103 protein-coding genes and 1 other RNA gene (1 of these 104 running past the window's edge) are annotated in these 114,440 nt (G+C 63.3%); 63 read left to right on the forward strand and 41 right to left on the reverse strand.

The annotated features are described in order from the left end of the window. Positions 1–197 precede the first annotated feature (197 nt). The 6 genes from DSC91_RS33725 to DSC91_RS33750 all read left to right on the forward strand — a co-directional run bounded on the left by DSC91_RS33725 (position 198) and on the right by DSC91_RS33750 (position 6,572). Positions 198–1,247 carry a sulfate ABC transporter substrate-binding protein gene (locus DSC91_RS33725; RefSeq protein WP_115782818.1) on the forward strand — a complete coding sequence of 350 codons (1,050 nt, stop codon included), beginning with the start codon at positions 198–200 and terminating at the stop codon, positions 1,245–1,247. A gap of 203 nt (positions 1,248–1,450) precedes the next feature. After that, entirely contained in the window at positions 1,451–2,353 is a 903-nt protein-coding gene (gene cysT, locus DSC91_RS33730) for a sulfate ABC transporter permease subunit CysT (protein WP_115782819.1), read from the forward strand. Beyond that, positions 2,350–3,363: a sulfate ABC transporter permease subunit CysW gene (gene cysW / locus DSC91_RS33735; protein WP_115782820.1), complete on the forward strand. Its 1,014-nt coding sequence runs from the start codon at positions 2,350–2,352 to the stop codon at positions 3,361–3,363. Before cysT ends, cysW begins: the two co-directional genes overlap by 4 nt. Next, the gene (locus DSC91_RS33740; RefSeq protein WP_115782821.1) at positions 3,363–4,421 is read left to right on the forward strand and encodes a sulfate/molybdate ABC transporter ATP-binding protein; all 1,059 of its coding nucleotides are present in this window, start codon (positions 3,363–3,365) and stop codon (positions 4,419–4,421) included. Before cysW ends, DSC91_RS33740 begins: the two co-directional genes overlap by 1 nt. Before the next feature lie 113 nt (positions 4,422–4,534). After that, positions 4,535–5,461, forward strand: coding sequence for a CysB family HTH-type transcriptional regulator (locus tag DSC91_RS33745; RefSeq protein WP_028196691.1), 927 nt, complete (start codon positions 4,535–4,537; stop codon positions 5,459–5,461). 61 nt (positions 5,462–5,522) lie between these two features. After that, positions 5,523–6,572: an asparaginase gene (locus tag DSC91_RS33750; RefSeq protein ID WP_115783606.1), complete on the forward strand. Its 1,050-nt coding sequence runs from the start codon at positions 5,523–5,525 to the stop codon at positions 6,570–6,572. 158 nt (positions 6,573–6,730) lie between these two features. On the opposite strand, the gene DSC91_RS33755 is transcribed toward DSC91_RS33750, so the two are convergent. The 4 genes from DSC91_RS33755 to gcl form a co-directional block, all read right to left on the reverse strand. Beyond that, the gene (locus tag DSC91_RS33755) at positions 6,731–7,132 is read right to left on the reverse strand and encodes a DUF3597 domain-containing protein (RefSeq protein WP_115782822.1); all 402 of its coding nucleotides are present in this window, start codon (positions 7,130–7,132) and stop codon (positions 6,731–6,733) included. Between the two features lie 661 nt (positions 7,133–7,793). Further along, positions 7,794–8,702 (reverse strand): 2-hydroxy-3-oxopropionate reductase, encoded by a 909-nt coding sequence (locus DSC91_RS33765; RefSeq protein ID WP_115782824.1) that lies wholly within the window; start codon positions 8,700–8,702, stop codon positions 7,794–7,796. A gap of 132 nt (positions 8,703–8,834) precedes the next feature. Further along, positions 8,835–9,644 (reverse strand): hydroxypyruvate isomerase, encoded by an 810-nt coding sequence (gene hyi / locus DSC91_RS33770; protein WP_115782825.1) that lies wholly within the window; start codon positions 9,642–9,644, stop codon positions 8,835–8,837. 141 nt (positions 9,645–9,785) lie between these two features. After that, positions 9,786–11,561, reverse strand: coding sequence for a glyoxylate carboligase (gene gcl / locus DSC91_RS33775; protein WP_115782826.1), 1,776 nt, complete (start codon positions 11,559–11,561; stop codon positions 9,786–9,788). 421 nt (positions 11,562–11,982) lie between these two features. On the opposite strand from gcl, the gene DSC91_RS33780 reads away from it, so the two are divergent. The 10 genes from DSC91_RS33780 (at position 11,983) to DSC91_RS33825 (ending at position 19,801) form a co-directional block, all read left to right on the forward strand. Further along, positions 11,983–12,897 (forward strand): LysR family transcriptional regulator, encoded by a 915-nt coding sequence (locus tag DSC91_RS33780; RefSeq protein WP_115782827.1) that lies wholly within the window; start codon positions 11,983–11,985, stop codon positions 12,895–12,897. Between the two features lie 202 nt (positions 12,898–13,099). Continuing rightward, positions 13,100–13,837 carry an RNA polymerase sigma factor gene (locus DSC91_RS33785; RefSeq protein WP_254597358.1) on the forward strand — a complete coding sequence of 246 codons (738 nt, stop codon included), beginning with the start codon at positions 13,100–13,102 and terminating at the stop codon, positions 13,835–13,837. Continuing rightward, positions 13,827–14,762, forward strand: coding sequence for an anti-sigma factor family protein (locus DSC91_RS33790; RefSeq protein ID WP_115782829.1), 936 nt, complete (start codon positions 13,827–13,829; stop codon positions 14,760–14,762). Before DSC91_RS33785 ends, DSC91_RS33790 begins: the two co-directional genes overlap by 11 nt. 260 nt (positions 14,763–15,022) lie before the next feature. Continuing rightward, complete coding sequence (gene rpsF / locus DSC91_RS33795; protein WP_006048823.1) at positions 15,023–15,397, forward strand: 30S ribosomal protein S6; 375 nt, start codon at positions 15,023–15,025, stop codon at positions 15,395–15,397. Between the two features lie 50 nt (positions 15,398–15,447). Beyond that, entirely contained in the window at positions 15,448–15,747 is a 300-nt protein-coding gene (priB, locus tag DSC91_RS33800; protein ID WP_115782830.1) for a primosomal replication protein N, read from the forward strand. A gap of 2 nt (positions 15,748–15,749) precedes the next feature. Beyond that, the gene (rpsR, locus tag DSC91_RS33805) at positions 15,750–16,025 is read left to right on the forward strand and encodes a 30S ribosomal protein S18 (RefSeq protein ID WP_115782831.1); all 276 of its coding nucleotides are present in this window, start codon (positions 15,750–15,752) and stop codon (positions 16,023–16,025) included. A 27-nt stretch (positions 16,026–16,052) separates the two neighbouring features. Beyond that, positions 16,053–16,505, forward strand: a complete 453-nt coding sequence (rplI, locus tag DSC91_RS33810) for a 50S ribosomal protein L9 (protein WP_115782832.1) — start codon at positions 16,053–16,055, stop codon at positions 16,503–16,505. Between the two features lie 133 nt (positions 16,506–16,638). Further along, complete coding sequence (locus tag DSC91_RS33815; RefSeq protein ID WP_028196680.1) at positions 16,639–18,024, forward strand: replicative DNA helicase; 1,386 nt, start codon at positions 16,639–16,641, stop codon at positions 18,022–18,024. A gap of 140 nt (positions 18,025–18,164) precedes the next feature. Further along, positions 18,165–18,791, forward strand: a complete 627-nt coding sequence (locus DSC91_RS33820; protein ID WP_115782833.1) for a DUF47 domain-containing protein — start codon at positions 18,165–18,167, stop codon at positions 18,789–18,791. Beyond that, the gene (locus DSC91_RS33825; protein ID WP_115782834.1) at positions 18,791–19,801 is read left to right on the forward strand and encodes an inorganic phosphate transporter; all 1,011 of its coding nucleotides are present in this window, start codon (positions 18,791–18,793) and stop codon (positions 19,799–19,801) included. The genes DSC91_RS33820 and DSC91_RS33825 overlap by 1 nt, the downstream gene beginning before the upstream one ends. 165 nt (positions 19,802–19,966) lie before the next feature. On the opposite strand, the gene DSC91_RS33830 is transcribed toward DSC91_RS33825, so the two are convergent. From DSC91_RS33830 to DSC91_RS33890, 12 genes are all read right to left on the reverse strand, one after another. Then, a complete protein-coding gene (locus DSC91_RS33830) occupies positions 19,967–20,773 on the reverse strand; it encodes an SDR family oxidoreductase (RefSeq protein WP_115782835.1) in 807 nt (268 codons plus the stop codon). A gap of 196 nt (positions 20,774–20,969) precedes the next feature. Next, positions 20,970–22,232 (reverse strand): NlpC/P60 family protein, encoded by a 1,263-nt coding sequence (locus tag DSC91_RS33835; RefSeq protein ID WP_115782836.1) that lies wholly within the window; start codon positions 22,230–22,232, stop codon positions 20,970–20,972. A 206-nt stretch (positions 22,233–22,438) separates the two neighbouring features. Next, positions 22,439–24,313, reverse strand: a complete 1,875-nt coding sequence (locus DSC91_RS33840; protein WP_115782837.1) for a PhoH family protein — start codon at positions 24,311–24,313, stop codon at positions 22,439–22,441. A 347-nt stretch (positions 24,314–24,660) separates the two neighbouring features. After that, positions 24,661–25,122, reverse strand: coding sequence for a peroxiredoxin (locus DSC91_RS33850; protein WP_115782838.1), 462 nt, complete (start codon positions 25,120–25,122; stop codon positions 24,661–24,663). 149 nt (positions 25,123–25,271) lie between these two features. Continuing rightward, a complete protein-coding gene (locus DSC91_RS33855) occupies positions 25,272–26,165 on the reverse strand; it encodes a polysaccharide deacetylase family protein (protein WP_115782839.1) in 894 nt (297 codons plus the stop codon). Between the two features lie 10 nt (positions 26,166–26,175). Further along, entirely contained in the window at positions 26,176–27,222 is a 1,047-nt protein-coding gene (locus DSC91_RS33860) for a bifunctional UDP-4-keto-pentose/UDP-xylose synthase (protein WP_115782840.1), read from the reverse strand. After that, a complete protein-coding gene (locus DSC91_RS33865; protein ID WP_115782841.1) occupies positions 27,219–28,166 on the reverse strand; it encodes a formyltransferase in 948 nt (315 codons plus the stop codon). The genes DSC91_RS33860 and DSC91_RS33865 overlap by 4 nt, the downstream gene beginning before the upstream one ends. After that, on the reverse strand, positions 28,163–29,206 hold the full coding sequence (locus tag DSC91_RS33870) for a glycosyltransferase (protein WP_115782842.1): 1,044 nt from the start codon (positions 29,204–29,206) through the stop codon (positions 28,163–28,165). Before DSC91_RS33870 ends, DSC91_RS33865 begins: the two co-directional genes overlap by 4 nt. A 6-nt stretch (positions 29,207–29,212) precedes the next feature. Further along, complete coding sequence (locus tag DSC91_RS33875; protein ID WP_115783607.1) at positions 29,213–30,364, reverse strand: DegT/DnrJ/EryC1/StrS family aminotransferase; 1,152 nt, start codon at positions 30,362–30,364, stop codon at positions 29,213–29,215. Between the two features lie 256 nt (positions 30,365–30,620). Then, positions 30,621–30,992: an SMR family transporter gene (locus DSC91_RS33880; RefSeq protein WP_054034531.1), complete on the reverse strand. Its 372-nt coding sequence runs from the start codon at positions 30,990–30,992 to the stop codon at positions 30,621–30,623. 25 nt (positions 30,993–31,017) lie between these two features. Continuing rightward, positions 31,018–32,799 carry a glycosyltransferase family 39 protein gene (locus DSC91_RS33885; protein ID WP_115782843.1) on the reverse strand — a complete coding sequence of 594 codons (1,782 nt, stop codon included), beginning with the start codon at positions 32,797–32,799 and terminating at the stop codon, positions 31,018–31,020. Between the two features lie 263 nt (positions 32,800–33,062). Further along, positions 33,063–33,440 (reverse strand): Mth938-like domain-containing protein, encoded by a 378-nt coding sequence (locus tag DSC91_RS33890; RefSeq protein ID WP_115782844.1) that lies wholly within the window; start codon positions 33,438–33,440, stop codon positions 33,063–33,065. Between the two features lie 577 nt (positions 33,441–34,017). Between DSC91_RS33890 and DSC91_RS33895 the strand changes: the two genes are divergently transcribed. The 6 genes from DSC91_RS33895 to DSC91_RS33920 all read left to right on the forward strand — a co-directional run bounded on the left by DSC91_RS33895 (position 34,018) and on the right by DSC91_RS33920 (position 40,480). Then, the gene (locus DSC91_RS33895) at positions 34,018–35,265 is read left to right on the forward strand and encodes a pyridoxal phosphate-dependent aminotransferase (RefSeq protein WP_093632628.1); all 1,248 of its coding nucleotides are present in this window, start codon (positions 34,018–34,020) and stop codon (positions 35,263–35,265) included. Positions 35,266–35,350: 85 nt separating this feature from the next. Further along, positions 35,351–36,682, forward strand: a complete 1,332-nt coding sequence (locus DSC91_RS33900) for a homoserine dehydrogenase (RefSeq protein WP_115782845.1) — start codon at positions 35,351–35,353, stop codon at positions 36,680–36,682. Between the two features lie 7 nt (positions 36,683–36,689). Then, positions 36,690–38,141: a threonine synthase gene (gene thrC, locus DSC91_RS33905; protein WP_115782846.1), complete on the forward strand. Its 1,452-nt coding sequence runs from the start codon at positions 36,690–36,692 to the stop codon at positions 38,139–38,141. Positions 38,142–38,389: 248 nt separating this feature from the next. Further along, positions 38,390–39,622, forward strand: coding sequence for a molybdopterin molybdotransferase MoeA (locus DSC91_RS33910; RefSeq protein WP_115782847.1), 1,233 nt, complete (start codon positions 38,390–38,392; stop codon positions 39,620–39,622). Positions 39,623–39,648: 26 nt separating this feature from the next. Beyond that, a complete protein-coding gene (gene moaD / locus DSC91_RS33915) occupies positions 39,649–39,906 on the forward strand; it encodes a molybdopterin converting factor subunit 1 (protein ID WP_115782848.1) in 258 nt (85 codons plus the stop codon). 97 nt (positions 39,907–40,003) lie between these two features. Further along, entirely contained in the window at positions 40,004–40,480 is a 477-nt protein-coding gene (locus tag DSC91_RS33920) for a molybdenum cofactor biosynthesis protein MoaE (protein ID WP_115782849.1), read from the forward strand. Here the strand turns inward: DSC91_RS33920 and DSC91_RS33925 are convergent. Continuing rightward, positions 40,477–40,734, reverse strand: a complete 258-nt coding sequence (locus tag DSC91_RS33925) for a hypothetical protein (protein ID WP_162831498.1) — start codon at positions 40,732–40,734, stop codon at positions 40,477–40,479. The genes DSC91_RS33920 and DSC91_RS33925 overlap by 4 nt on opposite strands. Positions 40,735–40,765: 31 nt before the next feature. Beyond that, the gene (locus DSC91_RS33930; RefSeq protein ID WP_115782851.1) at positions 40,766–41,332 is read right to left on the reverse strand and encodes a group III truncated hemoglobin; all 567 of its coding nucleotides are present in this window, start codon (positions 41,330–41,332) and stop codon (positions 40,766–40,768) included. Positions 41,333–41,636: 304 nt separating this feature from the next. Here DSC91_RS33930 and DSC91_RS33935 point away from each other — a divergent pair, with 304 nt between their 5' ends. Together DSC91_RS33935 and clpB are read left to right on the forward strand one after the other, a co-directional pair. Beyond that, positions 41,637–42,110: an Rrf2 family transcriptional regulator gene (locus DSC91_RS33935; RefSeq protein ID WP_115782852.1), complete on the forward strand. Its 474-nt coding sequence runs from the start codon at positions 41,637–41,639 to the stop codon at positions 42,108–42,110. Between the two features lie 146 nt (positions 42,111–42,256). Further along, the gene (gene clpB, locus DSC91_RS33940) at positions 42,257–44,854 is read left to right on the forward strand and encodes an ATP-dependent chaperone ClpB (RefSeq protein ID WP_115782853.1); all 2,598 of its coding nucleotides are present in this window, start codon (positions 42,257–42,259) and stop codon (positions 44,852–44,854) included. Positions 44,855–45,033: 179 nt separating this feature from the next. Here clpB and DSC91_RS33945 read toward each other — a convergent pair whose 3' ends face one another. Together DSC91_RS33945 and DSC91_RS33950 are read right to left on the reverse strand one after the other, a co-directional pair. After that, the gene (locus tag DSC91_RS33945) at positions 45,034–45,462 is read right to left on the reverse strand and encodes a YidB family protein (protein ID WP_115782854.1); all 429 of its coding nucleotides are present in this window, start codon (positions 45,460–45,462) and stop codon (positions 45,034–45,036) included. Positions 45,463–45,641: 179 nt separating this feature from the next. Next, on the reverse strand, positions 45,642–46,238 hold the full coding sequence (locus DSC91_RS33950; protein ID WP_115782855.1) for a ComEA family DNA-binding protein: 597 nt from the start codon (positions 46,236–46,238) through the stop codon (positions 45,642–45,644). Positions 46,239–46,590: 352 nt separating this feature from the next. On the opposite strand from DSC91_RS33950, the gene DSC91_RS33955 reads away from it, so the two are divergent. Together DSC91_RS33955 and DSC91_RS33960 are read left to right on the forward strand one after the other, a co-directional pair. Beyond that, complete coding sequence (locus DSC91_RS33955; protein WP_115782856.1) at positions 46,591–47,115, forward strand: MerR family transcriptional regulator; 525 nt, start codon at positions 46,591–46,593, stop codon at positions 47,113–47,115. Next, positions 47,067–47,495, forward strand: a complete 429-nt coding sequence (locus tag DSC91_RS33960) for a carboxymuconolactone decarboxylase family protein (protein WP_115782857.1) — start codon at positions 47,067–47,069, stop codon at positions 47,493–47,495. Before DSC91_RS33955 ends, DSC91_RS33960 begins: the two co-directional genes overlap by 49 nt. Before the next feature lie 109 nt (positions 47,496–47,604). Here the strand turns inward: DSC91_RS33960 and DSC91_RS33965 are convergent, their stop codons facing one another. From DSC91_RS33965 to trxA, 8 genes are all read right to left on the reverse strand, one after another. After that, positions 47,605–48,984 carry an MATE family efflux transporter gene (locus tag DSC91_RS33965; protein ID WP_115782858.1) on the reverse strand — a complete coding sequence of 460 codons (1,380 nt, stop codon included), beginning with the start codon at positions 48,982–48,984 and terminating at the stop codon, positions 47,605–47,607. A gap of 2 nt (positions 48,985–48,986) precedes the next feature. Further along, positions 48,987–50,744 (reverse strand): ArnT family glycosyltransferase, encoded by a 1,758-nt coding sequence (locus DSC91_RS33970; RefSeq protein WP_115782859.1) that lies wholly within the window; start codon positions 50,742–50,744, stop codon positions 48,987–48,989. A gap of 306 nt (positions 50,745–51,050) precedes the next feature. Continuing rightward, entirely contained in the window at positions 51,051–51,317 is a 267-nt protein-coding gene (locus DSC91_RS33975; RefSeq protein WP_115782860.1) for a type B 50S ribosomal protein L31, read from the reverse strand. A gap of 253 nt (positions 51,318–51,570) precedes the next feature. Beyond that, on the reverse strand, positions 51,571–52,404 hold the full coding sequence (locus tag DSC91_RS33980; protein ID WP_115782861.1) for a M90 family metallopeptidase: 834 nt from the start codon (positions 52,402–52,404) through the stop codon (positions 51,571–51,573). Positions 52,405–52,419: 15 nt separating this feature from the next. After that, a complete protein-coding gene (locus DSC91_RS33985) occupies positions 52,420–53,976 on the reverse strand; it encodes an MFS transporter (protein ID WP_115782862.1) in 1,557 nt (518 codons plus the stop codon). Next, positions 53,973–54,521, reverse strand: coding sequence for a MerR family transcriptional regulator (locus DSC91_RS33990; protein WP_115782863.1), 549 nt, complete (start codon positions 54,519–54,521; stop codon positions 53,973–53,975). Before DSC91_RS33990 ends, DSC91_RS33985 begins: the two co-directional genes overlap by 4 nt. A gap of 218 nt (positions 54,522–54,739) precedes the next feature. Next, complete coding sequence (gene rho, locus DSC91_RS33995; protein WP_006048863.1) at positions 54,740–56,008, reverse strand: transcription termination factor Rho; 1,269 nt, start codon at positions 56,006–56,008, stop codon at positions 54,740–54,742. Between the two features lie 233 nt (positions 56,009–56,241). Next, positions 56,242–56,568, reverse strand: a complete 327-nt coding sequence (trxA, locus tag DSC91_RS34000; RefSeq protein ID WP_054039468.1) for a thioredoxin TrxA — start codon at positions 56,566–56,568, stop codon at positions 56,242–56,244. A gap of 443 nt (positions 56,569–57,011) precedes the next feature. Here trxA and ffs point away from each other — a divergent pair. The 8 genes from ffs to DSC91_RS34040 all read left to right on the forward strand — a co-directional run bounded on the left by ffs (position 57,012) and on the right by DSC91_RS34040 (position 65,680). Beyond that, positions 57,012–57,110, forward strand: an RNA gene (ffs, locus tag DSC91_RS34005) — signal recognition particle sRNA small type. 216 nt (positions 57,111–57,326) lie between these two features. Continuing rightward, complete coding sequence (dnaX, locus tag DSC91_RS34010) at positions 57,327–60,029, forward strand: DNA polymerase III subunit gamma/tau (protein WP_115782864.1); 2,703 nt, start codon at positions 57,327–57,329, stop codon at positions 60,027–60,029. A 63-nt stretch (positions 60,030–60,092) separates the two neighbouring features. Next, the gene (locus DSC91_RS34015; protein WP_007182071.1) at positions 60,093–60,419 is read left to right on the forward strand and encodes a YbaB/EbfC family nucleoid-associated protein; all 327 of its coding nucleotides are present in this window, start codon (positions 60,093–60,095) and stop codon (positions 60,417–60,419) included. A gap of 309 nt (positions 60,420–60,728) precedes the next feature. Next, positions 60,729–61,325, forward strand: coding sequence for a recombination mediator RecR (gene recR / locus DSC91_RS34020; RefSeq protein ID WP_115782865.1), 597 nt, complete (start codon positions 60,729–60,731; stop codon positions 61,323–61,325). Between the two features lie 123 nt (positions 61,326–61,448). Next, positions 61,449–62,681, forward strand: coding sequence for a CaiB/BaiF CoA transferase family protein (locus tag DSC91_RS34025; RefSeq protein ID WP_115782866.1), 1,233 nt, complete (start codon positions 61,449–61,451; stop codon positions 62,679–62,681). A 46-nt stretch (positions 62,682–62,727) separates the two neighbouring features. Continuing rightward, complete coding sequence (locus DSC91_RS34030) at positions 62,728–63,765, forward strand: ABC transporter substrate-binding protein (RefSeq protein ID WP_115782867.1); 1,038 nt, start codon at positions 62,728–62,730, stop codon at positions 63,763–63,765. A gap of 111 nt (positions 63,766–63,876) precedes the next feature. Beyond that, entirely contained in the window at positions 63,877–64,689 is an 813-nt protein-coding gene (locus DSC91_RS34035; protein WP_115782868.1) for an ABC transporter ATP-binding protein, read from the forward strand. Between the two features lie 166 nt (positions 64,690–64,855). Beyond that, positions 64,856–65,680, forward strand: a complete 825-nt coding sequence (locus DSC91_RS34040; RefSeq protein ID WP_115782869.1) for an ABC transporter permease — start codon at positions 64,856–64,858, stop codon at positions 65,678–65,680. Between the two features lie 109 nt (positions 65,681–65,789). Here the strand turns inward: DSC91_RS34040 and DSC91_RS34045 are convergent, their stop codons facing one another. Next, positions 65,790–66,764 carry an NADPH:quinone oxidoreductase family protein gene (locus DSC91_RS34045; protein WP_115782870.1) on the reverse strand — a complete coding sequence of 325 codons (975 nt, stop codon included), beginning with the start codon at positions 66,762–66,764 and terminating at the stop codon, positions 65,790–65,792. 201 nt (positions 66,765–66,965) lie between these two features. Here DSC91_RS34045 and surE point away from each other — a divergent pair, with 201 nt between their 5' ends. The 6 genes from surE (at position 66,966) to rlmD (ending at position 73,242) form a co-directional block, all read left to right on the forward strand. Next, positions 66,966–67,724, forward strand: coding sequence for a 5'/3'-nucleotidase SurE (gene surE / locus DSC91_RS34050; protein ID WP_115783608.1), 759 nt, complete (start codon positions 66,966–66,968; stop codon positions 67,722–67,724). Then, entirely contained in the window at positions 67,721–68,812 is a 1,092-nt protein-coding gene (locus DSC91_RS34055; RefSeq protein WP_115782871.1) for a protein-L-isoaspartate(D-aspartate) O-methyltransferase, read from the forward strand. The genes surE and DSC91_RS34055 overlap by 4 nt, the downstream gene beginning before the upstream one ends. A gap of 5 nt (positions 68,813–68,817) precedes the next feature. Beyond that, a complete protein-coding gene (locus DSC91_RS34060) occupies positions 68,818–69,750 on the forward strand; it encodes a peptidoglycan DD-metalloendopeptidase family protein (protein WP_115782872.1) in 933 nt (310 codons plus the stop codon). 11 nt (positions 69,751–69,761) lie between these two features. Continuing rightward, on the forward strand, positions 69,762–70,832 hold the full coding sequence (gene rpoS / locus DSC91_RS34065) for an RNA polymerase sigma factor RpoS (RefSeq protein WP_115782873.1): 1,071 nt from the start codon (positions 69,762–69,764) through the stop codon (positions 70,830–70,832). Positions 70,833–70,836: 4 nt separating this feature from the next. After that, complete coding sequence (locus DSC91_RS34070; RefSeq protein ID WP_115782874.1) at positions 70,837–71,613, forward strand: 3'-5' exonuclease; 777 nt, start codon at positions 70,837–70,839, stop codon at positions 71,611–71,613. Positions 71,614–71,823: 210 nt separating this feature from the next. Further along, positions 71,824–73,242, forward strand: coding sequence for a 23S rRNA (uracil(1939)-C(5))-methyltransferase RlmD (gene rlmD, locus DSC91_RS34075; RefSeq protein ID WP_115782875.1), 1,419 nt, complete (start codon positions 71,824–71,826; stop codon positions 73,240–73,242). A 104-nt stretch (positions 73,243–73,346) separates the two neighbouring features. Here rlmD and DSC91_RS34080 read toward each other — a convergent pair whose 3' ends face one another. Next, positions 73,347–74,150, reverse strand: coding sequence for an outer membrane protein assembly factor BamD (locus tag DSC91_RS34080; protein WP_162831534.1), 804 nt, complete (start codon positions 74,148–74,150; stop codon positions 73,347–73,349). Positions 74,151–74,245: 95 nt separating this feature from the next. Between DSC91_RS34080 and DSC91_RS34085 the strand changes: the two genes are divergently transcribed. From DSC91_RS34085 to DSC91_RS38585, 14 genes are all read left to right on the forward strand, one after another. Continuing rightward, positions 74,246–75,547, forward strand: coding sequence for an RluA family pseudouridine synthase (locus DSC91_RS34085; RefSeq protein WP_115782877.1), 1,302 nt, complete (start codon positions 74,246–74,248; stop codon positions 75,545–75,547). Continuing rightward, positions 75,544–76,413, forward strand: coding sequence for a peptidoglycan editing factor PgeF (gene pgeF / locus DSC91_RS34090; RefSeq protein ID WP_115782878.1), 870 nt, complete (start codon positions 75,544–75,546; stop codon positions 76,411–76,413). The genes DSC91_RS34085 and pgeF overlap by 4 nt, the downstream gene beginning before the upstream one ends. 629 nt (positions 76,414–77,042) lie before the next feature. Then, entirely contained in the window at positions 77,043–78,857 is a 1,815-nt protein-coding gene (gene phaC, locus DSC91_RS34095; protein ID WP_162831535.1) for a class I poly(R)-hydroxyalkanoic acid synthase, read from the forward strand. Positions 78,858–78,990: 133 nt separating this feature from the next. Continuing rightward, complete coding sequence (locus DSC91_RS34100; protein ID WP_115783609.1) at positions 78,991–80,172, forward strand: acetyl-CoA C-acetyltransferase; 1,182 nt, start codon at positions 78,991–78,993, stop codon at positions 80,170–80,172. A gap of 228 nt (positions 80,173–80,400) precedes the next feature. Beyond that, positions 80,401–81,141, forward strand: coding sequence for a 3-ketoacyl-ACP reductase (locus tag DSC91_RS34105; protein ID WP_054039485.1), 741 nt, complete (start codon positions 80,401–80,403; stop codon positions 81,139–81,141). Between the two features lie 133 nt (positions 81,142–81,274). Then, on the forward strand, positions 81,275–81,892 hold the full coding sequence (phaR, locus tag DSC91_RS34110; RefSeq protein ID WP_115782880.1) for a polyhydroxyalkanoate synthesis repressor PhaR: 618 nt from the start codon (positions 81,275–81,277) through the stop codon (positions 81,890–81,892). Between the two features lie 390 nt (positions 81,893–82,282). Further along, positions 82,283–83,335 carry a tRNA dihydrouridine synthase gene (locus DSC91_RS34115; protein WP_115782881.1) on the forward strand — a complete coding sequence of 351 codons (1,053 nt, stop codon included), beginning with the start codon at positions 82,283–82,285 and terminating at the stop codon, positions 83,333–83,335. A 117-nt stretch (positions 83,336–83,452) separates the two neighbouring features. Continuing rightward, positions 83,453–84,844 carry a 30S ribosomal protein S12 methylthiotransferase RimO gene (rimO, locus tag DSC91_RS34120; RefSeq protein ID WP_115782882.1) on the forward strand — a complete coding sequence of 464 codons (1,392 nt, stop codon included), beginning with the start codon at positions 83,453–83,455 and terminating at the stop codon, positions 84,842–84,844. A 3-nt stretch (positions 84,845–84,847) separates the two neighbouring features. Then, positions 84,848–85,876 carry a sugar kinase gene (locus DSC91_RS34125; RefSeq protein ID WP_268238794.1) on the forward strand — a complete coding sequence of 343 codons (1,029 nt, stop codon included), beginning with the start codon at positions 84,848–84,850 and terminating at the stop codon, positions 85,874–85,876. 75 nt (positions 85,877–85,951) lie between these two features. After that, positions 85,952–87,136 (forward strand): beta-ketothiolase BktB, encoded by a 1,185-nt coding sequence (gene bktB, locus DSC91_RS34130; protein WP_115782883.1) that lies wholly within the window; start codon positions 85,952–85,954, stop codon positions 87,134–87,136. Between the two features lie 125 nt (positions 87,137–87,261). Continuing rightward, a complete protein-coding gene (locus DSC91_RS34135; RefSeq protein WP_115782884.1) occupies positions 87,262–87,969 on the forward strand; it encodes a hypothetical protein in 708 nt (235 codons plus the stop codon). A 14-nt stretch (positions 87,970–87,983) separates the two neighbouring features. Then, the gene (locus DSC91_RS34140; protein ID WP_115782885.1) at positions 87,984–89,168 is read left to right on the forward strand and encodes a cystathionine beta-lyase; all 1,185 of its coding nucleotides are present in this window, start codon (positions 87,984–87,986) and stop codon (positions 89,166–89,168) included. Positions 89,169–89,346: 178 nt separating this feature from the next. Continuing rightward, positions 89,347–89,796 carry a hypothetical protein gene (locus DSC91_RS34145; protein WP_115782886.1) on the forward strand — a complete coding sequence of 150 codons (450 nt, stop codon included), beginning with the start codon at positions 89,347–89,349 and terminating at the stop codon, positions 89,794–89,796. 49 nt (positions 89,797–89,845) lie between these two features. Next, complete coding sequence (locus DSC91_RS38585) at positions 89,846–89,977, forward strand: hypothetical protein (protein ID WP_268238793.1); 132 nt, start codon at positions 89,846–89,848, stop codon at positions 89,975–89,977. Positions 89,978–90,027: 50 nt separating this feature from the next. Here DSC91_RS38585 and serB read toward each other — a convergent pair whose 3' ends face one another. After that, positions 90,028–90,867 carry a phosphoserine phosphatase SerB gene (serB, locus tag DSC91_RS34150; protein ID WP_115782887.1) on the reverse strand — a complete coding sequence of 280 codons (840 nt, stop codon included), beginning with the start codon at positions 90,865–90,867 and terminating at the stop codon, positions 90,028–90,030. Positions 90,868–91,186: 319 nt separating this feature from the next. Here serB and DSC91_RS34155 point away from each other — a divergent pair, with 319 nt between their 5' ends. Then, positions 91,187–92,455: a cytochrome P450 gene (locus DSC91_RS34155; RefSeq protein WP_115782888.1), complete on the forward strand. Its 1,269-nt coding sequence runs from the start codon at positions 91,187–91,189 to the stop codon at positions 92,453–92,455. On the opposite strand, the gene DSC91_RS34160 is transcribed toward DSC91_RS34155, so the two are convergent. Beyond that, on the reverse strand, positions 92,431–93,396 hold the full coding sequence (locus DSC91_RS34160; RefSeq protein WP_115782889.1) for a LysR family transcriptional regulator: 966 nt from the start codon (positions 93,394–93,396) through the stop codon (positions 92,431–92,433). The genes DSC91_RS34155 and DSC91_RS34160 overlap by 25 nt on opposite strands. 163 nt (positions 93,397–93,559) lie before the next feature. Here DSC91_RS34160 and DSC91_RS34165 point away from each other — a divergent pair, with 163 nt between their 5' ends. Next, the gene (locus DSC91_RS34165; RefSeq protein WP_115782890.1) at positions 93,560–94,576 is read left to right on the forward strand and encodes a zinc-binding alcohol dehydrogenase family protein; all 1,017 of its coding nucleotides are present in this window, start codon (positions 93,560–93,562) and stop codon (positions 94,574–94,576) included. 300 nt (positions 94,577–94,876) lie between these two features. Continuing rightward, positions 94,877–95,440 carry a DUF6013 family protein gene (locus DSC91_RS34170; protein WP_115782891.1) on the forward strand — a complete coding sequence of 188 codons (564 nt, stop codon included), beginning with the start codon at positions 94,877–94,879 and terminating at the stop codon, positions 95,438–95,440. A 224-nt stretch (positions 95,441–95,664) separates the two neighbouring features. Here DSC91_RS34170 and DSC91_RS34175 read toward each other — a convergent pair whose 3' ends face one another. Both DSC91_RS34175 and DSC91_RS34180 read right to left on the reverse strand, forming a co-directional pair. Further along, the gene (locus DSC91_RS34175) at positions 95,665–96,471 is read right to left on the reverse strand and encodes an ABC transporter permease (RefSeq protein ID WP_115782892.1); all 807 of its coding nucleotides are present in this window, start codon (positions 96,469–96,471) and stop codon (positions 95,665–95,667) included. Beyond that, on the reverse strand, positions 96,468–97,181 hold the full coding sequence (locus DSC91_RS34180) for an ABC transporter ATP-binding protein (RefSeq protein ID WP_115782893.1): 714 nt from the start codon (positions 97,179–97,181) through the stop codon (positions 96,468–96,470). Before DSC91_RS34180 ends, DSC91_RS34175 begins: the two co-directional genes overlap by 4 nt. Positions 97,182–97,366: 185 nt before the next feature. On the opposite strand from DSC91_RS34180, the gene DSC91_RS34185 reads away from it, so the two are divergent. Further along, positions 97,367–99,868: an AsmA family protein gene (locus DSC91_RS34185; protein WP_115782894.1), complete on the forward strand. Its 2,502-nt coding sequence runs from the start codon at positions 97,367–97,369 to the stop codon at positions 99,866–99,868. A 161-nt stretch (positions 99,869–100,029) separates the two neighbouring features. Here the strand turns inward: DSC91_RS34185 and DSC91_RS34190 are convergent, their stop codons facing one another. Further along, positions 100,030–100,524, reverse strand: a complete 495-nt coding sequence (locus tag DSC91_RS34190) for a hypothetical protein (RefSeq protein WP_115782895.1) — start codon at positions 100,522–100,524, stop codon at positions 100,030–100,032. Positions 100,525–100,930: 406 nt separating this feature from the next. On the opposite strand from DSC91_RS34190, the gene DSC91_RS34195 reads away from it, so the two are divergent. The 3 genes from DSC91_RS34195 to DSC91_RS34205 all read left to right on the forward strand — a co-directional run bounded on the left by DSC91_RS34195 (position 100,931) and on the right by DSC91_RS34205 (position 105,215). After that, on the forward strand, positions 100,931–102,541 hold the full coding sequence (locus tag DSC91_RS34195; RefSeq protein WP_115782896.1) for a sensor histidine kinase: 1,611 nt from the start codon (positions 100,931–100,933) through the stop codon (positions 102,539–102,541). 105 nt (positions 102,542–102,646) lie between these two features. Next, a complete protein-coding gene (locus tag DSC91_RS34200) occupies positions 102,647–103,126 on the forward strand; it encodes a response regulator (RefSeq protein ID WP_115782897.1) in 480 nt (159 codons plus the stop codon). Positions 103,127–103,232: 106 nt separating this feature from the next. Further along, positions 103,233–105,215 carry a hybrid sensor histidine kinase/response regulator gene (locus DSC91_RS34205; RefSeq protein ID WP_115782898.1) on the forward strand — a complete coding sequence of 661 codons (1,983 nt, stop codon included), beginning with the start codon at positions 103,233–103,235 and terminating at the stop codon, positions 105,213–105,215. 177 nt (positions 105,216–105,392) lie between these two features. Here DSC91_RS34205 and mscL read toward each other — a convergent pair whose 3' ends face one another. The 4 genes from mscL to mfd all read right to left on the reverse strand — a co-directional run bounded on the left by mscL (position 105,393) and on the right by mfd (position 111,952). After that, positions 105,393–105,842, reverse strand: a complete 450-nt coding sequence (gene mscL, locus DSC91_RS34210) for a large conductance mechanosensitive channel protein MscL (RefSeq protein ID WP_115782899.1) — start codon at positions 105,840–105,842, stop codon at positions 105,393–105,395. A gap of 87 nt (positions 105,843–105,929) precedes the next feature. Beyond that, positions 105,930–106,964 carry a threonine/serine dehydratase family protein gene (locus DSC91_RS34215; RefSeq protein WP_115782900.1) on the reverse strand — a complete coding sequence of 345 codons (1,035 nt, stop codon included), beginning with the start codon at positions 106,962–106,964 and terminating at the stop codon, positions 105,930–105,932. Between the two features lie 55 nt (positions 106,965–107,019). Beyond that, positions 107,020–108,270 (reverse strand): acetylornithine deacetylase, encoded by a 1,251-nt coding sequence (argE, locus tag DSC91_RS34220; RefSeq protein ID WP_115782901.1) that lies wholly within the window; start codon positions 108,268–108,270, stop codon positions 107,020–107,022. A 199-nt stretch (positions 108,271–108,469) separates the two neighbouring features. Beyond that, complete coding sequence (gene mfd, locus DSC91_RS34225; protein ID WP_115782902.1) at positions 108,470–111,952, reverse strand: transcription-repair coupling factor; 3,483 nt, start codon at positions 111,950–111,952, stop codon at positions 108,470–108,472. Positions 111,953–112,073: 121 nt separating this feature from the next. On the opposite strand from mfd, the gene ispD reads away from it, so the two are divergent. After that, complete coding sequence (ispD, locus tag DSC91_RS34230; RefSeq protein WP_115783611.1) at positions 112,074–112,790, forward strand: 2-C-methyl-D-erythritol 4-phosphate cytidylyltransferase; 717 nt, start codon at positions 112,074–112,076, stop codon at positions 112,788–112,790. Positions 112,791–112,836: 46 nt separating this feature from the next. Then, on the forward strand, positions 112,837–113,316 hold the full coding sequence (gene ispF, locus DSC91_RS34235) for a 2-C-methyl-D-erythritol 2,4-cyclodiphosphate synthase (RefSeq protein WP_115782903.1): 480 nt from the start codon (positions 112,837–112,839) through the stop codon (positions 113,314–113,316). A gap of 150 nt (positions 113,317–113,466) precedes the next feature. Here ispF and DSC91_RS34240 read toward each other — a convergent pair whose 3' ends face one another. Both DSC91_RS34240 and DSC91_RS34245 read right to left on the reverse strand, forming a co-directional pair. Continuing rightward, positions 113,467–114,015, reverse strand: coding sequence for a peroxiredoxin (locus tag DSC91_RS34240; protein WP_115782904.1), 549 nt, complete (start codon positions 114,013–114,015; stop codon positions 113,467–113,469). A gap of 186 nt (positions 114,016–114,201) precedes the next feature. Then, on the reverse strand, positions 114,202–114,440 hold the end of the coding sequence (locus DSC91_RS34245; RefSeq protein WP_115782905.1) for an ATP-binding protein. The gene runs 1,111 nt beyond the window's last position; the window shows 239 of its 1,350 coding nt (coding positions 1,112–1,350); its start codon lies off the right edge, out of view; the stop codon is at positions 114,202–114,204.

A 114,440-nucleotide genomic window follows, 5' to 3' on the forward strand; every position in this document is an offset into this window, starting at 1 on the left:
ACACCCGTTTTCGTGCCGCAACGCCTTATCCGGCCGTCATTACCACTTTTGCGTATTAAAAAATGAAGAAACATTATTTTTAATGATGAAAGCTCTTCGATAGACTGCCCTTCGAGTTGGCGCTCATGTGCACGTGACCGCGACGCAAGACAACACCACACGCTGTTTCAGCGGACCACAACGCGGAGAAAGTTGGCATGAATCACCAAGGCACGGGGCTGGCTGGCAGGACCAGAAAACTTATCGCGGCGCTCGCATTCGGCGCAGCCGGCACGATCGCCGCGGTTGGCGTCACGGCGCAGGCACATGCAGCCGACGCCACGTTGCTGAACGTGTCGTACGACCCGACACGCGAGCTTTACCAGGACGTCAACCAGGCATTCGGCAAGGAATGGAAGGCGAAAACGGGCGAGACGATCACCTTCAAGCAGTCGCACGGCGGCTCGGGTGCGCAAGCACGCTCGGTGCTGGACGGTTTGCAGGCGGACGTGGTGACGCTGGCTCTTGCCTACGACATCGACGCGCTGGCTAACAAGGGTCTGCTCGACAAGGGCTGGCAAAAGCGTTTGCCGGACAACGCCTCGCCGTACACGTCGACGATCGTGTTTCTGGTGCGCAAGGGCAACCCGAAGCACATCAAGGATTGGGACGATCTGATCAAGCCGGGTGTGTCGATCGTCACGCCGAATCCGAAGACCTCGGGCGGCGCGCGCTGGAACTACCTGGCCGCTTGGGCCTATGCGGAACATCAGCCGGGCGGCAACGACCAGAAGGCCAAGGAATTTGTCGGCAAGCTTTATAAGAATGCCGGCGTGCTGGATTCGGGCGCACGTGGCGCGACCACCAGCTTCGTGCAACGCGGTATCGGCGATGTGCTGATTGCGTGGGAAAACGAAGCGTTCCTCTCGCTGAAGGAATTCGGACCGGAAAAATTTGAAATCGTCGTGCCGTCGGTGAGCATTCTGGCCGAGCCGCCGGTTGCTGTGGTGGACAAGGTGGTCGACAAGCACGGCACGCGCAAGCTGGCCGAAGCCTATCTGAACTTCCTGTACAGCGAGGAAGGCCAGGAAATCGCCGCGAAGAATTTCTATCGGCCGCGTTCGAACAAGGTGCCGACCGAGCTGATTTCGAAGTTTCCGAAGCTGAAGCTGTACACGGTAGACGATTCGTTCGGCGGCTGGGCGAACGCGCAGAAGACGCACTTTGCCGACGGCGGCGTGTTCGATTCGATCTACTCGCCACAGTAACGGGCACTCAGTCGAACGAGATGCGCGCCTGGACGCCGCGGTCGGCACCGCAGTTGAAGGTCGCGGTTGAACGCTGCAGTTGAGCGCAGCCGATGACCGCATTAGTCGCACCTCGCCAGAAAGCGCGCCGTCCGGCGCGCTTTCTGGTCAGCCAGGCAGCCGAAAAAAGAGCCGCCGGCCTCAACCCTGAAAGAGTACTGAGCATGACGACGTTCACCTTCCGCAAACCGAGCGCGTTGCCCGGTTTTGGCCTGACACTCGGCATCACGGTGGCTTATCTGAGCCTCGTGGTGCTGATTCCGCTCGCGGCGACCTTCCTCAAGACCGCGACGCTCGACTGGGCCCAGTTCGTGCGCGCCGTGAGCTCGCCGCGCGTGCTCGCGTCGTATCGCCTGACGTTTTTCTCGGCCCTCGGCGGCGCGCTGATCAACGCGGTGTTCGGCTTTCTGGTCGCGTGGGTGCTGGTGCGCTACACCTTCCCGTTCAAGCGTATCGTCGACGCGGTGGTCGATCTGCCGTTCGCTTTGCCGACCTCCGTGGCCGGCATTTCGCTCGCGGCGGTGTATGCGGGCAATGGCTGGATCGGCCAGTTTCTCGAACCGCTCGGCATCAAGGTTGCCTTCACGCCGGCCGGTGTGCTGATCGCGCTGACCTTTATCGGTTTGCCGTTCGTCGTGAGGACCGTGCAGCCGGTGCTCGAGGAGTTCGAGCGCGAACAGGAAGAGGCGGCTGCGTGCCTCGGCGCGTCCCGTTGGCTGACGTTCCGGCGCGTGGTGTTGCCCGCGGTGTTCCCGGCTTTGCTCACGGGTTTCGCGCTGGCGTTCGCACGGGCGCTCGGCGAGTACGGCTCGGTGATCTTCATCGCCGGTAACGTGCCGATGAAATCGGAGATCACGTCGCTGCTGATCATCACCAAGCTCGAACAGTACGATTACGCCGGCGCCACGGCGCTGGCGGTCGTGATGCTGGTGGTGTCGTTCCTGATGCTGTTGTTCATCAATACGCTGCAGTGGTATCTGCAGCGCCGCACGAGCCGTGGCGGCGCAGGCCCGGCGCCTGCCGCCGCGAGTGCGGCGGCAATCGGCGTGGGCGGAGGTGTGCAATGAGCCGCCGCTCCCTGAATGGTACGGATGCCGCGGTTGTCGCCGTGGCGCCGCGCGCGCCGCTCAATGTCGCGCGCCGGCCCGATCCGGTTACCGAGCCGCCCGTCGTGCGCTGGATTCTGACCGGCATCGCGTTGCTGTTTCTCGCGCTGTTTCTCGTTGTGCCGCTCGTCGCCGTGTTCTATCAGGCTTTGAGCAAGGGCATCGGCTTCTATCTGGAATCGCTGGTCGATCCGGATGCGTTGTCGGCCATCAAGCTGACCGTTATCACGGCCGCGATCGCGGTGCCGCTGAATCTCGTGTTCGGCCTCGCTGCTTCGTGGTGTATCGCGAAGTTCGAGTTCCGCGGCAAGGCGTTGCTGACCACCTTGATCGATCTGCCGTTCTCGGTTTCGCCGGTGATCTCCGGTTTGATCTACGTGCTGATGTTCGGCGCACAGGGCTGGTTCGGTCCGTGGCTGCAGAATCACAACGTGCAGATCATCTTCGCGGTGCCGGGCATCGTGCTGGCGACGATCTTCGTCACGTTCCCGTTCGTCGCGCGTGAACTGATTCCGCTGATGCAGGCGCAAGGCAACGACGAAGAAGAAGCCGCGCACGTGCTCGGCGCCTCGGGCTGGCAAATCTTCCGGCGCGTCACGCTGCCGAACGTGAAATGGGGTCTGCTGTACGGCGTGATCCTGTGCAATGCGCGGGCGATGGGCGAGTTCGGCGCGGTGTCGGTGGTGTCCGGCCACATTCGCGGCCAGACCGACACGATGCCGCTGCACGTCGAAATTCTCTATAACGAATACAACTTCTCGGCGGCGTTCGCCGTGGCGTCGGTGCTGGCCTTGCTCGCACTCGTGACGCTCGGCCTGAAGCTGCTCGCCGAGCGCCATATGTCGGCGGAACTGTCGGCCGCGCGCGATGTGCCGGCGTATGCAGGACCGGTCACGCCGCCGTCCGCTCCGCAGTCCGTCAATGCATCGCATGCACCGCATCAACACGCGCTCAAGCAAGGAGAGCTGTAATGGGTATCACCGTTCGTAACCTGCAAAAGCGCTTCGGCGATTTCGTCGCGCTCGATAACGTTTCGCTCGACTTTCCGCCGGGTGAACTGGTTGCGCTGCTCGGGCCGTCGGGTTGTGGCAAGACCACCTTGCTGCGTGTGATCGCCGGCCTCGAATACGCGGATGCCGGCCAGGTCGAGCTGCAAGGCCAGGACGTCGCGACGGTCGGTGCGCGCGAGCGTGAGGTCGGCTTCGTGTTCCAGCATTACGCGCTGTTTCGTCATATGACGGTGTTCGAGAACGTTGCGTTCGGCTTGCGTGTGAAACCTCGCAAGGAGCGGCCCTCGGAAGCGGTGATTCGCGAGAAGGTGCATGAACTGCTGAAGCTCGTGCAACTCGACTGGCTCGCGCAACGCTACCCGTCGGAATTGTCGGGTGGTCAGCGCCAGCGGATTGCGTTGGCGCGCGCGCTGGCTGTCGAACCGAAAGTCCTGTTGCTCGACGAACCGTTCGGCGCGCTGGATGCAAAGGTGCGCAAGGAGTTGCGCAGCTGGTTGCGTCGTTTGCATGACGACCTGCATATCTCGACGATCTTTGTCACGCACGATCAGGAAGAAGCGCTCGAAGTGGCCGACCGGATCGTCGTGTTGAATCGCGGGCATGTGGAGCAGGTGGGCAGTCCGCAAGACGTGTACGACCATCCGCAGACCTCGTTCGTCTACGAGTTTCTCGGCGCGGCGAACCGTCTGCATGGCAACGTGGATGCGAGCGGCTTCGTGGTCGACGGCGCGGCGCTGCCGGTCGCGATCAAGGCTGACTTCAAGGGGCCGGCGTTCGCGTATGTCCGTCCGCACGATCTGCAGTTGTATCCTCAAGCGTCCGGCCACCGCGAAGGCATCGTGGTCGACGTGCGGCGCGTGGTGACGCTCGGCGGCTCGGTGCGCGTGGAACTGGCGGGCCGTGAAGGCAATGTGCTCGAGGCGGAGCTCGATCGCGAATCGTGGCGCGATCTGCAACTGACGATTGGCGACGGCGTGACGGCCGTGCCGCGCGCGTTGCGCGTATTTCCGGCGCAATAAGCGGCGCGACGAGCAGCAGCGCAAGCAACACCAGCAACATGAGCAGCGCAACAACACTCGGCGTTTCAATCAAACTCTAATAACTCAACTCTGGCTCAACCGGAGACATACAGATGAACTTTCAGCAATTGCGCTTTGTGCGCGAGGCCGTGCGTCAGAACATGAATCTGACCGAGGTGGCGAACGTGTTGTACACGTCGCAGTCGGGCGTATCGAAACAGATCAAGGATCTGGAAGACGAACTCGGCGTCGATATTTTCATCCGCCGCGGCAAGCGTCTGACGGGCCTCACCGAGCCGGGCAAGGCGGTGCATCAACTGATCGAACGGATGCTGCTCGACGCGGAGAATCTGCGCCGTGTCGCGCGTCAATACGCGGATCAGGACAGCGGCCACCTCGTCGTGGCGACGACTCACACGCAGGCGCGCTACGCGTTGCCGAAGGTGATCCGTCAATTCACCGAGGTGTTCCCGAAGGTGCATCTGGCGCTGCGCCAGGGCAGCCCGCAACAGATTGCGCAGATGATCATCAACGGCGAAGCGGACATCGGCATTTCGACGGAAGCGCTCGACCGCTTCCCGGATATCGTCACGTTCCCGTGCTATTCGTGGCATCACATCGTGGTGGTGCCGAAGGATCATCCGCTGGTTGGGCGCGAGAACCTGACGCTCGACGAGATCGCTGAATTTCCGATCGTCACCTACGACCAGGACTTCACGGGCCGCTCGCACATCGACCAGGCGTTCGCGAAAGCGGGCGCATTGCCTGACGTCGTGTTGACCGCGATCGATGCCGACGTGATCAAGACCTACGTCGAACTCGGCATGGGCATCGGCGTGGTGGCCGCGATGGCCTACGATCCGAAGCGCGACACGGAACTGGTCGCGCTGGACACGCAGCATCTGTTCGAAGCGAGCACGACGCGGGTCGGCCTGCGCAAGGGCGCGTTCCTGCGTGCGTATGCGTACCGGTTGATCGAGATGTTCGCGCCGCAGTTGAATGAAGCGGAAATCGCCGCGCAGTTGCGCGAGGCGGTTTAACGAACGGGTATCCGTTTTTTCACGCATGGCGGCGCGCGGCGCATCGCTTACAATCGCCGCCATGAATACTTTGACTTCCCCTTCCTCTTCCGGTACGCCTTCCGACGAAGGCGCAACCCCCCAACTGCCCCGCATCGCCGTGCTGGCCACCGGCGGCACGATTGCCGGGGCGGCCGCGGACGCCACCAACACGTCCGGCTACCAGGCGGGCGTGGTCGGCGTCGATCAATTGCTGGCTGTGGTGCCGGCTTTGTCCACGGTCGCGCGGATCGCGCCCGAACAGATTGCCAGCGTCGACAGTAAAGACATGGAAATGTCGCTGTGGACCACGCTCGCGCAACGCATCAACACGCTGCTGGCTGAAGACGACGTGGACGGCGTGGTGATCACGCATGGCACCGACACGCTCGAAGAAACCGCCTACTTGCTGCATCTGACGGTCAAGTCGGACAAGCCGGTCGTGCTGACCGCTGCAATGCGCCCGGCATCGGCGCTGTCCGCCGACGGTCCGTTGAATCTGCTGAACGCAGTGACGGTCGCGGCGCACGCGAGTTCGCGCGGGCAGGGCGTTCTGGTGGCGTTCAACAACCGGATTCACAGCGCGCGCGACGTGGTCAAGACGAGCACCTACGCGGTCGATGCGTTTCACTCGCCCGAGATCGGCGCGCTCGGTTGGGTGCAGGACGGCCGCGTCGAATTCCAGCGCGGCGTGGTGCGTCCGCACACGCTCGCAACCGAGTTCGTGATCGGCGCGAAGTGGCCGCATGTGGGGATCGTCGTGAGTTACGCAGGCGTATCGAGAATTGCGGTGGACGCGTTGGTTGCCGCCGGTGTCCGCGGTATCGTCGTGGCGGGGACGGGCAACGGCTCGATTCACGCCTCGATGCAGCAGGCCTTGGCCGATGCCGCCTCGCAAGGCGTGGCGGTGGTGCGTGCGTCGCGTGTGGGTTCGGGGCATGTGATGCGCAACGGCGCGGCTGCCGACGACGCACTCGGTTTCGTTAGCGCGGGCTCGCTGAATCCGTACAAGGCACGAGTGCTGCTGATGCTGGCATTGGCCGCGGGCGGCACGGGGCCGGTTGCGTTGCAGAAGACTTTCGACAAGTACTGACTGATTGAGCGCGGACGGCCCGTTCAAAGTCAAAACGGTGTCCCGCACGTGAAGCTTGAATGACAACGCGGCGCTCAGGTCAATGACCTGAGCGCCGCGTTGTCGTTTCAGCTTAAGGTTTCCCGCTATCGCCGGAAACGGGCGACGCCGGCAAACCGTCAGGCCGCCAGATCCGGCGGCAATTTTCCACCGTTCGCCGCCAGCGCTTGCATCACCTGTTTGTGCAGCCAGATGTTCATGCTCGCCGAATCGTTCGTGTCGCCGCTGTACTTCAGCTCCTGTGCGAGCTGCTTGCGATGCTCGAGGCTGCTGTCGACGCCGAGCGCTTTCAGCGTGTCGACGATCGATGTGCGCCAGTTCAAGGTTTGCCCGCTCTCACTCACGAACTGGTCCATGACGGCAGCGACGTCGACGTCGGCCAGCGGCGCGGGCGCCGGTGTATCTGCCGGTGCGGCGGCTTGCGCCGCTGCCGGATCCGGAGTCGGCTCAACCGCGGGCGCGGGCTGGTCGGGCTTCGCTTTGCCGAAGAGCTTGTTTACGATGTCACCAAAGATGCTCATTCTGAATCCTTTGCAGATGGGTTACTGGCGCAAGCACATTCCGCTTACGGGTTGAACACTGGTTGGGAGCCGGGCGCGCGAGGCAGAGGGCATGCTTTGCCACGATCGGCAAGCCGCGCTTGAACGCCGATACGTTCGCAACCAGACTCAACGAGTGTAGGAGAAAAGCGCGGACCGATGTGTCAAAAAAGGTCGTGCCGTCGGCGCGGAGTTGCAAGCAAATGCAAGTGGACTTGCGAGCATACGTGCGAGGCGATCTGCAAAGAGAGAGGCAGGCAGGCTGCGCGCATCGCGCAGCCGCTGCGAGAGATTGGCGGAAAAAGCATAAATTTGAAATCCGACAGCCGGACACCCGACGACGACGTCTGACCGACCAAGGCTTCCCCGGCGCCGCCGGGTGCCGCTGCGGACCCCACTTGCCGCTCTCAGCCCAGAGCGGCACGATTTGCCCGTTCCGCCGTCCGTGTTGCACGACGAACCGGGCGCCCCACCTGCAATTGCCATGACGTTGAAGATGCAGCCATCATGGCAACCTATGTTGCTGCTCGATGTATTTTTATGTGTTGCGTATGACGCGCACTGCACGCTCCCTGATGGGCCTGTCGCTGTGGTTTGCTCAAGTGCTGCGCAGGTTCGTGCAACCGGCCTTCAGTTAAATGCTTCAGGCAGCCTTGGCTTCGCTATCCGGCGCTTGCGCGACTTCGTAGTTCGCCATGATTTCGAGTGCGCGCACCATGGCCGAGTGATCCCATGCCTTGCCGCCGTTCGCCGCACACACGCTGAACAGCTGTTGCGCGCTCGCGGTATGCGGCAGGGCGATGCCCAGCTTGCGTGCGCCATCGAGTGCGAGGTTCAGATCCTTCTGGTGCAGTTCGATGCGGAAGCCCGGGTTGAAGGTGCGCTTGGTCATGCGCTCGCCATGCACTTCGAGAATGCGCGACGAAGCGAAGCCGCCCATCAAGGCCTTGCGCACACGTTCCGGATCGGCGCCCGAGCGCGATGCGAACAGCAGGGCTTCGGCCACTGCTTCGATGTTCAGCGCGACGATGATCTGGTTCGCGACCTTGCAGGTCTGACCCGCGCCGTTGTCGCCGATCAGCGAGATGTTCTTGCCCATCAGTTCGAACAGCGGCTTGGCCAGGGCGAAAGCCTTTTCCGGGCCGCCCACCATGATCGTCAGCGACGCTTCACGCGCGCCGACTTCACCGCCGGACACCGGCGCGTCGAGGTAGTCGGCGCCGAGGGCGTTGATTTTCTTCGCGAAGGCTTGCGTGTCGAGCGGCGAGATCGAGCTCATGTCGATCACCAGCTTGCCCTGCGTGAGGCCGGCGGCGACGCCGTCGTCGGCGAACAGCACGTTGGCGACGTCAGGCGTGTCCGGCACCATGATGATGACGATGTCGGCAGCCTGCGCGACAGCGGTCGAATTGGCGACCACGGCGGTCGTTTTGCTCAGGTCTTCCGGCACCGGGTACGCGCCATTCACGAACAGCGTGTGGCCGCCCTTGATGAGGTTGCGCGCCATGTGCGCGCCCATGATGCCGAGGCCGATGAAACCGATCTTTGCCATGTGTCTAAATCTCCAGTGTTGTTTGGCGTCCCACAGGGGAACTTCCTTTGAGGCGTGATGCGCGTGATGTGATCAAGGAGTCGCGCGGTGTGTCGCGCAGTACGTTGTGCAGTACGTTGCGCACTACGCCCGTCACGCAGCGGCGTGGGCTGCGCCGCGGGTTTGCCCGGCCACGCTCTGCACCCAGCCGAGGCCGGCGGCGGTGGTCGTGCGCGGCTTGTATTCGCAACCGACGTAGCCTTCGTAGCCGAGCGAATCGAGCAGGTCGAACAGGAACGGGTAGTTGATTTCGCCGGTGCCCGGTTCGTTGCGGCCGGGGTTGTCGGCGAGCTGGATGTGCGCGATCTGCGGCAGATTCTTTTTGATCGTCGCCGCGAGTTCGCCCTCCATCCGTTGCATGTGATAGATGTCGTATTGCAGAAACAGATTGTCCGAACCCACCGCGCGAATCACGTCGAGGCCTTCGCCCGAACGGTTCAGCGCGAAGCCGGGGATATCGTACGAATTGCACGGCTCGACCAGCAGCTTGATGCCGGCTTTCTTCAGTTCGCCCGCGGCGAAGCGCAGGTTGTCGACGATCGTCGAACGCGCGTTGTCCGCATCGACGCCCGCAGTCGGAATGCCGACGAGGCAGTTCAATTGCGGCACCTTCAGGGCCGTCGCGTATTCGATCGCACGGCCGACACCTTCCTGAAACTCGCCCACGCGATCCGGCAGGCATGCGATGCCGCGCTCACCCGCTTCCCAGTTGCCGGCGGGCAGGTTGTGCAACACGAGTTTCAAACGATTCTGCTGCAGACGTTCGCTCAATTCAGCGATCTGATACGGATACGGAAACAGGAATTCGACGGCATTGAAGCCCGCGTCCGCTGCTGCCGCAAAGCGGTCGAGGAACGGGACTTCGTTGAACAGCATGGTGAGATTCGCTGCAAATTTCGGCATGGTGCTGGTGTCTCGCTGGTCGGTCAGTGGAATAACTTCACGAGGCGGCCCGGGGATGCCGGACCGCGCTCATGTGATGCTTATCGAGTTAGTGCGCGGGTCAACGCGCGGGTCGAAGAGCGGGTCAAAGCGTCAGACAGCTCAGTCGAGCATGCTGATGGCGGTCGGCGCGTCTTCGCGCTTCTCGGCCAGTTCTTCGAACTCGTTGATCGCGTCGATTTCGGTGCCCATCGAAATGTTGGTCACACGCTCGAGGATCACTTCGACGATCACCGGCACGTTGAACTCGGAGAGCATCGATTGCGCTTTCAGCAGGGCCGGCTTGAGTTCTTCCGGCTTGAACACGCGGATCGCCTTGCAACCCAGGCCTTCGGCCACCGCGACGTGGTCCACGCCGTAGCCGTTCGTTTCCGGCGAGTTGATGTTCTCGAAGCCGAGCTGCACGCAGAAGTCCATATCGAACGCGCGCTGTGCCTGGCGGATCAAACCGAGGTACGAGTTGTTCACCACCACGTGCACGTAAGGCAGCTTGAATTGCGCGCCGGCCGCCAGCTCTTCGATCATGAACTGGAAGTCGTAGTCACCCGACAGTGCGACGATCGGACGTTGCGGGTCTGCCGCGCGCACGCCGAGCGCTGCCGGAATCGTCCAGCCGAGCGGGCCTGCCTGGCCGCAGTTGATCCAGTTGCGCGCCTTGTAGACATGCAGGAACTGCGCGCCGGCGATCTGCGACAGACCGATCGTGCTCACGTAGCACGTGTCGCGGCCAAACACCTGGTTCATCTCTTCGTACACACGCTGCGGCTTCATCGGCACGTTGTCGAAGTGCGTCTTGCGCAGCATCGTTTTCTTGCGTTGCTGGCAATCGGCAACCCATGCGCTGCGGTCTTTCAGCTTGCCGGCGGCCTTCCATTCCCTGGCTACTTCAACGAACAGTTCGAGCGCGGCTTTCGCGTCCGACACGATGCCGAGGTCCGGTCCGAACACGCGGCCGATCTGCGTCGGTTCGATGTCCACATGCACGAACTTACGGCCCTTGGTATAGACATCGACGCTGCCCGTGTGACGGTTCGCCCAGCGGTTGCCGATGCCGAGCACGAAGTCGGAGGCGAGCATCGTGGCGTTGCCGTAGCGGTGCGACGTCTGCAGGCCGACCATGCCGGCCATCAGCGGATGGTCGTCGGGAATCGCGCCCCACGACATCAGCGTCGGGATCACGGGCACGCCGACGGTTTCGGCGAACGTCACGAGCAGGTCTTCCGCGGCTGCGTTGAGCACGCCGCCGCCGGACACGATCAACGGCTTTTCAGCGTCGTTGAGCAGCGTGAGCGCGGCTTCGATCTGCTTGCGCGTTGCTTTCGGCTTGTAGACCGGCAGCGGCTCGTACGTGTCGATGTCGAATTCGATTTCGGCGAGCTGCACGTCGATCGGCAGGTCGACCAGCACCGGACCCGGACGGCCCGAGCGCATCAGATGGAAGGCCTGCTGGAACACGCGCGGCACCAGTGCCGGCTCGCGCACGGTGACGGCCCACTTGGTGACGGGCTTGGCGATCGATTCGATATCGACGGCCTGGAAATCTTCCTTGTACAGACGCGCGCGCGGCGCCTGGCCCGTGATAGCCAGAATAGGAATCGAGTCGGCCTGAGCGGAGTACAAACCGGTGATCATGTCGGTACCGGCGGGGCCCGAGGTGCCGATACACACGCCGATGTTGCCCGGCTGGGCGCGCGTATAGCCTTCGGCCATGTGCGACGCACCTTCGACGTGACGCGCCAGCACGTGGCTGATGCTGCCTGCCTTGCGCATGGCCGAGTAGAACGGGTTGATTGCTGCGCCCGGAACGCCGAATGCGGTGTTGATGCCTTCTTTTTCGAGCACCAGCACGGCTGCGTCGACGGCTCTCATCTTGGCCATGAATGTCTCCTGAATGTCTTGGGTGGGCGAATAGGTTGGCTGCCGAATTCGCTGACGGATATGCAAACCAAAGGTGTTGATCGAACTGTAGGCTTCACCTAAAGGTTTGATAAGATCAGTCCGGGTCGCTTATTTCGAAACAAAAAGTATGGAATGGCGCGTGGCTTTGCGTGGCTGGATGGGTGCGCGCGGCGCGTGACCCGCAGAAAGCGGCGAGCCGGGGGAGGCGGGAACCGCGAGCCGGAAGCTGCAAGCGGTGAACCCTGAGCCGTTGGACACGGGGCGCGAGACCAGGCGAAAGGCGGTTGCAACCCGCTTGCATGGGTCCGGAGTAAGCGCTTTGCATGGGACCAGAGTAAGCGCTAAAGCGCCAACTCTGGCCGACAGCTAAAGCGCGAACTCCGGTCGACAGGAGACAAACATGGACCGCTTCAAGCAGATCGAAACTTTCGTGCGCGTCGCCGACGCGGGCAGTCTCGCGGCCGCCGCGCTGGAAGAGGGCGTATCGCCGGTGATTCTGGGGCGCCGTATCGACGCGCTCGAGAAGCGCCTCGGCGTCAAGCTGATGTACCGCTCGACGCGGCGCCTCGTGGTCAGCGAAGAAGGCGCGGCGTTTCTCGAACGCTGCCGCGGCCTGCTCACCGAGTGGGACCAGGCGGAGAACGAACTGAGCGCCGGGCGGCGCGCGGTGAACGGCCATCTGATCGTGTCGGCGCCGGCCGCGTTCGGGCGCAAGCACGTTGCACCGCTCGCGCCCGCTTTTCTCGCCGACAAGCCGGAATTGCAAGTGTCGTTCAACCTGACCGACCGGGTCGTGGACCTGGTGCGCGAAGGGTACGACCTGTCGATCCGGATCGGTGGCGCGGTCGATCCGAATTTCGTCGCGGTGAAGCTGGCGTCGAACCGGCGCGTGGTGTGCGGTACGCCGGACTATTTCCGCAAATATGGCAAGCCGAAAACACTCGAAGATCTGCCGCAGCACAATTGCCTCGCGTTCAATCTGCAAGGCGGGCAGAACCGCGGCTGGTATTTCCGCCGCAACGGCAAACTGGCGACGGTGCGGGTAGGCGGCACGCTCGACTGCAACGACGGCGAGTTGCTGCATCGCTGGGTGTCGGAAGGGCTCGGGCTCGGCTGGCGCTCCACGTGGGAAATCCAGCAGCAACTGGCGCGCGGCGAACTGGAAACCGTGCTGGACGAATTCGCGCTGCCCGACTACGACATTCTGGCGGTCTATCCGCAGCAGCGTTACGTACCAGCCAAGGTGCGCTACTTCATCGACTATCTGAAAGAGGTGTATGCCAGCGAGGATTACTGGAATCGCCCGGCTTACTGATACGTGAGAGGGGGCCGCGCCTGCTTTTTCGCTCAGGCCGCCGTGATCGCGCCGTTCAGCGTTTCGCGCCGAGGTCCGCGGTGCATGGTCTTTTCTGCCTTTTGTGCAGATTCCACGCGATCGCGGGAATAAACTCGGTGTACGACCGGTCATGTTGAGTGACGAGTCAAACAGCTTAGCCGCAATGCCCCGGAGGGCCGAGGTGGGTCAACCCGATTCAAATGCCGCCCGCGCGCACGACGACGCCGATGCAGCGAGGAGCCGCCGTTTTCAGCAACTGGCGCTCCCGCACCTCGACGCGGCGTACAACCTTGCGCGCTGGCTGTGCGGCAACCCAAACGATGCCGACGACGTCGTGCAGGAAGCCTTCATGCGCGCGTTTCGCTTCTTCGACACGTTCCGTGGCGACTCCGCGCGGCCGTGGCTGCTGGCGATCGTGCGCCGCACCTGGTACACGGAATGGCGGCGGCGCGCGTCGTCGCACGAGGTGGTCGAGTTCGACGACAGCATGGACGACGCGACCTTCGACGGCTGGACCGCGGGCGGCGCCGATCCGCAGACGCTCCTGATCCGCGATGAAGACACGAAGCTCGTGCACGAGGCGCTGGCGCAGTTGCCGGTCGAGTATCGCGAGGTGCTGATCCTGCGGGAGCTCGAGGAAATGGGCTACCGCGAGATCGCGATGGTGGCCGATGTGCCGATCGGCACGGTGATGTCGCGGCTCGCGCGGGGCAGGCGCAAGCTGGCCGCGTTATTGACGGCGAAACAGGCGTCCGGGCATCCGGGAGGAGGCGGCTCGCCGCGCGCCACGATGCCGGGCGCCTGCACGACGCCCACAGCTTCTGTAACACCGCTCCGGGCGGCCTCCAACGGCCGTCCATCCAGCAACCCCGGCGCAAGCGCCACCGGCTTACCTCAGGAGACGCCAGATGGACTGTAACGAAGCGCGGCCGCTCCTCGATGCGAATGCCGACCACGAATTGACCGCACCGGATGCTCAGCGCGTCCAGCAGCACATCGACGGTTGCGACGCTTGCCGACGCGAAAGCGAAAACCTGCATGCGTTGAGCGCCTCACTGCGCGCGCAGCCCTATCACCGCGCGCCGGATGCCCTGCGGGCGCGGATTCTGGCTGCTCTCCCGGCGGGCGACATCGCCGCCCCCGAGTCCATCGAAGCCCCACGGGCCGCCACACAGCCGAGGCCGAAGCGAAGCTGGCTGGGTAACTGGCTGAATGGCTGGCTGCGTCCGCAAGGCACGATGGGGCGGCCCGGCGGGGGCACGGGTACAGGAGCAGGAACAGGCGCAGCGATCGGGCAGGGCTGGCTCGTCGGGCTGGTGGTCGCGCTCGGCGCGGTGGCGGTAGGCGTGACACTGAACCTGCATCATCCGGCGCAAGCGGGCCCGTTCACCGACGAACTGGTCGAAAGCCATGTGCGGGCGCAAATGTCCGGTCACGATATCGACGTCATTTCGACTGACCGGCACACGGTCAAGCCGTGGTTCAACGGCCGGATCGACTATTCGCCGCCGGTCGAGGACCTCGCGGCGAACGGTTTTCCGCTCGAAGGCGGCCGGCTGGATTACATCGCGCATCAGCGGGTGGCGGTGCTGGTGTACCGGTATCAGAAACACGTCATCGACGTCTATGTGTTTCCGGAAGCGCGCTCCGCCGACGCAGCACGAGAAGCGGCCGCCGGGCTTTCGGCGGCGCAGACTCGCGAGGGGTATTCGCTCGCGCACTGGAACGCGCAGGGGATGGCCTGGTGGGCCGTCACCGACGCCGCGCCGGACGCGCTCGGTGGGCTCGAAAAGGCGCTGAGAGCCCGTCTGGCGGGCGGCAGCGAGCAGACCGAGGGGGGCTGAACGGACGTTGCGCGCGCTGCGGTGGCGATGTTCTCGGGCGCGAATGCGTGGCGGCGGTTTGTTCGCTGTTTGTTCGTTGCTTCCCGGTTGCTTCTCCGATATTTCTCCGCTTCGTCCTAAACCCTTGAAAACACACCCGATTCGTGCGCCGCATTAACGGGATATCTTGCAACCCAGCCCCATTCGGGTTACACTCTTTGGCTTCTCACTTGCCACACCGGTTCCGACGCCCGGGTGGCTTTAATCCACAAGGAGTGAATATGCGTCATTATGAAATCGTATTTATCGTGCATCCGGATCAGAGCGAGCAAGTGCCCGCAATGATCGAGCGTTACAAGAGCACGATCACCTCGCACGGTGGCCAGATCCACCGTATCGAAGACTGGGGCCGTCGCCAACTGGCCTACATGATCGAGAAACTCGCGAAGGCTCACTACGTCTGCATGAACATCGAATGCGACCAAACCACGCTCGACGAGCTGGAACACGCATTCAAGTTCAACGACGCTGTTCTGCGTCACCTGATCGTCAAGATGAAGAAGGCCGAAACCGGCCCGTCGCCGATGATGAAGGAAGTGCAGCGCGAAGAAGCCAAGAAGTCGGCTGCTACGCAACCGTCCGAAGCGCAGGCTTAAGACACACTATTTAAGCTACCAGACAAAAGCGTCGCTCTCGCCAAGGCTACATGAATCGGCTGCAACTTACGGCCAGCGTCGTCGAACGCGAACCGGTGCGGTATACCCCCGCCGGCGTTCCGATTGCAGGCTGCACGTTGCACCATCGCACGGAAGTCGTCGAAGCCGGTATTGCCCGGCAAGTCGAACTGACCATGCAGGCGGTAGCCGCGGGTGAGGTGAGCGGTAAGCTGGAAAGTCGTCAGATGGGCGTGGAAACGCTCTTCACGGGTTTTCTGGCAAAAAAACACCGCAACGCAAGAACTCTGGTATTTCACATCACAGAATTGCAGGACATTGGAAAGGACTGAACATGCCCCGCCCGACTGGTAAGAAATTCGACAAGCGTCGTCAGCAACAAAATCCGCTCTTCAAGCGCAAGAAGTTCTGCCGTTTCACGGCCGCTGGCGTCGAATACATCGACTACAAGGACCTCGAAACGCTGAAGGACTTCATCGGCGAAAACGGCAAGATCACGCCGGCGCGTCTCACGGGTACGAAGTCGCACTATCAACGCCAGCTGGATACGGCAATCAAGCGCGCACGTTTCCTCGCGCTGGTGCCGTACACCGACCAGCACAAGGCCTAACCCGACGACGCGATAAGGAGTATCCGAATGCAAATTATTCTTCTGGAAAAAGTCGTCAATCTGGGCAACCTGGGCGATATCGTGAAGGTCAAGGACGGTTACGCACGTAACTTCCTGATCCCGAACAAGCAGGCTCGCCGTGCAACGAAGGAAGCCCTGGCTGAATTCGAAGTCCGCCGCGCTGAACTCGAAAAGATCGCTGCTGAAAAGCTGGCTGCTGCTCAAGCTCAAGGCGAAAAGCTGGCAGGCTCGACGGTTCAGATCAATCAGAAGGCTGGCGTCGACGGCCGTCTGTTTGGCTCGGTGACGAATGCCGACATCGCTGACGCATTGGTTAAGCTTGGCTTCGCAGTGGAAAAGGCGCAAGTGCGTCTGCCGGAAGGCCCGCTGAAGCTGGTTGGCGACCACGCTGTTCAGATCTCGCTGCACACCGACGTTCTCGTCGATGTGAACGTGGCTGTGATCGGCGAACACGTCTAAGCATCAATTGGAATCCGCCAGGATGTTGCTGGCAAAGGGCAGGGGCCGGGTGACCGGCCCCTGCTTTTTTTGTGCCCGCTTTTTAGTTTTTCCGCTGCCCGCGCGCGCTCGATTTACCCGATAATTCCTCTCCATGAACGCACCGTCCAAAGATCCCCAAATCGAGTCGCTGAAAGTCCCGCCGCATTCGATCGAAGCCGAGCAGTCGGTGCTGGGCGGCCTGCTGCTCGACAACGCGGCATGGGACCGCATCGCCGACTTCCTGTCGCAGAGCGATTTTTACCGATACGACCACCGCATCATTTTCGAACACATCGGCAAGCTGATCGCGGCGACGCGTCCGGCCGACGTGATCACCGTGTACGAGGCGCTCGGTACCTCGGGCAAGGCGGAAGAGGTCGGCGGTCTCGCCTACCTGAACGCGCTGGCGCAGAACACGCCGAGCGCGGCCAATATCCGCCGCTACGCGGAAATCGTGCGCGATCGCGCGGTACTGCGCCGCCTCGTGTCCGTGGCCGACGAAATTTCCGCCGACGCTTTCAACCCGCAAGGCAAGGAAGTCCGCCAGTTGCTGGACGAGGCCGAATCGAAGGTATTTTCGATCGCTGAAGACGGCGCGCGTGGCACGCAGGGCTTCCTGGAAATCGGGCCGCTTTTGACCGAGGTGGTCGAGCGGATCGACACGCTATATCACACCGCCAACCCGAGCGACGTGACCGGCACGCCGACTGGTTTTGTCGACCTGGATCGCATGACGTCGGGTATGCACGGCGGCGAGTTGATCATCGTTGCGGGGCGCCCTTCGATGGGTAAGACGGCGTTCTCGATGAATATCGGCGAGTATGTGGCGGTCGAATACGGCTTGCCGGTCGCCGTGTTTTCCATGGAAATGCCGGGCTCGCAGCTCACCATGCGTATGCTGGGCTCGGTCGGCCGGCTCGACCAGCACCGCATGCGTACGGGGCGTCTGACTGATGAGGATTGGCCGAAGCTCACGCACGCGGTGCAGAAAATGAGCGAGGCGCAGATTTTCATCGACGAAACCGGCGGCCTGAACCCGATGGAACTGCGTTCGCGCGCGCGTCGGCTGTCGCGCCAGTGCGGCAAGCTCGGGCTGATCATCATCGACTATTTGCAGCTGATGAGCGGTTCGTCGTCGGGCGAGAACCGTGCGACCGAAATCTCGGAAATCTCGCGTTCGTTGAAGAGTCTCGCCAAAGAGCTCGACGTACCCGTGATTGCGTTGTCGCAGCTGAACCGGGGTCTCGAGCAGCGTCCGAACAAGCGACCGATCATGTCCGACTTGCGCGAATCCGGTGCTATCGAACAGGATGCCGACGTCATTCTGTTTATCTATCGAGATGAGGTGTACAACCCGGACAGCCCGGACAAGGGCACGGCTGAGATCATCATCGGTAAGCAGCGGAATGGTCCGATCGGTCCTGTTCGCCTCACGTTCCATGGCCAATTCACGAAGTTCGACAATTTTGCCGGCGCGCAGAATTTCTACAGCGAGTAAGAAGGCAGCGGCGAATGCAACGGCGGAGATCACTGCTGAACGTGTTGTAACGACGCTTTCAAAAGTGCGGCATCGATCCTGGAACGGTACAATGTGGCGGTTTTATGTCAGCCATAATGTGACCAATTTTCGGGATCCCAATGTTCGGTCGTTTCATGCCCACCGAGGGCAAGTTCTTTGAAATTTTCAATGCGCACGCAACGTGCATCGTCTCGGCAAGCCGCGAACTCGAGCTGCTGATCGACAACCTTCAGGACGCCGAGACCCACAAGCAAAACGTGCAGAAGGCCGAAAAGGCCGCTGACAAGCTCACGCACGAAGCCATCGATCTGCTGCACAAGACCTTCATCACGCCGCTCGACCGTGACGAGATTCACAAGCTGATCACCACGATGGACGACATCCTCGATCTGATGGAGGACGTCGCCACGGCTATTTCGCTGTACGACGTGCAGGCGGTGACCTCCGAAGCGAGCCAGCTGGCGCACATCTGCACGGCCACCTCCGAGCGCGTGCAGTTCGCCGTCAGCCTGCTGTCGGACATGAAGCAGGCCAGCCAGATCCTGAAGGCGTGCGAGGAAATCGACCGTCTGGAATCAGAAGCCGACCGTGTGCTGCGCTCGGCCATGTCGAAGCTTTTCCGCGAAGAAGACAACGTCAAGACGCTGATCAAGCTGAAAGCCATTTACGAACTGCTCGAAACGATTACCGATAAATGTGAGGACGTAGCGAACATCATCGAAGGCATCGTGCTGGAAAACGCATAATGCAATCGATACAACTCGCTATCTGGGTCGTGGCCGGCCTGGTCGCCGTCGCACTGATTTTCGACTTCATGAACGGCTTCCACGACGCGGCGAATTCGATCGCCACGGTCGTGTCGACCGGCGTGCTGAAGCCACAGCAGGCCGTGGCCTTCGCGGCGGCGTTCAACGTTGTCGCGTATTTCGTGTTCCACCTGAAAGTGGCGCAGACAGTCGGCAAGGGCACGATCGACCCGGGTATCGTCGACCACTACGTCATTTTCGGCGCACTGGTTGGGGCGATCGGCTGGAACATCATCACGTGGCATTACGGTATCCCGTCCAGCTCTTCGCATGCGCTGATCGGCGGCCTGGTGGGCGCGGCATTGGCCAAGTCGGGCTGGGGTTCGTTGAATGTCGACGGTCTGATGAAGACAGTGGCGTTCATTTTCATCTCTCCGCTGCTCGGTTTCGTGCTCGGCTCGTTCTTCATGCTGGCGGTGTCGTGGATCTATTTCCGCACGCCACCCAGTAAGGTCGACCGGCGTTTCCGGCGTCTGCAATTGATTTCCGCGGGCTTGTATAGCCTTGGCCACGGCGGAAACGACGCGCAGAAAACCATCGGCATTATCTGGATGTTGCTGATCGCGACGGGCTACGCGTCGTCGATCGCGGATGCGCCGCCGCTGTGGGTGATCGGCGGCTGCTACCTGTCGATGGGTATTGGCACGCTGTTCGGCGGCTGGCGGATCGTCCGCACGATGGGGCAGAAGATCACGAAGCTCAAGCCGGTTGGCGGTTTTTGCGCCGAGACGGGCGGGGCGATCACGCTGTTCACGGCTTCGTGGCTCGGCATTCCGGTGTCCACCACGCATACGATTACCGGCGCGATCGTCGGTGTCGGCGCGACGCAGAAGTTGAGTGCGGTGCGTTGGGGGGTGGCCGGCAACATCGTCTGGGCGTGGATTCTGACGATTCCAGCCTCGGCGGCGCTTTCCGGAGCGGCCTGGTGGCTCGGCCACCGCTTTCTGTAAATGTTGCGCGGACGGCTTTTGCCGTCCGCATGTTTTTTAGGCTTAGCCGCGAAGCCCGAAGCCCGAAGCCCGAAGCCCGAAGCCCGAAGCCCGAAGCCCGAAGCCACGAGGCCAAGAGCACGCCTCCGGCCTCACACCCCTAAAGCGGTATATAAAGCTCGCCGCTCAGATCAGCGGCGTGCTGCCTCCATCCATCGGGACGATTGCGCCCGTCACATAGCTCGCGCGGCGGCTCGCCAGAAACAGCGCGACGTCAGCGATTTCCTCCGGATTTGCATAGCGCCCAAGCGGCACCTTAGCCTGTCCGCGCGCCAGTGCGTCCGCGCTTTCGATGCCTTGCTGCGACGCTTCCAGCTTGACCGCTTCCTCGACTCGCTCGGTCAGCGTCGAACCCGGGTTGATCGCGTTGATGCGGATGCCGTAGCGCGCGTAGTAGTGGGCGAGGCCGACGGTGGCCAGCATCAGCGCGGCATTCGCGGCGCCACCGGCGATGTGGATGTCGCTCGCGATCTTGCCGCCCATGCCGATGATGTTGACGATTGTGCCGGGTGCCGCGCTGTCGCCGGCCTTCACGCGCTCGGCCATGCGGCGCAGCACTTCCTGTTGCGGGTAGATGTAGGGGAAATACTTCGCTTCCATGGTCGCCCGGAAAGCGTCGGCATCGAGCGTTTCCGGGTCGTAGCGGCGCGCCGCGCCGGCGCTGTTGATCAGCACGTCGATTGGGCCGACGGCGGTGCTGACTTCCTCGACGATATCGGCGGCGCTATGCGGTTCGTGCAGATCGGCCCGGGTCCGATGCACGTGCAGTCCTTCCTGCTTTAACTGCTCGTAAGCACGCGCGAGATTGGCGGGGTCGCGCGAGACGATTGCTACTCTGGCGCCCTCCAGCGAGAATGCGCGGGCGCAGGCGAACCCGATGCCCTTGCTGCCGCCCGTGATCAACACCACCTTGTCTTTCAGCCCGAGATCCATCGTCGCCACCCGAAGTCGGAAGAATATCGATGACGATAGCAGATCAGGGGCGTAGCGGGGATGGAGCACGGCGCGGACGTGTCCGTGCGACTAACCAGGATGGCGCGGGCCAATAGCGAATCACGAACCGCCAGCAACCGACCACGACCGCAGCCGTGGCGAGCCACCTATTCCCGCTACTGTCCACGCGATGTCGTCAAAAGCTTCCGTTGGCGAACCGGGCGATGGGATCGTCGGTGGTTTGCGTGGGGGCGGGGACGCCGCGCGATCCTGTCGAGGCCCGCATGATCTGCACGCCGCCGTTGACGTCGGCTTGCTGAGCCTGCCGGGCCTGGCGCGCGGCGACTGAGGCGGGCGGGGGAGGTTCGAAGGCGTCGGCTGCCGCGTCGATAGGATCAGGCGCGCCGGCGGCCGTCGTAGTTTGCGGGACAGTGCGCGTAGCCATTGCCTGTTGTTGGGCCGAAGTGCCGGCGGCGTTATACGCGCTTGTCTGGGCGCCTGGAACCGGCGTCGGCGAGACGGCGCCCGCCGCGCGCGCCTGCAACTGCGCCGCGCTCATGCCGGGTGGCGGCGGCTCGAACGCGTCAGCTTGAGGCGCTGGCGAGGTTGTCGTCGCCGTGGCCGGCTGCAGGCTGGAGGCAGATGCCGCGCGTGTCGTCGCAACGACGCGAGTTGCTTGTTGCGATGTGAGCGGAGACGCCGCGTAGTTCGAGGACGGTTGCGCCGCGGCAGACTTGACCGTTGCCGGCGTCGCACTTGCCGTTGCCACGCCGGCGGACGTGGCGGGTGCCGTGCCCGCTGTCGCGGCCGTCGCGGTTGCCGTCACCGTCGCCGCATACGCCGGCACCGTTTGCGCGCCGCGTTCGGGTTGTGGCGCCGCGGCCTGATAGCTCGGCGTATCGAACGGCACTGGCGTCGCAGCCGGGCCCGCCACGCGGCGAATACCGTCGAAACGTTTGGCCCAATATGGATTGGTCAAATAGTCGAGCCGCACCGTGCCGCCTGTCGACGGTGCATTGACGAAGCGCAGCTTGCCCACATAAATCCCGACGTGCGAATGGGCGCGTCCGGTCGTGTTGAAGAAAATCAGATCGCCTGGCGCGATCCCGTCCGGCTCGATCACTTCGCCGCGTCCGCTCATATCGGCGGTCGTTCTCGGCAAATTCACGGACGCCGCGCGTGACACCACGTAGCGAACCAAACCGCTGCAATCGAAGCCGCTATCTGGCGTATTACCACCCCAACGGTATGGAATGCCGACCAGGCTCATCGCCTGGATCGAAATTTCCTCGCGGCCGATGCTGTGGTCGACGAAATTCGGGAAGCCCGGCGGCGGTGCGCGATAAGCGCCGTTCGCGACCACGACCGATGAACCCGACTCGCGCGACGTCTTTTGCGGCGCGCCGGCGCAAGCGGCGAGCAGCAAAACGGTCAGCAGCGAAAGGGCGAGTCGACACATGACGACGAAGCGAGCGGTAAACGCTCGTTTAAGGGCGGACGATGTCCGGATGGTAGCCCGTCGAACATGGCTCAGGCAAGAATTCTTGACAACTTACTTGAAGTTTGTGCGCTAAGTGTTGCCCATCGGGAACGCGTGTCCAAGAAAAAAGCCGCGTCCGGGGATGATCCGGATGCGGCTTATAGCTGAAGCTAAGGTATTGAAACTTAAAGAATTTCCGACGCGTAATCGGCAAGGCGCGAGCGCTCGCCGCGCGCCAGCGTCACATGTCCGCTGTGCGCCCAGCCCTTGAAGCGGTCGACCACGTAAGTCAGACCCGAGCTGCCTTCCGTCAGGTAGGGCGTATCGATCTGCGCGATATTGCCCAGACAGATGATCTTCGTGCCCGGGCCGGCGCGCGTGACCAGCGTCTTCATCTGCTTCGGCGTCAGGTTTTGCGCCTCGTCGATGATCAGATACTTGTCCACGAACGTACGGCCACGCATGAAGTTCATGCTCTTGACCTTCAGGCGCGAGCGGATCAGTTCCTGAGTCGCGGCGCGGCCCCATTCGCCGGCGGCGTCGTCGGTTTTCTGCAGGACTTCGAGGTTGTCGTCAAATGCACCCATCCACGGTTGCATTTTTTCCTCTTCCGTACCCGGCAGGAAGCCGATGTCTTCACCGACCGGCACCGTTGCACGCGTCACGATGATCTCGTTGTAGCGCTTGTCGTCGAGCACCTGGGCCAAGCCCGCCGCGAGCGCGACCAGCGTCTTGCCGGTACCGGCCTGACCCAGCAGCGTCACGAAGTCGATTTCCGGATTCATCAGCAGGTTCAGCGCGAAGTTCTGCTCGCGATTGCGCGCCGTGATGCCCCACACGTTGTTCTTGTGGTGGCCGTAGTCGCGCAAGGTTTGCAGCAGCGCCGTCTTGCCGTTCAGTTCGCGCACCAGCGCATGAAAGGTCGGCTCGCCGTTCTGCGGCTCCAGATAGACGAACTCGTTGACCAGCATGGACGCGCAGAGCGGCCCGGTCACGCGGTAATAGGTGGTGCCGGTTTTGGTGTCCTGCCAGCTCTCCATGCCCTTCGCGTGCTTGGTCCAGAAATCCTGCGGCAGCGCGCGAATGCCCGAGTACAGCAGATCGCTGTCTTCGAGCACCTGGTCGTTGAAGTAATCTTCGGCGGGCAGACCGAGCGCATGCGCCTTGATGCGCATGTTGATGTCTTTCGACACCAGCACGACCTGGCGATCCATCCGGTCGCGCTGCAACGCGCGCACCACGCCGAGAATCTGGTTGTCGGCCTTGCCTTCCGGCAGACCTTCCACCGGCTCGATGGCGTTGAGCTTGGTCTGGAAGTACAGGCGTCCGGACGCCTCACGGCTGCCGAGACGCGCCAGCGAAATGCCGTCCGAGATGTTGCCGGCGTTCGCCACCAACGCGTCCAGCGTGCGGCTCACCTGGCGGGCGTTACGCGCGACTTCGGACATGCCCTTCTTGTGGTTGTCGAGTTCTTCCAACGTCATCATCGGCAGATAGACGTCGTGTTCCTCGAAACGGAACAGGCAGCTTGGATCGTGCATCAGCACGTTCGTGTCGAGCACGAAGAGCTTCTGGACTTCGAGTGGATCGGCGGATGCGCCGCGCTTCTTGCTGGTGCCGCGCGTGCTGGGTGCTACAGCTGCGGGCGTGCTTGCGGCTGGGTCTTTCGCACTTGGCGCGCGCGCGACGACCGGCTGCGATTTGGCGGCGGGCGCGGCAACAACCGCCGGCTCGGCTTGCGGACGGGAAGCGGGAACCGGTTGCAGCAATGCGGCGGTCTGCTTCGATTTGCGGCGGGGCGCCGGTGCAGCCTGCTCGGCGGATGCAGACGCAGCCGAGGACGCCGACGATGCCGGCACGGGCCGCAAAGTGGTCGCGGCATTGGCGGCGTGCGCCATCGGTGTGGCGACGTTCGCGCGGCCGTAATCGGCCGACTCCGCGGATTCCCCTCCGACTGCCTGTTTCTTCGCGGCGGAGCGCGCCGGCGTGGCGGCTTTGGCCTTGTATTCGTCGGGCGGCAGGAGATTGCCGAGCTTGCTGGGGGGGGTAGGCAAAGGCATGGTTTCCCTCGAATTGATCGGGTCACATTTCGTGCGCCGCCTGTCGCATTCTGCCGGTGCCAGTGAGTGCGCACGCAGTTTGCGCCCGGAGGCGCGCATTCGGTCTAGAGATGCCGGTTCGCCTGGTCTTCGATCGGCTCCTTAACGGAAACGCGTGGCCGAGTGAACGAACGGCTGCGCGCAATTAAAAAAGCCGCCGCCCCGGCGTACGGGACAAGCGGCTCGCCTTCGGTTATCGCGTTGCGCCTCGTGACTTCGACGGAACCGGGAAAACGGCCGTCAAGTCTGGCGTAGCGACGAAAAATGTGGGGTGGACAGGCACTCATTGGAACCCAATATAACGCGCCTCAAAGCGCTTGTACAGCCTCCAGAATGTCATCGACATGCCCTGGCACTTTCACGCCACGCCACTCCTGGCGCAGCACGCCTTCGGCGTCGATCAGGAACGTGGAGCGTTCGATCCCACACACTTCTTTGCCATACATTTTCTTCAATTTCATGACGCCGAAGAGTGCGCACAAGGTTTCTTCGGGGTCAGAGATCAACGGAAACGGCAGTTCGAGCTTTGCCTTGAAATTGTCATGGGAACGCAGGCTGTCGCGCGACACGCCAAGGATCTCCGCGCCGGCCTTTTTGAATTTCGGATACAGATCGCGGAACTGCAGACCTTCGGTCGTGCAGCCCGGCGTGTTGTCCTTCGGATAGAAATACAGCACCACCTTCTTGCCCCGCAGCTTGGACAGCGTGATCTCGCCACCGGTAGCGGGGGCGGTAAAGTCGGGGATGGGTTGGTCGACTGCGATGGGCACGAGGTTCTCCGGTTGTTATGGCCGACGTCGTAGTACTTGCAACTGTTGCGGCGCCGGCCTGGCATCGAGGCTTCTAGGGAGGGGCGACTGGCGCGTGGTGGTCGCTCGCGCGGCGGCCGGGTCGTCAGGGCGGGCTATGGATTGGCCAGTCAGGGCTGGACAATCAACTCGCCGGAGCGGCCTGGAATTTCGCCCCACGTAACAGGGTACGATGGCAGCGTGCTGCGGTCTAGCGTGACGTAGTAATCACCCATGGTCGCGAAGGTGTGGCCTTGCGCACGCCAGCCTCCCAGCAGCTGTTCGAAAATCGGCGCGAGCTTTTGTCCTTCGAGTTCCGCGTGCAGCGTGAACACCTGATCGTGCGGATTGTTTTCGGTGTGCTTCAGCATCCATGCGGCGACGTTGTGCTCGTCGACGCCATCCACGCCGAGCACTTCGTCGAGCGTGGGCAGCGTGGTGGGCATCTGCACATGCGACAGTTGCTTGCCGCCGACCACCGGCAGATACGGGGAGTGGCCGCGTCCGTCGGACGCATAGTGCATGCCCCACGCGTCGATCTGCTCGAACGCATGCCCGTTCATCTGCCAACCCGCCGCCCCGTGCGTGACGGGCGGCGCACCGAAGATCGCGACGAAGCGGTTGAAGCTCTTCTGCATCTGCTTCTCGGTCCACTCGCGGTCTTGCGAACGCACGTTGTCCTGCCAGTACACGTGGTCCCAGGTGTGGATGCCGCATTCGAAGCCGGCCTCGTGAATCGCGCGCATTTCCGCGGCGGTCTTCACGCCGATATCCGGCCCCGGCAGCAGCACGCCGTACATCAGTTGCCTGATGCCGTAATGTTCGACCACCGACGTGCGCGACACCTTCTTCAGAAAGCCCGGCCGCAACACGCGGCGCATCGCCCAACCGGTGTGGTCGGGCCCGAGGCTGAAGAGGAAAGTGGCGCGCGCCTTGAAGCGGTCGAAGATGCGTGCGAGATTCGGCACGCCTTCGCGGGTGCCGCGCAGCGTGTCGACGTCGATCTTCAGGACGATACGAGCCAAGGATCAGGCCTTATTGTTGTTCGACGAGGGCGCGCGCTTCGGCGACGTGGCCGCGATACGCTTCGAAAATCTTGCGCAGCGCTTCGTCGAAGGTCGACTTCGGCGCCCAGCCGAGTTCCTGCATCGTGTTGTCGATCTTCGGCACGCGGTTCTGCACGTCCTGATAGCCCGAGCCGTAATACGCGCCCGAGGACGTTTCGACCAGCTGCACTTTCTTCGCGAGCTCGGCGTATTCCGGGAATTCGGCGGCCAGCGTCAGCATCTTGTGCGCGAGCTCGCGCACCGAGAAGTTGTTGGTCGGGTTGCCGATGTTGTAGATCTTGCCCGTGGCGACACCGTTCTTGTTCTCGATGATCTTCATCAGCGCGCCGATGCCGTCGTCGATATCCGTGAACGCGCGCTTTTGCGCGCCGCCGTCCACGAGGCTGATGTTCTCGCCGCGCACGATATGGCCTAGGAACTGCGTGACCACGCGCGAGCTGCCTTCCTTCGGCGTGTAGATCGAATCGAGGCCCGGGCCGATCCAGTTGAACGGACGGAACAGCGTGAAGTTCAGGCCTTCCATGCCGTAACCCCAGATCACCCGGTCCATCAACTGCTTGGAGCACGCGTAGATCCAGCGCGGCTTGTTGATCGGGCCGTACGACAGTTGCGACTCTTCCGGGTCGAACTGCTCGTCCGTGCACATGCCGTAGACCTCGGAGGTCGACGGGAACACGAGGTGCTTGCCGTACTTGACGGCCGAACGCACGATCGGCAGGTTCGCCTCGAAGTCGAGTTCGAACACGCGCAGCGGCTGCTTCACGTAAGTGGCGGGCGTGGCGATCGCGACCAGCGGCAGGATCACATCGCACTTCTTGATGTGGTACTCGACCCACTCCTTGTTGATCGTGATGTCGCCTTCGAAGAAGTGCATCCGCTCATGATTCACGAGGTCACCCAGACGCTCGGTCTGCATGTCCATCCCGAAGACTTCCCAATCGGTCGTTTCGAGAATGCGTTTGGACAGGTGATGGCCGATGAAGCCGTTCACACCCAGAATCAGGACTTTTTTCATGAGTAACGGGGAGTTTGGGGGGGAATTTGGATGAGTTGGGCGAATTCGTCAGCGGTGACCACGGTTTCGTTGCCGTCATGCTGATGCCGCAATTCGTGGATGGCGATCGCGCGACCGTCGCCGCATATCGCGAAAACGGCATTATCGCCTACGTGCAGGCCCGGCGGCAAATCCGAGCGAAGCGCGCCGGGCGAGGCCAGGCGCGCACGGGCGATGACGAAGCGCAGATCGCCGAGATCGGTAAACGCGCCGGGATAGGGCGGCGCGACCGCGCGGATCAGGTTGTAGACGTGCTGCGCGGGTTGCGTCCAGTCGATCCGGCCGTCTTCCGGCTTGCGCCCGCCGTAGTAGCTGCCGTGCGACAGATCGTTCGGCAGATGCGGCGCTTCGCCTGCGAGCAGCGCCGGGAGCACGCGCCACAGGGTCTGTTCGGCGGCCACCGTGACCTTGTCGAACACCTGCGCGGCGGTGTCGTCGGGCAGGATCGGCACCGGCGTTTGCGCGATGATCGCGCCCGCATCGGGCTTGGCGGCCATTTCGTGCAGCGTCGCGCCGGTTTCCGTTTCGCCGTGAATCACCGCCCAGTTGGTCGGCACGCGGCCGCGGTACTTCGGCAGCAGCGAGCCGTGCATGTTGTAAGCGCCCCGTGCGGCGAGCGCCAGCAGGTCGACCGGCAACATGTGGCGGTAGTAGAACGAGAAGATGAAGTCCGGGCGGGCGGCGCTCACCGCGGCGCGCAGCTCCGGGCTTTTCGGATCGGCCGGCGTGACGACGGGAATGCCGTGCCCGGCCGCGACAGAGGCGACGCTGCCGAACCAGATGTTTTCGGTCGGGCTGTCTTCGTGGGTGACGACCAGCGCCACGTCTACTCCGCGTGCGAGCAGCACTTGCAGGCAGCGCACGCCGACGTTGTGATACGCGAATACGACGGCGCGCGGCTTCATGGATTCGGGCCCTGATCGATCAGCGGCGCGGCCTGCACGGCCTGCACGACCGTCTGGCGCGGCGCTTCAGTCACGGTGGCGCCGTCGCGCTGCTCGAGAATCGTCTGCACCAGATAACGCGGACGCGCGCGCACCTGCTGATAAATCCGGCCGATGTATTCACCCAGCAGGCCCAACGCGAAGATGATCACGCCGAGCAGGAAGAAGGTGATAGCGAACAGCGTGAACACACCTTGCACTTCCGCGCCGATGATGAAGCGGCGAATCAGCAGCAGCACGAACAGCGCCGCGGACCCGAGCGACAGGATCACGCCGATGAACGACAGCCATTGCAGCGGCACCACCGAGAAACCGGTGACCAGGTCGAAATTCAGGCGGATCAGCGAATACAGCGAGTACTTGGATTCACCGGCAAAACGCTCCTCGTGCGCGACTTCGATCTCGACCGGATTCTGCGCGAAGGTGTAAGCGAGCGCAGGAATGAAGGTGTTGATTTCGCCGCAGCGGTTGATCGTGTCGATGATGTGCCGGCTGTACGCGCGCAGCATGCAGCCCTGGTCGGTCATCTTGATGCGGGTGATGCGCTCGCGCAGACGGTTCATCGCGCGTGACGCCTTGCGGCGCCACAAGCTGTCCTGGCGTTGCAGACGGATCGTGCCGACGTAGTCGTAACCTTCACGCATCTTGTTGACCAGCTTGCCGATTTCTTCCGGCGGATTCTGCAGGTCGGCGTCGAGCGTGATCACGATCTCGCCGCGCGATTGCTCGAAGCCCGCCAGAATCGCCATGTGCTGGCCGTAGTTGCCGTTCAGCAGGATCACACGGGTCGTGTCGGGCCGCGCGCGGAACTGCTCGGCGAGCAGGGCGGCGGATTTGTCGCGGCTGCCGTCGTTGATGAAGATCACTTCATAGCCGGTGCCGAGCGCGTCGAGCGCCGGGTAGAGGCGCGCGAACAGCGCGGCCAGCCCGGCTTCCTCGTTGTACACCGGGATGATGATCGACACTTCCGGTGCGACGGCGCGATGTTCCGAATAACTCATTTCCGCTTATTTTCCGTATTGTTCGCAAATTTCATTGACCGCGCGGCAGACCCGCTCCACGTCGCCCTCGTTCATCAGCGTGAACAGCGGCAGCGTGACGGTGGTGGCGCCGAAGCGCTCCGCGTGCGGGAACATGCCTTCCTTGAAGCCCTTCGAGCGGTACAGCGAGAACAGGTGAATCGCCGGGTAATGCACGCCCGAACCGATGCCGCGTTCCTTCAACTGGCCCATGAAGCCCGCGCGGTCGATCGAGAGTTTCTCGAGCGGCAGCGTGATCTGGAACATGTGCCAGTTGCTGTTTTCGAAGTCGGCAAACGGCAGGCCGATGCCCAGCTTGACCGCCGCGCCGCCTTCGAGTCCGGCGAAATAGGCGCGTACGAGCTTTTTGCGCTGTGCGAGAAAGCGCTCCAGATGCGGCAGCTGACCGAGGCCGACGCGCGCGGCGACGTCCGTCAGGTTGTACTTGCCGCCCAGCACGTCGCAGTCCATGCCGTCGAAGCCGGTGCGGGTGATGCCTTGCAGGCGGTACTTCTGCGCGAGGATCGCTTCTTCCTCGTTGTTCAGCACCAGTGCGCCGCCTTCGATCGAGGTCAGGTTCTTGTTCGCGTGGAAGCTGAACGACACCATATCGCCGATCTTGCCGATGCGCTCGCCTTTCCATGTCGAACCGAACGCCTGCGCGGCGTCTTCGATCACGCGCAGCTTGTGGGCGCGGGCAATTTCGTACAGCCGGCCCATGTCGACCGGCAGGCCCGACAGGTACACCGGAATGATCGCCCTGGTGCGCGGCGTGATGGCCTTTTCCAGCAGGTTCAGGTCGATGTTGCGGGTGACCGGATCGATGTCGACGAATACCGGCGTCGCGCCGACTTCGTAGACCACGTTGCTGGTTGCGACCCACGACGCGGGCGTGGTGATGACTTCATCGCCTTCGCCCACGCCGGCGATGCGCAGGCCGATTTCGAGCGTCGCGGTGCCGGAATTGAACGTGCGCACGGGGCGGCCGCCGCAGAATTCGGACAGCGCCGCTTCGAACTTCTGGTTCTGCGGGCCGGTCGTGATCCAGCCGGAGCGGAGCACGTCGGCGACGCCCTGAATCGTTTCTTCATCGATCTCAGGTTTGACAAACGGCAGGAACGGGACTGTTGACTGGCTCATGAATGCTTCGCTCGATTGAAAGGGGCGCAGCCCGAAGGGCGCGAAGTAGATCACACATTACGCGCAAACCCAAGGCCACGACTAAAAAGGGCGCAACCGCAAAGCTTACCGCGGCCAACCTTACGTTTTACTTAGCCGGCGGCGGTGTCCGGCTTACCGCATCTTTTTCCGCCGGCATTTTCGCGGCGCGCGCATCGGCGCCGGCAATAAACGGTAATGAACCGAGCCCGGCACGTCGCTGCCGGGGCCGCGCCGCCTAGCTGCGCGCCAGCACGACGACGCCGATCAGGATGACACCGATCCCGACCAGCTTCTGTACCGACATCACCTCGCCGAATAGATACCACGCCGCGAACGCGTTGACGACGTATCCGAGCGACAACATCGGATAGGCAATCGACACGTCCACCCGCGAAAGCCCGATCACCCATACGCCCACGCTGATCACATAGCAGGCCAGGCCGCCGATGATCGGCGGCTGGGTCGCGAGGCGAAAGGCGATGGGCAGGATGTTCGCACGGGTGAATTCGAAGTGTCCAACGGCATTCGTTCCGGCTTTCAGCAGCAACTGCGCGCCGGCGTTCAACGTGACGCCTGCGAGGATACAAAAGAGGGAAATCGGGTTCATCGAACGGTCAGTTCCTGAGATGGGGTCATTGTTGTGGTTTTTCCACTGGCGCGGGTGCCGCGGGTGCGTCAGGCGCCGGTGTGTTTTGCGTCGCAGCGCCGGACGTGCCGGATGCGGGCGCGTCCACCGCCGCGGGCTTCACCACCACCACCCGGCGCGGGTCGCGCGCGATCACCTGCATGGGCAGCCCCTCTTTGAGCAGCCTGTCGTAAGTGGGCGGCGGGATCAGCGCGAGTGCGTAGCGCTCGGCTTTCCAGCGCTCGATCCACGCGTCGACCGACGGCACCCATTTCTGCGGTTCGACGGACACGCCGAACGCCAGCTCGTCAGGGTGTTCGACCATGATCATCGTGTGGTCGATGTAGAACGGCAGCGTATGGTCGAGCACGCCGACCGAGTAGAACGGCGTATCGGCCGGCAACTTTGCGATCTCGGCCTTGATCGCGGGCGCGAGCGGCGCGCCGGAGCTCAGGCGGCCGAACACGTCGTGGCCCGTGCCGGCAATCGTGCCGAGCAGCAGCCATGCCGCGCCGAAGCTCGCGACGGCACCGAGCACGCCGGCGCGGCTGCGACGGTTCAGCCACAGCGCGACCAGCGTGAGCACGAAGGCGACGCCGAGGGCCGCCAGCACCCAGCTGCGGTATTCGACATACAGCTCGGCCGGGTTGCGCGCGTTGCCGAAGCGCGACATGAACAGCGCGGCAAACGCGGCCACGACGAGAAACAGCGCATAGCCGGCCAGATGGCGGCGCAGCTGGTCACGCGTCACGAGCGGCAGATACATGCCGATGACGAGGGCGATCGGCGGGGCGATCGGCAGCGTGTAGGAGAGCAGCTTCGAGTGCGACGCGCTGAAGAACAGAAAGATGAACGCGGTCCACACCAGCATCAGCGTGACCGGCGCGAAGCCGTTGGGCTGGCGCGGCAGGCGCCACGCGTGGCGCACGCTCTGGAAGGTCACCGACAACCACGGCAGGAAACCGACCAGCAGCACCGGCACGAAGTAATAGAACGGCCCCGGGCGGTTCTGTTCGGGCGTCAGATAGCGCTTGAACTGTTGAACGATGAAGAAGAAGTTCAGGAATTCCGGGTTGCGCTGCTGCACCAGCACGAACCATGGCGTCACGATCGCGAAGAACACGATCAGGCCGCCGATCAGATGCAGGCGCTTCCACAAGGCCCAGTCGCGTGCGATCAGGGTGTACAGCACCAGCACGGCGCCCGGCAGGATCAGGCCGACGAGGCCCTTGGACAGCACCGCCAGCGCCATCGCCCCCCAGCACACCCACATCCATGCCCGCACGCTGGCGGCCGGCAGGTTGGGGCGCTGCGCCAGCAGCAGCGCGGAGAGCGTCAGCTCCATCCAGAACGACAAGCCCATGTCGAGCGTGTTGAAGTGGCCCATCAGGTTCCAGTAGGGCGACGTGGCCAGCACGATCGCCGCGAACACGCCGGTCGCCGCATTGAACACGCGCGCGCCGGTGAAACCGATCAGCAGCACGCCCGCGAAGCCCGTCAGCGCGGTGTAGAGCCGCGCCTGCCATTCGCCGATCCCGAACCACGCGAACGTGAGCGCGTTCAGCCAGGTTTGCAGCGGCGGCTTTTCGAAATACTTGTAGCCGTTGTAGCGCGGCGTGATCCAGTCGCCGGTGATGAACATCTCGCGCGCCATTTCGGCGTAGCGGCCTTCGTCGCTCGGCAGCAGATGGCGCCAGCCGAGCGGCACGAACCAGATTACGGCGAGGGCCAGCACCAGCAGCAGGATTGTGGTGCGGTTGAGCGGTAGCCTTGTCGGCGTATCGTTCATGGATTTCAACCTTTTTGGCGACGCCGCGTGGGCAGCGAGGCAGTGTTATTCGAGAATGGCGATCGCCAGCATGGCGCCAATGGCGCGCAGTGTACGTTATCGGCGGTGACGCGGCGAGCGGTGGGTCGGGTCCGGCGGCCGCGCGCGCTGCGCACGCTGTGCGTGGCCGCCTGCGCCTGCACGACGGTTAGACACCGGCTGAGCGCCGCCTTCGCGGCGCCCGCTTGGCGCCCGTCTGACTCCCGTCTGGCACCCGTGGGGCGTCACTGCGCTTCGATCAGCAGTGCGGCCGCGACCTTGCGGCCCTCGGCCATCAGAATGTTGTAGGTGCGGCAGGCGGCCTTGAAGTCCATCGTTTCGACGCCGATGCGTTTGGCGGTGAGCGCGGCGGTCAGGCGCGGATGCGGGAAGCGCAGCCGGTCGCCGCTGCCGAACACGACCACTTCGGGCGCGGCGTCCACCAGCATGGCGAAATGGTCGGCGCTCAGGTCGTCGAACGAGGAGACGGGCCAAGGGATGACGGGGGCTTGCGGCAGCAGGAGAATGCTGCCGACGTGGCGCACCAGATTGATTTCGACATAGCCGGCGCCATAACCGGTGACGGTGTTGAGGGCGCCGCTGGAATCCTGATGTAGTTTCAAATTCGTTTTCCGAAGTCGTCGTGAGACATCATGCGTGTTGGCGGCCTGACCGGGCAGAGCGGAAGCAGGGCGGTTTGACGCGAGTGGGACACGCGAGTGGCACAGCGAGTGACACAGAAGCGGCCGAAAAGGCTTGCCGTTGCGGTTGGTGCATTGCGGAAGTCGGCCAAAATCCGCTAAATTATAACTTTTTAGCCGCCTTGCGGCGCCCCTCGCTCAAGTGTCCCCTCATGTGCTGTCATAAGCCGCCTTGAAGGCACGGGCGCGGCCCATCGGCTACCTGCCTTGGTTCTGCCCGCATTTCGTCTGCTTTTCGACTGTTTTTTGCCCGCTTTGGGTTTGCTTTTCGTCTGCCTTCGCCTATCTGGCTGCTGCACCGGCGCAATCCGCCGGACGCGCGCCTGAGCGGCCCGAAGAGTCGGCCCGATAGCCGGCCCAATAGCCGGCCCAATCCGCGTCTGGCGGCCCGATTCGCGTCTGGCGGGTGTGCCGCGTCATAATTCCCCGTATCGGCGGACTTGCTCGGGTCCCAGCTTTTCGCCCCCGCTTGTTCGCCCAAGCCCATCAACAGGATGAAGTGCCCGCCGTGAAACCGATTCTCAAATCCAACAAGTTGTTGAATGTCTGCTATGACATTCGCGGGCCCGTCCTCGAACATGCGAAGCGGCTCGAAGAAGAGGGCCACCGCATCATCAAGCTGAACATCGGCAATCTCGCGCCGTTCGGCTTCGACGCGCCGGATGAAATCATCCAGGACATGATCCTGAATCTGCCGGGCTCGTCCGGCTACTCGGATTCCAAGGGGGTGTTCGCCGCGCGCAAGGCGATCATGCATTACACCCAGCAAAAAGGCGTGCATGGCGTCGAGCTGGACGACATCTACATCGGCAACGGCGCCTCCGAGCTGATCGTGATGGCGCTGCAGGGCCTGCTGAACGACGGCGACGAAGTGTTGCTGCCCGCACCGGATTACCCGCTGTGGACCGCCGGCGTGAGCCTGTCGGGCGGTACGCCGGTGCACTACATCTGCGACGAATCGAACAGCTGGATGCCGGATCTGGACGACATTCGCGCGAAAATCACGCCGAATACGCGTGCGCTCGTCGTCATCAACCCGAACAACCCCACCGGCGCGCTGTATTCGGACGAGCTGCTGCTCGGCCTGATCGAGATCGCCCGCCAGCACGGCCTCGTGATCTTCGCCGACGAGGTCTACGACAAGATCGTCTACGACGGCAAGAAGCACACGTCGGTAGCCGCGCTCTCCGAAGACGTGCTCACCGTCACATTCAACAGTCTCTCGAAGAGCTACCGTTCGTGCGGCTACCGCGCCGGCTGGATGTTCATCTCGGGTCTGACCGGCGAGAACCGCCGCAACGGCAAAGACTATTTCGAAGGGCTCGGCATTCTGGCCTCGATGCGCCTGTGCCCGAACGTGCCCGGCCAGTACGCGATCCAGACCGCGCTCGGCGGCTATCAGAGCATCAACGACCTGATCGTGCCGAGCGGGCGCCTGTACAAACAGCGCGAACTCGCGTATGACATGCTGACGGCCATCCCCGGCGTGAGTTGCGTGAAGCCCGAGGCGGCGCTGTATATGTTCCCGCGCCTCGATCCGAAGATTTATCCGATCCAGGACGACCAGCAGTTCATCCTCGACCTTCTGCTGGAAGAGCGGGTGCTGCTGGTTCAAGGCACCGGCTTCAACTGGAAGACGCCGGATCACTTCCGCGTTGTGTTCCTGCCGAACGTGGACGATCTCGCGGATTCGATCAACCGGATCGCGCGCTTCCTCGACGGCTACCGCAAACGCCACACGGCTTGAGATGGACGGCGCGCCTTGCGCGCGCCGCTGCCAGCCCCAGTTTCCTCAGTTTCCTTTTAATCACTTACTCGAAAACACACGCTGCATGGAACCGATCAAAGTTGGACTGCTGGGCTTCGGCACGGTAGGCAGCGGCACCTTCACGGTACTGCGCCGCAATCAGGAAGAAATCAAACGCCGCGCGGGCCGCGGCATCGAGATTGCGCGCATTGCCGTGCGCAATCCCGCCAAGGCGACCGCGGCGCTCGGCAGCGAAGCCGGCACCGTGGCGCTGACCGATGACTTCAACGCGGTGGTGGACGATCCGTCGATCGATATCGTGGCGGAAATGATCGGCGGCACGGGCGTGGCGCGCGACCTCGTCCTGCGCGCGATCAACAACCGCAAGCACGTGGTCACGGCCAACAAGGCGCTGCTCGCGGTGCACGGCACGGAGATTTTCGAAGCGGCGCGCGCCAACGGCGTGATGGTGTCGTTCGAAGCGGCGGTGGCGGGCGGCATTCCGATCATCAAGGCGCTGCGCGAAGGGCTCACGGCCAATCGCATCCAGTACATCGCCGGCATCATCAACGGCACGACGAACTACATCCTCTCGGAGATGCGCGACCGCGGGCTCGACTTCGCGACCGCGTTGAAGGCCGCGCAGGAACTGGGCTACGCCGAAGCCGATCCGACCTTTGACATCGAAGGCGTCGACGCCGCCCACAAGGCGACGATCATGAGCGCGATCGCGTTCGGCGTGCCGGTGCAGTTCGACAAGGCGTACGTCGAAGGCATCAGCAAGCTGGCGGCAATCGACATCAAATACGCTGAAGAACTCGGCTACCGCATCAAGCTGCTCGGCATCTCGCGCCGTACGGACAAGGGCATCGAATTGCGCGTGCATCCCACGCTGATTCCGGAAAAACGCCTGCTGGCGAACGTCGAAGGCGCGATGAACGCGGTCGTCGTGCACGGCGACGCGGTGGGCTCCACGCTGTACTACGGCAAGGGCGCGGGCGCGGAGCCGACGGCATCCGCTGTGGTGGCCGACCTGGTCGACGTGACGCGTCTACATACGGCGGACCCGGAGCATCGCGTGCCGCATCTGGCGTTCCAGCCGGACAGCCTGTCGAGCACGCCGATCCTGCCGATCGAAGAAGTGACGAGCGGCTACTACCTGCGTTTGCGTGTCGCGGACGTGACCGGCGTGCTGGCCGACATCACGCGCATTCTGGCGGATACGGGCATCTCGATCGACGCGCTGCTGCAGAAGGAATCGGAGCAGGTCGATGCGAACGGCAAGGGCGAAACCGACATCATCCTGATTACGCACGAAACGGTTGAAAAGCACGTCAACGCCGCGATCAAAACGATCGAAGCGCTGAAGACCGTTGTCTCGCAAGTCACGAAGCTGCGCATGGAAGCGCTGAACTAGGCCGACTATGAACTACCTCTCTACGCGCGGCGCCGGAGCCGGCGAGCGCCATACGTTTTCCGACATTCTGCTGGGCGGTCTCGCCAAAGATGGCGGCCTGTACCTGCCGGCCGAATATCCGCGCGTCACGGCGGATGAACTGGCGCGCTGGCGCACGCTGCCGTACGCGGATCTCGCCTTCGAAATCCTGTCGAAATTCAGCGACGATATTCCCGCCGAGGACCTGCGCGCGCTGACGCGCAAGACCTACACGGCCGAGACGTACTGCCACGTGCGCGACGACGAAAGCGCCGCGCAGATCACGCCGTTGAAGACACTGGGCGTCGAGAACGGCGCGCCGCTGTCGCTGCTGGAACTGTCGAACGGTCCGACGCTCGCGTTCAAGGACATGGCGATGCAGCTGATCGGCAACCTGTTCGAGTACGCGCTGGCCAGACACGGCGAGACGCTGAACATTCTGGGCGCGACGTCGGGCGACACCGGCAGCGCGGCGGAATACGCGATGCGCGGCAAAAAGGGCATTAGCGTGTTCATGCTCTCGCCGCACAGGAAGATGAGCGCGTTCCAGACCGCGCAGATGTACAGCCTGCAGGACCCGAATATCTTCAATATCGCGGTCGAGGGCGTGTTCGACGACGCCCAGGACATCGTGAAGGCAGTCTCGAACGACCACGCGTTCAAGGCGAAGTACAAGATCGGCACGGTCAACTCGATCAACTGGGCGCGTGTGGTGGCGCAGGTCGTGTACTACTTCAAGGGCTACTTTGCCGCGACGCAGTCGAACGACGAGCGCGTGTCGTTCACGGTGCCGTCGGGCAATTTCGGCAATGTGTGCGCCGGTCACATCGCGCGCATGATGGGTTTGCCGATCGAGAAACTGGTGGTCGCGACGAACGAGAACGACGTGCTGGACGAGTTCTTCCGCACGGGTATTTACCGTGTGCGCAAGGCGGCTGAGACGTACCACACGAGCAGCCCGAGCATGGACATTTCGAAGGCATCGAACTTCGAGCGTTTCGTGTTCGACCTGCTGGGCCGCGATCCGGCGCGCGTGCTGCAACTGTTCCGCGACGTCGAAGAGAAGGGCGGTTTCGACCTCGCGGCGAGCGGCGATTTTGCACGCGTGAAGGAATTCGGTTTCGTGTCGGGCCGCAGCAGCCACGAGGACCGTCTGGACGTGATCCGCGACGTTTTCGAGCGTTACGACACGATGATCGACACGCACACGGCAGACGGTCTGAAGGTGGCGCGCGAGCATTTGCAGGCAGGCATCCCGATGATCGTGCTGGAGACGGCGCAACCGATCAAGTTCGGCGAAACGATCCGCGAAGCGTTGCAGCGCGAACCGGAACGCCCGGCCGCGTTCTCGGGCCTGGAATCATTGCCGCAACGATTCGAAGTGCTGCCGGCGGACGTCCAGCGTGTGAAGGACTTTATCGTCGCGAACACCGGCGAATAACACCGGCGAACAACGCCGTGAGCATCGGGCGCGACAGCTTCGCGCTCGATGCGACGCTAATAATTCAAACCAATAAGAAAGCAAAGAAAGACCCACACCCGCAGGCCCACGGGCGAGCCGGCGCCGCGCAGGCAATAAACTCCGCCATAACGCCAGGCCGCCACCGGCCATCACGATCGACCGCTACAATATTCTTTTAACCAGCGGCTTCGAGACCAGAGATGTCCACACCAACGCCCCGCGCTCCGATGCTTTCCACCGCCGAAGCGTTGGCGACCCTGCTCAGCGCAGCGAGCCCGATCGACGGCACGGAATCGATCCCCACGCTGGACGCGCTCAACCGCGTGCTGTCGGCAGACGTCATGTCGCCGCTGGACGTCCCCCCAATGAACACCAGTGCGATGGACGGCTACGCGATCCGCACGAAAGATCTGGCGAGTGACGGCAACCGCCGCCTGCCGGTCTTGCAACGCATACCGGCCGGTCACGCGCCCGAGCCGTTAAAGCCCGGCACGGCGGCGCGCATCTTCACCGGCGCTACGGTGCCGCCGGGCGCCGACGCCATCGTGATGCAGGAGCAAACCGAGGCCGCCGGCAACGACGTCACGATCCTCCACAGCCCGTCACCGGGCGAATGGATCACGGCCCAGGGTGCGGACATCCGTAGCGGCTCGATCATCCTTCCGGCAGGCACGCGCCTGACGCCGCAAGCATTGGGACTCGCCGCCTCGGTCGGCTGCGCCGCACTCCAGGTGCGCCGCCGGGTAAAAGTCGCGGTGTTCTTTACCGGCGACGAACTGACCATGCCTGGCGAGCCGCTGAAACCCGGCGCGATCTACAATTCGAACCGTTTCACGCTGCGCGGCCTGCTGGAAAAACTGGGCTGTGAGGTGACCGACTACGGCATCGTCCCCGATAAGCTCGATGCAACCCGCGCAACGCTGCGCGAAGCCGCGCAAGCGCACGATCTGATCCTCACCTGCGGCGGCGTGTCGGTCGGCGAGGAGGATCACGTCAAACCGGCCGTCGAGGCGGAGGGACGCCTGTCGATGTGGCAGATCGCGATGAAACCGGGCAAGCCACTCGCGTTCGGCGCGGTGCGCCGCGCCGCGCAGCAGACCGATGCGGCTGCCTCGGCCGAAACCTTCTTCATTGGCCTGCCGGGCAACCCTGTCTCCAGCTTCGCGACCTTCCTGCTGTTCGTTCGACCGTTCGTCCTGCTGCTGGCCGGTATGAAGGCGGTGGCGCCGCGCGCGCTGTCGCTGCGTGCGGATTTCTCGCAAAAGAAGGCCGACCGCCGCAACGAATTCCTGCGCGCGCGCATCAATCCGGCCGGCGGGCTCGATCTGTTTCCGAATCAGAGCTCGGCCGTGCTGACATCGACCGTATGGGGCGATGGCCTGATCGACAATCCGCCGAACCACGCGATCAGCATCGGCGAGACCGTGCGTTTCATCCCCTTTTCCGAATTGCTGAACTGAGGCCGGCAACAGCCGGCGGTTTTCCGATGAAGATTCAACTCCGATATTTTGCAAGCGTGCGCGAAGCGCTCGAAACCGCCGGCGAAGCGGTCGATCTGCCCGACGGCATTGCGACCGTCGGCGACGTGCGCGCCTGGTTGCGCGTGCGCGGCGGCATCTGGGCCGATACCCTCGCCGAAGGCCGCGCGCTGCGCATGGCCTGCAATCACGTGATGACAGATGCCGGCACGCGCATTACTGAAGGTTGCGAGGTCGCGTTCTTTCCGCCCGTCACCGGCGGTTGACACGTGCCGAGCCGTCGCTCGAAACCACACCATTCACGCCACCCACGCCACCCACGCCACCCACGCTAACCCTCGCCAAGCCGCACAGGAGCCAGAGATGCCCGTTCGCGTCCAGACGGAAGACTTCGACCTCACCGCCGAGGTCGCCGCGTTGCGCGCGCGCAATCCGAAGATCGGCGCGGTGGCCTGTTTTGTCGGCACCGTGCGCGACCTGAACGACGGCAACGCGGTCGAAACCATGGAGCTCGAGCACTATCCGGGCATGACGGAGAAGTCGCTGGAAGCGATTGTCGTGAGTGCGCGCGAGCGTTGGCCGGGGATCGAGGTGCTGATCGTGCATCGGGTCGGCAAGCTCTATCCGCTTGAGCAGATCGTGCTGGTGGCGACCACCGCCGCGCATCGGGGCGACGCCTTCGCGTCGTGCGAGTTCGTGATGGACTACCTGAAAACCCAGGCGCCGTTCTGGAAGAAAGAGAAGACCGAAGCGGGCGAGCGCTGGGTCGATGCCCGCGTCACCGACGACGCGGCGCTGGCCCGATGGGGGATTGAATCGGGTAACCGGGAAGCGGATTAGGAGGGCGCCGGTATTCGATGAGCGGGTTGAAGCTGGCCGTGCGGCACGCCTGAGACGCTACAGCGCATCTTCGTTGCTCGTTCGGCACCTTCTGGCACCTTCAGCACCCTCAGCACCTTCAGCACCTTCAGCACTTTCAGCACTTTCAGCACTTTCAGCAATTTCTGGTAATTTTTGACAGCTTCGGACAACTTCGGGCAACTTCTGAAATCCTGCGGAAGCTTCTGGCCTCCCGGGCGCGTCACCGCCTTCATGCGGCCCTGAACCACCTCTTTGGCGCCGGCGTCAGTCCGTCTTCGCCTTGCCAATGATCCGCGTTGGGAAAGGTTCGCCAGGCCGCCGCGCCGAGGCGCCCGGAGCATGCGGATCGCCCGGATCGTGCGAATCATCGCCGCGCGGACGCCTCGGCGCGACGCGCTCCAGCAACGCCTGCTGTTCCGCCGGAATCTTGTAATCCCAGCCGAAGCGGCTCAACTGCAAACTCTGCGCGATCCGCAGCGCCGGTTCCATGAAGCGGATCGCGGCAGCCGGCTGATAGCGCGACTCCACCGTATCCAGAAACAGATACAGCCAGCGGCTGAAATGCTGCGGCTCGACGCCCTCGAGCGGTTGATGCGCCTGCTGCACATTGCCGCGGTATTGCTTCGCGCCCAGCACAAGACTGCCCCAGAACGTGCACATCTTGGGCAAATGGTCATCCCAGCGGCCCGCCAGCGTCGCCTCGAACACGGGGCCCAGCAGTGGATCGGCGCGCACACGGTCGTAAAAGCCGTAGACGAGATCGCGAATATTCGCCTCAGTAGGCTCGGCATTGCGCTCGACAACCGGCGCGGCGGGAAAAGACGGATTCATGCAAATTCCAGATAATGCGGTTATTCATTGTGAATCGCCACATGGCGCCACAGACCGTCAGGAATGGCCTCAAACTGTGTCCAAACAAAAAGAAGTAGGCCACGAATGCCCCGCTTTTCGTATGAATGACCTATGCGGGAAACGCTACCATTACTGCCGAAAGACAAATACCGACTGTCAGCGCAGAATAATAAAACATGCGTAACGCCCGCATCTTAGGGCGAAGCGACGGCCCCCGGCAACCCTTGCATCGACGCGGTTATCCCCCGGATCGCGGCTTGCGCTCATCGTGGCACCTGCACTTATGAGACTGACCGACTATACGGATTACTCATTACGCGTCCTGCTGTACCTCACCGTTCGCAAGGAAGGCTTATCGACCATTCAGGACATCTCGGACGCGTACGGGATCTCCAAGAACCATCTGATGAAGGTGGTGCAGCAACTCGGCGAACTCGGCTGGGTCGAGACGGTGCGCGGGCGCAACGGCGGCCTGCGGCTCGCCGAGCAAACCAGTGCGTTGACCGTGGGCGAGATCGTGCGGGCCACGGAGAGCGACTTTGCGCTGGTGAGCTGCTTCCCGGACCAGCAAACTGAGCGCCGGGCCTGTGTCATTGCGGCGCACTGCAAGCTGCGCGGCGCGTTCGAGGCGGCGCGCAACGCGTTCCTCGCCGAACTCGACCGTCACACCATCGGCGAGGTTGCCGAGCCGAACGGTCCGCTGACTGCGCTGCTCGGCCTGAGCGCCGTCATCCCGATCGTGCCGGTCAGCACCTAGCGGCGGCGCAGCGCCGGCCGCCCGCAGGCCGGCTTGGCAGTTCTCGCGCGTCAAATGTTAAATAGTTGTTTCTCGATGCAAAAAACCGCTTGAAACCTGCGTAAAACACCTCATTTTGGTGGTAATCGAAAATTGGAGGTCTCTTGATGAGAATCGACAAACTTACCACTAAATTCCAGGAAGCATTGGCCGACGCGCAGAGTCTGGCCGTCGGTCACGACAATCAATACATCGAACCGGTTCATGTCCTGGCGGCGCTCGTCGCGCAGCAGGATGGTTCGGCGCGGTCGCTGCTCTCGCGCGCCGGCGTACATGTCCAGGCGCTGCAAACCGCGCTGAACGACGCCATCACGCGCCTGCCGCAGGTGCAGGGCACCGACGGTAACGTGCAGATCGGCCGCGAACTGACCGGCTTGCTGAACCAGGCGGACAAGGAAGCGCAAAAACTCGACGACACCTTCATCGCGAGCGAGATGTTCCTGCTCGCGGTCGCCGACGACAAAGGCGAAGCCGGCCGTCTGGCGCGTCAGCACGGCCTGTCGCGCAAGTCGCTGGAAAGCGCGATCGCGGCGGTGCGCGGCGGTTCGCAAGTGCATAGCCAGGACGCCGAAAGCCAGCGTGAAGCGCTGAAAAAGTACACCGTCGATCTGACCGAGCGTGCGCGGGCCGGCAAGCTCGACCCCGTGATCGGCCGTGACGACGAAATTCGCCGCTCGATCCAGATCCTGCAACGCCGCACCAAGAACAATCCGGTGCTGATCGGCGAGCCGGGCGTGGGCAAGACCGCGATCGTCGAAGGGCTCGCGCAGCGTATCGTCAACGGCGAAGTGCCGGAAACGCTGAAAGGCAAGCGCGTGCTGTCGTTGGACATGGCGGCGTTGCTGGCCGGCGCGAAATATCGCGGCGAGTTCGAAGAACGCCTGAAGGCCGTGCTGAACGACATCGCGAAGGACGAAGGCCAGACCATCGTGTTCATCGACGAAATTCACACGATGGTCGGCGCGGGCAAGGCCGAAGGCGCAATGGACGCCGGCAACATGCTCAAGCCGGCGCTCTCGCGCGGCGAGCTGCATTGCGTCGGCGCCACCACGCTCGACGAATATCGCAAGTACATCGAAAAAGATGCCGCGCTCGAGCGCCGTTTCCAGAAGGTGCTGGTCGACGAACCGTCGGTCGAGGCGACCATCGCGATCCTGCGCGGTTTGCAGGAAAAGTACGAGCTGCATCACGGCGTCGATATCACCGATCCGGCGATCGTTGCAGCGGCTGAACTGTCGCATCGCTACATCACCGACCGTTTCCTGCCGGACAAGGCCATCGACCTGATCGACGAAGCCGCTTCGAAGATCAAGATGGAAATCGACTCGAAGCCGGAAGAGATGGATCGGCTCGACCGTCGTTTGATCCAGTTGAAGATCGAGCGCGAAGCCGTCAAGAAGGAAAAGGACGAAGCGTCGCAAAAGCGTCTGCAACTGATCGAAGAAGAAATCGAGCGGCTGGATCGCGAATATTCGGACCTCGAAGAAATCTGGACCGCGGAAAAAGCAGCGGTGCAGGGCAGCGCGCAGTTGAAGGAAGATATCGAAAAAACGCGTGCGGAAATCATTCGCTTGCAGCGTGAAGGCAAGCTGGAGAAGGTCGCCGAGTTGCAGTACGGCAAGCTGCCGGGTCTGGAAGCGCAATTGAAGGAAGTGACCCAGGCCGAAGCGAAGGAGCAGAACAACCCGACCCGGCCGCGGCTGTTGCGCACGCAGGTCGGCGCGGAGGAAATCGCTGAAGTCGTGTCGCGTTCCACCGGGATTCCGGTGTCGCGCATGATGCAGGGCGAGCGCGAAAAGCTGCTGCAGATCGAAGAGAAACTGCACGACCGCGTGGTCGGTCAGGACGAAGCGATCACCGCGGTGGCGGATGCGATTCGCCGTTCGCGTGCGGGTCTGGCGGATCCGAACCGGCCGTATGGTTCGTTCCTGTTCCTGGGGCCGACCGGGGTGGGCAAGACCGAGTTGTGCAAGGCGCTGGCGTCGTTCCTGTTCGATTCGGAAGATCATCTGATCCGCATCGACATGAGCGAATTCATGGAGAAGCATAGCGTCGCGCGTTTGATCGGCGCGCCGCCGGGCTATGTCGGTTACGAGGAAGGCGGTTACCTGACCGAAGCCGTGCGCCGCAAGCCGTACAGCGTGATCCTGCTCGATGAGATCGAGAAGGCGCATCCGGATGTGTTCAACGTTCTGCTGCAAGTGCTCGACGACGGTCGCATGACTGACGGTCAGGGCCGTACCGTGGACTTCAAGAACACGGTGATCGTGATGACGTCGAACCTCGGTTCGCAGGTGATCCAGGCGATGGTCGGCGAGCCGCAGGAAGCGGTGAAGGACGCGGTCTGGGAAGAGGTGAAGCTGCACTTCCGGCCCGAGTTCCTGAACCGGATCGACGACGTCGTGGTGTTCCATGCGCTCGATCGTTCGAACATCCAGTCGATCGCACGGATTCAGCTGCAACGTCTGCATGAACGGCTTGCCAGGCTCGACATGCAACTGGTGGTGTCGGACGCGGCGCTCGAGTACGTCGGCAAGGTCGGCTACGATCCGCTGTTCGGGGCGCGGCCGTTGAAGCGCGCCATCCAGCAGGAGATCGAGAACCCGGTCGCCAAGCTGATACTCGCCGGCAAGTTCGGTCCGAAGGACGTGATCCCGGTTGAAGTGGAAGACGGCAAGCTGGTGTTCGACCGCGTCGTGCATTAAGTGCTGTTCTGGTCGGCTCTGCGGCGCGTATCGCAGCGCGGAATCGCAGCGCTGACAGAGCGGCGGCGGTTGAAGCGCCCCTGACGGACGCATGAAAAAAGGGCAACGAATCACGATTCGTTGCCCTTTTTATTTGCCGCGGTGCGGCCGAATCAGCGCGGCGGCCGATACGTTCGGCGTTACGCGTTGTCCTTGCCGAACAGCGACGACAGACTGCCGAGCGCGCCGAGCACGCTACTCGCGTTGACCTGGCCTTCGGCGGGCACTTCGCCATTGGGCGTCGCCGCGTTGACGACATGCGGCAGAATCTGCGACAGCAGACCAGTGACCTGATCCGGCTGCACACCGGCTTTCGCTGCGAGACTGGCGACAGCATCCGAGCCGAGCACGCTATGCAGCGCATCCGGCGAGATCGCCTGGTTCTCGCCGTTGCTGACCCACGACGACACGACGTCGCCGAGGCCCTTTTCCTTGAAGTTGCTGATCAGGCCGTTGAGGCCGCCCGGCTGGTTGTTGACGAACTCCAGCGCGGCTGAAATGAGGGCTTGCTGGCCACCGCCTTCAGGCGATTTGCCAACCAGGGAACCGATAGTGTCGAGTAGGCTCATGACGGTCTCTCTTGAATGCCGACCCGTGTTCGACGAGTCGGCGGGTGAAAACGCCGCGCGGTTGCGCGGCGCAGATGGAAGGAAAGTGGACGGAAGCGGGGCCGCGCCGACGTGTGCCTCATGCGCGCATCACGCGTGACCGGCGCGGCCGCCGCCGTGCTGCCGCCACTCAACCCGGTTTACGCCCCGCCAGAGGCTGCGGCAGCCGAAGCAGCCTTGCTCTTCTTCGCCTTCTTCTTCGAAGCCTTGGCGCCGGATGCGTCGGCCGGCGCGCTGGCCGCGGCCGCCGTGGCCGGCGCGGAAGCAGCCGCTGCGTCGGACGCCGCGGCCTTGCTCTTCTTCTTCGACTTCGATGCCTTGGTGCCGGATGCCTCGGCAGGCGCAGCCGATGCCGCTGGTGCTGCTGGCGCGGCCGCGGTAGTCGCCGCAGGAGCGGCGGCCGGCGCCGCCTTGGTGCTCGCGGTGCTACTGGACTTCGCTGCAGCCTTGGTGCCCGTAGGCGGCGTGGACGAGCCGTTGATCGTCAGGCCGGCCGCCTCGAGATTGGTCACCGATTTGGTGCCGATGCCTTTGACGCGCGCGGCGAGATCGTCGGCATCCTTGAACGGGCCGTTCTTGGTGCGTTCGTCGATGATCGCTTTCGCATGCACCGGGCCGATGCCCTTGACCGATTCGAGCGCCGCCTGATCGGCGGAATTCACTTCGACGGCCGCGGCAAATCCGGCCGACAGCGACAAAGCCAAAGCAACGCAAAGCATCAAAAGCTTCTTCAGCATGACAAGCACTCCATTGTGGGCAAAAAAGTTAGCCGCTAAGGGACAACTCGGGACAACTCGGGACGACTCTGGACGACTCTGGACGACTCGGGGACGGCGCATCCTGTCAGCTTTCACTGCGCTTAAGCATAGAACAAATTGCGCGCCCTTATTTGCAAACGCCGACGATTTATACCGATCGATTCATGACAAGTAAATCAGGCTAAACAATATTTGAAGCTTTTGCGTGGCGATTAAGCCGTTATGAGGTTATCGATCGACGCACCCCATCGTAAATGACGGCAGAGGAGATAAATGACAGCGTCTTCCACTTGACTTAGAGTGCACTCGAAGTCCTAACCTGAGTTCCGTCATGTCGAAAATGTCAAAAGCACTCACGATCGGCGAGGTCGCCAAAACGATCGGCGTCTCGACTCACACGCTGCGTTATTACGAGCAGGCCGGCCTGATTCGGGCGGTGGGGCGCACCCAGGCGGGGCATCGCCTGTATTCGCCGGCCGATCTCGACTGGCTGCTTTTCGTGATGCGTCTGAAGGCGACCGGCATGCCGATCGCCGGGATGCAGGCGTTCGCGGCGCTGCGGGCAGAAGGTCAGCCTACGGTGGGCGAGCGCCGCGACATGCTGGTGGCGCATCGGGATGCCGTTTTGGCGCGGATCGCCGAGTTGCAGAGCAATCTCGGCGCGATCATCGACAAAATCGCCTACTACGAGACCGCAGGGCAGCAGCCTGCTGGGCCGACGGCCGCCGAGCGGCCGCCCGTCGCGAGCGCGCCGACACGACAGATCGACGAAACCCAATCACTTTCGCATTCGGAGAAGGACTCACCATGGAACACGCACAAAACGATCGCTACACCCGAGGCTGGAACAAACTGAAGGAAATCGACGGCTCGACCGGCGAGCAGGTGATCGCCGCGCTTGCGCCGATCGCGCCGGACTTCGGACGCCTGCTGATCGAATTCGGCTTCGGCGACATTTACAGCCGGCCGCAACTCGACCTGCGCGCGCGCGAAATCGCGACGATTGCATCGCTGGCGACGCTCGGCTGCGCGCAGCCGCAGTTGAAGGTCCATATCGAGGCGGCGTTGAACGTCGGCTGCACGCGCGAGGAGATTGTCGAGGTCTTCATGCAGATGGCGCTCTATGCGGGCTTTCCGGCGGCGCTGAACGCGCTGTTTGCGGCGCGGGAGATTTTCGAGCGGCACGATCTGGCGCTGGCGGAAGCAACGGCGTCGAAGGAGGCGCAGGCGGCTTGAGACAGAAGATAAGGGCGGCTGCAGGGTGCGGCCGCCTTCTACAAAACCTCTGCTGCAACTAACGGTCAGTTATTGCATGCTACTTCGACAACGCGCCGAACACGCTCTCTCAGGCCGCCGAATCCACCCTGACCACCGCCTCGGCGCGCAAATACCGTTTGCTCACGCTGCGCCAGTACAACAGCAAACCGATGCCGGCAATCGCCAGACTCACCGTATTGGCCACCCAGAAACCGCGCGCGCCGGTCAGCCATTCCGGCGTGCTGCCGGAGACATTGAAGCCGAGCAGATACCCGCCGCCGAGTCCCACGCCCCATAGCGCAACCGCATAGATAACGGTCGGCACGACCGCCACCTTGTAGGCGCGCAGCACGAACGCGGTGGTGATCTGCAACGCATCGAACAGGTGATAGCACGCGACGATCAGCACGAGCGGCATCGCTGCCGTTGCGACCTGCGCGTTCGGCGTATAGCCTTCGATGACGTACGGCCGCAGCACCAGCACGATCGCGCCGTAACAGCAGGCGATCGTCACGGCCATCATGATGCCGTGCCGCGACAGCGTGCGCGCCGCTTCCGGGCGATGCGCGCCGAGCGCCTGCGCGACCAGCGTCGACGAGGCAATCCCGATCGACAGCGGCGTCATATAGAGCACCGCACCGATGTTGCCGGCGATCTGGTGGCCGGCGAGCGTCGTCGTGCCGAAGCGCGCAATGAAGAGCGCCATGAACGTGTAGGAGGTGACTTCGATCAGATACGACAGCCCCATCGGAATGCCGAGGCGCAGCTGTGCTGCCTGCCGGCGCCAGACCGGCCAGCAGAAGTGCTTAAAGATCGCGAACGGCTTGAACTCGTCGACGCGCGTCAACAGCAGCATGCCGACGACTGCCAACCCCCAGTTGATCGTGGTGCTGGCAAGCGCGCAACCCGGTCCGCCGAGCGCCGGCACGCCGAGTCCGCCGAAGATGAACCATGTGTTGAGCGGAACCTTGAGCAGCAGCGCGCCGATCTGCAGGATCATCACGAGCCGCGGTCTGCCGACGGCATTGGTGACTGAGCTGTAGACGCGAAAGGTCAGGCCGGCCGGCAAGCCGAACGCCAGAATTTGCAGGTAGGCGACCGTGCGCTCATGCAGCGCTTCGGGCACGCGCGCCAGCTGCAGCACGTGCTCCGGAAAATAGAGGATCAGAAAGCCGATCGCGGTCAAGGCGAGCGCGAGCCACAGAGCCTGGCGCACTTCCTCGCCGATCTCGGTGTAGCGGCGCGCGCCATAGAGTTGCGCGGCGATCGGTTGCAGGGCGGTCAGGATGCCGGTCAGGCCGATGTAGACGGAAATGTAGATCGACGATCCGAGGCCGAGCGCGGCGAGATCGACAGCCGAATAGCGGCCGACCATCGCCGTGTCGATCACGCCGAAGGCGATGATCGCGAGTTGACCGATCAGCACGGGCCATGCGAGGCCGGCGATTCTCCGTACGTCGGCGAACATGATCAGTCCGGCTTCTTATGCCAGTTGCGGCGTTTGACGACCGGCGGCTTCGGACGATCGATCCGCACGTACAGGCGGAAGCGTTCGTCGCGGTCGGCCACGCGGCGGCCTTCCCACACCAGCTTCCACACGAAGTCCGACATTGCGCTCGGATCGCCGAAGTCCTGGGTGTCCTGACGCAGGATCACGTCGCAATCTTCGTTGAATGAGAAATGCATGTCGCCGAAATACGCGAACGTCGCGATCTGCGCGTTACCGAGGCGCACCGGCGAGATGCAGGTGTAGTCGTCCGGCAGATGGCTCGCGATCTGCTCGGCGACGTCCTTGTAGGTCCGGCTGTAGTTGACAACCGGCAGCCACAGCGTCATGAGCAACACCCACATCAGTGTCGTGCCGGCGCTCGAGAGCACCACGCTGCGCCACAGGACCTTCGGATGACGGGCCAGGCGCCATTGCACGAGGACGAACCAGCAGATCGTCACGGCGACCGCGCACACGAACGACAGGACCTTGAACTGCGGCGCAAAACCCGGGGCGAGACGCGCGAGGTTGCGCGCGAGCGGATGCGGGAAGCCGGTCAGCCCGGCCACATACACCAGCCAGACGAAGCTGCCGAGGATCGTGAAGCTCAATAGTGCGAACCAGTCGATCGCATTGATCGCGCCGCGTTTGAGCGTGGGCAGTGCGAAGGCGGCCAGCACCGCGAGTGGTGGCAACAGCAGCATGTAAAGCCGGTTCGACTGATGGCTTTGCAACACGACCAGTACGAGCAGCGGTCCGATTACGGACAACGGCATCGCCACGTGCGGCGCGCGCCGCAGCCCCGACCAGCTGATCCACGCCCAGAGCGCCAGCGGCCAGGCCGGCCACGTGAAGAGCGGCAGATTCTTGAGTGCGTAGGCGGCCACCGAGCCGGGCGGCCCGGCGAATGACGACAGGCTGACGTGCACCCATTGATTGAGATACCAGACGGCGTCGTCGGGAAAGGCGGCGAGCGCGGCAATCGGCCACGCGACCGAGAGCACGAGCGCCACCGGCAAACCGGCCAGTAGCAGCCAGCGCGTCCGCGCTTCGCGCACGATCAGCGCCATCGCCAGGGTCCCGAGCAACAGCGCGCCGACCAGCACCGGGCTGCTTGCCAGCGTGACGAGGCCGAGCGCCAGGCCCCAGATCAGCGCGCCTTGAATGGGCTTGTCGACCATCCGCACGAGCCCGTACACGAGCATGGCGATGCCGAAGAACTGCGCCAGTTGCGGCGTGGTTTCGTGGCCGCGTTCGGCAAGACCGAAGCAGGCGAGCAGGATCAGCAGCGCACCGTCGGCGAGGGTGCGGCCGTAGTCGCGCGGCTCCGGCTCGCCGCCGAAGGCGTATTTGAACGGCTGCACTTCGGCGCGCCGGCCGAGCAGGTAGGCCGCATACCAGACGAACGCACAGCCGGCACAGAACAGCAGGCCCGTGAAGACGCGTGAGGCGTTGCTCGCGTCGACCCACGGCGCGAGCGCGCGGATCGCGCTGGCGCCGAGCCAGTAGCCGAGCGGGCCGTCTTCCGTCATGTATTTGCCGACCAGATTCGGCAGCAGCCAGTCGTGCGCGCTGCCGTTGGCCATCGTCCACATGACGCCGAAGCCGGCCGCGTCTTCGTTCTTCCACGGATCCCGGCCGAACAGGCCGAAAAACGCGTAGACGATACAGATGGTCAGCAGCAGCCAGCGCGGCAACGCACTGGTCGCGGAGGCAGTGAGGCGAACGGCAGGTCTCATGCGGTGTGTGGATATCGGATAAGCAGTGCAGCCGGGACCGGACGGATTGTCCGGCGGGAATGGCCAATTTGGAGCATCCGGCATTGTAGTCGTGCCGTGCGATGCACGTCACGGCAGGTAATGGCCCGCAACGTCATTGGGAGGCCGGCAACACGCCGCCGCAATGGGCGGCGATGCGCAACCGGGCGCCCACGGTAAGGAGGCATGGCAGCGGAGACGAAGAAGCGGAGACAAAAAAGGGCAGCTCGCGCTGCCCTTTTTTTGCTGCTGCTTCGTTGCTGGCCAAGGCCTGCGACGAGGCGGGTATTACTTCGCTGCTGCCTTGCCGGTAGCGCGCGAACCGAACTTCTTGTTGAACTTCTCGACGCGGCCTGCCGTGTCCATGATCTTTTGTTGGCCGGTGTAGAACGGATGCGATTCCGACGACACTTCGATCTTGGCGAGCGGGTAGGTCTTGCCGTTGAATTCGGCGGTTTCACGCGTCTGGATGGTCGAGCGCGTGACAAACTTGAAGTCGATCGACATGTCGACGAACAGGACTTCGCGGTAATCCGGGTGAATGCCTTCTTTCATGGTCTTTCCTTTAATCTGGCGGTAGCCAACCCGCGTGCAGCCGCTATGAATGCGGACTACATCTTGGCGCGAGCCACTTGCCTTGGTCGAAAAACGGCGATTATGCCAGAAAATCAGGCGCTTGACGACCTTTCTACGGCCTTTTTGCCTGCCGCCTGCGTCGTTTTTGCCCGGTTTTCGGCTGGTTTTTGTCGGCGCGCCACCGGTGCGTACCGGGTGGGCAGGCGGGGCGGCCACCCTTATCCGGCACACGTCAGGCCGGTGCGAACGCCAGCCCGGCCCGCGCGGGATCCTGCCGGTAATAGCGCGCCAGCAGGCGGTATAGCTCGGGATACTCCGCCTCGAAGGCCTGTGGCTGGACGAACAGCGCTTCACTGCAAACGGCAAAAAATTCCGATGGATGGTCCGCCGCGTACGGATCGATCAGCGAATCGCGCTCGAAACGCGCCCAGCGTCTATCCGGCACCGCATCCACTTTGGCGCAGAAGTGGTCGTAGGCATGGTCGAAGATGTCGGCCCACGCCTGTGAGTCGAGCGGCGCATGCCAGCGGCGTATGAGCGGTGGATGGCCGTCCGCCTCGCCGGTCAGCATGTCGATCTTGTGGGCGAATTCGTGAATCACGACGTTATAGGCGTCCGTGCCGCCGGTCATCTGGGCGTCTTCCCACGACAACACCACCGGGCCGCCTTCCCACGCTTCGCCGCTCGCGTCCTGCTCGACCTCGTGCACCACGCCGTCTTCGTCCTCGACCGTTTTGCGGATCACGAACTCGCCCGGGTAGACGATTACGCCGACCCATCCGCGATACAGATCGAGGCTCAGGTTCAGCACCGGCAAACATGCTTGCGCGGCGATCGCCACGGTCATGGCGTCGGTCAGCTCGAGTTCGTGCGCGGTCGAAAATTCCTTTTGCGCGATGAACAGGCTGGTCAGCTCGCGCAAACGCACGCGATCGGGCGCATCGAGGTGGGCGAGGAACGGCAGGCCGTCGAGCGTCGCTTGCCAAAGCGTGTCTTCGATCGCGTAGTCGCGTAGTGCACGGTCGCGGCGGCGCGCGCCGAACCATTGGGTGAGTTTCGAGAGCATGGCCTGATGAAACCCTTAGTCGATCTGTTTTTGCCACGCGGCGAAAAGGCCGCCGCATATCGCGATGCCAGCCAGGAAGTAGAAACCGTCCAGCGATGCCAGGAAGCTGGCCTGTTGCGCGACCGTCCGGCTGATTTCCACTATCGCCAGCGAATGCGCCTCGGACGGCGAGCGGCCGGCTGCGCTGAAACCGCTGCTCAGCGCAGCGAGCGAATTCTGGAACAACGGATTGTACGGATTCACGAACTCCGCGAGGCGGGCCTGGTGCAGTGCTTGCCGGTGTTGCTCGACAATGATCACCGAGGCTGTCGCGAACGAGATCGTCAGTTGCCGCACGATGTTTTTCAACCGGTAGCCATGCGTGAATTCTTCAATGGCAAAGATTCTAAACGTCAGATTGGCGACCGGCAGCACGATGAACAGCAACAGCAGGCCGCGCAGCAGCATTGGCACGATCAACGCGGCTTCGCCCACGCCCGGCGACATGCGCGTCATCCACGCCGCGGCGAACGCGGCCACCGCGAAGCCCGGCACGATGATCCACTTCTTGCGCGGCAGGAGCTTTGCGTAGCGCAGGTAGACGAACAGCGCGCTCGCCGAAATCAGCGACGTCACGCCGACCAGCTGCCCGGTATTCTCGACCGGATAGCCGAGGCCGCTCTCGAGGAAGCGCGACGTCAGATAGCTGAACACCGTCGAGATGTAGTAGTAGAACATGTACAGCACAAGCCCGACCTGGAAGACCTTTTCGCGCAGCGCATGCAGGCGCACCAACGGCGCCGGATGATGCCATTGATGGTACGCGAACCAGCCGAGCGCGACGATGCCCGCGACCGTCAGCAGAATCAGCCCCGGCGAGGCGCTGAACAGCTGGAATCGCACTTGTTGCATCACGATTTGCAGCGCGCCTTGCGCGAACGCGAAGATCAGATAAGGCCAGAAGTGCGCCGAGCCGCGTTCTTCCGGCAAGCGGTTGCCGGTGTCGGGCAGCGCGAGCAGGGCAAGGATCGCAAACAGCACGCCCACCGGCGCGGTGCTGGCGAACAGCGCGCGCCAGCCGAAGTGCGCAACCAGTTGGCCGCCGATCAACGGCGCCAGCGCACTGCTCAACACGATCAACGCCAGAAAGGCCCGGGTTGCCGTGGGCCGCTGCCGTGGCGTAAAGCTCATCTGGATCAGGATGCGGCAGGTGCCCATCATCGGGCCGATGAAGTAGCCCTGAAGGCCGCGTGCGAATGCGAGTTCGATCGATGACTCGCACAACGTGGCAGCGATCGCGCCCACCGAATAGAACAACATGCAGCCGGCGACGTAGCGCCGGTAACCGAAACGCTCGACCCACCATTGCTGTTGCAGGATGCCGAGCACTGCCGCCACCGCATAGGCGCTCGACGCCCACACCAGTTCATCCGGCGACGCGTTGATGCCGCCCGCGATGTGGCTGGTGAAAAACGAAAAGATCGCGCTGTCGAAATAGTCGAGGCCGGTGACGACGGCCAGCACCCACGGGAAAAAATCGCCACGCAGTTTTGCGGTGCTGAACAACGGTACGCGAGAGGAGGTGACGCTCATGCGGACTTGTCCGGCTCCGATGCGCCGGGTGCCGCTTCATCCTGCGTCTTCCGGCGTTTCGCGGACGACTCCGCCACCTTGGCGCGCGCGTTGCGCCGTTGCTCGAGCAGGATATCGGCGTTTTCTCCCGCGAGGCGGCGTTCGAGATAGTCGAGATCGGGTGCCAGCTCGGTCCGCAGCTTTTGCGCTTCCTTGAGTTCGCGGCGCATCGCTTCGATACGCGTGTCGAGCGCATCGACCTGTTGCGCGAGGGCGTCACGAATCTGCTGCAGCGATTCGTGCGAGTAACGGTGGCCGCCGTCGACTGCTTCGAGCGGGCGCTTGAGCATCTCGGTGATACCGTGCAGCGAGAAGCCGAGTGAGCGCAAACGCAGAATGCGGCCGAAACGCTTGAGATCTTCTTCGTCGTATAGCCGGTAGCGGCCTTCGCTGCGGCTGGGTGAGACGAGGCCTCGCTCCTCGTAGTATTTCAAAGTGCGCGGTGTGACGCCGAGGCGCTCGGCGGCGTCTCGCACGGTCAACAGGGCGGATGGATCCTTCGACATAGGGGATGGCAGGCTGGGCGGATTGACCGCATTATAGTACAACGTGTACGTTCACGTTCAGGTTTTCGGACTCCCCCGCATTGAATGGGGCGATGGTTGTGGGCCCTTGCCGATGCCGCGGACGAAAAAAAGCCGCTCGTTTGCGGCGAGCGGCTTTCTTGTGCGCTTTTTTGTCCGGCGCGGCTGGTTGCTTCTGGCGCAGCCTTGTGGCTTAAGCCTTAGCTGCCGCCGCCACGGCGCATCATGTCGAAGAACTCGGAGTTGCTCTTCGTTTGGCGAATCTTGTCGAGCAGGAATTCCATCGACTCGACTTCGTCCATGTCGTGAATGAACTTGCGCAGCACCCAGATCTTTTGCAGGACTTCGGGCTTGATCAGCAGTTCTTCGCGGCGCGTGCCGGACTTGTTCAGGTTGATCGACGGGTAGACGCGCTTTTCAGCAAGACGGCGCTCCAGGTGCACTTCCATGTTGCCGGTGCCCTTGAACTCTTCGTAGATCACGTCGTCCATGCGGCTGCCGGTTTCGATCAGCGCCGTGCCGATGATGGTGAGCGAGCCGCCTTCCTCGATATTGCGGGCGGCGCCGAAGAAGCGCTTCGGACGTTGCAGCGCGTTCGCGTCGACACCACCCGTCAGCACCTTGCCCGAGGCCGGCACGACCGTGTTGTACGCACGCGCGAGACGCGTGATCGAGTCGAGCAGAATCACCACGTCGTTCTTCATTTCGACGAGGCGTTTGGCTTTTTCGATCACCATTTCGGCGACTTGCACGTGACGCGCAGCCGGTTCGTCGAACGTGGAGGCGATCACTTCGCCGGCCACCGAACGCTGCATTTCGGTCACTTCTTCCGGGCGTTCGTCGATCAGCAGCACGAACAGCACGACATCCGGATGGTTCTGCTTGATGGCGTGGGCGATGTGCTGCAGCATCACGGTCTTGCCGGACTTCGGCGACGCAACCAGCAGGCCGCGCTGGCCCTTGCCGATCGGCGCGATCATGTCGATGATGCGGCCGGTGACGTTTTCTTCGCCGCGCATTTCACGTTCGAGCAGCAGCACCTTGTTCGGGTGCAGCGGCGTCAGGTTTTCGAACATGATCTTGTGCTTCGAGGCTTCCGGCGGCTGGCCGTTGACCTTGTCCACCTTGACCAGCGCGAAATAGCGCTCACCGTCTTTCGGCGTACGCACTTCGCCTTCGATCGTGTCGCCCGTGTGCAGGTTGAAGCGGCGGATTTGCGACGGGCTGATGTAAATATCGTCCGTGCTGGCGAGATAGGAGGTTTCCGGCGAACGCAAGAAGCCGAAGCCGTCCGGCAGCACTTCGAGCGTGCCGTCGCCGAAGATCGTGTCGCCCGTTTTGGCTCGTTTTTTTAGAATGGCAAACATCAATTCCTGCTTGCGCAGGCGGTTTGCACTTTCGATCTCGAGGCCATTGGCCATCTCGATCAATTCGGACACGTGCAGAGTCTTAAGCTCGGATAAATGCATACGGAGAACCCGCAGGAGAAGGTGCGACGAAATGAAATCTGGGAGGAGAGTGAGCGGAACCGCTCAAGGACTTACACGTCTTTTCGACGTTTTGCGGATTCTAGCATAGCACACGCCAATTTCCGCCAGTGCGGCGGCATGGCATCTTTCTTATCAGGCGTGTTGTCGCCGGACAACACGCCGAAGACGGCGCCTGACGGTCTCGAGGGACCTGGGGCGCCGATGCGACCGCTTTACAGGTTGCCGTCGAGGAACGCGGTGAGTTGCGACTTCGACAATGCGCCGACCTTCTGCGCGGCGACAGCGCCGTTCTTGAAGAGGATCAGCGTGGGGATGCCACGCACGCCGAACTTGACCGGCGTCGATTGATGTTCGTCGACGTTGATCTTGGCGATTTGCAGGCGATCGGCGTAATCCTTCGCAACTTCGTCGAGGATCGGCGCGATCATCTTGCACGGACCGCACCATTCAGCCCAGAAGTCGAGCAGCACGGGTTTATCGGATTTCACGACGTCCTGTTCGAACGATGCGTCGCTAATATGCTTGATTGATTCGCTCATTGTATGAATACCTCTATCGGTTCGAGGCCCGCCTGAATTGCTCGCCACGATACGTCAAAATCTAGGGAAACTTCCGTTCGCTTTGCCGCAATCGGAGCCTTGCTGCGCATACTTGAAAGAGTTGGGAAACTCATTCCGGAATGCGTGGAAAGCTCGCGTTTGCGGGTCATCCGTACGGCAGTTTAGCTTAATTCGCTATGCGTTGCCGGTGGTGATAGTACTCATCAAGGGCAGTGGGGCCAACGGCTGCCGGTGAAGTATCTCGACGTTCTGATAACCGCGACGCAGCTTATCTGGTGGCTGGCCGCGCAAACTCAAGTGTCCCGCGCGTGTTCTTCGAGGGTGCCGCCTATATGAAGCGAAGCTCCTGATTCGGCGCGTCGATGTCAGTTTGGTCGTATTAACAGTCGCGCGACCGGCCAAGCGATGATAGAATGTTTCGTGACGGGCCTCCTCGCATGGAGGGATGGTCAACCTGGTCAGGTCGGGAACGAAGCAGCCACAGCCGTTTTCCACCAGTGCCGAGGGTCGGGCTCGTCACCTTCCTTTTTTCTGTTTTTCCTCTGCAGCACCCCCCATCTCCTGTCTTACCAAGCATTGTCGAGCAGACGCTGCGGTAGCGTCGCAGTGGCATTTTCCGTGCGCTTCATCTATTTTTTTCTATCGGTCCGTTAGCCTGTTTCAATGAAGCGGCAATACGCGTTCGCGCACCGTCTCGATTCGGTTTTGCGCGCCATCGTTACTGATACAATTTCCGGATGACCTATCAAGTTCTCGCACGCAAATGGCGGCCGAAGGATTTTGCTTCGCTCGTCGGACAGGAGCACGTGGTGCGCGCGCTCACGCACGCGCTCGACGGTGGCCGTCTGCATCATGCCTATCTGTTTACCGGCACTCGCGGCGTCGGCAAAACCACGCTGTCGCGCATCTTTGCCAAGGCGCTGAATTGCGAAACCGGTGTGACTTCCACCCCGTGTGGCGTGTGCCGCGCGTGCCGCGAGATCGATGAAGGCCGCTTCGTCGACTATGTCGAGATGGACGCGGCGAGCAATCGCGGCGTCGACGAGATGGCGGCGCTGCTGGAGCGAGCGGTTTATGCGCCGGTCGACGCGCGCTTCAAGGTCTACATGATCGACGAAGTGCACATGCTGACCAACCACGCTTTCAACGCGATGTTGAAGACGCTGGAAGAGCCGCCTTCGCACGTCAAATTCATTCTCGCCACGACCGATCCGCAGAAGATCCCGGTCACGGTGCTGTCGCGCTGTCTGCAGTTCAATCTGAAGCAGATGCCGGCGGGGCACATCGTGTCGCATCTCGAGCACATTCTCGGTGAAGAGAGCGTGCCGTACGACGCCCAGGCATTGCGCCTGCTCGCGCGCGCGGCCGACGGCTCGATGCGCGACGCGCTCTCGCTGACCGATCAGGCGATCGCCTATTCGGCCAATCAGGTGAATGAAGACGCGGTGCGCGGCATGCTCGGCGCGCTCGATCAAAGCTATCTGATTCGCCTGCTCGACGCGCTGGCCGACGGTGACGGCGCTGCCGTGCTGGCGGTCGCCGACGAGATGGCGTTGCGCAGCCTGTCGTTTTCGACGGCGCTGCAGGATCTGGCGAGCTTGTTGCACCGAATCGCGTGGGCGCAGTTCGCGCCGTCGTCGGTATTGGACGAGTGGCCTGAAGCGGGAGATCTGCGTCGGTTTGCCGAGGCGTTGAGCGCCGAGCAGGTACAGTTGTTCTATCAGATCGCCACGATCGGCCGAAGCGAACTGGGTCTCGCGCCTGATGAATACGCCGGTTTCACGATGACGCTGTTGCGCATGCTGGCATTCGAGCCGGCGCCCACCGGTGGCGGCGGTACGGCTGCGGCACGGGCGGCAGGGCCGGCGGGGGCGGGTGGCGCGAAGCGCGCCGGCTCGCCGGCGGTCGCTGCGCAACAGGCGGTGGCGCCGTCGCGTGCGGTTGACGCGGCGGCCGCGGCGCCGGTGCGCTCGGTCAATCCGGTAGCAGAAGCAAAGCCCGCGACGCCCGGCTCGCAGCACCCTGCGCTCGCGGGGGCTGCGGAAAGTGCGGACACGCCGAAGCCAACTATGGGTGCGGCGGCAATCGTTCCCAGCTCTGCGACCGCTGTTGCATCCGCACCCGGGTTCGCCTCAGGCGAAGCGGACGCGGCGTCCACGCCTGCAGCGGCCAACGTCGTCGCCGCACCGGCTTTGGCGCCGTGGCAGGAAGAGCCATCAATCGAGCCGAATTTGAGCGATTCGGCGCCTGCAGGCGCGAGCGCGCCCCGAGCGGCTCCGACGCCCGAGGCGATGTCCCCGGCGCCGGCGATCGAAACGGTCGAAGCAACCGAAGCAACCGAAGCAATCAAAGTAGCGAGCGCCCCGGCCTTGGCCCCATGGGACGATGTGCCCGCCGAGCCAGCCCCGAGCGAATCACTCGCTGTGGTTGCTCCTGATGAATCAGCGACCGCGCCTTCGCTCGGCGCTCCGGCCACAGCCATAGCAGCCGCCATTGCGCGGACAGAAGAGCCCGCACCCATAGCGGCATCGCAAGAGCAGCCATCCGCAGCCGACATCCCGCCGCGCCGCGCAGGCGGCGCGAGCGACGCGCTCAATGTATTGCGCAGCGCCGGCCTGAAAGTGTCGTCGGATCGTGGCCGCGCTACCGCGGCGGCTTCCGCCGCCAGGCCCGCTGCAGCCCCGGCCGCGCCGAAGCCGGCCGCACCGCGCGTGGTCGTCAATGTGCCGACGCCGGGCGCCCCGCGCCGCGCGCCGCAGCAGGACGCCGCTCCTGCAGCGCGTGCGCCGTCGCCGCAGGCCCAGGAGCCGAACGGCTCGTCGAGCGCGCCGTGGGACGACATGCCGCCGGATGAATACATGCCGCTCACGGCAGCGGACGAGGGCTATTACGGCCTGCCGGACGACAACTACATGCCGGTGTTCGACAGCGGACCCGACGACGTCCGCGTGACCGCCGCGCCTGCGCCGACACCCGCGCCGGTGGTCGACAAGCGGCCGTTGCCGCCCGCCGTGCCACTCGATCCGCTAGGTTTCCAGGGCGACTGGCCCGCGCTCGCCGTCGATCTGCCGCTCAAGGGCATTTCGTATCAGCTCGCCTTCAACAGCGAATTGATGGCACTTGAAGGCAGCACGCTCAAACTGAACGTGCCGGTGCCGCAATACGCGGAGGCCTCGCAGGTCGCTAAACTGAAGGCCGCGCTCGCTGAAAAGCTCGGCCAGAACGTTGACGTGCTGGTCGAAGTCGGTCCGGCACGCCGCACGGCGGCCGCGCACGACGCCGCCATGCGCGCCCAGCGCCAGCAGGAAGCGGAGCGCGAAATCGGCGCCGATCCGTTCGTGCAGTCGCTGATCCGCGAGTTCGGCGCGAGCATCGTGCCCGGTTCGATCCGCCCGATTACGCAGGACGCCGGCCCGAACGGCGCGCCGTCTGCCCACTGATTCGCCGCGCCTCGTGGCGCACCCGATTTTCCGGATTTCACGCTATCAAGAAGGAGCATGTCCATGATGAAAGGCCAACTCGCCGGGCTGATGAAGCAGGCCCAGCAGATGCAGGAAAACATGAAGAAGATGCAGGAGCAGCTTGCATTGATCGAAGTCGAAGGACAGTCGGGCGCAGGTCTCGTCAAGGTGACGATGACCTGCAAGAACGACGTGCGCCGCGTATCGATCGATCCGAGCCTGCTCGCCGACGACAAGGACATGCTGGAAGACCTGGTCGCCGCTGCGTTCAACGACGCCGTGCGCAAGGCCGAGGCCACCGCTCAGGAAAAGATGGGCGGTATGACCTCGGGTCTGCCGTTGCCGCCGGGCTTCAAGCTGCCGTTCTGAGCGGCGTCGCTGCAAGAAGGGGCTCACGCCGCTGCGTTGAGCGCGGCGTGAGTTGAATACGCGGGCTGGGCTCGTTCCAATGCCCGCTCAGTTCGCAGTTTGCAGTTCCCGGTGCGCGCACGTTTGCATCGGTGCAGTTCGGTTCGGTCTGGTTCAGTCGTCGAGCGTGCCTGCCCGACATGCTGCCGGGCTGATAGAAACAACTGGAAGACGCGACTGGAAACAACCGCATCGCCACCCGCATGCCGGGCCTTACCAGGCCATACCAGGCCATACCAGGCAACACCCACTTCGACACCGCCGATCTGCATGAAACAACCTTCCGCCTTGTCGGCGCTCGTCGAAGCGCTGCGCGTGCTCCCCGGTGTCGGGCCCAAATCCGCGCAACGCATGGCGTACCACCTGATGCAGCACGATCGCGACGGCGCCGAAAAACTCGGCCGCTCGTTGCTGTTCGCGACTGAACATCTGCAGCACTGCGAGAAGTGCAACACGTTTACCGAAGCGCAGATCTGCGAGGTCTGCCTCGATGAGGCGCGCGATCCCGCGTTGCTGTGCGTCGTCGAGACGCCTGCCGATCAGATCATGCTCGAGCAGACGATGACCTATCGCGGCCTCTATTTCGTGCTGATGGGGCGGCTCAGTCCGCTCGACGGCATCGGCCCGAAGGAGATCCATTTCGACCGCCTGGTCAAGCGCGCGTCGGATGGCATCGTCAAGGAAGTCGTGCTCGCGACCAATTTCACGAATGAAGGCGAGGCCACCGCGCATTACCTCGGGCAGACGCTCAAGGCACGCGGTCTTACCGTGACGCGCCTCGCGCGAGGCGTGCCGGTGGGCGGCGAACTCGAGTATGTCGACGCCGGCACGATCGCCCGTGCGATGCTCGACCGGCGCTCGATGTAGCGCGATGCGACTGACTGCGCCACGTCGCGGCGCCGGCAACGCCTGAGCGAGCCGCGCGAGGCCGGTCCGCAACGCCGCGCGCCTCGCACCGTGCTTCGGCCAATACAGACATAGAGGAGACACATGAGCGTCAACCCCGATTCCAGCGCCACCGCCGCACCGAAAGGCCCGCTCGCCGGCGTCAAGGTGCTCGAACTCGGCACGCTGATCGCCGGCCCGTTCGCCGCGCGCTTTCTCGGCGAGTTCGGCGCCGACGTCGTCAAGATCGAAGATCCCAAAGGCGGCGACCCGCTGCGCAAATGGCGCAAGCTCTATCCGGAAGTCGGCGGCACGTCGCTATGGTGGGCCGTTCAGGCGCGCAACAAGAAGTCCGTGACGATCAATCTGAAAGCCGAAGAGGGCAAGGAGATTGTGCGGCGTCTGGCGAAAGAGGCCGATATCGTCGTCGAGAATTTCCGGCCGGGCTTATTGGAGAAGCTCGGGCTCGGTTATGACGTTCTGTCGGCCGAGAACCCTGGGCTCGTGATGGTGCGTCTGTCCGGCTACGGCCAGACCGGACCTTATCGTGACCGGCCTGGTTTTGGGGCGATTGCCGAATCGATGGGCGGTTTGCGCCACATCACCGGGTATCCCGACTTGCCGCCGCCACGCATCGGCATTTCGATCGGCGATTCGATTGCCGCGCTGCATGGCGTGATCGGCGCATTGATGGCGCTGCATCACAAACAGGTGAACGGCGGCAAAGGGCAGGTCGTCGACGTCGCGCTGTACGAGGCGGTCTTCAACATGATGGAGAGCGTGGTGCCGGAGTACGGCGTGTACGGCATGGTGCGCGAGCGCACCGGCGCGTCGCTGCCGGGCATCGTGCCGTCGAACACGTATCCTTGCCGCGACGGCAGCATCGTCATCGGCGGCAATAGCGACCCGATCTTCAGGCGCTTGATGATCGCCATCGAACGCGACGACCTGGCGAACGATCCAGCGCTCGCGCACAACGACGGCCGCGTGCCGCGCACCCAGGAAATCGACGGTGCGATCGCCGCGTGGCTCGCCACGCGCACCATCGACGAAGCGCTCGCCGTGCTGAACGCCGCCGACGTGCCGGTTGGCCGGATTTACAGCGTCGCGGACATGTTCACCGATCCGCAATACATGGCGCGCCAGATGATCCAGCGCTTCAAATGGCAGGACGGTCAGGAGATCACACTGCCGTCGGTGACGCCGAAGCTCTCGGAAACCCCCGGCGAAACGCGCTGGCTAGGCCCGGAACTGGGTGAACATACCGATGAAGTCCTGCAATCGCTAGGTTATGATTCTGACCACATTGCAAGGTTGCATGCGCAACAGATTGTGTGAGTGAGCGCGCGGCAAAAAGACAACAAAAGTTCGGAGACTAGAGACCATGCAACGCAGAACCTTCCTCGCCGGCACCGCCGCGCTCGCGGGCGCCACGTTCGCCGCTACGCCGCTTGCTTTCGCGCAAGGCAAACCCGAAACCACCAAGGTGGCGATCGCCGTCGGCGGCAAGAACCTGTTCTATTACTTGCCGCTCACGATTGCCGAGCGTCGCAACTACTTCAAGGATGAAGGGCTCGACGTCGAAATCTCGGATTTCGCCGGCGGCTCGCAAGCGTTGAAGGCGGCAGTGGGCGGCAGTGCGGATGTGGTCTCCGGCGCATTCGAGCACACCTTGCTGCTGCAGGCGCAAAAGCAGTCGTTCCGCGAATTCGTGCTGCAAGGGCGTGCTCCGCAGATCGTGCTCGCGATATCGAAGAAGGCGATGCCGAACTACAAGTCGATCGCCGATCTGAAGGGGAAGAAAATCGGCGTGACCGCGCCGGGTTCGTCGACCTCGATCATGGCGAGTTTCGTGCTGGCGAAAGCCGGCTTGACCGCGAAAGACGTCGCATTCATCGGTGTGGGCGCAGGGGCGGGTGCGATCGCGGCGCTGCAGTCGGGCCAGATCGACGCCATCGCCAATCTCGACCCGGTGATGACCAAACTCGAGCGCACCGGAGAGATCCGCGTCGTGTCGGACACGCGTACGTTGGCCGATACGCGCAGCGTGTTCGGCGGCGACATGCCGGCGGGGTGTCTGTACGCGTCGCAGAGCTTCATCACGAAGAATCCGAACACCACTCAGGCGCTGACCAATGCGATGGTGCGCGCACTCAAGTGGCTGCAAACGGCGACCGGCAGCGAGCTGATCAATACCGTGCCGGAAGGCTATCTTCTCGGCGACCGCGCGGTGTATCTGGACGCGTGGCAGCACGTGAAGGAGGCGATGTCGCCGGACGGCCTGATGCCCGCCGATGGCCCGGCCACGTCGCTGAAGACTCTGCAGGCGTTCGATCCGAACGTGCAGGGCAAGCCGATCGATCTGTCGAAGACGTGGACCAACGACTTCGTCAAGAAAGCGCTGGCGACGGTCAAGGCCTGAGTACCGTCGGCGTGAAACCAGGGACGGCAGGTGCCGCGTTCGCCTCGACCGTCACCGCCGCCGCCATGACGACATGACAAACCGAAACCGATCTTCGAAGCGAGTCGAACGATGACCGTTGCTGCCCTGGCGCTCGACAACATCACCTGCACGTTCGCTGCGCGGGACAACCGCGCGCAGCGCTACACCGCGGTCAAGGACACGACCTTGCGTATTGCGCCGGGTGAATTCGTCTCGGTGGTCGGCCCGACGGGATGTGGCAAATCCACTTTGCTGAATGTCGGCGCGGGTTTGCTGGAGCCGTCGTCGGGAACGGTCAGCGTGTTCGGCGAGCCGCTCAAGGGCATCAACCGGCGCGCGGGCTACATGTTCCAGGCCGACGCGCTGATGCCGTGGCGCTCGGCGATCGACAACGTGATGGCAGGCCTCGAGTTTCAGGGCGTGCCGCCGGCCGAAGCGCGCGGCAAAGCCGACGAATGGTTGAAGCGCGTGGGCCTCGGCGGTTTCGGCGACCGCTATCCGCATCAATTGTCGGGCGGCATGCGCAAGCGCGTCGCGATGGCGCAGACGTTGATCCTCGATCCGGACATCATCCTGATGGACGAGCCGTTTTCCGCGCTCGACATCCAGACGCGTCAACTGATGGAAAACGAGCTGCTCGATTTGTGGGCGGCGAAACGCAAAGCGGTGCTGTTCATCACGCACGATCTCGACGAAGCGATCTCGATGTCCGACCGCGTGGTGGTGTTGTCGGCGGGACCGGGCACGCATCCGATCGGCGAATTCACAATCGATCTGCCGCGTCCGCGCGACGTCGCCGAGATTCGCGCGCATCCGCGTTTCGTCGAGTTGCATGCGCAGATCTGGAGTGTGCTGCGCGATGAGGTGCTCAAGGGTTATCAGCAGCAACTCACGGCTGTTTGAGCAGGGCGCGTGGTTGCGCGTGTTGCGTTGTTGAGTTGCATCGCATTGCGGAGTGGCGTGGGCGTGGTGTGGCTGCACGTACGGATATCCGTAGTTGCATCCTGAAGTGCATCCCGTCGTTGAGTCCTGTACTAGCGTCGATCAATCGTCTAAGGCAAACCGAGTCATGTGGAAGACGTTGCGCCCGAACCGGGCGAACCTGGTGATCTGGCAATGGCTGCTGCTCGTGCTGTGCTTCATGCTCTGGTACGTGCTGACCAGTCCGACATTGCTGCCGGCGTTCTATTTCGACGACCCGAACAAAGCCGCATTCTTCTTCGGCGAGCCGCAGAAGGTGCTGCAGCGAATCTGGGAGTGGTTCACGGGCGGCGAAATCTATCTGCACCTGTGGATCACGCTGGTCGAAACGGTGCTCGCGTTCGTGCTCGGCACCGCGCTCGGGCTCGGCGTCGGTCTGTGGCTTGCGCTGTCGCCGCTCGCGAGTGCGCTGTTCGATCCGTACATCAAGGCCGCCAACTCGATGCCGCGCGTGATTCTCGCGCCGATCTTCGGGGTGTGGTTTGGCCTCGGCATCTGGTCGAAGGTGGCGCTGGGCGTCACGCTGGTGTTTTTTATCGTGTTCTTCAACGTCTACCAGGGCGTGAAGGAAGTGAGTCCGGTCGTGCTCGCCAACGCGCGGATGCTCGGCGCGAATCGCAAGCAGCTGCTGCGTTTTGTCTATCTGCCAAGTGCGATGAGCTGGGTGTTTTCGAGCCTGCATACATCGGTGGGCCTGGCGTTCGTCGGCTCGGTGGTGGGGGAATACCTCGGCTCGGCACGCGGCGTGGGCTATCTGATCCTGCAAGCCGAAGGCACCTTCGATATCAATACGGTGTTCGCCGGGATTCTCGTGCTGACCGCATTCGCGCTGATTCTCGATGCCATCGTCGGGGTTGGCGAGCGGCGACTGATGAAGTGGCAGCCGAAGTCGGGCGATACGGAAAAGCTGTAGCTCCACCTTTCCAACGGCTCAACAAAAACGGCGTGCGGTTTTTAAACCGCGCGCCGTTTTCTTTCCGGGCTTTCCCGCTCGAAGGAGCGGCTGCGGCAGCGCACGGCGCCTAAGGCGTAATCACCACCTTCCCGATTACCCGACGCTCCGCCATATCGCGCAGCGCACGGCCGGTGTCGTCGAGCGAATAGCGTTCCGACACATAGGGCTTGAGCTTGCCCTCGCCGATCCAGCCGGTCATCTGCTGGAACGCGGCGTGATTGTGCTGCGGCTCGCGTTTCGCAAAGTCGCCCCAGAATACGCCGACCAGACTTGCGCCCTTGAGCAGCGTCAGGTTGAGCGGCAACTTCGGGATTTCGCCGTTTGCAAAGCCGACCACCAGATAACGCCCGCGCCAGCCGATACTGCGAAACGCCGGTTCCGCATACACACCGCCGACCGGATCGTAGATCACGTCCGGACCCTTGCCGTCGGTCAGTGCCTTGATGCGTTCGCGCAGATCCTCGGTGCTGTAGTTGATGGTGGCGTCCGCGCCGTGCTTCACGCAGATAGCGAGCTTCTCGCTGCTCGACGCCGCCGCGATCACGCGCGCACCGAGCGCCTTGCCGATCTCGACCGCGGCGAGCCCGACGCCGCCGGCCGCGCCCAACACCAGCATGGTCTCACCGGCCTTCAACTGGCCGCGATCGACCACCGCATGGTGCGAGGTGCCATAGGCGAGCGTGAACGCGGCGGCCAGCTCGAAGTCGACACCGTCCGCCAGCGGCACGCACGCCGTGACCGGCGCCAGCGCCTGCTCGGCAAACCCGCCCGAGCCGGTGAACGCGACCACCCGCGAGCCTGGCTTGAACTGCGTCACACCGGAGCCGATCGCGCGCACGACGCCCGCGACTTCCGAGCCGGGCGTGAAAGGCAAGGGTGGTTTGAACTGGTATTTGTTCTCGATGATCAGCACATCGGGAAAGTTGACGGCGGCCGCTTTGACGTCGATCACGACGTGGCCGGGCGGCGGCTCGAGGTCCGGCAAATTTTCGACGACCAGGCTCTCCGGCGGCCCATATTGATTACAGCGAATCGCGCGCATCGTGTCTCCATATCGATCAGGGGTTCGCAAGCATTCTGAGTGTAAAACAATCCGCACGACCGTGCGTTTTTATTGTTCGAAGCCGGCGCGTGCGCGGTCGATAGCGATCGGCGCGGGACCCGGCGCGTGCGCTTTGGATGAGATGCGCGCAAGGCCTGCCGTGTCGTTCGCGTGCCTTCTTTCCTCGGTTACAATCGCCGCATGCGAATCCTACTCAGCAACGACGACGGTTATCTGGCGCCCGGCCTTGCCGCGCTTTACGAGGCGCTCAAGCCGCTCGCGGACGTCACCGTGATGGCCCCCGAGCAGAACTGCAGCGCTGCGTCCAATTCCTTGACGCTGTCGCGTCCGCTTTCGGTGCAGCGCTCGGCGAACGGTTTCTACTACGTCAACGGCACGCCCACCGACTCGGTGCACATCGCGCTGACCGGCATGCTCGACCATACGCCGGACCTCGTTGTCTCGGGCATCAACAACGGCCAGAACATGGGCGAGGACACGCTCTATTCGGGCACCGTCGCCGCCGCCACCGAAGGCATTATGTTCGGCGTGCCGGCCATCGCTTTCTCGCTGGTCGACAAAGACTGGGTGCATCTCGAAGACGCCGCGCGCGTTGCCGCCGAGATCGTCGCGCACTACCTCGAGCAACCGTTGGCGGGGCATCCGCTTCTGAACGTCAATATTCCGAACCTGCCGTACGCGCAACTCGGTGGCTGGCATGTCACGCGTCTCGGCAAGCGGCATCCGTCGCAGCCGGTAATCCGCCAGACCAATCCGCGCGGCGAGCCGATCTACTGGATCGGCCCGTCGGGCAGCGCGCGTGACGCGAGCGAGGGCACCGATTTCCACGCTGTCGCCAACGGCCACGTGTCGATCACGCCGTTGCAGCTCGACCTGACCCACACGCAAATGCTGCCCGCGGCGCGCGACTGGGCGCGCGCCGGCAGCGGCACTTCATGACCAGCGAGCGCGCAAAGCGCTTTCCGCTCGGCCTCGAGGACCTGGTGCGCGAACCGCGCCGTCCTGAAGGGCGTCCGGGCGAAGTGCGCGCAGCGGCGCTTGCCGCGAGCGCGGCGCTGAACGCCCGCCCGCAAGCGGCGAAGAATTCGCCGCTCGGCGCTGCAGGGAAAACCCAGGCGAAGTCGCCGCCGAGAGCGCAGACCTCACCGCAAGCAACGTCGCAAGCAAAGCCGCAGGCGAAGGCGCCGATCAAGGCGCCGGTGAGCTCGCCGGTCGGCACCCAGGCCAAGCCGCAAGCCAAACTGCAGGCCAAACCCCACGCTCCGGCCGTCGCGCAAGGTTCGGCCGCGCGCGCCGCGCCAAAACCCGCGTCGGTGAACAAGCCCGCCGCCAAACTCAACGAGCGCAGCGCTGTGCCGAATGTCGCGTTGAATGGCGCTTTGGCGCTGACTTCGGAACGCGTGCGCGAACGGATGGTCGAACGCCTGCGTGCGAACGGCGTGACCGATCAGCGCGTGTTGAACGCGATGTCGGTGGTGCCGCGCCACATGTTCGTCGACCCGGGCCTCGCAGCCCAGGCTTACGAAGATGCCGCACTGCCGATCGGCCATCACCAGACGATTTCCAAGCCCTCCGTGGTCGCGCGGATGATCGAGCTGGCGGCGGCCGGCCGCGCGTTGAACAACGTGCTCGAAATCGGCACCGGTTGCGGCTATCAGGCGGCGGTGCTGAGCCAGGTCGCACGGGATGTCTATTCGATCGAACGCATCAAGCCGCTGTCCGAACGCGCGAAGACAAACTTGCGTCCGCTGCGTATTCCGAACATCCGGCTGCACTACGGCGATGGCCGGCTGGGATTGCCGTCGGCGGCGCCGTTCGACGCGATCGTGATCGCGGCGGCCGGGCTCGACGTACCGCAAGCGTTACTTGAACAACTCGCGATCGGCGGCCGTCTGGTCGCGCCGGTCGGCTCGCAGGAAGGCCAGAACCAGGTGCTGACTCTGGTCGAACGCCTCGGACCCGCGCAGTGGCGCGAGTCGCGGCTTGATCGCGTTTTCTTTGTACCCTTAAAATCCGGAGTGATTTGACACCGATGAGTATGTTGCGCGCGATGCAAAGAACCAGACTGACTATTCCCATGACCGTAACCCAGCGTAGCGTGTGCGTGCTCGCCTTGTCCCTGTTGATGTCGGCGTGTGCGACCCGCCTCGATCAGGCGCCGGTCGTCGACCGTTCCGGCAGCGGCGCGCTCGGCACGCAAGCCGCGCAGCAACCGGCCGTGCCGCTCGGACCGCCGCCGCCTGGCTACTACCGCGTGAAACCGGGCGATACGCTGTATCGAATCGCGTTGGAGAACGGCCAGAACTATCGCGATATTTCGACGTGGAACAATCTCACTAATCCGAATCAGATCGAAGTCGATCAGTTGCTGCGCGTCGTGCCGCCAGGCGCGAACACTGCTGCATTGACGCCGGGCGTGTCGACCGCGCCGATCGGCGGCGGTGGCGCGGTGCAGAGCGCGCCGCTCGGCACGCCGTTGGGCGGTGCCGCGGCGGGCGTCGCGGCACCGCCGATCTATGGCTCGGGAGCGAACAGCGCCTCGCAGACGCCGCCGGCCAACCTGGGCGCGGCGAGCGACGCGAGCGCCGGCGCATCCGGTAACGTCGCGTTCGCATGGCCGGTGCGTGGACCGATGCTCGGCGGTTTCAACGATTCGACCAACAAGGGTATTAATATCGGCGGCGCGGCTGGCGATCCCGTCAAGGCTTCGGCGGATGGGCGCGTGGTTTATGCCGGAAATGGGCTGCGTGGTTACGGCAATCTCATTATCATCAAGCATGATGCAACTTATCTCACGGCGTATGCACACAACCGCGCTTTGATGGTAAAAGAGGGAGATGCGGTGACCAAAGGGCAGAAGATCGCCGAAATGGGCAACAGCGATTCCGACCGCGTGATGTTGCATTTCGAAGTTCGCCGTCAGGGTAAACCTGTCGACCCACTGAAGTATTTGCCGCCTCAATAAGCGATACGACCATGCCGAAATCGAAGCGCCGCCTGCCGCAAGCCGAGTCTGAGACGATTAGCCGCGTCACGCCCGCTTCGGTGGAGGAAAGCGGCGCTTCGGACGTGGAAGAAGACATCGCAGAGGAGCACGATCTCGACGAACGTCAGAGTGGTGTGGAAGAACCCGGCGAGGCTCGCGAAGTCCCGTCCGACGCCGACGATTTCCGCGCACTGCTGCAAGCCGAGCTGACGGCCGACACGATTCAGCACTACCTGAACCGCATCAGCGTCAAGCCGCTCCTGACTGTCGAGGAAGAGCAGAAGTATTCGCGTCTGGCGAAGGCGGGCGAGTTCGAAGCGCGGCAAGTGATGATCGAGCGCAATTTGCGGCTCGTCGTCAGCATCGCGAAGGGGTACCTGAACCGCGGCGTGCCGCTGCTCGATCTGATCGAAGAGGGCAATCTCGGCCTGATGCACGCCATCGAGAAATTCGATCCCACGCGCGGCTTCCGTTTCTCGACGTATGCCACGTGGTGGATTCGCCAGAGCATCGAGCGCGCGATCATGAACCAGGCGCGCACGGTGCGTTTGCCGGTGCACGTGATCCGTGAGCTCAATCAGGTGCTGCGCGCGAAGCGCCATCTGGAAAAGAATTCGATGAATTCCGGCGAAGCCGCCGAGCGCCGCGATGCCAGCATCGACGATATTGCCTATCTGACCGGCAAGACCACCGACGAAGTCACCGACATTCTCGCGTTGAACGAACACACCGCGTCGCTTGACGCACCGCTCGATCTCGACCCGGCGAGCAGCCTGCTCGACCTGCTGTCCGACGACCAGAGCCAGTCGCCGGATGCGGAAGTGCAGCACCGCGAGCTGGAAACGCTCACGCGTGCGTGGCTCGCGCGGCTGTCGGACAAGCATCGCCATGTGATCGAGCGTCGCTTCGGGCTCAACCATATCGAGCCCGCCACGCTCGAAGAGCTGGCCGACGAAATGGGCCTCACGCGCGAGCGTGTGCGCCAGATCCAACAGGAAGCGCTGGTGCGGCTGAAGCGCTTCTTTGCCTCCAACGGTGTTCGGAAAGACGCCGTTCTATAACCTGATGACACCGATTCTTGTTTTCGACATCGAGACGATTCCCGATGTCGCCGGCATTCGCCGCCTCGAAGATCTGCCCGCCACGCTGAGCGACGCCGAAGTCGCCGAGCACGCTTTTGCGGCGCGCCGCGAAAAGACCGGCAGCGATTTCCTGCCGCACCACCTGCAACGGATCGCCGCCATTTCCTGTGTGTTCCGCGACAACAACGGTTTCCGTGTGCGCTCGCTCGGCACGCTGGAAGACGGCGAGGCGGCCCTCGTGCAATCGTTTTATCGCGTGATCGAAAAGTACACGCCGCAGCTCGTGTCGTGGAACGGCGGCGGGTTCGATCTGCCGGTGCTGAACTACCGCGCGCTGGTCAACGGCATTTCCGCCTCCCGTTTCTGGGACCTCGGCGAGGACGACCGCGAATTCAAGTGGAACAACTACATCAGCCGCTATCACGCGCGTCACACCGATCTGATGGACGTGCTGGCGATGTATCAGGCGCGCGCCAATGCGCCGCTCGACGCGCTCGCGAAGATGTGCGGCTTCCCGGGCAAGATGGGCATGGACGGCAGCCAGGTGTGGCACGCTTACCAGGAAGGCCGCATCGAGGAAATCCGCAACTATTGCGAGACCGACGTCGTCAATACGTACCTGCTGTATTGCCGCTTCCAGCTGATCCGCGGCGCATTTTCGGCTGAAGAGTACGCGGACGAGGTCAACCTCGTCAAAAACGCGCTGGCGCTGGAGGCGGCGCCGCAATGGGCCGAGTATCTGGCCGCATTCGATCAATAAGCCGCCTGGTCGTTTTGTAGCGAAGCCGTTCGCCGCACGCTAATGTGATTGAGCGATTGAGTGTTTGAGCGCCAGACGATAGCCGCTGTAGTGCGAAATTGTGCGCAAGGACCGCGGTTCGCTTTATGCTGGTCGTGGTCGAAGCGATTGGCATGCGCGGCGCTTCGTCTACAATCTCGCCTTTCCCCCAAGTTTGTCAGGAAGTCGCAGGTGTCCCGAACTGCCCCCCAACGTCGCTCGCCGAAGCGCCAGAAGGCGCCCGCTCCGGTGAAAGCGCGCGTCATTACCGGCGCTGAGCCGGTCATCGAAATCGTTTCGCTCGACATGGAAGCACGCGGCGTGGGCCGCATCGAGAGCGAAGACGGCACACCCGGCAAGGTGATTTTTGTCGAAGGCGCGTTGCCCGGCGAGCTTGTCAGCTACTCGACGCATCGCAGCAAGCCGAAATTCGAACAGGCCGAAGTCGTCCAGGTGTTCCGCGAAAGCGTGCTGCGCACCAAGCCGAAATGCACCTACTTCGATATCTGCGGCGGTTGTTCGATGCAGCATCTCGATATCCGCGCGCAGATTGCCGTCAAGCAGCGCGTGCTCGAAGACAATTTCCTGCATCTGGCCAGGCTGCGGCCGGAGACGGTGTACCGGCCGATTCACGGGCCGGCGTGGGGATACCGCTACCGAGCGCGTCTGGCCGTCCGCTATCTGCCGGAAAAGGGCGGCATGCGCATCGGCTTCTACGAGAAGAAGAGCAGCTACATCGCCGATATGAAGACCTGCGAGGTGCTGCCGCCGCATGTGTCGGCGATGCTGATGCCGCTGCGCTTCATGGTCCGCAAGTTGTCGATTCACGATCGCATGCCGCAGATCGAGCTCGCGGTCGGCTCGTCGGTTACCGCGCTGGTGCTGCGCAATCTCGCGCCGATCACCGCCGCCGACGAGCAGGTGCTGCGCGATTTCGCCGACGAACACAAGATCCAGTGGTGGTTGCAGCCGGGCGGTCCTGACACGGTTACGCCGTTCTATCCGCTCGACGTGCAACTCGACTACACGCTGCCGGAATTCAACATCCGGATGCCGTTCAAGCCGACCGATTTCACCCAGGTGAATCACGCGATCAATCGCGTGCTGGTGAGCCGTGCGCTGCGTCTGCTGGCCCCCGCCCGCACGGACCGCGTGCTCGATCTGTTCTGCGGAATCGGCAATTTCACGCTGCCGCTCGCCCGGATTGCGAAGGAAGTGGTGGGCATCGAAGGCAGCGAGGTGCTGACTTCGCGCGCGCTCGCCAATGCCGAGTTGAACGGTGTGGCAGGTCATACGTCGTTTGCTTGCCGCAACCTGTTCGAGGTCACCGCCGACGACATGCGTGCGCTCGGTCATTTCGACAAATTCCTCATCGACCCGCCGCGCGAAGGCGCGCTGGCCGTCGCCAAGGCCCTCGCCGAGATCGCCCAGAGCGGCAATGGGCCGCTGCCCAAACGTATCGTCTACGTGTCGTGCGCCCCGGCGACCCTCGCACGCGATGCGGGCCTGCTGGTTCATGAGGCCGGTTACCGGCTGGTGGGGGCGGGCGTGGTGAACATGTTTCCGCACACCTCGCACGTGGAGTCGATTGCGTTGTTCGAGCGGGACTGAGGACGTCGGTCGCCGGCCGGTGTTGCATAGGCTGGCGGTGCCGCACAAACAGAAACGCCACGACCGAAGTCGTGGCGTTTCTGTTTAAAGCAGCGAATCGAGGCTTAGAACTGCCACCACGACTTTTCCTTACCGGGCCTTGCGTGGCCCGTGATATACGGACTGTCGGGGAAGGTGCCGGCCAGAATGCGCTTCGTGTCGTCAGCCATTTGCGGCTGGTTCAGCTTCTCGTACGACAGCATCATGATGTGCAGTGCGTCTTCGATAGCCGGTGCGTTCTTGTATTCCTTCAACGCCAATTGCGCGCGGTTGATCGCGGCAACATAGGCGCCACGACGGTAGTAGTAATCCGCCGCGTGGACTTCGTGCGACGCCAGCGCGTTCACGATGTAGCGCATGCGTTGCGCGGCGTCCGGCGCGTACTTGCTGTTCGGGTACTTGTCGACCACGACCTTGAACGCGTCATACGACTCACGCAGCGACTTCGGATCGCGCTCGCTCATGTCCTGGCCCGAGAAGCGGCCGAACAGACCGAGGTCGTCGTTGAAGTGGATCATGCCCTTCAGGTAGTACGCGTACGCGATGTCCGGGTGATCCGGGTGCAACTGGATGAAGCGGTCGATCGCCTGGTCGGCGGCGGCGTTTTCGTTATCTTTCCAGTTGCAATATGCGACGTTGATCTGCGCTTGCTGCGCAAAGTGGCCGAACGGATCGCGGCCTTCGAGCATCTCGAAATACTTGGCGCATTTGCCGAAATCACCACCGCTCAGAGCGTCGTTCGCCTCCGTATATAATTTGTTGTTGTTCCACGTAGCCGTCTCGTCGGTCTTTTCCGGCAGGCCGTGGCAAGCCGCGACAACGGCGACGGCTGCGGCGCACGCAATGTATCCGGCCACTTTCCGGGCCATCTTCTTGATGACCGCCAAATTGATCGCCGCTTTAGTGATGGTGTTCAAGGCTCGCATTTTCCAGTCTAGCTTTACGTCCAGGTGACCCAGACTCAATGACCCGCTCAAATACTCCAGGCGCCGCAACCGGTGCCGGGAATAGCAACAAAGATTATAGCGTAAGCGCTGACCCCTCCGACGCATTGGGCGTCGACTCGCTCGACGACGACCTTGGCAGCGACGCGCTTGCCGGCGCCGGCCCGCAAAGCATGGTGCCGACGGTGGCGAGCCGCGTGGCGGACGAGACGCCGCGCAGCGTCGTCGTGCCCGACGAACTGGCCGGCGAACGCCTCGACAAGGTGCTCGCCCGAGTCTTTCCGGAGTTTTCACGTAACCGTCTGCAAAGCTGGATCGAGTCGGAGCGGGTGCGCATCGACGGCAAGCCGGCCAAAATCCGCCAGCCCGTGCCGCTCGGCGCGACCATCGAGCTCGTGCCCGATCTGCTGCCGGAGCAACTCGCGTTCACGCCCGAACCGGTGCCGCTCGAGATCGTCTACGAAGACGACACGCTGGTGGTCATCAACAAGCCGGCCGGCATGGTCGTGCATCCGGCGGCCGGCAACTGGAGCGGCACGGTCCTCAACGGCCTGCTGTATCGCTATGGCGACGCCGCTGCCGGGCTGCCGCGCGCCGGTATCGTCCACCGGCTCGACAAGGAAACGTCCGGCCTGATGGTGGTGGCGCGCACGCTCGAGGCGCAGACGGACCTGGTGCGCCAGCTCCAGGCGCGCACGGTGAAGCGCCGCTATCTCGCGCTGGTGTGGGGCAACATGCCTGAAGAAGGCACGATCGACGCGCCGATCGGCCGCGATCCGCGCGAGCGCACGCGCATGGCGGTGGTGACGAGCGCATCGGGCAAACCGGCGCGCACGCATTTCCGGCGCGTGGATACGGCGATCTGGCAGCGTCAGCCGGTCACCGCGATTCATTGCGATCTGGAAACCGGCCGTACCCACCAGATTCGCGTGCATTGCGCGCATATCGGCCATCCGCTGCTCGGCGACCCGGTGTATGGGCGCGCGCGCGGCAAGCGCTCGGTGACGCCGCTGCCGGACGGTTTCGCGCGTCAGGCGCTGCACGCGTGGCGCCTTGGCCTGATCCACCCGCAAACCGGCCGGACCATGCAATGGCGCGCCGATGCGCCGGAAGACATGCAGGTGCTGTCGGCGGCGCTGGGTCTCGGGCGCGACGATGCAGGCGAGTTCGACGAAACGTACTATGAGGAAGACGACTACGATGCTTCGCCGGGCGACGCTTCGCTGGACGACGATATCGATGAAGACGGCGTACACGTTGACGGCGATCACGACGAAGACCACGACGAAGACCAGGAACACGACGAGGACGGTCCCGCATGAGCTTGCCCGAGCTGAGCTTTGCCGATGTTGTGCAACCCGCGTGGAATGTGTCGCCGCGGGTGCGCGCGCTCGTCACCACGCGCAACGGCGGCGTGAGCGAGCCGCCGTTCGGCCGCTGGCACGACGGCGCCGATCAGCCCGGCGGCCTGAATCTGGGGATGAAGGCCGGTGACGATCCCGTCGCGGTCGCCACCAACCGCGCACGGCTGCTGAGTCTGGCAGGCGTCAGCGAGGCCGCGTGGCTCGAACAGATTCACGGCGCCGGCATCGTGCGCGCCGAAGATGTGCTCGCGCAGGCGCACGCAAGCGGCACGCCGACACGAGCGGACGCCAGCGTCACCGATCGGCCCGGCACGGTGTGCGTCGTGATGGTCGCCGATTGCATGCCGGTGCTGCTATGCGATGAAGCGGGACGCGCGGTCGGTGCAGCTCATGCCGGCTGGCGTGGGCTGGCAGCGGGTATCGTCGAGCAGACCGCCCAGCGCGTCGCCGATCTCGCCGGCGTGGAGGCCGCATCGTTGCATGCCTACCTGGGGCCGGCGATCGGACCGGACGCATTCGAGGTGGGTGCAGATGTGCGTGACGCCTTCATGAACGGCGTGGACGGCGCGCAACGCGAAGCCACCGCGAATGCATTCATTACGCATCCGCAAAACCCCGGCAAATATCTCGCCGATCTCGCGGCGCTGGCGCGCTTGCGCTTGCGGCGGCTCGGCGTGACGCGCATTGCCGGCGGCGATCTGTGCACGGTCACGCAACGTGAACGCTTCTATTCCTATCGCCGTGATCGCGAGACAGGGCGCATGGCCGCGCTGATCTGGCTGGACGATCACGCGCGGACGCTCGCGGACCAGGCGACGCATTAAGTCCGGCACTCAATCATCCTCGCACGGCCCTATCGAATGGTGCTTCGCTTTGCCAGCACCATCATATGGCCGTGCGGCGGCTCGCCGTTGCATCGATCCGTGCGATGTGTTTCAGCAAACATCCGTAATCCGTATGAGGGTTTATTCGGAGGCTTACTGTCTGTTTTTGCTGCGCTGCCGGAATTCACCCACTTGCGCAAAGCTTCCGTTAGAAGTGTCCTCGGGCGAACGGATAAATGCACTTGAATATGCATAAGGCTATGCAATGCGGGAGTTTTTTTGCTTGTGTCGGAATTTACCAGGCCATGTTTCAAAAGCGCGATCTGCTATACAGGGAAAACGATAATTAAAAAACTATCGCACTGCGGCAAAATCGGGAACAAGCATTGACATGCCTTGCGATGGGGAGCAAGAATGTTCCTCACAGCTCCTCGTACATGGGACAGGGCGTGACGAGGTCGCGAGCAATCGCCCACGTGCGCATGAACCTGCCTCTCAACCCGTCCGCAAGGACTCACCGGTCAAAAGCAGGTATGGCAGCATCACATTCCTCAGCTTCTCCCAACACGGACTCCTCGACGGAGCATGCGCAGCAGGCCGGTACGAGCGGCGCAACATCGGCCGCTGGCATGCAGCAGTTATTCGACGTCTGGATGAACGCATGGCGTTCGCTCGGCACGCCGCCCGGCGGCAATGGCATGCCTTTCCAGATGCCGCAAGTGCCACAGATGCCGCAAATGGGCTTGCCGCAGATGCCGTCGTTTCCCGGCATGCCTGACTTCAGCAAACTGGCTGCGGGATCTCTGCCGTCATTGCCGTCATTCGCCGGACTCAATATTCCGAATGCCGCAATTCCAGCCGAGCGTCTGCAAAAGCTGCAAGCCGATTATTCGCGCGAGGCAATGGAGTTGATCCAGCAGGCGGCCACCTCCACGACAAAGGCCCCCGAACTCAAGGACCGCCGCTTTAGTTCCGACGCGTGGAGCGCGACCCCGGCCTATGCATTTACTGCTGCGTGGTATCTGTTGAACGCGCGCTATCTGCAGGAAATGGTCGACGCGCTCGAAACGGAACCGAAGATGCGCGAGCGCGTTCGGTTCGCGGTTCAGCAGTGGACCGCGGCTGCGTCGCCGAGCAACTTTTTCGCGTTGAATCCGGAAGCGCAAAAGACCTTGCTCGACAGCAAAGGCGAGAGCCTTCGCCAGGGCGTGATGAATCTGCTGGGCGACATGCAGCGCGGCAAGATTTCGCAGACGGACGAATCGCGTTTCGTGGTCGGCGAAAATCTCGCGAACACCGAAGGCTCGGTGGTGTTCGAGAACGACCTCATTCAGTTGATCCAGTACAAGCCACGCACGGCCACCGTGCGTGAGCGGCCGCTGCTGATCGTGCCGCCTTGCATCAACAAGTTCTACATTCTCGATCTGCAACCGGAGAATTCGCTCGTCGCGCACGGGCTCGATTCGGGGCATCAGGTGTTTCTGATTTCGTGGCGCAACGCGGACGCATCGATCGCGAGCAAGACGTGGGACGACTACGTCGGCGAGGGCGTGCTCAAGGCGATCGAAACGGTCAGCAAGATCAGCGGCCGCGAGCAGATCAACACGCTTGGTTTCTGCGTGGGCGGCACCATGCTCGCCACGGCGCTGGCGGTGGCGGCCGCGCGCGGCGAGCATCCGGCTGCGTCGATGACCCTGCTCACCGCGATGCTCGACTTCTCCGATACGGGCGTGCTCGACGTATTCGTCGACGAGGCACACGTGCAGATGCGCGAGCAGACCATCGGCGGCAAGAACGGCGGCGTGCCCGGACTGATGCGCGGCATCGAATTCGCCAACACGTTCTCGTTCCTGCGGCCCAACGATCTGGTGTGGAACTACGTCGTCGACAATTACCTCAAGGGGCGCACGCCGGTGCCGTTCGATCTGCTGTACTGGAACAGCGATTCGACGAGTCTGCCGGGACCGATGTATGTCTGGTATCTGCGCAACACGTATCTCGAGAACCGTCTGCGCGAGCCCGGTGCGTTGACCACCTGCGGCGAGCCGGTCGACCTCTCGAAGATCGACGTGCCCACTTTCATCTACGGTTCACGCGAAGACCATATCGTGCCGTGGCAAACCGCTTATGCGTCGGTGCCGCTGCTTTCCGGGCCGTTGAAGTTCGTGCTCGGCGCGTCGGGCCATATCGCGGGCGTGATCAATCCGCCGGCGAAGAAAAAGCGCAACTACTGGACGCTGGAAGGCGACGTCAGGACCTTGCCGGAAAGCCCGGACGAATGGTTCGATCAGGCGACCGAAGTACCCGGCAGCTGGTGGCCTGAATGGACCACGTGGCTCGACCAGTATGGCGGCAAGAAAGTGAAGCCGCGCGCCGCGGCCGGCTCGGCCGAATTCCCGGTGATCGAACCGGCGCCGGGGCGCTACGTGCGGCAACGGGAGTAGGCTTCAGCGCGCCTGAAGGCGCGGTGGTTTGGCGGTAAGAATGCGCGTCCGGATAGGCAAGGGCGCATGAGCAACATGATTTTTAACTTGACGGGCTGCGGCGTATGTAGCCGATGTCCCGGAGGATATGGAAATGACTGATGTTGTGATCGTATCGGCCGCCCGTACGGCAGTTGGCAAATTCGGTGGGTCGCTGGCGAAGATCGCCGCGCCCGAACTCGGCGCCACAGTGATTCGCGCCGTGCTCGAACGGGCAGGTCTGAAGCCTGAGCAGGTCAGCGAAGTCATTCTGGGTCAGGTGCTGACGGCAGGCTCGGGCCAGAACCCGGCGCGTCAGTCGCTGATCAAGGCAGGGCTGCCCACGGCCGTGCCCGCCATGACGATCAACGTGGTGTGCGGTTCGGGCCTGAAGTCCGTGATGCTGGCGGCCAACGCGATCATCGCGGGTGACGCGGACATCGTGATCGCCGGCGGTCAGGAAAACATGAGCGCCGCGCCGCACGTGCTGCCGGGTTCGCGCGACGGTTTCCGCATGGGCGACGCGAAGCTGATCGACTCGATGATCGTCGACGGCCTGTGGGACGTCTATAACCAGTACCACATGGGCGTGACGGCGGAAAACGTCGCCAGGGAATACGGCATCACGCGCGAGCAGCAGGACGCATTCGCGGCGCTGTCGCAGAACAAGGCGGAAGCCGCGCAGAAATCGGGCCGCTTCAACGACGAAATCGTGCCGGTCGAGATTCCGCAACGCAAGGGCGAGCCGCTGCGTTTCGCAACCGATGAGTTCGTGCGTCACGGCGTGACGGCTGAATCGCTCGCGGGTCTGAAGCCGGCCTTCTCGAAGGAAGGCTCGGTGACAGCGGCCAATGCGTCGGGTCTGAACGACGGCGCGGCGGCGGTGCTGGTGATGTCGGCGAAGAAGGCTGAGGCGCTTGGCCTCACGCCGCTCGCGCGCATCAAGGCGTACGCCACCTCGGGTCTGGATCCGAAGGTGATGGGCATGGGCCCGGTGCCGGCCTCGCGCCGTTGTCTTGAACGCGCGGGCTGGACGCCGGCCGATCTGGACCTGATGGAAATCAACGAAGCGTTTGCCGCACAGGCGTGCGCCGTCAATCAGCAAATGGGCTGGGACACGTCGAAGATCAACGTGAACGGCGGCGCGATCGCTATCGGCCATCCGATCGGTGCGTCCGGCGCCCGGATTCTCGTCACGCTGCTGCATGAAATGCAGAAGCGCGATGCGAAGAAGGGTCTGGCGTCGCTGTGTATCGGCGGCGGCATGGGCGTGGCGCTGGCGCTCGAGCGCGCTTAACGGGCCGAGTCCCGGGCCTCAATCTGTTTGGGGCGCGGGCAGCCCCAAGCAGGCTCAAGTGGGTTTTAGCAGTCGGTAAGCAAGGTTGCCGCGCGTCGCATTGCAGCAAGTGGCGCGTGGCGAGCAATGGCCTCGTCGGCCGGTCGCCCGGCGGCAGCGGAGATGAAGCACAGGCGAGGGAAGAGGCAGCCGGTCGGCACCTCGAAAACGAAAAACGGAGTGTAGTTTATGACACAGCGAATTGCGTACGTAACGGGCGGGATGGGTGGCATCGGCACCAGCATTTGCCAGCGGCTGCACAAAGAGGGCTTCAAGGTAGTCGCAGGCTGTGGCCCGAACTCGCCGCGCCGCGTGAAGTGGCTCGAAGAGCAGAAGGCGCTTGGCTACGATTTCATTGCGTCCGAAGGCAATGTCGGCGATTGGGAATCGACCAAGGCGGCGTTCGACAAGGTCAAGGCCGAAGTCGGCGAGATCGACGTGCTGGTGAACAATGCCGGTATCACGCGCGACGTCGTGTTCCGCAAGATGACGCACGAAGACTGGACGGCGGTGATCGACACCAACCTGACCAGCCTCTTCAACGTCACCAAGCAGGTGATCGACGGCATGGTCGAGCGTGGCTTCGGGCGCGTCATCAACATTTCGTCGGTGAACGGCCAGAAGGGGCAGTTCGGCCAGACCAACTACTCGACCGCGAAGGCCGGTATTCACGGCTTCACGATGTCGCTGGCGCAGGAAGTGGCCACCAAGGGCGTGACGGTCAACACCGTGTCGCCCGGCTACATCGGCACCGATATGGTCAAGTCGATCCGCCCGGACGTGCTGGAAAAGATCGTTGCGACGATCCCGGTGCGCCGTCTCGGCCAGCCGCAGGAAATCGGCTCGATCGTGGCATGGCTTGCCTCGGACGAATCGGGTTTCTCCACGGGCGCGGATTTTTCGCTGAACGGTGGTTTGCATATGGGCTGAGTCACCGGCGCGCCGCTCACAAGGCAGCGCGCTTTGGCTCAGATGGTTCCGGCGGCGTCCCGGTAGCACAATTGCCCGATTGTGCGCCGGCATGACGCCGTTTCCGCGCTCAACTCGCGCTCAAAGGCGTTACATGACCACTACTACAAAGAAAACAGCCGAACGATTGATCAAGAAGTATCCGAATCGCCGGCTCTACGATACCGAGACAAGCACGTACATCACGCTGACGGACGTCAAGCAGCTCGTGCTGGATCAGGAGGATTTCAAGGTCATCGATGCGAAGAGCAACGAGGATCTGACGCGCGCCATCCTCTTGCAGATCATTCTCGAAGAGGAGAGCGGCGGCCTGCCGATGTTCTCGTCGTCGATGCTGTCGCAGATCATCCGGTTCTACGGCCATGCCATGCAAGGCATGATGGGCACGTATCTGGAGAAGAACATCCAGGCCTTCATCGACATTCAGGCGAAGCTCGCCGACCAGTCGAAGAATCTGTACGAAGGCAAGGCGATGAACCCCGAAGTCTGGTCGCAATTCATGAACATGCAGGCGCCGATGATGCAGGGCATGATGACCAGCTACATCGAGCAGTCGAAGAACATGTTCGTGCAGATGCAGGAACAGATGCAGAACCAGGCGAAGTCGATGTTCGCCACTTTCCCGTTCACGCCAGGCGGGCCGGTGAATGCGGCCGGAGGACCGGCCACGCCGGCCAATCCGCAAACCAATCCGGAGCCGGAGAAGAAGTAACGGCACGACGCCGGCGCGGCGAGCGCATCGTTGCGCGGCGGCCGCGCGGCTGCGGCGCGGTGGCGTGCCCGTGGCGCCTGGGGCGCCGGGTACGGCCACGGTGGGCCCGGGGCGGGCGCTGCCGTGTGCAAGCGGGCGGGCGCGGTACAATCGCGGGTTGCATGCGCTGGCGCTGCCGTGGGTTGCGGCCCTCGTGACCCTCATGATCCCACCACCCTCAGGCGATGCAGCGCCGTCCCCATTTGCCACCGTCGTCACCGATGTATCCCCGCCCCGCCTATGCCGCAGACCCGTTTCCCGACCACCTCCATACCTTCGATTCCGAGGGCCGGCTGTGTCAGCTTTGGCTGACCGCAAGATTCGCAAAAGCAGCTTAGGCACCGTTCTCACATGAGCCGGCTGTTTCTTGCGCCCATGGAAGGGCTTGCGGACTACGTGTTGCGCGACGTGCTGACCAGCACGGGCGGATTCGACGGCTGCGTGTCCGAATTCGTCAGGGTGACGGGTTCGGTGCTTCCCGAGCGTGTCTACGAGCGGGATACGCCTGAAGTTCTCCACGGCGGCCGCACGCCCTTCGGCACGCCGATGGTGATCCAGCTGCTCGGCAGCGATCCTGAATGGATGGCGCTGAATGCGGCCCAGGCGGCCAGGTTGTCGCCGCATGGACTCGATCTGAACTTCGGCTGTCCTGCCAGGATCGTCAACCGGCACGGGGGCGGCGCGATGTTGCTCGCGCATCCTGAACAGCTGAACCGGATTGTCTCTTCCGTTCGCGCCGCGGTGCCTGCCGGCATCGCCGTGACGGCAAAAATGCGGCTCGGGGTGTCCGATACCTCGCTCGCAATCGACTGCGCCACGGCACTGGCGGAAGGCGGCGCGGCCTCCCTCGTCGTGCATGCCAGAACGCGCGACCATGGCTACCGTCCGCCGGCTCACTGGGACTGGATCGCGCGCATCGACGACGCCGTGGATGTGCCGGTCACCGCCAACGGAGAAGTCTGGACGGTGGCCGACTGGGAGCGATGCCGGGCGGTCAGCGGCTGCGCGGACGTGATGATCGGGCGGGGCGCCGTGTCGGATCCTTTTCTGGCTGCGCGCATACGCGGACTGATGGAGCGGACGCCTTCCGGCGAGGAATGGCCGGCCGTGCTGGGTTTGCTTGCTGACTACCTGAAGAAATTGCAAGCTCGTGTCGCAGCACGCCATGAGCATGGACGCGTCAAAATGTGGCTCAGCTATCTGAAACGGACGTGGCCGCTGGCGGCCGATCTGCACGCAGCCATCCGGCGCCTGCACGATTCGCGCGACATTCTGGACGTGATCGAGCGCGCCCAGGCATTCAGTGGCTTGATGCCGGCACATCGATACGCGGCCCCCGGTTTGTCCGATCCGGCAACGCCAGGCCGCCAGGCCGACTGCACGGTCGCCGGCGCGGTACAATAAAGGGTTGCGTGCGCTGGACGTTGTCCGGGCTGTGGTGTGTCCGACCATCGGACCCCTGGCCTTGCCGCACCGTCCCCATTTGTCGCCATCGTCACCGCTATACGCCGGACCCACCCTATGTCGCAGACCATTTCCCCAGCCGTGCCGACCCCTTCGACCCCGAAGGTCGGTTTCGTCAGCCTCGGCTGTCCTAAAGCGCTTGTCGACTCCGAGCAGATCATCACGCAGCTGCGCGCCGAAGGCTACGAGATCTCCGGCACTTACGACGGCGCGGACCTCGTCGTCGTCAACACTTGCGGCTTCATCGACGAAGCGGTGCAGGAAAGCCTCGACGCGATCGGCGAAGCGCTCAGCGAAAACGGCAAGGTGATCGTCACGGGCTGCCTCGGCGCCAAGCAGAGCGCGAGCGGTTCGAATCTGATCGAAGAAGTGCATCCGAAGGTGCTGGCCGTGACCGGCCCGCACGCGGTCGGCGAAGTGATGCAGGCGGTGCACAATCATCTGCCGAAGCCGCACGATCCGTTCATCGACCTGGTGCCGGCCGCCGGCGTGAAGCTCACGCCGCGTCACTACGCCTACCTCAAGATTTCCGAAGGCTGCAATCACCGCTGCACGTTCTGCATCATCCCGTCGATGCGCGGCGATCTCGTGTCGCGCCCGGTCGCCGAAGTGATGCTCGAGGCGGAGAACCTGTTCAAGTCCGGCGTGAAGGAACTGCTGGTGATTTCGCAGGACACGAGCGCATACGGCGTCGACGTCAAATACCGCACCGGTTTCTGGAACGGCAAGCCGATCAAGACGCGCATGACCGATCTGGTCGGCGCGCTCGGCGAACTCGCGGCGCAGTACGGCGCCTGGGTGCGTTTGCACTACGTGTATCCGTATCCGAGCGTCGATGAAGTCATTCCGATGATGGCAGCGGGTCCGTTCAAGGGCCATGTGCTGCCGTATCTGGATGTGCCGTTCCAGCATGCGCATCCGGAAGTGTTGAAGCGCATGAAGCGTCCGGCCAACGCCGAGAAGGTGATGGAGCGCGTGAAGGCGTGGCGTGAAATGTGCCCCGATCTGACGATCCGCAGCACGTTCATCGCCGGCTTCCCGGGCGAGACTGAAGAGCAATTCCAGACGCTGCTCGATTTCATCCGCGAGGCGGAACTGGATCGGGTCGGCTGCTTTGCCTATTCGCCGGTCGAAGGCGCGAGCGCCAACGAGCTCGACGGTGCGTTGCCCGACGAAGTGCGTGAAGAACGCCGCGCGCGTTTCATGGAAGTCGCCGAAGAAGTGTCGGCCAGACGGATCGCGAAGAAGGTCGGCAAGACGCTGAAAGTGCTGGTCGACGAGATCAACGCCGACGGTGGCATCGGCCGCACCGCGGCGGATGCGCCCGAGATCGACGGCGTCGTGTATATCGCGCCGGCCACCAAGGCGTCAAAGCGTTACAAGGTCGGCGATTTCGTCTCGGTGAAGATCACCGGCGCCGATGGCCACGACCTGTGGGGCGAGGTCTAGGCGATGACGGTGAGCATAGCCGGCACGCCGGAAGGCCGGACCCCGGCCGCCGCTCAAGCTCCGGATGCCCGGCGCCCGGAAGCCCGGCGCCCGGATGCCCGGCGCCCGGAAGCCCGGCGCCCACAAATCCTCGCGCTTGGCGAGGCGATGATCGAATTCAACCAGTCGGTCAAAGATCAGCCGAACTATCTGCAAGGCTTCGGCGGGGATACGTCGAACTTCTGCATCGCGGCGGCACGGCAGGGCGCGAAGACGGGTTTCGTCTCGGCCGTCGGCAGCGACCATTTCGGGCGTTTGTTGATCGATCTGTGGGAGCGCGAGCAGGTGGACACGTCGCTCGTGCGCGTCGATCCGCACGCGCCCACCGGCGTCTATTTCGTTTCGCACGGTCCTGCCGGTCACGCGTTCGACTATCTGCGCGCGGGTTCGGCCGCGAGCCGCTACGCGCCGCAAGATTTACCGCTCGACGCGATCGCAGCAGCCAAAGTCATCCACCTGTCCGGCATCAGTCTCGCGATCAGCGTGAGCGCCTGCGATGCGGCATTGGCGGCGATCGGGCATGCGCGAGCGAACGGCGTGCGCGTGAGCTTCGACACCAATCTGCGCTTGAAGCTCTGGCCGCTGGCAAGAGCGCGCGCGGTGATGCTCGAAGCCATCCGTCAAACCGACATCTGTCTGCCGAGCTGGGACGACGTCACTGAACTCACCGGCCTGACGGGCCGCGACGAGATCGTCGATTTCCTGCTGTCGCACGGTCCGCGTGTCGTGGCGCTCAAGCTCGGCAAGGAAGGCTCGTACATCGCCACGCCGGACGAGCGGCGCGTCGTGCCGGGCCACGTCGTCAACGCGGTCGATGCGACCGGCGCCGGGGATTGCTTCGGCGGCGCGTTCATCGCGCGGATCGTCGCGGGTGACGATCCGTTTCAAGCGGCGCGGTATGCGAACGTTGCCGCGGCACTGTCCACGCAAGGTTACGGCGCAGTTGCGCCGATCCCTTCGCGGGCGACGGTCGAACACATCCTGCCAGGCTGACGGCAACGCGCTGCAAGGCGCACCCCGCAGCCCGCCAGGGCAAGATTATCCTGAGAGACTAAAGAGGAGCGGGCGATGCAACGAGACGTAGTGGTGGTAGGCGGCGTACGTACGGCGATCGGCGGTTTTGGCGGCAGCCTGAAGGATTTTCCGCCGACGGATCTGGGCGCGCGTGTCGTGCGTGAAGCGCTGGCGCGCGCAAATGTGTCGGGCGACGAAGTGGGCCATGTGGTGTTCGGCAACGTCGTGCATACCGAACCGAAAGACATGTATCTGGCCCGCGTGGCCGCGATCAACGGCGGCGTCGCGCAACATGCGCCTGCGTTGACCGTCAACCGTCTGTGCGGCTCGGGCTTGCAGGCCATCGTCTCGGCCGCGCAAAGCGTGCTGCTCGGCGATGCCGACATCGCGATCGGCGGCGGTGCGGAAAACATGAGCCGCGCGCCGTATTCCATGCCGGCCGCGCGCTTCGGTCAGCGCATGGGCGACGCGCGCCTCGTCGACATGATGGTCGGCGCGCTGAACGACCCGTTCCAGTCGATCCATATGGGCGTGACCGCCGAGAACGTCGCCCGCAAATACGAAATTTCGCGCGAAACGCAGGACGCGCTCGCGCTCGAATCGCATCGCCGTGCGGCCAATGCGATCACGAACGGCTACTTCAAGGACCAGATCCTGCCGATCACCATTCCGTCGAAGAAAGGCGACGTCGTGTTCGATACGGATGAGCACACGCGGATGAACGCGACGGCCGAAGACTTCTCCAAGTTGAAGCCGGTGTTCGCGAAGGAGAACGGCACGGTGACGGCCGGCAACGCGTCGGGCATCAACGACGCCGCCGCGGCGGTCGTGCTGATGGAGCGCGGTGTCGCTGAAAAGCGTGGCATCAAGCCGCTGGCGCGGCTGGTTTCGTACGCGCATGCGGGTGTCGATCCGGCCTACATGGGTATCGGTCCGGTGCCGGCAACGCGCAAGGCACTCGAGCGCGCCGGCCTGACGGTCGCCGATCTGGATGTGATCGAAGCGAACGAAGCGTTTGCCGCTCAGGCGTGCGCGGTGAGCAAGGAGCTCGGCCTCGATCCGGCCAAGGTCAATCCGAACGGCTCGGGTATTTCGCTCGGCCACCCCATCGGCGCAACCGGCGCCCTGATCACCGTCAAGGCGTTGTATGAGTTGCAGCGGGTTGGCGGCCGCTACGCGCTGGTGACGATGTGTATCGGCGGCGGGCAGGGCATCGCGGCGATCTTCGAGCGGATCTGAGTTCGGCGCTGAGGCCGAGGCTGAGGCGGGGCGACGCAAGGGGGCTTTTCCCCGCCGAACGAGGCCCTTGGGCATGCGGTTGGCAAACTGGTATCGAGCAGTAACAGGCAACAAGGAAAGAGCGGATGCAGGAATCGAATGCGATGAAGGGTGCGACGCGTCGGCGCGGTCGGGCGGTCCTCGAATCCCCCAAGGGGATTTTTTCTGGGGCGGGGGACTTCCTCCGGAGCGTAGTGAGCGTGGCCGCATTGCTGTGCGCCGGCGCCGGGGCGCTGCTGCCCGTGCAGGCATGGGCGCAAAGCGACGCGGTGAAGGAGCTGGCGGCGCCCCCGCCGATTCAATTGCCGCTCAAGCCGAGCCCCGAATTCGCGAAGTTTCCGCGCTATGCCGGCATGCTGGGCTCGCGTCAGATCGTGCTGCGACTCGGCGCGAAAACCGACGACCCGGCCGGCGTGCACGGCGAATACCAGTACGCCGATACCGGTGAGGTGATCCTGATTGCGGGTGACCGCGACGGCGACACGCTCGAAGTCGAGGAGTCGAACGACGGCACGCATATCACCGGCAACTGGGTGGGCAAGTTTGCCGCTGACGGTTCGGTGGCGGGCGACCGGATGAACGTCGACGATTCCGACCCGCAGCCGTTCGATCTGAAGCCACTGGCGGCGGGACAGGCTGTGCCGGCGGCCTCTGCGGGTGCCGGTGCAGGCGCGGCGGCCAGCAAGCCGGCGGTCGCCCCGCAGTCGTCCGCCGGCGGGGCAGCAGCGCCGGCCTCGGCGACAAGCAGTGGTCAAGCGGTTGGCGGCGTGAGCAACCTGCAAATCGGCGAGTAACGTCTATCTACACCATGACTCAATCCAAACTCAAACGCAGCCTGCAAACCCGCGTCGTGCGTCACGAAGACCAGCTCACGCCGGGCTTCGAGTCGTTCTCGACGCCGGTTACGCGCGCTTCGACCGTCGTGTTCCCCGATCTGGCGACGATGCGCGCGCTCGACTGGAAAAACGACGCGCAATGGCGCTACGGCCTGCACGCCACGCCGACTTCGCTCGCGTTGGCGCAGCGGCTTGCCACCATCGAAGGTGGCAACCATGCGTTGTTGCAGCCGTCGGGGTTGTCGTCGATTTCGAACGTGTACTTCGGCCTCGTGAAGGCCGGCGACGACGTGCTGATTCCCGATAACGTCTACTCGCCGAACCGCGATCACGGCGACTGGCTGGCACGCGATTTCGACATCACCGCGCGCTACTACGATCCGATGATCGGCGCGGGTATCGCGGATCTGATCCAGCCGAATACGCGTTTGATCTGGCTCGAAGCCCCCGGTTCGGTCACGATGGAAGTGCCCGATATACCCGCTATCACGGCGGTGGCGCGCGCGCGAAACGTCGTCACGGCGATCGACAACACCTGGTCGGCCGGGCTCGGTTTCCGGCCATTCGACCACGGTGTCGATATCTCCGTGCAGGCATTGACCAAGTACCAGTCTGGCGGTGGCGATGTGCTGATGGGCGCGACGATTACCGTCGATCGCGAGTTGCATGTGAAGCTGAAGGCGGCGCGCATGCGCATGGGTATCGGCGTATCGTCGGACGACTGTTCGCTGATCCTGCGCAGTCTGCCGACCATGCGGCTGCGCTTCGAACAACATGACCGCGCGGCGCTCAGCCTTGCCACATGGCTGAAGACGCGTCCGGAAATTGCCGCGGTCCTGCACCCGGCGTTGCCCGACTGTCCAGGGCATGAGTTTTTCAAGCGCGACTTTACCGGCGCGGGTGGGCTGTTCTCCGTCGTGTTCGACGCACGTTACAGCGCCGCGCAAATCGATACGTTCTGCGAGTCGCTCGAGCTGTTTTCGCTGGGCTGGAGCTGGGGCGGAGCGCATAGCCTCGCGATGCCGTACGACGTCGCCTCGATGCGCACGGAAGGTCAATGGCCGTATCGCGGTACGTTGGTGCGGTTCTATATCGGTCTGGAAGAAGAAGCCGATCTGCGCGCGGATATCGAGCAGTGTCTGGAAGCGCTGGGTTAAGCGCCTGAGCTGGATTGCCGAAGGTCTGGAAAGCCCATCGTGACGAGTTCACGATGGGCTTTTTGTTTTGTCAATATAGCCAGTAAGCCTAACCATTCGGCTGAATGGTCGACGCCGGATCTCGACGCTACGATGGTGCGCATCATGACTAACGATCAACGCACAATGGTGAGCTTCGATGAATCTGTTTTTCTGGACATTGCTGAATCTTGGCGTGCCGATTGCCGGCCCGATCTTTACGCTAGCGCTCGTCGCACCCACGCACGGCTGGCGCGTCGCGAAGACGTTGATCGCCGCATCGGTGAAAGACGGCCAACTGCTCTGGTGTGCGATCGGGCTGTGTGCGGCTGCGGTCTATGAGGCAGTGACCGCGCTGGAGCGGGGAAGTGGCGTGGTAGCGACCCTGGAGTCTGCCATTGTTGGATTCTGCATGCTGGCGTTTTCCTGTTCCATTGTCGTGATGTCGGCCCTTGTCAATACCCATCGCGAGCGGGCGGCCCCCATCGCCAGCAATGGGCAGACACCGTTCGTTGCAGGTTCATTGTCGCCCGTGGCAATCGGCGCTTCGATTTTTACAACATCCGTCGCTGCAGTTCTATTTGCAATCCTACACGTGTGCTTGATTTAGTTTTTTTAGATAGCACAGCAATTATACTGACTAGCTTAAGGAGGCGCTCATGAACAAACTATTTACGTTTCTGGAATCTGACGAAAATTTCGCTCGCGTTGTGAAGTGGTCGAACGTCGTGACAGGCGCCGTTGCGGTCTACATGTCCGTGGTGTTCCTGATAACCTTTCTGAACAAATAGCGCTCATGTTTGCGCTGGCCGCCATTGCGTCGGCCAGCGCAGGTTGAACTTCAGAACAATCGCAGCAACCCATCCAGCCCAACGTGGTTGAACGCCACGCTGGCTGCTTCGCGCACTACCGGCTTCGCGCGGAATGCTACGGAGAGTCCCGCCGCGGCCATCATTTTCAAATCGTTCGAACCATCGCCCATGGCAATCGCGCGGGTCGGCTCGATACCCAGGTGGGCGCAGGTCTCGCGCAACGTGCGGGCTTTCACGTCGGCGTTGACGATCTCGCCAACTACGTTGCCGGTCAACTTTCCATCCACGATTTCGAGCGTGTTCGCGCGCGTGAAATCGAGGCCAAGCCGGGCTTTCAGTTTTTCAGTGAAGAACGTGAATCCGCCGGATACAAGCAGTGTTTTCAATCCCGCCGCTTGCGCGGCGGCCAGCATTCGTTCGGCGCCCGGCGAGAGTTGCAGCCGCTCTTCATAAACGCGTTCAAGCGCGCTGGCGTCGAGTCCCTTGAGCAGTGCCACGCGGCGCGTCAGACTCTCGTTGAAGTCCTTGATTTCGCCGCGCATCGACGCTTCGGTGATTGCGGCGACTTCTGCTTTCAGCCCGCAGAAGTCGGCGATTTCATCGATGCACTCGATCGTGATCAGCGTCGAATCCATGTCCATCGCGACGAGGCCGAAGTCACGCAACTGGCGGCCGGGTTCGACAAACGCGTAGTCCAGTTCATGCGTGCCGCAATAGACCTCGAGGTCGGCGCGCTGCGCAATGTTCGCGTCGGCGATGCGAATCGCGTTCGCGTCGATGATAGCGGCGTGCGAACCGCGCGCGAGCGCGACGAGCGTTTTGTGGTGGTCGGCGGAGAGGGGCGCGGTGCTTTGGATGACGAGGTTCATGGACGACGCATTGACGCGGAAAAGGACGGGCGCACGACGCGCGCGGAAAATTCCATCATTGTAACGGTTCGGCGCCACGCGTCCTGAAGAGGGGCAAACGGCAAACGGCCCCCGCCCACGAATCCAACATGCTTCCCCACGCGTAATCCGCTCGGCAATCCACCGTGCAACCATCGAGCGCCCGCGTCATACTGGCGCTTCGAACGACGCCCCGCAGCCACGGAGTCCGTCGAGTCCGCCGCGCCCATGCTGTGGGCGGCACACCGGACACGGCATGCATTGGCACATGCGACGGGGCGCACCACCACGGAGACAAGCAATGACCCCCGCGACCGCCAGCGACGCGTCCATCCTTGCGCGCGACTTCGATCTGCGCCAGCTGAGCCCCGCGTTCCATGCCGATCCGTACCCGGTCTACCACGCGCTGCGCGCTCATGAACCGGTCAAACGCATGCCGGACGGCTCGCTGTTCCTGACGCGTTTTCGCGATGTGCAGGCGGTCTACCGCGACCCGAAGACCTTCAGTTCCGACAAAACCGTCGAATTCAAGCCGAAGTACGGCGACTCGCCGCTCTACAGCCATCACACCACCAGTCTGGTTTTCAACGACCCGCCGCGTCACACGCGGGTGCGCAAGCTGATCGCCGGCGCGCTGACGGCGCGAGCGATCGCGGCCATGGAGCCTGGCTTGATCCGCCTCGTCGATGGCTTGCTCGATGCCGCCGCCGCGCGTGGCCGCATCGATCTGATCGATGCGTTTGCGTCGGCGATCCCAGTCGAGATCATCGGCAATTTGCTGGACGTGCCGCACGCTGAGCGCGCGCCTTTGCGCGACTGGTCGTTGGCGATACTCGGCGCGCTGGAGCCGTCGCTGAGCGCCGCGCAACTCGAACGGGGCAACCGAGCGGTCAGTGAATTCGCCGACTATTTGCGCGATCTGGTGGCGCGGCGCCGGCGCGATCCCGGCGATCCGCAGCACGATGTGCTGACGCGCCTGATCCAAGGCGAGCTGGGAGAGCTGAGCGGCGAGCAGTTGTCGGAAACGGAGCTGCTGCAAAACTGCATCTTCATCCTGAACGCCGGGCATGAGACCACCACGAATCTGATCGGCAACGGCCTCGTTACGCTCGCTGCCTGGCCGGAGCAGCGCGCCGCGTTACTGCGCGAACCGTCGCTGATCGAATCGGCGGTCGAAGAGTGTTTGCGGTTCGAGAGTTCGAATCAGCTGGGCAACCGGATGGCAACCGTCGACACGCAGATCGGCGGCGTCGCGATGGCACGCGGTACGCCCGTCACGCTGTGCATCGGCGCGGCCAATCGCGACCCGGAGCAGTTCGCGGAACCGGACCGTTTCGATATCCGCCGCGATCCGAACCGGCATCTGGCGTTCGGCTTCGGCATTCACCAGTGCGCGGGGTTGTCGCTCGCGCGACTCGAGGCGCGCATCGCCATAGGGCGCTTCGTGCAGCGCTTTCCGGCGTACCGGCTCGACGGCGAACCAACGCGCGGCGGACGGGTGCGATTTCGCGGCTTTGCAGAAGTCCCGGTCGAGGTCGAGCCGGCTCATTCCGGTTCAGCGTCCCAATAAGGCGGATCGCCGAAATGCGCGCCGAGGAACTCGATGAAGGCGAGCGTCTTCGGCGGCACGAACGCACGGCTCGGATAGACCGCCCAGATCGCCACCTGCTCCGCGAGCGGGTAGGTGTCGAGCACGCTCACGAGCTCGCCGCTGCGCAGATACGGCGCTACGTCCCAGGTCGACTTGAGCGCGATGCCGAAACCGGCCAGCAAGGCGTCGCGGATGACTTCGCCGTTGTCGACGACGAGGCGTCCGCTCACGCGCACCGTGAGTGGTCCGGCCGGCGTCACGAATGCCCAGTCGCGCTGGTCTGACAGGATGATGCACTCGTGCTGGGCGAGGTCCGAAGGATGGTGCGGCGTGCCACGCGTGGCGAGATACGCGGGCGCCGCGCACAGCACGCGACGGTTCACGGCCAGGCGCCGCGCCACCAGCGACGAATCCTTGAGCACGCCGACGCGGATCGCCACGTCGATACCCGCGTCGACCAGATCGACCATCTGATCCGTCAGCCGCAAATCGACGCTCACGCCGGGATAGCGCCGCAGAAATTCGCTGATTACGGGTGACACGTGCTGACGCCCGAACGACGACGGCATCGACACCCGCAAGCGTCCCTGCGGCTCGGCCTGCGCGCGGCCTACCGAGGCGCGTGCGGCATCGGCCGCGTCGAGCAGCGCCCGGGCACGTGCCATGAACACCTCGCCGTCCTGCGTGAGACTGATGCGGCGGGTGGTCCGATGCAGCAGACGCGCGCCGAGGAGCCTTTCCAGCTGTGCGATGCGCGAACTCGCCACCGCCGCCGACAGGCCGAATTCGCGCCCGGCCGCCGATACATTCGCGAGCAGGGCGGCCCGCACGAACAGGGCGACGTCGAGCAGATCGAGTCGTTCCCGGTCGCCGGACGAGGGTTTCAAAGCAGGTTCCACAGAATCGGCAGGATGGCTCATTCTTCTGAAATTCAAAAAGATGTTTCAGCCATTATGATGGTTTTTTGAGAATAAGAACCCCCTTAGGATGACGTCAATGCGGTCGATATCCCCTCACGGCGCCAAGCGCCGCCGGTACCGATCGCCGGTTTCCCCAACCTCATCCGAAAGAACAGGAGCTGTGATGAAAGCCGTAGGTCTCTATCGTTACTTGCCGATCGATCATGCCGAGTCCCTGGTCGACGTCGACATTCCCAAACCCGAAGCCACCGGCCGCGATCTGCTGGTGAAGGTCGAAGCCATCTCCGTCAATCCGGTCGACACCAAGGTGCGCGCCCCGAAAGACACGGTCGAGAAAGCGCCGCGGGTGCTCGGCTGGGACGCCGCCGGCACGGTGGTGGCGGTCGGCCCGGACGTCACGCTGTTCAAGGTCGGCGACCCGGTTTTCTATGCGGGCAGCATCAACCGACCGGGTGCGAATAGCGAGTTCCATCTGGTCGACGAGCGCATTGCCGGACGCAAGCCGGCGTCGCTCGATTTCACGCACGCGGCCGCCTTGCCGCTGACCGCGATCACCGCCTGGGAGGCGCTCTTCGACCGCCTCGGCGTGTCGCCGCAAGGCGCGGATGAAGGCCGCACGGTACTGATCGTCGGCGGGGCGGGCGGGGTCGGTTCGATCGGCATTCAGCTGGCCAAACGGCTCGCGAAACTCAAAGTGATCGCGACCGCCTCGCGCCCGGAGTCGGCGAAGTGGGCGACGGAGCTGGGCGCGGATCACATCGTCGATCACTTTGGCGATATGCCCGCGCAGTTGAAAAAGCTTGGCATCGACCAGGTCGATTACGTGCTGATCTTCAACGAAACCGACAGGAATTTCCCGGCAGCCGCCGAAGTGATCAAGCCGCAGGGCGCCATCTGCACGATCGTCGAGAACAGCGAGCCGCTGCCCGTCGAACTGTTGAAGGCGAAAAGCGCCGCGTTCCACTGGGAGTTCATGTTCACGCGTTCGATGTTCGGCACGCCCGACATGATCGAACAGCACAAGCTGCTGACCGAGGTGGCGCGTCTGGTCGATGCGGGCACGTTGCGCACGACGGTCGACCAGGATCTCGGCACGATCAACGCCGACAATCTGCGCCGTGCGCATCGACTGCTCGAACAGGGGCGCGCGATCGGCAAGCTGGTGCTGACCGGATTCTAACGGCGCGAAGTTTGGCGTTCCTGTCACGTCGCACGCGCAGAAAGCGCCTCGACGCAAGCGGGTTAACACCCGATTCGTATGAGGCGCGCGCAGCACCGCTTGGCGGTAGACTGGTGGGGCATCATGCTAAATCAGTTGCGCGTCTCGCGGCTCGTCTGGCCGGGCTTCAGCCTGGTGTTATTCAGGCATTGACCAGGCGTTGAGCAGGCGTCGACCGGGAGTCGACCCGGCTCCGGTCAGGCGGTGCATTGGCAGTAGCGCCTGAGCGGACGCGCAGCGGCACAACAACGAGGTGACAGTATGAGCTCCAGCTTCAAACTCTCCGCCGTTTCAGTTGTCGCTTCTCTCGCGTGCGCGCTCGCGCCCGCCATGCTCGTGACGGCGGCACACGCGGCCACGCCGATCACGGTGACGTCGCAATCCGCCCTCGACGGTCCGATCCGTTACACGGTTCGCGTCACGTCGAAACAGTTTGGCAATTCACAGGAAACGCGCACGATCCGCTCCGGCGAATCGGACGACTTCACGTGGAAGACGGTGCCGCCAGGCGGTCCCGTGCCCGCTGCGGACAGCTGCCCGAATTACTCGTCGCTGCCCATCGACACCAACGGCGCGATGATTCGCCAGACGCAGATCCGCTTTGCACCGGTCGTCGCCGGCGACGGCACCGCGTCAGTGCAATTGAGCTTCCAGGCGCAGACGCCGCATGGCGTCAAGACGGTGACGGCCGGCGGCAAAACGCTCAAATGTCCGAACAGCGTGGCCGTCAGCCAGATTCTGCGTTTTACGATGCCGACCAACGGCACCACGAAAACGCTGACGCTCAGTGACGGCACCGAAGTGGCGGTCACCGCGAAACGGTGAGGCTCGCGCGCGAAAGTCGACCGCGAATTTGAGCGTGAGGTTGACTGCAGAGTCGACCGCGAAATTGAGCGATAAGCGTCACGTGACGTCGCGGCGGCGGCGCGGCTATTGGCCGGCGGCAACCAGCCAGTTTCGCGCATGTTTGCCGCACGCCCATCGTGCCGGTGGAGCGGGGCGGCGCGCGACGCTGCGAATGCATCGCGCTGCATAATCGGATTGCTCGATCAGCGGCGCGCCGCGACCCGCTCCACCAGACGCGCCGACAGAAACCGGTGTTCCGCTGAGAAGAGCCGCCGATACGTGAGCAGCACCGCGCCCACCGTCCCCAAGGCCGACGCCGCCGCGATCAGGAACATGATCACGATCTGATAGCGCACCGCCTGCAACGGCGACTGACCGGCCAGCACCTGCCCGGTCATCATGCCGGGCAAACTCACTACGCCGACTACGGCCATCTGATTCAAGGTGGGCATCATGCCCGCACGCACCGCCTGGCGCGCCGGCGCCTGTGCCGCTTCCCAACGGGTCGCGCCGAGCGCGAGCGCCATATCCACGCGGTCGCGCCGCGCGGTCAGTTCCTCGGTCATCCGTTCGATGCCGAGCGACACGCCGGTCAGCGTATTGCCCAGGATCATGCCGAGAATCGGAATGGCGTACTGCGGCTCGTACCAGGGATGAATGCGGATCACGACGAAGAGTCCGACTGCAGCCACCAGCCAGGAACTGACCCAGATCGACAGCACACTGTCCGCACGCTGCCCGGCGTACGTCCGGCTGCCGCGCTGCGCACCCGCGAAGCCGGCAATCAGGGTCATCACGATCATCAACGGCAGCACCACGAACCAGTGGTCATAGCGAAACACCCAGCCGAGCACGTAGCCGATCGCCAGCAATTGCACGATGGTGCGTACCGCCGCCCACACGAGGTTGCGTTCGAGATCGAGCTTGAGCGCCACCGACACCACGCCGTTCACCACGATCAGCAACGCGGCGATCGCGACGTCCCAGAGACTCAGGTTCTGCAATGTCATGGGTCGAGCTCCTCCTGATGCGTGAGCGTCACTGGGGATTCGTCGAGTACGCCGGCGCGCATCGTGAGGTGCCGCGCGCTCATGCGCGCCGCTTGTGCCGGATCGTGCGACACCCACATCGACGCATGCCGGCCGGGATCGGCCGCGAACCATGCGTGCACCAGCGCCTCGATCGCGCGTGACGATTCCGGGTCGAGCGAAGCGGTCGGTTCATCCAGCAGCAGCACTTCGGGCGCGAGTTGCAGAACGCGAATCAGCGCCGTGATCTGCGCTTCTCCGCCGGACAACTCGCTCGCGCGCTTGTCGAGAAAATCGCCACCGCGGCCGGCCTGGGCGGCGAGGTTCGCCGCGCGTGCGCGATCGAAGCGCACGTCGCGATAGGCCCGTAATTCGAACGGATAGCGCAGATTGTCTTCGACGTTGCCGTCGAGCAGCGCGGGCCGCTGCCGGATATAGGCGACGTTGCGCCGGTAACGTGGAATCGCGGCACGCTCGACCGCCGCGCCGTGCCACATGATGCGTCCGGCATCGAGCGGATCGAGCAGGGCGAGGGCGCGCAGAAATACGCTCTTGCCCGAGCCCGACGGCCCGGTGACCGCGACCCGGTCGCCGGCGCGCAGGGCGAAGGTCGTTGGCTGCAGCAGCGTTTGCCCGCGCAAGGCATCGCGCCGGGCGATGCCGTCGGCGAAGACGAAGGGGACATCGGTCATGAATGGATCGTGGTGGATTTTTGCGTGGATTCGGCGGCTGCCATGACATTCCCTTACGTTTTCGTGGAAGGGAAACCTGTGCCCGAACGGTGCGGCATGATAAAACGACCCCTATTAAACAATATTACCAGGCACGATACGTGCTGTTCTCTATGCACAACGAAGAACAAAGGCGGAGCTTCTCAATGGCAGTGTCGAGCACGATTGGAAGACGGATAGGAAAAATCATCGCATGGCTGGTGGCGATCATCGTCATTCTGATTGTCGCGCTGGCAATTTTTATTCTGACCTTTGACTGGAACCGGGCTCGCCCCTACATCGACGACAAGGTTACGCAGGCGATCGGCCGGCCGTTCGCCATCAACGGCGATCTGAAAGTCGGGTGGCGGCATCCGGTTGGCGAGACCGGCTGGCGTGGCTGGGTGCCCTGGCCGCGTTTTTCGGCGGCCAATATCACGGTAGGCAATCCCGCTTGGGCCAAACAGCCCCACTTCGCGACGCTCGACGAAATCGACTTCCAGGTCAAGGTGTTGCCGCTGCTCGCGCACGACATCGTGATTCCCGCGATCAATCTCGTGAATCCGTCGGTCGACCTCGAGCGACTGCTCGACGGGCGCGACAACTGGACCTTCAAACTGGCGTCTTCCGGCGGGCCTTCCGAATGGAAGCTCGATCTGCACGACATCGCGTTTGCCAAAGGCAATATCGCCCTGTCCGATCAGCAGAAGAAGGTCGAGATGCAGATGGCCATCGATACGCTCGGCCAGCCGATTCCAATCGGCGAGGCGATGAAGCAGCAGGAGGCGGCGTCGCGCAGCGCGTCGGCGGAGGCGGTCGGCAAGGCGGGCGCAAGCAAGCTCACGGCACAGGCCAACGCGCAGGCGGCATCGGAAGCGGCGGCGGCCTCCGCGGCCGCGGCTTCCGGCGCTTCGTCGACGGAGATCGCCGCGTCGGGTGTGACGGCGGCGAATGGCGCGTCGGGTGCGCTGATTGCCGGCGGGTCGAAGGGGTCGAAGGGGGCGAACAGTGCGAACGGTGCGAGCGAGGGCGCGAGCGGCGCGGCGGCAGCCTCGGTGTCGAGCGCCCGTGAGGCCGGGACGCCGAACGGCGCCGGGCCGGCGATCCCGCTGTATGCGATCGGTTGGACCGTGAAGGGCACCTACAACAGGACGCCGGTATCCGGTAGCGGCAAGGTGGGGGGCGTGCTGGCGTTGCAGGATGTGAACCGGCCGTTCCCGGTGCAGGCTGACGTGAAGGCCGGCGATCTGCGCGTCGGCCTCGTGGGCACGATCACGGATCCGGCGCATCTTGCTGCCGTCGACTTGCGCCTCTGGCTGCAGGGCAACAGCCTCTCCCGCCTGTATGCGCTGACAGGCGTGACCTTGCCCGACACGCCGCCGTATGCGACCGAGGGGCGTCTTGTCGGTCAGTTCAAGTCCGGCGGCAACGTCTTCAAGTATGAAAATTTTACAGGCCGGGTGGGCGGCAGCGATCTGAATGGCTCGCTGACCTATACGGCACGTGAGCCGCGTCCGCTGCTGCAGGGCGAACTGGTGTCGAATCTGCTGCAATTCGCCGATCTGGCGCCGGTCATCGGTGCGGATTCGAACGCAAGCAAGGCGAGGCGCGGCGACGCGACGGCGCAGCCGGGCAACAAGGCGCTGCCGGTCGAAGAATTCCGCACCGACCGCTGGAAGGCAATCGACGCCGATGTGACGTTCACGGGGCGCCGCATCGTCAAGGAGGCCAACCTGCCGATCACGGACCTGTACACCCACGTCGTGATGACCGGCGGCGTGCTGTCGCTCGAACCGCTGAAGTTCGGCGTGGCGGGCGGCTCGCTGGAATCGGATATTCATCTGGACGGCAGCACGACGCCGCTGAAGGGACGCTTCGCGACGTCGGCGCGGCATCTGAAGCTCAAGGAGCTGTTCCCGAACTTCAAGACCATGCAGAACGCGCTCGGCGAAATCAACGGCGACGCCGCGCTGACCGCCACCGGCAATTCGCCGGCGGCGTTGGCGGCGACGTCGAACGGCGAGGTGAAAGCCTTGATCACCGACGGCACGGTGAGCCGCCTGCTGATGGAAGCGGCGGGGCTGAACGTGGCGAACGTCGTCTATGAAAAGCTGTTCGGCAATCGCGACGTGAAGATCAACTGCGCGGCGGCGGATTTCGTCGCGACGAACGGCGTGCTGGATTCGCGTGTCTTCGCGCTCGACACGGACGACGCGGTCATCGACATCGACGGCAATGTGAATCTGCGCGACGAATCGATGGATCTTGGCGTGCATCCGCATACCAAGGGGTTCCGGGTGTTTTCGCTGCGCTCGCCCTTGTACGTGAAGGGGACGTTCAAGGATCCGCACGTCGGGGTGAATGCCGCCGCGCTGGCGCTTCGAGGCGGCGCCGTCATCGGGCTCGGCTTGATCAATCCGTTTGCGGCGCTGATTCCGTTGCTCGCGCCCAGCAACAACAAGCCGCTGCCGTGTGGACAGTTGCTGTCGCAGATTCGTCAGGCGCCGACTGCGCCGCCGCCGGGTATGAAGCAACCGCCCAAACCGGCCATTTCGCTCGATGGCGCGCCGGTGAACAAGTCTTCCACCGGCGCTTCGTCACCGGCTACGGCTAAAAAGAACCCTGCGGCGATGTCGCCGGCGACAGCGGTTGAATACAAAGGGAACTGAGGCTTTCCGCTTTGCCTGGGGACAGCGCCGCTGGCGCACGGACAGGCAGGTGTGGCCCGGGTGAAGGGGAACGTGGAAGGGAACGAAACGAAACAAAACAATGAAAAAACAACGCCGCGGACGTACAGTCGGCGGCGTTGTTAAAAAAGGAAAAGAAAGGACTACCTCAACGAGCGCGGCGTGGCATCTCCCGCGGCATCCTGCCTGCGAACCCCTCGCCGGGCGCCGCCAATACGGGTGGCGCCAAACTCCGTCAGGATCTTGCCTCTGGCCCGGCTGGCAAAGACCAGGAACCCGAACCCGTCGGCTTCATACCAATACCCGCCGTTCTCGAGTCCGTCGAGCGGCTGTTCCAACGCATTGGTGATGGATTCGATACAACGCCGCCGCAATTCGGCGGGCGCGGGATAGGGCGGCTGGGCGCCGCGTACGCTGCACAGAAGAACGTCGAGTCCGGGTAGCACATGCGCGTAGAGCACCGGCTCGTCCTGCGCGCGGGCGCGCGCAATTTTGGTGTCGAGCTGACCGAACGGCTTGAAATGCCGTAGTACCGCGAGGAACGACTCATCGCCGTCCACCTTCGCGCGTCTACGCTTTTTCGGGAAGGACATAAAAATTCGCCTGAAAAAGAATTGCAAGAAACGCAGCGTCCTCATGCGACAACTCCCGGCTTCGCGCGCCGCACGTCGATCTTTTATAGCATACGACAAGGCCGGATTCACGATGATTCGGCATCCACGCCGTCCCACCGCCTCCCGCACGAATCATGCCGAACCGCCTCGCCGCGCGCTTTCGCTTCCCAGCACATCTGTCTCCATCATAGACGCACGCGCCGCCGAAAAAACATCCCGTATCAATAAAAAAGTCATTTTTATGTGGGCGAGCGCATCTTGCCGCTACGTTGAAATATCTCACATTCACGTCGATAATGGCCCGTCCGGCTGCACCGCGGCGGGCCTGCCAGTCCTGCACCGCAACAGCCCGCCCCCTGGTGAGGCGAGGCGCGCGGTCCGTGCAGGACTGAAGAGGCGCGCTGCGGCTTGAACGACCCTTCGGGCGAACATGAAACTATTCACCAAGGGTCTGCTGCTGATTGCAGTGCCGAGCGTGGTCGAGCTGGCGCTTCTAGGCGTCGTCTTCGATACCCAGGAGCAAACAGCGCAGGCCGCGCGGTGGGTCAGCAACAGCAAGCAGATCCTTTATCAGTCGTCGGCCATTGTCGATCCGCTGCTGCGTCAGGCCGCGCGGGTTCGCACGGGCATGGTCGTCGGCGATCCGTCGTTCGTCGACCGCCACACCGTATGGGTCGATCTCGGCGACCGGCTGTCGAATCTCGAAACGCTGGTGGCCGATACGCCGCAGCAGGTCGTGCGGGTGCGCAAGATGCAACAGGCGATCGACGCCTACCGCGAGCAGGCCGCCACGATCTCGCAGGCGCTGCGCGCGGGGCACAACGTGAATTCGTTTGCCGCGCAGGACACGGGCGCGCTCCCTCAGCAGATCGCGCTGTTTCGCGACCAGCTCGTTGAGTTCAGTCATGAGGCCTCGCGGCTCGACGTCGAGCGCGGCGCGGCGCTGGCACGGCGCCGCGCCCGCCAGCAATACGCACTGATCGCCGCGGTGCTGGGCTCGATGCTGATCTGGGCAGCCACCGCCATGGTGTTTGCGCGCAGCATCGGCCGGCGGCTGGAGGTGTTGACGGGCAATGCCGAGCGTCTGGGCAGCGGGCGCCCGCTCGCGGCGCCGCTATCGGGCAGCGACGAAATTGCCGCGCTCGACGCGGTGCTGCATCAGACCGGCGAGCGCCTGCGCGAAGCAGAAGACGAGCAGGCCGTGCTGAAAGTACGGCTCGAAGCGCGCGCGCGGGAACTGGCCGGCGTCAACGAGGAGCTGCGCCAGGAGACGCAGGACAATGAAATGTTCATCTATAGCGTGTCGCACGATCTGCGTTCGCCGCTGGTGAATCTGCAAGGCTTTTCGAAAGAATTGCAGGTGTCGTGCGACGAACTGGACAGCCTCGTCGAGGCGGCGAAACTGCCGGAGGCCGAACATCGGCGGATGGTGCATATCCTTGACGGCGACGTGCGCGAGTCTTTGCAATATCTTCGCACCGCGGTGACGCGGGCGGCGTCGATCATCGACGCGCTGTTGAGGATTTCACGTGCCGGGCGGCTCGAATATCAGTGGCAGCGCGTGAGCGTCGGCCGGGTGGTGGGCAAAGTGGTCGATGCGCTGCAAGGCGCCATCAGCCAGCGCGGGACGGTGGTGACCGTGCGCGAGTTACCGCCGGCATGGGGCGACCCGGGTGCGATCGAGCAGATTTTCAGCAACCTGATCGGTAACGCGCTCAATTATCTCGACCCGGTACGCAATGGGCGCATCGAGATTGGCGCGCTGGAGCAGGAACCGGTCGACGAGACGGAGCCGCGCGCGGTGCGCACGCGCACCTATTATGTGCGCGACAACGGGCTTGGGATTCCGGCGGCGTATATGTCGAAGGTGTTCCGGGCGTTTCAGCGCCTGCACGGCGACGTCGCGAGCGGAGACGGCATCGGCCTCGCGGTGGTGCGGCGGATGGTGGAACGGCACGGCGGCCGTGTTTGGGTGGAGTCGGCGGAAGGCGCGGGGTCGACCTTTTTCGTCGTGTTACCAGAACAGCCTGCGCGCAATTGAGCCGCGACGGGCAGCAGGGGAAACGGTGAAGACAGTTAGCAGCACCATAAGCACCATGAGCACGATGAGCACCATGCAAAGACGGATTGTCAGAACGGAGGGCATATGAGTCACGGGGAAACGGTCAGCATCGTGCTGATCGAAGATGACGACGGCCACGCCACGCTGGTCGAGCGCAATCTGCGCCGCGCCGGTATTTCGAACGGTTTTGTGCGCTTTCGCGACGGCCAGCAGGCACTCGATTATTTCTTCGGTCCGGCGCCGGCGGACGCCGCTGCCCGCCCTTACCCGCCGCGCGAAGATCTGACGAATTTCGTCGTGCTGCTCGATCTGAAAATGCCGCGCGTGGATGGCTTCGAGGTGTTGCGGCGTCTGAAGGATTCGCCGCAGACAGCCGCGGTGCCCGTGATCGTACTGACCACAACCGACGATCCGCGCGAAATCGCGCGCTGTTACGAACTGGGCTGCAATGTCTATATCACCAAGCCGGTCGAATACGACGCGTTCATCGAAGCCGTGCGCCGTCTCGGCTTCTTCCTGCAGGTGGTCAAACTGCCGCCGGGCCACCGGCTGGCCGCGCCGTGACGAAAGGCTCGCGTGAAGGCACTCCGAAAGCGGCCCATGACAAGATAGCCATGCCACGCCCAGCACACCCAGCAGACTCAGCAGACCTAGCCAGAGAAGATTCCGCATGACCGAAGAAGTGTCCACGCAGCCCGCCGCGTATGTGCTGGTCGTCGATGACGACGAAGGCATCCTGCGGCTCGCGCGCAAGTCGCTCGAACGCGCCGGCTGCCGGGTCGCAATCTGCTCGCAGGTCGAAGCGGCCCGCGAGCGGCTCGTCGCGGGCGCGCCCGACCTGCTCGTGCTCGACTACCAACTGAGTGGGCCGGAGACCGGCCTCGACTTTTTTCGGCGCCTGCGTGCGGAAGGCGTGCGGATTCCCGCCATCCTCGTCACCGGTTTCACCGACGAATCCCGTGTGATCGAAGCCTTGCGCGCGGGCGTGTCCGATGTGGTGCCGAAATCCGGCGACTACCTCGACTACCTGCCCGAGGCGGTGGAGCGGGTGCTGTCCCAGGTGCGTTTGCAAAAGGCCTCGGACGAAGCCTTGCTGCTGCGCGATCGCGAGCAGCATTACCGCACCTTGTCGGAGGCGTTGCCGCACCTCGTGCTGACCTGCAATGCCGCGGGCGATTGCGACTTCCTGTCGAAACAGTGGTTCGATTACACGGGGCTGGCGGAAAGCAGTTCGTACGGTCTCGCGTGGCTCGACGCGGTACATCCCGACGATCGCGAAGAGATTCGCCGCACCTGGCTCAAGGCGGTCACGAGCGGCGCCGGCGATTATCGGCACGAGCTGCGGATCCGCCGCCACGATGGCGCATATCGCTGGTTCGACATCCGCGCGGTTGCCATGCGCGATGCCGAAGGCAACGTCAGCAAATGGTTCGGCAGTTGCACGGACATCCATCCGCAGCGCGAGGCGATCGAGGAGCGCGAACGGCTGCTCGCCTCGGAGCAGGCCGCCCGCCAGATCGCCGAAGAAGCCAATCGTGCGAAAGACCGCTTCCTCGCGATGCTGTCGCACGAATTGCGTACACCGCTCACGCCGGTTCTGGCGGGCGCCAGCGTGCTTGAGATGATCCCGGGCCTGCCCGATCAGGCGCGTTCGAGCGTGCGCATGATTCGCCGCAACGTCGAACTCGAAGCGCGCCTGATCGACGACCTGCTCGATCTCACGCGCGTGGCGAACGGCAAACTGCGTTTGTCGCTCGAAACCGTCGACGTGCACGAGGTGATCGACAGTGTGCTCGAACTCTTTCGCAGTGAGATCCAGGTCAAGCAGCAGGACGTGCACGTCGGCAAGAATGCGCAACACCACTACGTGCTTGCCGACCGCGCACGGCTGCAACAGATGCTGTGGAACCTGATTCGCAACGCCGCCAAGTTCACGCCGGACGGCGGCCATATCTATGTGCGCACGCACGATGAGCGCATGCACGTGCAGATCTCGGTCGAGGATACGGGCATCGGCATCGAGCCCGAACAGATCGGCAAGCTTTTCAACGCGTTCGAGCAAGGCAACCAGAACATGACGCGGCAATTCGGCGGCTTGGGCCTGGGCCTCGCGATCACGAAGGCGCTGACCGACGTGCACGGCGGCACGGTGATCGCACAGAGCCCGGGCGCGCACTGCGGGGCGACTTTCACGATCACGCTGCCGACCGCCGCCGCGCCTGAGGAGCTCACGCCCGTCGCGGCGCCCAATGAAGTTCATCATCCCGGCGTGCTGACCATTTTGCTGATCGAAGACCACGTGGATACGGCCGAGGTGATGGCGCAGCTGATTCGCAGCCAGGGTCACGACGTGACCACGGTGGGCCGTGTGGACGATGCTCTCGCCGCAACCCAGTCGCAAAAGTTCGATCTCGTGATCAGCGATGTGGGCTTGCCCGACGGCACCGGCCTCGATTTCGTCAAAGCGTTCCGCGAGCATTCCGATGCGCCCGCGGTTGCGTTGACCGGCTTCGGCACGGACGAGGATGTGCGCCGTTGCCTGAGTGCCGGCTTTACTTCGCATCTGACCAAACCGGTCAATTTCGGACAGCTCGAGACGATGATCGAAAGCGCGGTGACCCGGAAGGCGGATAAGAACGAAGGGGAAGCGTAGTCTCCTTGCTGCGTCGGCTGGGGCGCTGTTATTTGCGCGCAGCATGAAAAAGGCCTGTGGCGATTTCCTCGCTACAGGCCTTGTTTGTTTGCACCGGTCGATGTGCGGCGCGAATGTTTGATGTGGCTTAGGTGGATCAATCCGTGTGGCTCAACCCGTGTAACTTGACGCCGGAGCTTACCGCTGCGGCGAGCTCTTCAGCGAATCGCGGATTTCACGCAGCAGCACGACCTCTTCCGGCGTAGGCGGCGGCTCTGCCGGTGCGGCTTCCGCCGGCTTGCGCAGATTGTTGATGAATTTGACCATCAGGAAAATGATGAACGCGAGAATCACGAAGTTGATGGCCACGGTGATAAACGAGCCATAACCGAACACCGCCACGCCTGCCGTCTGCAAGTCTTTATACGATTCGGGACTGCCTTTGAAACTGGCGGGAATATCGCCGAGGCGAACGAACTTGTTGGAGAAATCGAGGCCGCCGGTGGCGACGCCGACAACCGGCATGATCAGGTCTTTAACAATTGAATTGACGATGGTGGAAAATGCGCCGCCGATAATCACCCCGACGGCGAGATCCATTACGTTGCCTTTGAGGGCAAATTCCTTGAATTCCTTGATCATGCTCATAACCGTTCCTCCCAGAAGTCGATTGTCGAATCATACCAATCTGAGAACGATAGGCTAGTCTTTTGACGCGGTAAGAGCGGCTTGTTCTTATTCGGGAGACTGTGACTGGCTGTGACGCGCCCGTTCGATATGCGCGGCAAAACTGACCGGATCGGTATTGGTGCCGCACAGCAGCACGCCCACGCGTTTGCCTTGCAGCGTTTCGCACAGCGGCCCGAGCAGCGCCGCGGTGGCGGCGGCGCAGGCCGGTTCGACGGCCAGCTTCAGTTGTCCGAACAAGGTCAGCATGGCCGCGCGCAACTGGTCGTCGGATACGGTGACGAGCTGGTCGATATGGCGGCGGCACAACTCGTAGCTGTATTCCTCGGTATGCGGCGATGCCAATGAATCGGCAATGGTGTGCATGTGGCCCATCTTGACCGTGTGATTCGCGGCGAAGCTTTTGCCCATCGCATCCGATCCTTCCGGTTCGACGCCGTACACGTGCACCCGCGGATTCGCGAGCCGCATGGCGGTGGCCACGCCGGCAGCGAGACCGCCGCCGCCGATCGGCACGATCACCGCTTCGAGATCGGGCGTTTGCGTGGCCCACTCATAGCCGAGCGTGGCCGAGCCCAACACCGTGCGATAGCCGTTGAACGGATGCACGAAATAACGGCCTTCCTCTGCCTCGATACGGCGCACCAGCTCGAAGGCTTCGGCCAGGTTTTCCGCAAAGACGATCTCGGCGCGATACTGCCGGCACAACGCGACGCGCGCCGGATTGGCGGCGCGAAACAGCACGACCTTCGCGCCAATGCCAAGGCGCATTGCCGCGTACGCAACCGCCACCGCATGATTGCCGCCCGATACGCACGTGACGCCCGCGCTGCGTTGCGCTTCGTCGAGCGCGAGCAGGTTGGTGAACGCGCCGCGCGCCTTGAAACTGCCGCCCGCCTGCAGCAACTCGAACTTGAAGTTCACCACCGTGCCTTCCAGCGACGGAAAATCGAGCCGGTCGAACACCGGCGTTCGCGTGACCCACGGCGTCAACGCAAAGTGTTGCGTGGCGATGTCGTCGAGAGTGGGGATCGGCTCGCCGTTGATCGTATGGTCGGTGTGCTGCGGCGTGGCGGTTGACATGGCGTGGGCGTGTAATTCCTCGATATGTCTAGGACTGTTTTCGCAGCGGTCAGTTTCAGTGCGCGTGCGCCTCGACCGACATGCTGTGGATGAATTTTTGCAGGAAGCGTTCGCATTCCACCAGCTGATCCAGCGCGACGAATTCGTTGGCTTTGTGCGCCTGCTGGATGTCGCCGGGGCCGCACACGATGCTCGGAATGCCCGCTAGCGAGAACAGCCCTGCTTCGGTGCCGTAGGCGACCTTACGCTTGTCCTGGTCCGCGGTCAGCGCCCGCACGAGTTGCGTGATCGCGGCTTGTTCAGACGAATCGAGTCCTGGCGCCGCGGCGATCTTCGTGATCTCGATGGCGGCGGATGGATGCTCGCGCAACATTTTCGGCAGCAGCGTTTCGCGTGCATATTGATCGATGCGCGCGAAGATCGGTTCGGGGTCGAGCGTGGGCAGGTTGCGGAATTCGAACTGGAACTTGCATTCGGCCGGCACGGTATTGATCGCATTGCCGCCGACGATCGTGCTGGTTTGCGCGGTGGTGAAGGGCACGTCGTACAGTTCGTCGAACGGGCCTTGCGCGCGGAATTGATCGGCCATGTCGCGGATGTAGCAGATCAGCCGCGCGGCGTATTCGATCGCGTTCAAGCCCTTCGGTGTGAGCGACGAATGCGCCGCCTGGCCGCGCACGCAGCACTGATAGGCATTGATGCCTTTGTGCGCCACGATCGGGCGCATGCTGGTCGGCTCGCCGACAATGCAGCCGTCCGGCTTCACGCCACGCTTCATCAGATCGGCGATCAGGAGCGGTGCGCCGGCGCAGCCCACTTCCTCGTCGAACGACAACGCGAAGTGAATCGGCCTGGCAAGTTTCGTGCGCTGCATCTCGGGCACGAGTGTCAGCGCCGCGCCGATGAAGCCCTTCATGTCGCAGGTGCCGCGGCCGTACAGCTTGTCGCCGCGGATTTCCGGCTTGAACGGATCGCTGTCCCATTGCTGACCGTCTACCGGCACGACGTCGGTATGGCCAGACAGCACCACGCCGCCGTTGGTCTCGCCGTCGTGTGCGGGAATCGTTGCGAACAGATTCGCCCATTTGCCGCTTTCGTCGTGAGTGAGCGTGGCTTCGACGCCGACCGCGCGCAATTCGTCGCGCACGGTTTCGATCAGACCGAGATTCGGATTGCGGCTTACCGTGTCCATCGACACCAGACGGGTCACCCAGGGAAGCGAGGCGGGCAGCGATGCAGACGAGGAGGAAGTCGATCCGGAGGCGGGCGTTTGCGAGGACTGCGCTGTTTCAGCGACGTGAGACATGACAAGACTCCGGCATTTGAGTCTTTCGATCATACCCAAAAAAAACGCACCCGTATGCTGCGGCACGCGTTTGCGCACCGCAGCATGAACGAAAAACGGCTAGACGTAGCCCGCTTTTTTAATGATGCCGGCGTAGGTCCCGGCATCTGGGCCGGTGTTGACGCGATACCGGCGCGTGAGCAGGCAACGGCGCGACATCCTAGCGCGCGGCAGCCGTGGCCGCGGTGCCGCGGCTGGGCGTGCCGAGCGCGCGCAAGGTTTCTTTCACCGTTGCCACGCGCACGGCGAGGTCCGGGCTGCGCGTTTCAATACGCAGCTTGTCCTGGCCCGCGAGCTTGATGTGCTTGTGTTTCTGCACCATCTCGATGATCCGCATCGCGTCGATCGGCGGATTGGGGATGAACTGCAAGCCGATCACCGCTTCACCCGCATCGATCTTCGAGATGCCCAAGGGCTTCGCCGCCAGTCGCAGCCGATGCGTCTCGACAAGCGCATGCGCTTGCGGCGGCAACTTGCCGAAGCGGTCGATCAACTCTTCCTGAATGCCGTCGATCGAATCGTTGTGTTCGCAATTGGCGAGGCGTTTGTAGAGCGAGAGGCGTTCCTGCACGTCGCCGCAATAGTCCGCCGGCAGAATCGCGGGTGCGTGCAGATTGATCTCGGTGGTCGCCGCCAGCGGCGCGGTGAGGTCCGGCTCCTTGCCTTCCTTGAGCGCCTTCACGGCGTCGTTCAGCATGTCGGTGTAAAGCTGGAATCCGATCTCCTGAATCTCACCCGATTGTTTGTCGCCAAGCACCTCGCCCGTACCGCGAATCTCGAGGTCGTGCATCGCGAGATAGAAGCCCGAACCGAGCTCCTCCATTTGCTGGATCGCTTCGAGACGGCGCTGCGCCTGCTTGGTCAGACCTTGCGGGTCATGCACCAGCAGATACGAATACGCCTGGTGATGCGAGCGTCCCACGCGGCCACGCAGCTGATGCAACTGCGCGAGGCCGAACTTGTCGGCGCGGTGAATCAGGATGGTGTTGGCACTCGGCACGTCGATACCGGTTTCGATGATCGTCGTGCACAGCAGAACGTTCGCGCGTTGGGCAACGAAGTCGCGCATCACGCGCTCGAGTTCGCGCTCATGCATCTGTCCATGCGCGACCGCGATGCGCGCTTCGGGCACGAGCGCTTCAAGCATCTGCCGGCGATTCTCGATCGTTTCGACTTCGTTATGCAGGAAGTACACCTGGCCGCCCCGTTTCAACTCGCGCAACATCGCTTCGCGAATCACGCTGTCTTCTTCGCGGCGCACGAAGGTCTTGATCGCAAGGCGCTTTTGCGGCGCGGTGGCAATCACGGAGAAATCGCGCAGGCCCTCGAGTGCCATGCCGAGCGTACGCGGGATCGGCGTCGCAGTGAGCGTGAGCACATCGACTTCCGCGCGCAACGCTTTCAGCGCCTCTTTCTGACGCACGCCGAAACGATGCTCCTCGTCGATGATCACGAGCCCCAGCCGCTTGAACTGCACATCCGAGGACAGCAGCTTGTGCGTGCCGATCACGACATCGACGGTGCCTTCGTTGATCTGCTGGATCGCCGCGTTGACTTCCTTGGTCGACTTGAAGCGCGACAGTTCGGCGATCCGCACCGGCCAGTCGGAGAAGCGGTCGGTGAAGGTTTGCGTGTGCTGTTCGGCGAGCAGCGTGGTGGGCGAGAGCAGCGCAACCTGCTTGCCGCCCATCACGGCGATGAACGCCGCGCGCAGTGCCACTTCGGTCTTGCCGAAGCCGACGTCGCCGCACACGAGGCGATCCATCGGCTTGCCGCTCGTCATGTCGCCGATCACGGCGGCAATCGCCGCGGCCTGGTCCGGTGTTTCCTCGAAGCCGAAGCTCTCGGCGAACTTCACGTAGTCTTTCGGTTCGAGCGGGAATGCGTGGCCTTCGCGCAGGGCGCGGCGGGCGTACAGGTTCAGCAGCTCGGCCGCGGTGTCGCGGATCTGCTGCGCGGCTTTGCGCTTCGCCTTTTCCCATTGTCCTGAGCCGAGCGAATGCAAGGGCGCGCTTTCCGGATCCGCGCCGCTGTAGCGCGAAATCACGTGCAACTGCGCGACGGGCACGTAGAGCTTGCTGTCGCTTGCGTATTCGAGGTGCAGGAACTCGGTTTCGCCTTCGCCGAGATCCATCGTGACGAGGCCCATATAGCGGCCAATGCCGTGCTGCGAATGCACGACCGGATCGCCGATCTTCAGTTCGGACAGATCGCGCACCATCGAATCGACGTTGCTCGCCTGTTCCTGACGGCGGCGTCCCGCGCGGCGCGCGAGCGGGCCGTAAAGCTCCGTCTCGGTGATGATCGCGATGCCGTCGACGGGTACCGCAAAGCCGTTCGCCAAAGGCGCGACGCCCAGCGAAAAAGGTTCGTCGCTCGTGAGCCAGTCCTGGAAGCTGTCGCTCGAGACGGGCTTCAGGCGATTGTCGGCGAGCAGTTGCAGGAGCGTTTCACGACGGCCCGCCGATTCCGTGGCGAACAGCACACGGTTCGGCGTGGTCTCGAGATAGGCGCGCAAGGCCGAGACCGGATCCTCCGCGTGGCGGTCGATCGCAAGATCCGGCAATGAGGTCGACCAGCCGCCGCCCGCGTTGGCTGGCAAGGCGAGCCGCGCGAACGGCTTGGCGAACGCAAAGAAATCCTCGTCCGAGAGGAACAGGCGCTGCGGCTCCAGAATCGGCCGGTCGCGATCGTGCGACAGGAAGTTGTAGCGCTGTCTGGTGTCGTTGGTGAAGCGCCGGATCGCCGCGTCCAGATCGCCGACGAACGCCAGTTGCGCGCCTTCGGGCAGGTAGTGGAACAGCGTCGCCGTTTCTTCGAAGAAGAGCGGCAGATAGTACTCGATGCCCGCCGACGGCACGCCGTTGCCGATGTCCTTGTAAATCGACGCGCGGCTCGGATCGCCCTCGAAGGTCTCGCGCCAGCGGCTGCGAAAAGCCGTGCGCGCGGCTTCGTCGAAGGGGAATTCGCGGCCCGGCAGCAGACGCACGTCCTTCACCGGATAGAGGCTGCGCTGGGTGTCCGGGTCGAATGCGCGGATCGAGTCGACCTGGTCGTCGAACAGGTCGATCCGGTACGGCAGGGGCGAGCCCATCGGGTAGAGGTCGAGCAGCGAGCCGCGCACGCAGTATTCGCCGGGACGCACCACCTGGCTCACGTGCTCGTAGCCGGCGAGCGTCAATTGCGCCTTGAGCCTGGCTTCGTCGAGGCGCTCGCCTTGCGAGAACGAGAACGTGTAGCCCGCCATGAACGAGGCGGGCGGCATCCGGTACAGGGCCGTGGTGGCCGGCACCAGCAGAATGTCGCAGCGGCCGTCGCCGAGATCGTGCAGCGTGGCGAGGCGCTCGGAGACCAGGTCCTGGTGCGGCGAGAAGGTGTCGTAAGGCAGCGTTTCCCAGTCCGGCAGCAAGCGCACGCGTGCCTCGGGCGCGAAAAAGCCGATTTCCTGCGCGAGCCGCTGCGCGTCGACGGCACTTTCGCAGACGACCGCGAGAAGCGGCATCTTCTCGCGATAGGCGAGATGGTAGCGGGCGATCAGCAGCGCGTCGGACGAGCCGTGCGTGCCGTCGAAGGCGAAACGCTGGCCGGCCTTGACAAGCGCGACGGGCGGGGCGTACTGCGATGATGCGGCGATGTCTGGCATAGAAGAGAAAAAGCGGCCTCGGGCTCACACGTGATCGGCAAGTTTACGCGTGTCGGGGCGTGGATGCGAAGGACCTATTATAAAATCCGTGCTTTACTTTGACCTCGCGGCATCCGCACTCGTGACTTCCCGTCTTTTTGCCCTGATTCCGTGCGCCGGCACCGGCAGCCGTTCCGGCGCCGCGATGCCCAAACAATATCGCACTGTCGCCGGTCGCGACATGCTGCATTACTCGCTGGCGGCTTTCGACGCCTGCAGCGAGTTCGCGCAAACCCTTGTCGTGATTGCCCCCGACGACCAGCACTTCGATGCCCGCCGTTTCAGCGGCCTGCGTTTTGCCGTGCGCCGCGCCGGCGGGGCGTCGCGCCAGGCGTCGGTGCTGAACGGGCTGCACGCGCTGGCCGAGTTCGGCGCGCGCGACGACGACTGGGTGCTGGTGCACGACGCCGCGCGGCCGGGCATTACGCCGGGCTTGATCCGCACGCTGATCGCCGCGCTGAAGGACGACGCGGTAGGCGGCATCATGGCCTTGCCGGTGGCGGATACCCTGAAGCGGATCGAGCCGGGGTCGTCCGACGGGCGGATTGCCCGTACCGAGGCACGCGATGGTCTGTGGCAAGCGCAGACGCCGCAGATGTTCCGCATCGGCATGTTGCGCGAGGCGATTTTGCGCGCCCAGGCGGACGGTCACGATTTGACCGACGAAGCGAGTGCGATCGAGTGGCTGGGGTACGCGCCCAGGCTGGTGCAGGGAAGTTTGCGCAACTTCAAGGTCACGTATCCGGAAGACTTCGATCTGGCCGAGGCAATCCTGAGCCGGCCGTCTTCGGCTTCCTGACTGGATAAATCAAATTTTAATCAATGGGCTTGAGGATTTGACGCGTATGGATTTCAGAATTGGGCAGGGTTATGACGTGCATGCGCTGGTGCCGGGACGTCCGTTGATTATCGGCGGCGTGACGATCCCCTATGAGCGAGGACTGCTCGGGCATTCGGATGCGGATGTGCTGTTGCACGCGATTACCGATGCTATTTTCGGCGCTGCGGCGATGGGCGATATCGGGCGGCATTTCTCCGATACGGACGCCAGTTTCGCCGGTGCGGATAGCCGGGTTTTGCTGCGCGAGTGTTTTGCCCGCGTTAAAGCCGCCGGATTTTCCATCGCCAATGTGGATAGCAGTGTGGTTGCGCAGGCGCCCAAGCTGGCGCCGCATATCGAGGCAATGCGTGCGAATATCGCCGCTGACCTCGACTTGCCGCTCGAGCGCGTCAACGTCAAGGCGAAAACCAACGAGAAACTGGGCTACCTCGGAAGAGGCGAAGGCATTGAAGCCCAGGCGGCGGTCCTGCTGGTCAAGAACTGATCTGTTTTTTTGCCGGTGGGCGGGCTGGCTTGATGCCTGCCCGCCGGCGGCATTATTCGAATCGCCTTCCTCGCGCGAGACGCCGACACGCAACGCGCCGCTGCGGCAAAAGCCATTGGACGCGCAGTAGCGGCCTTCCGACAGCCCGGCTTACCGCGTTGCGCCGCCGATCGGGCGGTTGCAAGGACACTCTTCGTCCGTTTGCAGAGCGTCGAGAATGCGCAGCACTTCTTCCGGATTGCGGCCGACGTTCAGGTTGTTCACCGAGACATGCTGAATCGTATTGTCCGGATCGATGATGAACGTCGCGCGCAGTGCGACGCCGGCTTCCTTGTCGCGCACGCCGAGCTGGTCGATCAACTCGCCCTTCACGTCGCCAAACGAATAGTGGTTCAGCCTGCTCAGGTCCTTGTGCTCGCGGCGCCAGGCCAGCTTCACGAATTCGTTGTCCACGCTGCCGCCCAGCAGCACCGCGTCGCGCTCTTCGAAATCCCTGACCAGCTTGCCGAACTCGACGATTTCAGTCGGACACACGAACGTGAAGTCTTTCGGATAGAAATAGATGATTTTCCACTTGTCCGGAAACGACTGCTCCGTGATCTCTTCGAACGCCGACACACCGTTTTCTTCATGGTTGTTGAAGCCCGGCTTGGCAGCCGTGACGGTGAACGCTTCAACTTTATCGCCAACGGTTTTCATGCTGGAGCTCCTTCGCGAGATGGAAAACGGCATGTTTGAGGCTATCAGCTTGTCACGGTATGCACGCGGCGCGTTTTAGAGTTTGAGCCTATGAATTTGCTCGTTCAATAAATTGTATCTAATGATCCGGAGGGTTATTGCTCAACGGGACTAACAGTCGCACGGGCGATGCAATGCCGTTGCCGGTCAGACGCCTTTGGCCAGCGGAAACTCGATCGTCACCTCGAGACCGGGGCCTGGCGTGCGATTACGCAGACGCAGCGCGCCGCGATAACGGCCTACAAGCCGCTGCACGATGGCCATGCCGAGGCCCGTGCCGTTCGCCTGGGTGCGCGCCGAGTTCACGCGATAGAACGGCCGTGTGACCAGCGCCAGTTGGTCCTCAGGAATGCCGGGCCCTTCATCGACCACGGACAATTCGACCC

Origin of the sequence: Paraburkholderia caffeinilytica (assembly GCF_003368325.1) — a bacterium.
Classification (GTDB): Bacteria; Pseudomonadota; Gammaproteobacteria; order Burkholderiales; family Burkholderiaceae; genus Paraburkholderia; species Paraburkholderia caffeinilytica.

What these genes read in the sequence shown, in the direction of transcription:
- DSC91_RS33980 (WP_115782861.1), bottom strand. Translation starts at nt 52,404, where the DNA reads ATGCTCTCGAAACTCACCCAATGGTTCGGCGCGCGCCGCCGCGACCGT.
- DSC91_RS33925 (WP_162831498.1), bottom strand. Translation starts at nt 40,734, where the DNA reads ATGAAGGCGGTGACGCGCCCGGGAGGCCAGAAGCTTCCGCAGGATTTC.
- DSC91_RS33870 (WP_115782842.1), bottom strand. Translation starts at nt 29,206, where the DNA reads ATGAGTTATTCGGAACATCGCGCCGTCGCACCGGAAGTGTCGATCATC.
- DSC91_RS34085 (WP_115782877.1), top strand. Translation starts at nt 74,246, where the DNA reads ATGACCCGCTCAAATACTCCAGGCGCCGCAACCGGTGCCGGGAATAGC.
- DSC91_RS33840 (WP_115782837.1), bottom strand. Translation starts at nt 24,313, where the DNA reads ATGCCTTTGCCTACCCCCCCCAGCAAGCTCGGCAATCTCCTGCCGCCC.
- moaD (WP_115782848.1), top strand. Translation starts at nt 39,649, where the DNA reads ATGAAGATTCAACTCCGATATTTTGCAAGCGTGCGCGAAGCGCTCGAA.
- DSC91_RS33965 (WP_115782858.1), bottom strand. Translation starts at nt 48,984, where the DNA reads ATGTTCGCCGACGTACGGAGAATCGCCGGCCTCGCATGGCCCGTGCTG.
- DSC91_RS34240 (WP_115782904.1), bottom strand. Translation starts at nt 114,015, where the DNA reads ATGAAAACCGTTGGCGATAAAGTTGAAGCGTTCACCGTCACGGCTGCC.
- rho (WP_006048863.1), bottom strand. Translation starts at nt 56,008, where the DNA reads ATGCATTTATCCGAGCTTAAGACTCTGCACGTGTCCGAATTGATCGAG.
- DSC91_RS34155 (WP_115782888.1), top strand. Translation starts at nt 91,187, where the DNA reads ATGACCCCCGCGACCGCCAGCGACGCGTCCATCCTTGCGCGCGACTTC.
- DSC91_RS33920 (WP_115782849.1), top strand. Translation starts at nt 40,004, where the DNA reads ATGCCCGTTCGCGTCCAGACGGAAGACTTCGACCTCACCGCCGAGGTC.
- thrC (WP_115782846.1), top strand. Translation starts at nt 36,690, where the DNA reads ATGAACTACCTCTCTACGCGCGGCGCCGGAGCCGGCGAGCGCCATACG.
- DSC91_RS34030 (WP_115782867.1), top strand. Translation starts at nt 62,728, where the DNA reads ATGCAACGCAGAACCTTCCTCGCCGGCACCGCCGCGCTCGCGGGCGCC.
- DSC91_RS34015 (WP_007182071.1), top strand. Translation starts at nt 60,093, where the DNA reads ATGATGAAAGGCCAACTCGCCGGGCTGATGAAGCAGGCCCAGCAGATG.
- DSC91_RS33985 (WP_115782862.1), bottom strand. Translation starts at nt 53,976, where the DNA reads ATGAGCGTCACCTCCTCTCGCGTACCGTTGTTCAGCACCGCAAAACTG.
- DSC91_RS34170 (WP_115782891.1), top strand. Translation starts at nt 94,877, where the DNA reads ATGAGCTCCAGCTTCAAACTCTCCGCCGTTTCAGTTGTCGCTTCTCTC.
- DSC91_RS33970 (WP_115782859.1), bottom strand. Translation starts at nt 50,744, where the DNA reads ATGAGACCTGCCGTTCGCCTCACTGCCTCCGCGACCAGTGCGTTGCCG.
- DSC91_RS34045 (WP_115782870.1), bottom strand. Translation starts at nt 66,764, where the DNA reads ATGCGCGCGATTCGCTGTAATCAATATGGGCCGCCGGAGAGCCTGGTC.
- DSC91_RS33830 (WP_115782835.1), bottom strand. Translation starts at nt 20,773, where the DNA reads ATGGATCTCGGGCTGAAAGACAAGGTGGTGTTGATCACGGGCGGCAGC.
- bktB (WP_115782883.1), top strand. Translation starts at nt 85,952, where the DNA reads ATGCAACGAGACGTAGTGGTGGTAGGCGGCGTACGTACGGCGATCGGC.
- DSC91_RS34025 (WP_115782866.1), top strand. Translation starts at nt 61,449, where the DNA reads ATGAGCGTCAACCCCGATTCCAGCGCCACCGCCGCACCGAAAGGCCCG.
- rpsF (WP_006048823.1), top strand. Translation starts at nt 15,023, where the DNA reads ATGCGTCATTATGAAATCGTATTTATCGTGCATCCGGATCAGAGCGAG.
- DSC91_RS34035 (WP_115782868.1), top strand. Translation starts at nt 63,877, where the DNA reads ATGACCGTTGCTGCCCTGGCGCTCGACAACATCACCTGCACGTTCGCT.
- DSC91_RS34200 (WP_115782897.1), top strand. Translation starts at nt 102,647, where the DNA reads ATGAGTCACGGGGAAACGGTCAGCATCGTGCTGATCGAAGATGACGAC.
- DSC91_RS33815 (WP_028196680.1), top strand. Translation starts at nt 16,639, where the DNA reads ATGAACGCACCGTCCAAAGATCCCCAAATCGAGTCGCTGAAAGTCCCG.
- DSC91_RS34115 (WP_115782881.1), top strand. Translation starts at nt 82,283, where the DNA reads ATGAGCCGGCTGTTTCTTGCGCCCATGGAAGGGCTTGCGGACTACGTG.
- DSC91_RS34180 (WP_115782893.1), bottom strand. Translation starts at nt 97,181, where the DNA reads ATGACCGATGTCCCCTTCGTCTTCGCCGACGGCATCGCCCGGCGCGAT.
- DSC91_RS34125 (WP_268238794.1), top strand. Translation starts at nt 84,848, where the DNA reads ATGACGGTGAGCATAGCCGGCACGCCGGAAGGCCGGACCCCGGCCGCC.
- DSC91_RS34060 (WP_115782872.1), top strand. Translation starts at nt 68,818, where the DNA reads ATGAGTATGTTGCGCGCGATGCAAAGAACCAGACTGACTATTCCCATG.
- DSC91_RS34215 (WP_115782900.1), bottom strand. Translation starts at nt 106,964, where the DNA reads ATGTCAACCGCCACGCCGCAGCACACCGACCATACGATCAACGGCGAG.
- dnaX (WP_115782864.1), top strand. Translation starts at nt 57,327, where the DNA reads ATGACCTATCAAGTTCTCGCACGCAAATGGCGGCCGAAGGATTTTGCT.
- DSC91_RS33935 (WP_115782852.1), top strand. Translation starts at nt 41,637, where the DNA reads ATGAGACTGACCGACTATACGGATTACTCATTACGCGTCCTGCTGTAC.
- DSC91_RS33930 (WP_115782851.1), bottom strand. Translation starts at nt 41,332, where the DNA reads ATGAATCCGTCTTTTCCCGCCGCGCCGGTTGTCGAGCGCAATGCCGAG.
- priB (WP_115782830.1), top strand. Translation starts at nt 15,448, where the DNA reads ATGAATCGGCTGCAACTTACGGCCAGCGTCGTCGAACGCGAACCGGTG.
- phaC (WP_162831535.1), top strand. Translation starts at nt 77,043, where the DNA reads ATGCAGCAGTTATTCGACGTCTGGATGAACGCATGGCGTTCGCTCGGC.
- DSC91_RS34135 (WP_115782884.1), top strand. Translation starts at nt 87,262, where the DNA reads ATGCAGGAATCGAATGCGATGAAGGGTGCGACGCGTCGGCGCGGTCGG.
- DSC91_RS33900 (WP_115782845.1), top strand. Translation starts at nt 35,351, where the DNA reads ATGGAACCGATCAAAGTTGGACTGCTGGGCTTCGGCACGGTAGGCAGC.
- DSC91_RS33950 (WP_115782855.1), bottom strand. Translation starts at nt 46,238, where the DNA reads ATGCTGAAGAAGCTTTTGATGCTTTGCGTTGCTTTGGCTTTGTCGCTG.
- DSC91_RS34140 (WP_115782885.1), top strand. Translation starts at nt 87,984, where the DNA reads ATGACTCAATCCAAACTCAAACGCAGCCTGCAAACCCGCGTCGTGCGT.
- DSC91_RS33825 (WP_115782834.1), top strand. Translation starts at nt 18,791, where the DNA reads ATGCAATCGATACAACTCGCTATCTGGGTCGTGGCCGGCCTGGTCGCC.
- gcl (WP_115782826.1), bottom strand. Translation starts at nt 11,561, where the DNA reads ATGGCCAAGATGAGAGCCGTCGACGCAGCCGTGCTGGTGCTCGAAAAA.
- DSC91_RS34195 (WP_115782896.1), top strand. Translation starts at nt 100,931, where the DNA reads ATGAAACTATTCACCAAGGGTCTGCTGCTGATTGCAGTGCCGAGCGTG.
- argE (WP_115782901.1), bottom strand. Translation starts at nt 108,270, where the DNA reads ATGTCTCACGTCGCTGAAACAGCGCAGTCCTCGCAAACGCCCGCCTCC.
- rpsR (WP_115782831.1), top strand. Translation starts at nt 15,750, where the DNA reads ATGCCCCGCCCGACTGGTAAGAAATTCGACAAGCGTCGTCAGCAACAA.
- DSC91_RS33790 (WP_115782829.1), top strand. Translation starts at nt 13,827, where the DNA reads ATGGACTGTAACGAAGCGCGGCCGCTCCTCGATGCGAATGCCGACCAC.
- DSC91_RS33990 (WP_115782863.1), bottom strand. Translation starts at nt 54,521, where the DNA reads ATGTCGAAGGATCCATCCGCCCTGTTGACCGTGCGAGACGCCGCCGAG.
- DSC91_RS33835 (WP_115782836.1), bottom strand. Translation starts at nt 22,232, where the DNA reads ATGTGTCGACTCGCCCTTTCGCTGCTGACCGTTTTGCTGCTCGCCGCT.
- recR (WP_115782865.1), top strand. Translation starts at nt 60,729, where the DNA reads ATGAAACAACCTTCCGCCTTGTCGGCGCTCGTCGAAGCGCTGCGCGTG.
- DSC91_RS34100 (WP_115783609.1), top strand. Translation starts at nt 78,991, where the DNA reads ATGACTGATGTTGTGATCGTATCGGCCGCCCGTACGGCAGTTGGCAAA.
- DSC91_RS34105 (WP_054039485.1), top strand. Translation starts at nt 80,401, where the DNA reads ATGACACAGCGAATTGCGTACGTAACGGGCGGGATGGGTGGCATCGGC.
- cysT (WP_115782819.1), top strand. Translation starts at nt 1,451, where the DNA reads ATGACGACGTTCACCTTCCGCAAACCGAGCGCGTTGCCCGGTTTTGGC.
- DSC91_RS34160 (WP_115782889.1), bottom strand. Translation starts at nt 93,396, where the DNA reads ATGAGCCATCCTGCCGATTCTGTGGAACCTGCTTTGAAACCCTCGTCC.
- DSC91_RS33865 (WP_115782841.1), bottom strand. Translation starts at nt 28,166, where the DNA reads ATGAAGCCGCGCGCCGTCGTATTCGCGTATCACAACGTCGGCGTGCGC.
- DSC91_RS33740 (WP_115782821.1), top strand. Translation starts at nt 3,363, where the DNA reads ATGGGTATCACCGTTCGTAACCTGCAAAAGCGCTTCGGCGATTTCGTC.
- DSC91_RS34070 (WP_115782874.1), top strand. Translation starts at nt 70,837, where the DNA reads ATGACACCGATTCTTGTTTTCGACATCGAGACGATTCCCGATGTCGCC.
- surE (WP_115783608.1), top strand. Translation starts at nt 66,966, where the DNA reads ATGCGAATCCTACTCAGCAACGACGACGGTTATCTGGCGCCCGGCCTT.
- DSC91_RS33875 (WP_115783607.1), bottom strand. Translation starts at nt 30,364, where the DNA reads ATGAGCCAGTCAACAGTCCCGTTCCTGCCGTTTGTCAAACCTGAGATC.
- rpoS (WP_115782873.1), top strand. Translation starts at nt 69,762, where the DNA reads ATGCCGAAATCGAAGCGCCGCCTGCCGCAAGCCGAGTCTGAGACGATT.
- ispF (WP_115782903.1), top strand. Translation starts at nt 112,837, where the DNA reads ATGGATTTCAGAATTGGGCAGGGTTATGACGTGCATGCGCTGGTGCCG.
- phaR (WP_115782880.1), top strand. Translation starts at nt 81,275, where the DNA reads ATGACCACTACTACAAAGAAAACAGCCGAACGATTGATCAAGAAGTAT.
- DSC91_RS33955 (WP_115782856.1), top strand. Translation starts at nt 46,591, where the DNA reads ATGTCGAAAATGTCAAAAGCACTCACGATCGGCGAGGTCGCCAAAACG.
- DSC91_RS34185 (WP_115782894.1), top strand. Translation starts at nt 97,367, where the DNA reads ATGGCAGTGTCGAGCACGATTGGAAGACGGATAGGAAAAATCATCGCA.
- DSC91_RS33860 (WP_115782840.1), bottom strand. Translation starts at nt 27,222, where the DNA reads ATGAAAAAAGTCCTGATTCTGGGTGTGAACGGCTTCATCGGCCATCAC.
- pgeF (WP_115782878.1), top strand. Translation starts at nt 75,544, where the DNA reads ATGAGCTTGCCCGAGCTGAGCTTTGCCGATGTTGTGCAACCCGCGTGG.
- DSC91_RS38585 (WP_268238793.1), top strand. Translation starts at nt 89,846, where the DNA reads ATGAACAAACTATTTACGTTTCTGGAATCTGACGAAAATTTCGCTCGC.
- trxA (WP_054039468.1), bottom strand. Translation starts at nt 56,568, where the DNA reads ATGAGCGAATCAATCAAGCATATTAGCGACGCATCGTTCGAACAGGAC.
- DSC91_RS34080 (WP_162831534.1), bottom strand. Translation starts at nt 74,150, where the DNA reads ATGGCCCGGAAAGTGGCCGGATACATTGCGTGCGCCGCAGCCGTCGCC.
- DSC91_RS33755 (WP_115782822.1), bottom strand. Translation starts at nt 7,132, where the DNA reads ATGAGCATCTTTGGTGACATCGTAAACAAGCTCTTCGGCAAAGCGAAG.
- serB (WP_115782887.1), bottom strand. Translation starts at nt 90,867, where the DNA reads ATGAACCTCGTCATCCAAAGCACCGCGCCCCTCTCCGCCGACCACCAC.
- rplI (WP_115782832.1), top strand. Translation starts at nt 16,053, where the DNA reads ATGCAAATTATTCTTCTGGAAAAAGTCGTCAATCTGGGCAACCTGGGC.
- DSC91_RS33765 (WP_115782824.1), bottom strand. Translation starts at nt 8,702, where the DNA reads ATGGCAAAGATCGGTTTCATCGGCCTCGGCATCATGGGCGCGCACATG.
- DSC91_RS33780 (WP_115782827.1), top strand. Translation starts at nt 11,983, where the DNA reads ATGGACCGCTTCAAGCAGATCGAAACTTTCGTGCGCGTCGCCGACGCG.
- DSC91_RS33910 (WP_115782847.1), top strand. Translation starts at nt 38,390, where the DNA reads ATGCTTTCCACCGCCGAAGCGTTGGCGACCCTGCTCAGCGCAGCGAGC.
- DSC91_RS34055 (WP_115782871.1), top strand. Translation starts at nt 67,721, where the DNA reads ATGACCAGCGAGCGCGCAAAGCGCTTTCCGCTCGGCCTCGAGGACCTG.
- DSC91_RS33880 (WP_054034531.1), bottom strand. Translation starts at nt 30,992, where the DNA reads ATGAACCCGATTTCCCTCTTTTGTATCCTCGCAGGCGTCACGTTGAAC.
- DSC91_RS33725 (WP_115782818.1), top strand. Translation starts at nt 198, where the DNA reads ATGAATCACCAAGGCACGGGGCTGGCTGGCAGGACCAGAAAACTTATC.
- DSC91_RS34145 (WP_115782886.1), top strand. Translation starts at nt 89,347, where the DNA reads ATGAATCTGTTTTTCTGGACATTGCTGAATCTTGGCGTGCCGATTGCC.
- DSC91_RS33975 (WP_115782860.1), bottom strand. Translation starts at nt 51,317, where the DNA reads ATGAAAGAAGGCATTCACCCGGATTACCGCGAAGTCCTGTTCGTCGAC.
- mfd (WP_115782902.1), bottom strand. Translation starts at nt 111,952, where the DNA reads ATGCCAGACATCGCCGCATCATCGCAGTACGCCCCGCCCGTCGCGCTT.
- DSC91_RS34165 (WP_115782890.1), top strand. Translation starts at nt 93,560, where the DNA reads ATGAAAGCCGTAGGTCTCTATCGTTACTTGCCGATCGATCATGCCGAG.
- DSC91_RS33820 (WP_115782833.1), top strand. Translation starts at nt 18,165, where the DNA reads ATGTTCGGTCGTTTCATGCCCACCGAGGGCAAGTTCTTTGAAATTTTC.
- DSC91_RS34040 (WP_115782869.1), top strand. Translation starts at nt 64,856, where the DNA reads ATGTGGAAGACGTTGCGCCCGAACCGGGCGAACCTGGTGATCTGGCAA.
- DSC91_RS34175 (WP_115782892.1), bottom strand. Translation starts at nt 96,471, where the DNA reads ATGACATTGCAGAACCTGAGTCTCTGGGACGTCGCGATCGCCGCGTTG.
- hyi (WP_115782825.1), bottom strand. Translation starts at nt 9,644, where the DNA reads ATGCCGAAATTTGCAGCGAATCTCACCATGCTGTTCAACGAAGTCCCG.
- DSC91_RS34205 (WP_115782898.1), top strand. Translation starts at nt 103,233, where the DNA reads ATGACCGAAGAAGTGTCCACGCAGCCCGCCGCGTATGTGCTGGTCGTC.
- DSC91_RS33750 (WP_115783606.1), top strand. Translation starts at nt 5,523, where the DNA reads ATGAATACTTTGACTTCCCCTTCCTCTTCCGGTACGCCTTCCGACGAA.
- mscL (WP_115782899.1), bottom strand. Translation starts at nt 105,842, where the DNA reads ATGAGCATGATCAAGGAATTCAAGGAATTTGCCCTCAAAGGCAACGTA.
- rimO (WP_115782882.1), top strand. Translation starts at nt 83,453, where the DNA reads ATGTCGCAGACCATTTCCCCAGCCGTGCCGACCCCTTCGACCCCGAAG.
- DSC91_RS34190 (WP_115782895.1), bottom strand. Translation starts at nt 100,524, where the DNA reads ATGAGGACGCTGCGTTTCTTGCAATTCTTTTTCAGGCGAATTTTTATG.
- DSC91_RS33945 (WP_115782854.1), bottom strand. Translation starts at nt 45,462, where the DNA reads ATGAGCCTACTCGACACTATCGGTTCCCTGGTTGGCAAATCGCCTGAA.
- DSC91_RS33960 (WP_115782857.1), top strand. Translation starts at nt 47,067, where the DNA reads ATGGAACACGCACAAAACGATCGCTACACCCGAGGCTGGAACAAACTG.
- DSC91_RS33885 (WP_115782843.1), bottom strand. Translation starts at nt 32,799, where the DNA reads ATGAACGATACGCCGACAAGGCTACCGCTCAACCGCACCACAATCCTG.
- DSC91_RS33745 (WP_028196691.1), top strand. Translation starts at nt 4,535, where the DNA reads ATGAACTTTCAGCAATTGCGCTTTGTGCGCGAGGCCGTGCGTCAGAAC.
- cysW (WP_115782820.1), top strand. Translation starts at nt 2,350, where the DNA reads ATGAGCCGCCGCTCCCTGAATGGTACGGATGCCGCGGTTGTCGCCGTG.
- clpB (WP_115782853.1), top strand. Translation starts at nt 42,257, where the DNA reads ATGAGAATCGACAAACTTACCACTAAATTCCAGGAAGCATTGGCCGAC.